The 112429-nt window shown below is 60.4% G+C and carries 109 protein-coding genes, 2 tRNA genes, 3 pseudogenes and 1 riboswitch (2 of these 115 running past the window's edge); of the genes and pseudogenes, 59 read left to right on the top strand and 55 right to left on the bottom strand.

Going from position 1 to position 112429, the window contains the following annotated elements; translation table 11 throughout:
* The 4 genes from M0746_RS18900 to emhA all read right to left on the bottom strand — a co-directional run.
* Window positions 1-674, bottom strand: the 5' portion of a protein-coding gene (locus tag M0746_RS18900; RefSeq protein WP_258450216.1) for an OprD family porin. The gene continues 586 nt to the left of window position 1, outside the view; 674 of the gene's 1260 nt are visible here — the first part of the coding sequence; its start codon is at window positions 672-674; its stop codon lies off the left edge, out of view.
* Between the two features lie 441 nt (window positions 675-1115).
* Complete coding sequence (emhC, locus tag M0746_RS18895; protein WP_258450215.1) at window positions 1116-2576, bottom strand: efflux RND transporter outer membrane subunit EmhC; 1461 nt, start codon at window positions 2574-2576, stop codon at window positions 1116-1118.
* On the bottom strand, window positions 2573-5722 hold the full coding sequence (gene emhB / locus M0746_RS18890) for an efflux RND transporter permease subunit EmhB (RefSeq protein ID WP_258450214.1): 3150 nt from the start codon (window positions 5720-5722) through the stop codon (window positions 2573-2575). The genes emhC and emhB overlap by 4 nt, the downstream gene beginning before the upstream one ends.
* 3 nt (window positions 5723-5725) lie before the next feature.
* On the bottom strand, window positions 5726-6883 hold the full coding sequence (emhA, locus tag M0746_RS18885; RefSeq protein WP_258450213.1) for an efflux RND transporter periplasmic adaptor subunit EmhA: 1158 nt from the start codon (window positions 6881-6883) through the stop codon (window positions 5726-5728).
* 266 nt (window positions 6884-7149) lie between these two features.
* On the opposite strand from emhA, the gene emhR reads away from it, so the two are divergent.
* Window positions 7150-7782, top strand: a complete 633-nt coding sequence (emhR, locus tag M0746_RS18880) for an efflux system transcriptional repressor EmhR (protein ID WP_208938414.1) — start codon at window positions 7150-7152, stop codon at window positions 7780-7782.
* A gap of 393 nt (window positions 7783-8175) precedes the next feature.
* Here the strand turns inward: emhR and M0746_RS18875 are convergent, their stop codons facing one another.
* From M0746_RS18875 to M0746_RS18865, 3 genes are read right to left on the bottom strand one after another with little or no spacing between them, the layout of a single operon-like run.
* Window positions 8176-9225 carry an alkene reductase gene (locus tag M0746_RS18875; protein ID WP_258450212.1) on the bottom strand — a complete coding sequence of 350 codons (1050 nt, stop codon included), beginning with the start codon at window positions 9223-9225 and terminating at the stop codon, window positions 8176-8178.
* A 36-nt stretch (window positions 9226-9261) separates the two neighbouring features.
* Window positions 9262-10428 (bottom strand): MFS transporter, encoded by a 1167-nt coding sequence (locus M0746_RS18870; protein ID WP_258450211.1) that lies wholly within the window; start codon window positions 10426-10428, stop codon window positions 9262-9264.
* A 33-nt stretch (window positions 10429-10461) separates the two neighbouring features.
* A complete protein-coding gene (locus M0746_RS18865; RefSeq protein WP_007917068.1) occupies window positions 10462-10764 on the bottom strand; it encodes an ArsR/SmtB family transcription factor in 303 nt (100 codons plus the stop codon).
* Between the two features lie 167 nt (window positions 10765-10931).
* Here M0746_RS18865 and M0746_RS18860 point away from each other — a divergent pair, with 167 nt between their 5' ends.
* Window positions 10932-11510: an acyl carrier protein phosphodiesterase gene (locus M0746_RS18860; protein ID WP_258450210.1), complete on the top strand. Its 579-nt coding sequence runs from the start codon at window positions 10932-10934 to the stop codon at window positions 11508-11510.
* 122 nt (window positions 11511-11632) lie between these two features.
* Here the strand turns inward: M0746_RS18860 and M0746_RS18855 are convergent, their stop codons facing one another.
* Both M0746_RS18855 and olsB read right to left on the bottom strand, forming a co-directional pair.
* Window positions 11633-12424 (bottom strand): lysophospholipid acyltransferase family protein, encoded by a 792-nt coding sequence (locus M0746_RS18855; RefSeq protein ID WP_258450209.1) that lies wholly within the window; start codon window positions 12422-12424, stop codon window positions 11633-11635.
* Window positions 12424-13179 (bottom strand): L-ornithine N(alpha)-acyltransferase, encoded by a 756-nt coding sequence (olsB, locus tag M0746_RS18850; RefSeq protein WP_206416047.1) that lies wholly within the window; start codon window positions 13177-13179, stop codon window positions 12424-12426. Before olsB ends, M0746_RS18855 begins: the two co-directional genes overlap by 1 nt.
* 153 nt (window positions 13180-13332) lie before the next feature.
* On the opposite strand from olsB, the pseudogene M0746_RS18845 reads away from it, so the two are divergent.
* The 5 genes and pseudogenes from M0746_RS18845 to M0746_RS18825 all read left to right on the top strand — a co-directional run bounded on the left by M0746_RS18845 (window position 13333) and on the right by M0746_RS18825 (window position 17715).
* Window positions 13333-14210 (top strand): annotated as a pseudogene (locus M0746_RS18845) (acyl-CoA dehydrogenase).
* Window positions 14211-14378: 168 nt separating this feature from the next.
* Window positions 14379-15458 carry a serine hydrolase domain-containing protein gene (locus M0746_RS18840; protein ID WP_258450208.1) on the top strand — a complete coding sequence of 360 codons (1080 nt, stop codon included), beginning with the start codon at window positions 14379-14381 and terminating at the stop codon, window positions 15456-15458.
* A complete protein-coding gene (locus M0746_RS18835; RefSeq protein WP_258450207.1) occupies window positions 15455-15745 on the top strand; it encodes an amidase in 291 nt (96 codons plus the stop codon). The genes M0746_RS18840 and M0746_RS18835 overlap by 4 nt, the downstream gene beginning before the upstream one ends.
* A gap of 220 nt (window positions 15746-15965) precedes the next feature.
* Window positions 15966-16556 (top strand): YceI family protein, encoded by a 591-nt coding sequence (locus M0746_RS18830; RefSeq protein WP_208938406.1) that lies wholly within the window; start codon window positions 15966-15968, stop codon window positions 16554-16556.
* 1 nt (window position 16557) lies between these two features.
* Window positions 16558-17715, top strand: coding sequence for a phospholipase D-like domain-containing protein (locus tag M0746_RS18825; RefSeq protein ID WP_258450206.1), 1158 nt, complete (start codon window positions 16558-16560; stop codon window positions 17713-17715).
* Window positions 17716-17846: 131 nt separating this feature from the next.
* Here M0746_RS18825 and bglX read toward each other — a convergent pair whose 3' ends face one another.
* Window positions 17847-20138: a beta-glucosidase BglX gene (bglX, locus tag M0746_RS18820; RefSeq protein WP_258450205.1), complete on the bottom strand. Its 2292-nt coding sequence runs from the start codon at window positions 20136-20138 to the stop codon at window positions 17847-17849.
* 252 nt (window positions 20139-20390) lie between these two features.
* On the opposite strand from bglX, the gene M0746_RS18815 reads away from it, so the two are divergent.
* The 4 genes from M0746_RS18815 to M0746_RS18800 all read left to right on the top strand — a co-directional run bounded on the left by M0746_RS18815 (window position 20391) and on the right by M0746_RS18800 (window position 23987).
* Window positions 20391-20999 carry a LemA family protein gene (locus tag M0746_RS18815; protein WP_208938403.1) on the top strand — a complete coding sequence of 203 codons (609 nt, stop codon included), beginning with the start codon at window positions 20391-20393 and terminating at the stop codon, window positions 20997-20999.
* Window positions 21000-21024: 25 nt separating this feature from the next.
* Window positions 21025-21780, top strand: a complete 756-nt coding sequence (locus tag M0746_RS18810; protein WP_258450204.1) for a TPM domain-containing protein — start codon at window positions 21025-21027, stop codon at window positions 21778-21780.
* A 33-nt stretch (window positions 21781-21813) separates the two neighbouring features.
* Window positions 21814-22431: a TPM domain-containing protein gene (locus tag M0746_RS18805; RefSeq protein ID WP_258450203.1), complete on the top strand. Its 618-nt coding sequence runs from the start codon at window positions 21814-21816 to the stop codon at window positions 22429-22431.
* A gap of 329 nt (window positions 22432-22760) precedes the next feature.
* A complete protein-coding gene (locus M0746_RS18800) occupies window positions 22761-23987 on the top strand; it encodes a class I SAM-dependent methyltransferase (protein WP_258450202.1) in 1227 nt (408 codons plus the stop codon).
* Window positions 23988-24052: 65 nt separating this feature from the next.
* Here the strand turns inward: M0746_RS18800 and M0746_RS18795 are convergent, their stop codons facing one another.
* The gene (locus M0746_RS18795) at window positions 24053-24958 is read right to left on the bottom strand and encodes a DMT family transporter (RefSeq protein ID WP_258450201.1); all 906 of its coding nucleotides are present in this window, start codon (window positions 24956-24958) and stop codon (window positions 24053-24055) included.
* Window positions 24959-25190: 232 nt separating this feature from the next.
* On the opposite strand from M0746_RS18795, the gene M0746_RS18790 reads away from it, so the two are divergent.
* Window positions 25191-25772 (top strand): DJ-1/PfpI family protein, encoded by a 582-nt coding sequence (locus M0746_RS18790; protein WP_258450200.1) that lies wholly within the window; start codon window positions 25191-25193, stop codon window positions 25770-25772.
* Between the two features lie 160 nt (window positions 25773-25932).
* Window positions 25933-26277 (top strand): YegP family protein, encoded by a 345-nt coding sequence (locus M0746_RS18785; RefSeq protein ID WP_093103876.1) that lies wholly within the window; start codon window positions 25933-25935, stop codon window positions 26275-26277.
* Between the two features lie 164 nt (window positions 26278-26441).
* Here M0746_RS18785 and M0746_RS18780 read toward each other — a convergent pair whose 3' ends face one another.
* Window positions 26442-27461 carry a DUF4917 family protein gene (locus M0746_RS18780; protein ID WP_258450199.1) on the bottom strand — a complete coding sequence of 340 codons (1020 nt, stop codon included), beginning with the start codon at window positions 27459-27461 and terminating at the stop codon, window positions 26442-26444.
* Between the two features lie 154 nt (window positions 27462-27615).
* Between M0746_RS18780 and yiaY the strand changes: the two genes are divergently transcribed.
* Window positions 27616-28764 carry an L-threonine dehydrogenase gene (gene yiaY, locus M0746_RS18775; RefSeq protein WP_258450198.1) on the top strand — a complete coding sequence of 383 codons (1149 nt, stop codon included), beginning with the start codon at window positions 27616-27618 and terminating at the stop codon, window positions 28762-28764.
* Here the strand turns inward: yiaY and M0746_RS18770 are convergent.
* Window positions 28725-29354, bottom strand: coding sequence for a hypothetical protein (locus tag M0746_RS18770; RefSeq protein WP_258450197.1), 630 nt, complete (start codon window positions 29352-29354; stop codon window positions 28725-28727). The two genes, yiaY and M0746_RS18770, sit on opposite strands and share 40 nt — an antisense overlap.
* A gap of 255 nt (window positions 29355-29609) precedes the next feature.
* On the opposite strand from M0746_RS18770, the gene M0746_RS18765 reads away from it, so the two are divergent.
* From M0746_RS18765 to M0746_RS18745, 5 genes are all read left to right on the top strand, one after another.
* Window positions 29610-30878, top strand: a complete 1269-nt coding sequence (locus tag M0746_RS18765; protein WP_258450196.1) for a hypothetical protein — start codon at window positions 29610-29612, stop codon at window positions 30876-30878.
* A gap of 198 nt (window positions 30879-31076) precedes the next feature.
* Window positions 31077-31808 (top strand): hypothetical protein, encoded by a 732-nt coding sequence (locus M0746_RS18760; RefSeq protein WP_258450195.1) that lies wholly within the window; start codon window positions 31077-31079, stop codon window positions 31806-31808.
* Between the two features lie 38 nt (window positions 31809-31846).
* Window positions 31847-32560 carry a hypothetical protein gene (locus M0746_RS18755; RefSeq protein WP_258450194.1) on the top strand — a complete coding sequence of 238 codons (714 nt, stop codon included), beginning with the start codon at window positions 31847-31849 and terminating at the stop codon, window positions 32558-32560.
* A gap of 84 nt (window positions 32561-32644) precedes the next feature.
* A complete protein-coding gene (locus M0746_RS18750) occupies window positions 32645-33283 on the top strand; it encodes a LysE family translocator (protein WP_258450193.1) in 639 nt (212 codons plus the stop codon).
* Window positions 33284-33446: 163 nt separating this feature from the next.
* Window positions 33447-33950, top strand: coding sequence for a DUF4142 domain-containing protein (locus tag M0746_RS18745; protein ID WP_258450192.1), 504 nt, complete (start codon window positions 33447-33449; stop codon window positions 33948-33950).
* Window positions 33951-34157: 207 nt separating this feature from the next.
* Here M0746_RS18745 and M0746_RS18740 read toward each other — a convergent pair whose 3' ends face one another.
* Window positions 34158-34568, bottom strand: coding sequence for a low affinity iron permease family protein (locus M0746_RS18740; protein ID WP_208938389.1), 411 nt, complete (start codon window positions 34566-34568; stop codon window positions 34158-34160).
* 161 nt (window positions 34569-34729) lie between these two features.
* Between M0746_RS18740 and tam the strand changes: the two genes are divergently transcribed.
* Window positions 34730-35500, top strand: a complete 771-nt coding sequence (gene tam, locus M0746_RS18735; RefSeq protein ID WP_258450191.1) for a trans-aconitate 2-methyltransferase — start codon at window positions 34730-34732, stop codon at window positions 35498-35500.
* A 70-nt stretch (window positions 35501-35570) separates the two neighbouring features.
* Here tam and M0746_RS18730 read toward each other — a convergent pair whose 3' ends face one another.
* From M0746_RS18730 to M0746_RS18665, 14 genes are all read right to left on the bottom strand, one after another.
* A complete protein-coding gene (locus tag M0746_RS18730; protein WP_258450190.1) occupies window positions 35571-36830 on the bottom strand; it encodes a type II toxin-antitoxin system HipA family toxin in 1260 nt (419 codons plus the stop codon).
* A complete protein-coding gene (locus tag M0746_RS18725) occupies window positions 36823-37140 on the bottom strand; it encodes a helix-turn-helix transcriptional regulator (protein WP_258450189.1) in 318 nt (105 codons plus the stop codon). Before M0746_RS18725 ends, M0746_RS18730 begins: the two co-directional genes overlap by 8 nt.
* A gap of 251 nt (window positions 37141-37391) precedes the next feature.
* Window positions 37392-37465, bottom strand: a tRNA-Gly gene (locus tag M0746_RS18720).
* Between the two features lie 159 nt (window positions 37466-37624).
* Window positions 37625-38509 (bottom strand): alpha/beta fold hydrolase, encoded by an 885-nt coding sequence (locus M0746_RS18715; RefSeq protein ID WP_208938385.1) that lies wholly within the window; start codon window positions 38507-38509, stop codon window positions 37625-37627.
* A gap of 315 nt (window positions 38510-38824) precedes the next feature.
* The gene (locus M0746_RS18710) at window positions 38825-39517 is read right to left on the bottom strand and encodes a pseudouridine synthase (RefSeq protein ID WP_258450188.1); all 693 of its coding nucleotides are present in this window, start codon (window positions 39515-39517) and stop codon (window positions 38825-38827) included.
* 33 nt (window positions 39518-39550) lie between these two features.
* Window positions 39551-39781: a cysteine-rich CWC family protein gene (locus M0746_RS18705; RefSeq protein ID WP_258450187.1), complete on the bottom strand. Its 231-nt coding sequence runs from the start codon at window positions 39779-39781 to the stop codon at window positions 39551-39553.
* On the bottom strand, window positions 39774-41261 hold the full coding sequence (locus tag M0746_RS18700) for a sensor domain-containing diguanylate cyclase (RefSeq protein ID WP_258450186.1): 1488 nt from the start codon (window positions 41259-41261) through the stop codon (window positions 39774-39776). The genes M0746_RS18705 and M0746_RS18700 overlap by 8 nt, the downstream gene beginning before the upstream one ends.
* A 279-nt stretch (window positions 41262-41540) precedes the next feature.
* Window positions 41541-43313: an allophanate hydrolase gene (gene atzF / locus M0746_RS18695; protein WP_258450185.1), complete on the bottom strand. Its 1773-nt coding sequence runs from the start codon at window positions 43311-43313 to the stop codon at window positions 41541-41543.
* Between the two features lie 26 nt (window positions 43314-43339).
* Window positions 43340-46987, bottom strand: coding sequence for an urea carboxylase (gene uca, locus M0746_RS18690; RefSeq protein ID WP_258450184.1), 3648 nt, complete (start codon window positions 46985-46987; stop codon window positions 43340-43342).
* Between the two features lie 279 nt (window positions 46988-47266).
* Window positions 47267-47908 (bottom strand): urea amidolyase associated protein UAAP2, encoded by a 642-nt coding sequence (locus tag M0746_RS18685; protein WP_258450183.1) that lies wholly within the window; start codon window positions 47906-47908, stop codon window positions 47267-47269.
* Window positions 47909-47919: 11 nt separating this feature from the next.
* Window positions 47920-48645: an urea amidolyase associated protein UAAP1 gene (locus M0746_RS18680; protein WP_258450182.1), complete on the bottom strand. Its 726-nt coding sequence runs from the start codon at window positions 48643-48645 to the stop codon at window positions 47920-47922.
* Between the two features lie 25 nt (window positions 48646-48670).
* Window positions 48671-49459, bottom strand: a complete 789-nt coding sequence (locus tag M0746_RS18675) for an ABC transporter ATP-binding protein (protein WP_258450181.1) — start codon at window positions 49457-49459, stop codon at window positions 48671-48673.
* On the bottom strand, window positions 49456-50271 hold the full coding sequence (locus M0746_RS18670; RefSeq protein WP_208938376.1) for an ABC transporter permease: 816 nt from the start codon (window positions 50269-50271) through the stop codon (window positions 49456-49458). The genes M0746_RS18675 and M0746_RS18670 overlap by 4 nt, the downstream gene beginning before the upstream one ends.
* A gap of 18 nt (window positions 50272-50289) precedes the next feature.
* On the bottom strand, window positions 50290-51357 hold the full coding sequence (locus M0746_RS18665) for a putative urea ABC transporter substrate-binding protein (protein WP_258450180.1): 1068 nt from the start codon (window positions 51355-51357) through the stop codon (window positions 50290-50292).
* Window positions 51358-51420: 63 nt separating this feature from the next.
* A riboswitch (guanidine-I (ykkC/yxkD leader) is annotated at window positions 51421-51521 on the bottom strand.
* A gap of 396 nt (window positions 51522-51917) precedes the next feature.
* On the opposite strand from M0746_RS18665, the gene M0746_RS18660 reads away from it, so the two are divergent.
* The gene (locus M0746_RS18660; protein ID WP_258450179.1) at window positions 51918-52319 is read left to right on the top strand and encodes a hypothetical protein; all 402 of its coding nucleotides are present in this window, start codon (window positions 51918-51920) and stop codon (window positions 52317-52319) included.
* 65 nt (window positions 52320-52384) lie between these two features.
* Here M0746_RS18660 and M0746_RS18655 read toward each other — a convergent pair whose 3' ends face one another.
* A complete protein-coding gene (locus M0746_RS18655) occupies window positions 52385-53497 on the bottom strand; it encodes an enoyl-CoA hydratase/isomerase family protein (RefSeq protein WP_258450178.1) in 1113 nt (370 codons plus the stop codon).
* 132 nt (window positions 53498-53629) lie between these two features.
* Between M0746_RS18655 and ung the strand changes: the two genes are divergently transcribed.
* A complete protein-coding gene (gene ung, locus M0746_RS18650; RefSeq protein WP_258450177.1) occupies window positions 53630-54322 on the top strand; it encodes a uracil-DNA glycosylase in 693 nt (230 codons plus the stop codon).
* 125 nt (window positions 54323-54447) lie between these two features.
* On the opposite strand, the gene M0746_RS18645 is transcribed toward ung, so the two are convergent.
* The 5 genes from M0746_RS18645 to M0746_RS18625 are packed head-to-tail and all read right to left on the bottom strand — an operon-like array spanning window position 54448 to window position 59835.
* Entirely contained in the window at window positions 54448-55482 is a 1035-nt protein-coding gene (locus tag M0746_RS18645; RefSeq protein WP_258450176.1) for an AbrB family transcriptional regulator, read from the bottom strand.
* Window positions 55475-56989 (bottom strand): tripartite tricarboxylate transporter permease, encoded by a 1515-nt coding sequence (locus M0746_RS18640; RefSeq protein ID WP_258450175.1) that lies wholly within the window; start codon window positions 56987-56989, stop codon window positions 55475-55477. Before M0746_RS18640 ends, M0746_RS18645 begins: the two co-directional genes overlap by 8 nt.
* A 1-nt stretch (window position 56990) precedes the next feature.
* Entirely contained in the window at window positions 56991-57449 is a 459-nt protein-coding gene (locus M0746_RS18635) for a tripartite tricarboxylate transporter TctB family protein (RefSeq protein ID WP_258450174.1), read from the bottom strand.
* A gap of 55 nt (window positions 57450-57504) precedes the next feature.
* Window positions 57505-58482, bottom strand: a complete 978-nt coding sequence (locus M0746_RS18630) for a Bug family tripartite tricarboxylate transporter substrate binding protein (protein ID WP_258450173.1) — start codon at window positions 58480-58482, stop codon at window positions 57505-57507.
* Window positions 58483-58542: 60 nt separating this feature from the next.
* A complete protein-coding gene (locus M0746_RS18625) occupies window positions 58543-59835 on the bottom strand; it encodes an OprD family porin (protein ID WP_258450172.1) in 1293 nt (430 codons plus the stop codon).
* A 235-nt stretch (window positions 59836-60070) separates the two neighbouring features.
* On the opposite strand from M0746_RS18625, the gene M0746_RS18620 reads away from it, so the two are divergent.
* Both M0746_RS18620 and M0746_RS18615 read left to right on the top strand, forming a co-directional pair.
* Window positions 60071-60742, top strand: a complete 672-nt coding sequence (locus tag M0746_RS18620) for a response regulator (RefSeq protein ID WP_090282195.1) — start codon at window positions 60071-60073, stop codon at window positions 60740-60742.
* Window positions 60735-62120 carry a sensor histidine kinase gene (locus M0746_RS18615; protein ID WP_208938366.1) on the top strand — a complete coding sequence of 462 codons (1386 nt, stop codon included), beginning with the start codon at window positions 60735-60737 and terminating at the stop codon, window positions 62118-62120. The genes M0746_RS18620 and M0746_RS18615 overlap by 8 nt, the downstream gene beginning before the upstream one ends.
* Window positions 62121-62164: 44 nt before the next feature.
* On the opposite strand, the gene M0746_RS18610 is transcribed toward M0746_RS18615, so the two are convergent.
* Entirely contained in the window at window positions 62165-62986 is an 822-nt protein-coding gene (locus M0746_RS18610; protein ID WP_258450171.1) for an HDOD domain-containing protein, read from the bottom strand.
* Window positions 62987-63021: 35 nt separating this feature from the next.
* A complete protein-coding gene (ygfZ, locus tag M0746_RS18605; protein WP_258450170.1) occupies window positions 63022-63966 on the bottom strand; it encodes a CAF17-like 4Fe-4S cluster assembly/insertion protein YgfZ in 945 nt (314 codons plus the stop codon).
* Between the two features lie 150 nt (window positions 63967-64116).
* Here ygfZ and M0746_RS18600 point away from each other — a divergent pair, with 150 nt between their 5' ends.
* Both M0746_RS18600 and M0746_RS18595 read left to right on the top strand, forming a co-directional pair.
* Window positions 64117-64371: an FAD assembly factor SdhE gene (locus M0746_RS18600; protein WP_007911418.1), complete on the top strand. Its 255-nt coding sequence runs from the start codon at window positions 64117-64119 to the stop codon at window positions 64369-64371.
* On the top strand, window positions 64355-64807 hold the full coding sequence (locus tag M0746_RS18595) for a protein YgfX (RefSeq protein ID WP_258450169.1): 453 nt from the start codon (window positions 64355-64357) through the stop codon (window positions 64805-64807). Before M0746_RS18600 ends, M0746_RS18595 begins: the two co-directional genes overlap by 17 nt.
* Here M0746_RS18595 and nadB read toward each other — a convergent pair.
* Window positions 64776-66392, bottom strand: a complete 1617-nt coding sequence (gene nadB, locus M0746_RS18590; protein ID WP_208938362.1) for an L-aspartate oxidase — start codon at window positions 66390-66392, stop codon at window positions 64776-64778. The two genes, M0746_RS18595 and nadB, sit on opposite strands and share 32 nt — an antisense overlap.
* 557 nt (window positions 66393-66949) lie before the next feature.
* On the opposite strand from nadB, the gene rpoE reads away from it, so the two are divergent.
* The 4 genes from rpoE to M0746_RS18570 all read left to right on the top strand — a co-directional run bounded on the left by rpoE (window position 66950) and on the right by M0746_RS18570 (window position 70760).
* Entirely contained in the window at window positions 66950-67531 is a 582-nt protein-coding gene (gene rpoE, locus M0746_RS18585) for an RNA polymerase sigma factor RpoE (protein ID WP_003172477.1), read from the top strand.
* Window positions 67532-67561: 30 nt separating this feature from the next.
* Window positions 67562-68149: a sigma-E factor negative regulatory protein gene (locus tag M0746_RS18580; protein ID WP_090282201.1), complete on the top strand. Its 588-nt coding sequence runs from the start codon at window positions 67562-67564 to the stop codon at window positions 68147-68149.
* Window positions 68150-68157: 8 nt separating this feature from the next.
* Window positions 68158-69123 carry a MucB/RseB C-terminal domain-containing protein gene (locus M0746_RS18575; RefSeq protein ID WP_258450168.1) on the top strand — a complete coding sequence of 322 codons (966 nt, stop codon included), beginning with the start codon at window positions 68158-68160 and terminating at the stop codon, window positions 69121-69123.
* 257 nt (window positions 69124-69380) lie between these two features.
* Window positions 69381-70760 carry a DegQ family serine endoprotease gene (locus tag M0746_RS18570; RefSeq protein WP_394598879.1) on the top strand — a complete coding sequence of 460 codons (1380 nt, stop codon included), beginning with the start codon at window positions 69381-69383 and terminating at the stop codon, window positions 70758-70760.
* Window positions 70761-70839: 79 nt separating this feature from the next.
* Here M0746_RS18570 and M0746_RS18565 read toward each other — a convergent pair whose 3' ends face one another.
* Window positions 70840-72273, bottom strand: a complete 1434-nt coding sequence (locus M0746_RS18565) for a M48 family metalloprotease (RefSeq protein WP_208938359.1) — start codon at window positions 72271-72273, stop codon at window positions 70840-70842.
* A 97-nt stretch (window positions 72274-72370) separates the two neighbouring features.
* Between M0746_RS18565 and M0746_RS18560 the strand changes: the two genes are divergently transcribed.
* Complete coding sequence (locus M0746_RS18560) at window positions 72371-72610, top strand: sulfurtransferase TusA family protein (protein WP_208938358.1); 240 nt, start codon at window positions 72371-72373, stop codon at window positions 72608-72610.
* Window positions 72611-72641: 31 nt separating this feature from the next.
* Window positions 72642-73712: an AI-2E family transporter gene (locus M0746_RS18555; RefSeq protein WP_208938357.1), complete on the top strand. Its 1071-nt coding sequence runs from the start codon at window positions 72642-72644 to the stop codon at window positions 73710-73712.
* Window positions 73713-73841: 129 nt separating this feature from the next.
* On the opposite strand, the gene M0746_RS18550 is transcribed toward M0746_RS18555, so the two are convergent.
* Both M0746_RS18550 and M0746_RS18545 read right to left on the bottom strand, forming a co-directional pair.
* Entirely contained in the window at window positions 73842-74315 is a 474-nt protein-coding gene (locus M0746_RS18550) for a peroxiredoxin (RefSeq protein ID WP_258450166.1), read from the bottom strand.
* Window positions 74316-74325: 10 nt separating this feature from the next.
* Window positions 74326-74886: a glycine cleavage system protein R gene (locus tag M0746_RS18545; protein WP_090282208.1), complete on the bottom strand. Its 561-nt coding sequence runs from the start codon at window positions 74884-74886 to the stop codon at window positions 74326-74328.
* A 327-nt stretch (window positions 74887-75213) separates the two neighbouring features.
* On the opposite strand from M0746_RS18545, the gene dapA reads away from it, so the two are divergent.
* From dapA to M0746_RS18520, 5 genes are all read left to right on the top strand, one after another.
* On the top strand, window positions 75214-76092 hold the full coding sequence (dapA, locus tag M0746_RS18540; RefSeq protein ID WP_090282210.1) for a 4-hydroxy-tetrahydrodipicolinate synthase: 879 nt from the start codon (window positions 75214-75216) through the stop codon (window positions 76090-76092).
* A gap of 17 nt (window positions 76093-76109) precedes the next feature.
* Window positions 76110-77225 carry an outer membrane protein assembly factor BamC gene (bamC, locus tag M0746_RS18535; protein ID WP_258450165.1) on the top strand — a complete coding sequence of 372 codons (1116 nt, stop codon included), beginning with the start codon at window positions 76110-76112 and terminating at the stop codon, window positions 77223-77225.
* 6 nt (window positions 77226-77231) lie between these two features.
* The gene (locus M0746_RS18530; RefSeq protein ID WP_258450164.1) at window positions 77232-77993 is read left to right on the top strand and encodes an MBL fold metallo-hydrolase; all 762 of its coding nucleotides are present in this window, start codon (window positions 77232-77234) and stop codon (window positions 77991-77993) included.
* Window positions 77994-78021: 28 nt separating this feature from the next.
* Window positions 78022-78735 (top strand): phosphoribosylaminoimidazolesuccinocarboxamide synthase, encoded by a 714-nt coding sequence (gene purC / locus M0746_RS18525; protein WP_258450163.1) that lies wholly within the window; start codon window positions 78022-78024, stop codon window positions 78733-78735.
* 83 nt (window positions 78736-78818) lie between these two features.
* Window positions 78819-78908: transfer RNA gene (locus tag M0746_RS18520), tRNA-Ser, on the top strand.
* 249 nt (window positions 78909-79157) lie between these two features.
* Here M0746_RS18520 and M0746_RS18515 read toward each other — a convergent pair.
* Window positions 79158-79349 carry a YegP family protein gene (locus M0746_RS18515; protein ID WP_090282215.1) on the bottom strand — a complete coding sequence of 64 codons (192 nt, stop codon included), beginning with the start codon at window positions 79347-79349 and terminating at the stop codon, window positions 79158-79160.
* Window positions 79350-79625: 276 nt separating this feature from the next.
* Here M0746_RS18515 and M0746_RS18510 point away from each other — a divergent pair, with 276 nt between their 5' ends.
* The 6 genes and pseudogenes from M0746_RS18510 (at window position 79626) to M0746_RS18485 (ending at window position 85314) form a co-directional block, all read left to right on the top strand.
* Window positions 79626-80591: a glycosyltransferase family 2 protein gene (locus M0746_RS18510; RefSeq protein WP_258450162.1), complete on the top strand. Its 966-nt coding sequence runs from the start codon at window positions 79626-79628 to the stop codon at window positions 80589-80591.
* A 3-nt stretch (window positions 80592-80594) separates the two neighbouring features.
* Entirely contained in the window at window positions 80595-81305 is a 711-nt protein-coding gene (locus tag M0746_RS18505) for a class I SAM-dependent methyltransferase (RefSeq protein ID WP_258450161.1), read from the top strand.
* Window positions 81302-81688 carry a GtrA family protein gene (locus M0746_RS18500; protein WP_258450160.1) on the top strand — a complete coding sequence of 129 codons (387 nt, stop codon included), beginning with the start codon at window positions 81302-81304 and terminating at the stop codon, window positions 81686-81688. The genes M0746_RS18505 and M0746_RS18500 overlap by 4 nt, the downstream gene beginning before the upstream one ends.
* Window positions 81685-83779: pseudogene (locus tag M0746_RS18495) on the top strand (DUF6311 domain-containing protein). Before M0746_RS18500 ends, M0746_RS18495 begins: the two are co-directional and overlap by 4 nt.
* Window positions 83780-83865: 86 nt before the next feature.
* Window positions 83866-84786, top strand: a complete 921-nt coding sequence (locus M0746_RS18490; RefSeq protein WP_093103766.1) for a LysR substrate-binding domain-containing protein — start codon at window positions 83866-83868, stop codon at window positions 84784-84786.
* A gap of 165 nt (window positions 84787-84951) precedes the next feature.
* Window positions 84952-85314: a 5-carboxymethyl-2-hydroxymuconate Delta-isomerase gene (locus M0746_RS18485; protein ID WP_258450159.1), complete on the top strand. Its 363-nt coding sequence runs from the start codon at window positions 84952-84954 to the stop codon at window positions 85312-85314.
* A 3-nt stretch (window positions 85315-85317) separates the two neighbouring features.
* Here the strand turns inward: M0746_RS18485 and M0746_RS18480 are convergent, their stop codons facing one another.
* Window positions 85318-86253: a LysR family transcriptional regulator gene (locus tag M0746_RS18480; RefSeq protein WP_258450158.1), complete on the bottom strand. Its 936-nt coding sequence runs from the start codon at window positions 86251-86253 to the stop codon at window positions 85318-85320.
* 176 nt (window positions 86254-86429) lie between these two features.
* Window positions 86430-87623 (bottom strand): cyanate transporter, encoded by a 1194-nt coding sequence (locus M0746_RS18475; protein ID WP_258450157.1) that lies wholly within the window; start codon window positions 87621-87623, stop codon window positions 86430-86432.
* A gap of 389 nt (window positions 87624-88012) precedes the next feature.
* Between M0746_RS18475 and M0746_RS18470 the strand changes: the two genes are divergently transcribed.
* The 5 genes from M0746_RS18470 to M0746_RS18450 all read left to right on the top strand — a co-directional run bounded on the left by M0746_RS18470 (window position 88013) and on the right by M0746_RS18450 (window position 92915).
* The gene (locus M0746_RS18470) at window positions 88013-89662 is read left to right on the top strand and encodes a phosphoethanolamine transferase (RefSeq protein WP_258450156.1); all 1650 of its coding nucleotides are present in this window, start codon (window positions 88013-88015) and stop codon (window positions 89660-89662) included.
* A 163-nt stretch (window positions 89663-89825) separates the two neighbouring features.
* Window positions 89826-90953, top strand: a complete 1128-nt coding sequence (gene rnd / locus M0746_RS18465) for a ribonuclease D (RefSeq protein ID WP_258450155.1) — start codon at window positions 89826-89828, stop codon at window positions 90951-90953.
* A gap of 2 nt (window positions 90954-90955) precedes the next feature.
* Window positions 90956-91249 (top strand): YcgL domain-containing protein, encoded by a 294-nt coding sequence (locus M0746_RS18460; RefSeq protein ID WP_203421116.1) that lies wholly within the window; start codon window positions 90956-90958, stop codon window positions 91247-91249.
* A gap of 104 nt (window positions 91250-91353) precedes the next feature.
* Complete coding sequence (locus M0746_RS18455) at window positions 91354-92286, top strand: D-2-hydroxyacid dehydrogenase (protein WP_258450154.1); 933 nt, start codon at window positions 91354-91356, stop codon at window positions 92284-92286.
* Window positions 92287-92465: 179 nt separating this feature from the next.
* Window positions 92466-92915 (top strand): YcgN family cysteine cluster protein, encoded by a 450-nt coding sequence (locus tag M0746_RS18450; protein ID WP_258450153.1) that lies wholly within the window; start codon window positions 92466-92468, stop codon window positions 92913-92915.
* Between the two features lie 171 nt (window positions 92916-93086).
* Here M0746_RS18450 and M0746_RS18445 read toward each other — a convergent pair whose 3' ends face one another.
* The 4 genes and pseudogenes from M0746_RS18445 to M0746_RS18430 all read right to left on the bottom strand — a co-directional run bounded on the left by M0746_RS18445 (window position 93087) and on the right by M0746_RS18430 (window position 95332).
* Window positions 93087-93464, bottom strand: a complete 378-nt coding sequence (locus M0746_RS18445) for a YgaP family membrane protein (RefSeq protein ID WP_258450152.1) — start codon at window positions 93462-93464, stop codon at window positions 93087-93089.
* Between the two features lie 81 nt (window positions 93465-93545).
* Entirely contained in the window at window positions 93546-94016 is a 471-nt protein-coding gene (locus M0746_RS18440; protein ID WP_007911337.1) for an RNA methyltransferase, read from the bottom strand.
* 214 nt (window positions 94017-94230) lie between these two features.
* A pseudogene (locus M0746_RS18435) lies at window positions 94231-94596 on the bottom strand (YajD family HNH nuclease); the annotation flags it as partial.
* A gap of 49 nt (window positions 94597-94645) precedes the next feature.
* Entirely contained in the window at window positions 94646-95332 is a 687-nt protein-coding gene (locus M0746_RS18430; RefSeq protein WP_258450151.1) for a spermidine synthase, read from the bottom strand.
* A gap of 80 nt (window positions 95333-95412) precedes the next feature.
* Between M0746_RS18430 and M0746_RS18425 the strand changes: the two genes are divergently transcribed.
* Complete coding sequence (locus M0746_RS18425) at window positions 95413-95697, top strand: hypothetical protein (protein ID WP_208938338.1); 285 nt, start codon at window positions 95413-95415, stop codon at window positions 95695-95697.
* Here the strand turns inward: M0746_RS18425 and M0746_RS18420 are convergent.
* Window positions 95694-96167 (bottom strand): cyclic nucleotide-binding domain-containing protein, encoded by a 474-nt coding sequence (locus tag M0746_RS18420; RefSeq protein ID WP_090282232.1) that lies wholly within the window; start codon window positions 96165-96167, stop codon window positions 95694-95696. The two genes, M0746_RS18425 and M0746_RS18420, sit on opposite strands and share 4 nt — an antisense overlap.
* Window positions 96168-96363: 196 nt before the next feature.
* The gene (locus M0746_RS18415) at window positions 96364-98418 is read right to left on the bottom strand and encodes a S9 family peptidase (RefSeq protein ID WP_258450150.1); all 2055 of its coding nucleotides are present in this window, start codon (window positions 98416-98418) and stop codon (window positions 96364-96366) included.
* A 224-nt stretch (window positions 98419-98642) separates the two neighbouring features.
* Here M0746_RS18415 and M0746_RS18410 point away from each other — a divergent pair, with 224 nt between their 5' ends.
* From M0746_RS18410 to M0746_RS18400, 3 genes are read left to right on the top strand one after another with little or no spacing between them, the layout of a single operon-like run.
* Complete coding sequence (locus M0746_RS18410) at window positions 98643-99140, top strand: MFS transporter (RefSeq protein WP_258450149.1); 498 nt, start codon at window positions 98643-98645, stop codon at window positions 99138-99140.
* Window positions 99141-99155: 15 nt separating this feature from the next.
* Complete coding sequence (locus M0746_RS18405) at window positions 99156-99932, top strand: class II glutamine amidotransferase (protein ID WP_186532168.1); 777 nt, start codon at window positions 99156-99158, stop codon at window positions 99930-99932.
* Window positions 99933-99944: 12 nt separating this feature from the next.
* On the top strand, window positions 99945-100487 hold the full coding sequence (locus tag M0746_RS18400) for a DUF2937 family protein (RefSeq protein ID WP_258450148.1): 543 nt from the start codon (window positions 99945-99947) through the stop codon (window positions 100485-100487).
* An 89-nt stretch (window positions 100488-100576) separates the two neighbouring features.
* Here M0746_RS18400 and M0746_RS18395 read toward each other — a convergent pair whose 3' ends face one another.
* Window positions 100577-101491: a LysR family transcriptional regulator gene (locus M0746_RS18395; protein ID WP_258450147.1), complete on the bottom strand. Its 915-nt coding sequence runs from the start codon at window positions 101489-101491 to the stop codon at window positions 100577-100579.
* Window positions 101492-101649: 158 nt separating this feature from the next.
* Between M0746_RS18395 and M0746_RS18390 the strand changes: the two genes are divergently transcribed.
* From M0746_RS18390 to M0746_RS18375, 4 genes are all read left to right on the top strand, one after another.
* Window positions 101650-102936 (top strand): MFS transporter, encoded by a 1287-nt coding sequence (locus tag M0746_RS18390; RefSeq protein ID WP_208938333.1) that lies wholly within the window; start codon window positions 101650-101652, stop codon window positions 102934-102936.
* 62 nt (window positions 102937-102998) lie between these two features.
* Window positions 102999-103751, top strand: a complete 753-nt coding sequence (locus M0746_RS18385; protein WP_258450146.1) for a 5-oxoprolinase subunit PxpA — start codon at window positions 102999-103001, stop codon at window positions 103749-103751.
* Window positions 103748-104452 carry a 5-oxoprolinase subunit B family protein gene (locus M0746_RS18380; protein ID WP_258450145.1) on the top strand — a complete coding sequence of 235 codons (705 nt, stop codon included), beginning with the start codon at window positions 103748-103750 and terminating at the stop codon, window positions 104450-104452. The genes M0746_RS18385 and M0746_RS18380 overlap by 4 nt, the downstream gene beginning before the upstream one ends.
* Window positions 104449-105372: a 5-oxoprolinase subunit C family protein gene (locus tag M0746_RS18375; RefSeq protein WP_258450144.1), complete on the top strand. Its 924-nt coding sequence runs from the start codon at window positions 104449-104451 to the stop codon at window positions 105370-105372. Before M0746_RS18380 ends, M0746_RS18375 begins: the two co-directional genes overlap by 4 nt.
* Before the next feature lie 94 nt (window positions 105373-105466).
* On the opposite strand, the gene M0746_RS18370 is transcribed toward M0746_RS18375, so the two are convergent.
* The 3 genes from M0746_RS18370 to M0746_RS18360 form a co-directional block, all read right to left on the bottom strand.
* The gene (locus M0746_RS18370; protein WP_007956512.1) at window positions 105467-106645 is read right to left on the bottom strand and encodes a vWA domain-containing protein; all 1179 of its coding nucleotides are present in this window, start codon (window positions 106643-106645) and stop codon (window positions 105467-105469) included.
* Window positions 106646-106657: 12 nt separating this feature from the next.
* Window positions 106658-107503: an AAA family ATPase gene (locus M0746_RS18365; protein WP_007911294.1), complete on the bottom strand. Its 846-nt coding sequence runs from the start codon at window positions 107501-107503 to the stop codon at window positions 106658-106660.
* Window positions 107504-107678: 175 nt separating this feature from the next.
* The gene (locus tag M0746_RS18360; protein WP_258450143.1) at window positions 107679-108755 is read right to left on the bottom strand and encodes a DUF748 domain-containing protein; all 1077 of its coding nucleotides are present in this window, start codon (window positions 108753-108755) and stop codon (window positions 107679-107681) included.
* 141 nt (window positions 108756-108896) lie between these two features.
* Here M0746_RS18360 and cysK point away from each other — a divergent pair, with 141 nt between their 5' ends.
* Window positions 108897-109871, top strand: a complete 975-nt coding sequence (cysK, locus tag M0746_RS18355) for a cysteine synthase A (protein ID WP_258450142.1) — start codon at window positions 108897-108899, stop codon at window positions 109869-109871.
* 181 nt (window positions 109872-110052) lie between these two features.
* Window positions 110053-110991 carry an aspartyl/asparaginyl beta-hydroxylase domain-containing protein gene (locus M0746_RS18350; protein ID WP_208938326.1) on the top strand — a complete coding sequence of 313 codons (939 nt, stop codon included), beginning with the start codon at window positions 110053-110055 and terminating at the stop codon, window positions 110989-110991.
* A 47-nt stretch (window positions 110992-111038) separates the two neighbouring features.
* Here M0746_RS18350 and M0746_RS18345 read toward each other — a convergent pair whose 3' ends face one another.
* Window positions 111039-111215, bottom strand: a complete 177-nt coding sequence (locus M0746_RS18345) for a hypothetical protein (protein ID WP_258450141.1) — start codon at window positions 111213-111215, stop codon at window positions 111039-111041.
* Window positions 111216-111265: 50 nt separating this feature from the next.
* Window positions 111266-111799, bottom strand: a complete 534-nt coding sequence (locus M0746_RS18340; protein WP_258450140.1) for a hypothetical protein — start codon at window positions 111797-111799, stop codon at window positions 111266-111268.
* A 440-nt stretch (window positions 111800-112239) separates the two neighbouring features.
* Between M0746_RS18340 and M0746_RS18335 the strand changes: the two genes are divergently transcribed.
* On the top strand, window positions 112240-112429 hold the start of the coding sequence (locus M0746_RS18335; RefSeq protein WP_258450139.1) for a DMT family transporter. It continues 677 nt past the right edge of the window; 190 of the gene's 867 nt are visible here — the first part of the coding sequence; its start codon is at window positions 112240-112242; its stop codon lies beyond the right edge, outside the window.

The raw sequence follows: 112429 nt of genomic DNA, 5'->3' as shown, positions 1-112429 counted from the left end.
CATAAGCCGATCTGCGTGCGCTTGTCGTTGAACAGGTATTCGCCGCCCTGGAAGTTGAAACGGTCGGAGGTGAACGCGGCTTTGCCGGTCATCGACATGTCGCTCATGCTGCTGTCGTCACGCGGGCTGTTGGCGCGGAACTGGCCGCCATACAGGGTCAGACCGTCGATTTCCTTCGAGGTGATCTGCCCGCCGCGAAAGGTCTGCGGCAGCGAGCGACCGTCATCCGAACGCAGGATCGGCAGCACCGGCATCCACTCGCCGACCTTCACTTCAGTCTGGGAAAACTTCGCTTTGAACGCCACGTTGGTGCGGCCGAAATTATCGGCCGGGCGACCATCGCGATCGAGCGGCAACAGTTGCGTGCCGCCAGTGCCTTTACCGCCATCGAGCTTGACCGAATACAAACCGAGCACGTCCATGCCGAAGCCGACGGTGCCCTGGGTGAAGCCCGATTTGGCGTCGAGGATGAAACTTTGCGTCCACTCTTCAGCCTTGCCCTGGGCCTTGGTCGGGTTGGTGAAGTTGCGGTTGATGTAGAAGTTGCGCAGGTTCAGGTTGACCTTGGCGCCTTCGACGAAACCGGCTTCTTCGGCTGCGGCGGGCAGGGCCGCGCCGGTCAGGGCCAAAGCGATCAGGCCGGGAAGTGCGTAGGGCGCAGGGGAAGCTTTCATGGGCGTGGGTCTCTCTTGTTTTTTTAGGGCGAACGAGGGCGCTGGCGCCGGTTTTCAGGGCGCAGGCGGGAATTGCATTGGTAGATGAAACGGATTGATCAGCCGGGCGGGGCAGGGCGCTGGAGCATGGTGTCGAACCTGATGTTATTGGTTTTATTGAGTGAATGGTGCGGGGCGCGCGGGGCTGGATTCAATTGGGGAAAGCGGGTTTTGGGCGGTTATCGAACGCAAGATTGGGGGGCGTTTTGTGGTGACCAGGCGGCCGCCATCGCTGGCAAGCCAGCTCCCACAATGTTCTCAGGTGTACCCAAATCAATTGAACAACTGAAACCCTGTGGGAGCTGGCTTGCCAGCGATGGGGCCAGTTCAGGCAATAGAGCTTTCTGCCAGGCAACAAAAAGCCCACCAAACGGTGGGCTTCTTGTGTTCAGCGGATGAAGATCAGAACAACTTCATCTTCGGTGCTTCTTCTTTCAGCGGTTCGTTCTGCGCGGTCTGCGCATTCCAGCCGCCGCCCAAGGCCTTGTACAGGTTGACCGCACTGGTCAGCTGCGCGAGGCGGTCGGTGATCAGCGCCTGTTGCGCGCTGAACAACTGACGCTGGGCGTCGAGGAAGGTCAGGTTGCTGTCGACCCCAATGCGGTAGCGACGCTCGGCCAGGCGGTAGTAATCCTGGTTGGCCTGCACGAAGTCACGCTGCGCTTGCAGCTGCTCGGTGTAGGTCTGGCGCGCGGCGAGGCCGTCGGCGACTTCCTGGAAGGCCGTTTGAATGGACTTCTCGTAGTTCGCCACGCCAATGTCCTTCTGGATCTTGGCGTAATCAAGGCTGGCGCGCAGGCTGCCGGCGTTGAAGATCGGCAGGTTGATCTGCGGCTGGAACAGCCACGTCCCCGAACCACCCTTGAACAAACCGGACAGGTCCGGGCTCAGGCTGCCCGCGTTGGCGGTCAGGCTGATGCTCGGGAAGAACGCTGCCCGCGCCGCGCCGATGTTGGCGTTAGCGGCCTTCAGGTTGTATTCGGCCTGGAGGATGTCCGGACGCCGCTGCAGCAGGTCCGACGGCAGACCGGCCGGCACATCGCTGAGCAGGTCGTCGGACAGCGGTTTGGCGGTCTGCAGATTGGCCGGGATACCGGTGCCGAGCAGCAGGGTCAGGCTGTTTTCATCCTGCGCGACCTGGCGGGTGTACCGTGCCAGTTGCGCCCGGGCGTTTTCCACGGAAGTGCGCGACTGCGCCAGATCCAGCGCCGAGGCTACACCGACTTCGTTGCTGCGGCTGGTCAGCTTGTAGCTTTCTTCGAAGGCACCGAGGGTGTCCTGGGTCAGCTTGAGCAGTTCCTTGTCCGCTTGCCAGGTCAGGTAGGCATTGGCGACGTTGGCGACCAGACTGATCTGCGTGCTGCGCCGCGCTTCTTCGGTGGCGAAGTATTGTTGCAGCGCTTGTTCGCTCAGGCTGCGCACCCGACCGAACAGGTCAAGTTCATAAGCGCTGATGCCGACAGTGGCAGAGTAGGAGCTGGTGATGCCCGATTCGCCAGTCTGCGAGGCACGGGCCGGAACCCGCTGACGGCTGCCGGCCGCATTGGCCGACACTGCCGGGAACAGATCGGCGCGCTGGATGCGGTACTGCGCCGCGTACGCGTCGATGTTCAGCGCCGCGACACGCAGGTCGCGGTTGTTTTCCAGGGCCACCTGGATCAGCTGTTGCAGCGCCGGGTCATGGAAAAACTGCTTCCAGCCCTGCTCGGCAGCGGTCTGCGCCGGTGCCTGGGCCGGCGAATACGCCGGCCCCTGCGGGTACTGGCCTGCGACCGGAGCCTCAGGCTGCTGATAATCAGGTATCAGCGAGCAACCGCTCAGCACGAAGGCGGCGACTGCGATGGAGAGTAGCGACTTGCTCATTGGCCAGCCTCTTTAGGAGTTTCAGGCGTTTCATCCGTGTCAGCATTTTTGCGCTGGCCCATGGACGAAACCGTAACGAAGAACAGTGGGACCCAGAAGATCGCCAGGATCGTGGCTGTGAGCATACCGCCAATCACGCCCGTACCGATCGCATGTTGACTGCCTGAACCGGCGCCGGTGGAGATCGCCAACGGTACAACACCAAGGACGAAAGCCAGCGACGTCATGATGATCGGTCGCAGACGCATGCGGCAGGCTTCGATCGCCGCGTCACGCAGGCTGCGTCCTTGCTCATGCAGTTCCTTGGCGAATTCGACGATCAGAATGGCGTTTTTAGCCGCCAGACCGATGGTCGTCAACAGGCCCACCTGGAAGTACACGTCGTTGGACAGCCCGCGCAGGCTGGTGGCCAGCAGCGCACCGATGATCCCCAGCGGTACCACGAGCATGACGGCGATCGGAATCGACCAGCTCTCATACAACGCCGCCAGACACAGGAACACCATCAGCAGCGACAGGGCATACAGCGCCGGCGCTTGCGAACCCGACAGACGTTCCTCGTAGGACAGGCCGGTCCAGGAGATACCGACACCGGCCGGCAGCTTCTTGGCGATCGCTTCGACTTCGGCCATCGCTTCACCGGTGGAGTAACCCGGCGCCGGAGAACCGAGGATCTCCATCGCTTCCACACCGTTGTAACGCGCCAGTTTCGGCGAACCGTAAATCCACTCGCCCTTGGCGAACGCGGAGAACGGCACCATGGTTCCGGCGCTGTTGCGCACGTACCATTTCTTCAGGTCTTCAGGGCTCATGCGAGCACCGGCCTGACCTTGTACGTAAACCTTCTTCACACGACCACGGTCGATGAAGTCGTTGACGTAGCTACTACCGAAGGAGATCGACAGCGTGCTGTTGATGTCGGTGAGGCTCAAGCCAAGGGCCTGGGCTTTCTCGTCGTCGATTTCCAGGTGATATTGCGGTTCATCGTTGAGGCCGTTCGGACGCACCTGATAGAGCACCTTGCTCTGAGCGGCGAGGCCGAGGAACTGGTTACGCGCCTCCATCAGCTTGTCGTGACCGATACCGGCGCGGTCTTGCAGGAACACGTCGAAACCGGTGGCGTTACCCAACTCCAATACCGCAGGCGGGGCGAAAGCGAACACCATGGCATCGCGGAAAGTGAAGAAGTGTTGCTGGGCACGTTGGGCCAGGGCAAACACGCTGTTGTCCGCGTTACGCTCATCCCACGGCTTGAGCATGATGAACGCCAGGCCAGAACTCTGACCGCGACCGGCGAAGTTGAAGCCGTTTACGGTGAACACCGAGGACACTGCGCCTGCTTCTTTATCCAGCAGGTAGCTGCGCATTTCGTCGATCACCACCTGAGTACGCTCGGCACTCGAACCGGCCGGGGTCTGGACCTGGGCGAACAGTACGCCCTGGTCTTCTTCCGGCAGGAACGCGGTTGGAATGCGGGTGAACAGCCAGATCATGCCGACGACGATCAGCAGGTAGGCCAGCAGATACGGAATTTTGCGCTGCAGCATGTTGCCGACACCGCGCTCGTAGCTTCTGACACCACTGTCGAACGTGCGGTTGAACCAGCCGAAGAAGCCTTTCTTCGGCGTGCCGTGCTCACCTTTCGGAATCGCCTTGAGCATGGTCGCGCACAGGGCCGGGGTGAAGATCAGCGCCACCAGCACCGACAGGGCCATGGCCGAGACGATGGTGATCGAGAACTGCTTGTAGATCACACCGGTAGAGCCGCTGAAGAATGCCATCGGCAGCAGTACCGCCGACAGTACCAGGGCGATACCGACCAGAGCGCCCTGAATCTGGCCCATGGATTTCTTGGTCGCTTCCTTCGGTGACAAGCCCTCTTCGCTCATCACCCGCTCGACGTTTTCCACCACGACGATGGCGTCGTCCACCAGCAAGCCGATGGCCAGCACCATACCGAACATGGTCAGGGTGTTGATGCTGAAACCGAACGCCGCGAGGATGCCGAACGTACCCAGCAATACCACCGGCACGGTCATCGTGGTGATGACGGTGGCGCGGAAGTTCTGCAGGAACAGGAACATCACCAAAAACACCAGCACGATCGCTTCGACCAGGGTTTCAACCACACCTTTGATCGACTCGGTCACCACCGGAGTGGTGTCGTACGGGAATACCACTTCCATGCCTTGCGGGAAGAACGGCTTGAGGTCGTCAATGGTCTTGCGCAGCGCCTTTGCGGTGTCGAGGGCGTTGGCACCGTTGGCCAGTTTTACCGCCAGACCAGAAGCCGGGCTGCCGTTGAACTGCGCAGAAATGCTGGAGTTTTCACCGCCCAGACCGACGTCAGCGACGTCGCCGACACGCACTTGCGAGCCGTCCTGGTTGACCTTCAGCAGAATCGCCTTGAACTGCTCGGCCGTCTGCAGACGCGTTTTGCCGATGATCGTGGCGTTCAGTTGCTGGCCTGGCAGCGCCGGCAAACCGCCGAGCTGACCGGACGAGACCTGGACGTTCTGCGCCGAGATCGCCGTGCTGACATCGCCCGGGGTCAGGTTGTACTTGTTCAGCTTGGCCGGGTCGAGCCAGATGCGCATCGCGTACTGGGCACCGAAGACCTGGAAGTCACCGACACCGGCGGTCCGCGAGATCGGGTCCTGCATGTTCGACACGATGTAGTTGGACAAGTCGTCCTTGGTCATGCTGCCGTCACGCGATACCACGCCGATCACCAGCAGGAAGTTTTTCACTGCCTTGGTCACGCGGATACCTTGTTGCTGCACTTCCTGCGGCAACAGCGGGGTGGCCAGGTTCAGCTTGTTCTGGACCTGTACCTGCGCGGTGTCGGAGTTGGTGCCTTGCTCGAAGGTCGCGGTGATGGTCATGCTGCCGTCGGAGTTACTTTCCGAAGACACATAACGCAGGTTGTCGATACCGTTGAGCTGCTGCTCGATCACCTGGACCACGGTGTCCTGCACGGTTTGCGCCGAGGCGCCCGGGTAGGTCACGGAGATCGCAATGGCCGGTGGCGCAATGCTCGGGTATTGGTTGATCGGCAATTTCAGGATCGAAAGTGCCCCGACCAGCATGATCACCAGGGCAATTACCCAGGCGAAAATCGGACGGTCGATAAAGAATTTTGACATGGATTACTCCCCTTTGCCGCCGGCGGCTTTGTCAGCTGCCTGTGCGGGGGCCGGGTTCTTGGTGCCGACGTTGGTCGCTTCGGTCGGTTTGACCTCCACACCTGGTTTAACGTACTGCAGACCCTCGGTGATCAGACGATCGCCAGCCTTCAGGCCGTCTTCGATCAGCCACTGGCTGCCGACGGTGCGGCTGGCCTTGAGCTGACGCAGTTCGACCTTGTTGTCCGGGCCGACGACCAGTGCGGTCGGCGTGCCTTTGAGGTCGCGGGTCACGCCTTGCTGCGGCGCCAGAATGGCCGCGGAGTTGACACCGGCCTGCAACTGGGCGCGTACGAACATGCCCGGCAACAGGGTGTGATCCGGGTTCGGGAACACGGCGCGCAGGGTCACCGAGCCGGTGGTCGGGTCGACCGTCACTTCGGAGAATTCCAGCTTGCCATCCAGCTTGTACTGGGTGCCATCTTCCAGGGTCAGCTTCACTGCTGCGGCGTTGTCGCCGGACTTCTGCAGGCGACCGCTTTCCAGCTCGCGGCGCAGTTGCAGCAGTTCGACCGACGACTGGGTCACGTCGACGTAGATCGGGTCGAGCTGCTGGATCGTCGCCATCGCATCGGCCTGGCCATTGCTGACCAGCGCGCCTTCGGTGACCGCGGAGCGACCGATACGGCCGGAGATCGGCGCGTACACCTTGGTGTAACGCACGTTGATCTGCGCAGTCTGCAACGACGCTTCCGATTCCATGCGGTTGGCCACGGCGGTGTCGTATTCCTGACGGCTGACGGCCTGCTCATCGACCAGTTGCTTGTAGCGGTCGGAGATCGACTTGGTCGAACGCAGGTTGGCTTCGGCGCTTTTCAGGGTCGCTTCATAGACCGACGGATCGATCTGATACAGCTGCTGGCCGGCTTTGACGTCGGCACCTTCCTTGAACAGGCGCTTGAGAATGATGCCGTTGACCTGTGGACGCACTTCGGCGATGCGGAACGCGCTGGTGCGGCCCGGCAGTTCGGAAGTCAGGGTAAAGGCTTGAGGTTGCAGGGTGACGACGCCGACCTGAGGGGGCGGAGCGGCCGGTGCCGCTTCTTCCTTTTTACATCCGCTGAGCAGCGATGCCAGGGCGACGGCAGTGACCAGAGCGGTAACAGCTGGCTTGAATTGCATGAAGATCCTCGGGTCAGGCGCGCACAAAGCGCACAAGAAGTGTGAAGGGGTAAAAAATTCGTACCGGGTGGATAAGTAGCTTGCTAAGGAATATACTTACGTTCATGGTTGTTTGTAAATACCTTCGGCGCGTACCCACCCTGTTACAAAAGTCGTCGCAAGGTTCGAAATTGTAGGCCGGGGAGACGGTTCACGAGAGATCGCCCCCTCTTTATTCAGCGGATATTCAGCCATCCCTGAAACATCCTGTTTGAGGTTTTACTGCCATGGTCCGTCGTACCAAAGAGGAAGCTCAGGAAACCCGCAGCCAGATTCTGGAAGCGGCCGAGAAAGCCTTCTATGAAAGGGGGGTTGCCCGCACGACCCTGGCGGACATCGCGACCCTGGCCGGTGTGACGCGCGGTGCCATTTACTGGCATTTCAGCAACAAGGCCGATCTGGTCCAGGCCATGCTCGACAGCCTGCATGAGCCGCTGGAAGAACTGGCCAAGGCCAGCGAAAGCGAGGACGAACCGGACCCATTGGGCTGCATGCGGCAGTTGCTGATTCATTTGTTTCATCAAGTTGCGCTGGACCCGAAAACCCGGCGCATCAACGAAGTTCTGTTTCATAAGTGCGAATTCACCGATGAAATGTGCGATCTGCGCCAGCAGCGCCGGACGGCCAGTCTCGAATGCAACGTGCGCATCGGCCTGACCCTGCGTAATGCGGTAAATCGCGGCCAGTTGCCGGAAGATCTCGACACCGCCCGTGCGGCCGTGAGTATTCACGCCTGGATCGACGGCCTGCTGTACGGCTGGCTGCTCGCACCGGACAGCTTCGAACTGCACGCCGAAGCCGAGCGTTGGGTCGACACCGGGCTGGATATGCTGCGCCTGAGCCCCAGCCTGCGCAAATGAAACAAAATGCGTAATTGACACAGCTTATGTCAATTGGCCTTCCTGTATATAGGTGGGCGGCGGGGGAGTTTATACGTAGCAGGCTGCGCATTTTGTAGGGAAATTGTGTCGCTGTTGTGAAATTGAGTTGCCCGTTTGCCCTCACCCTAGCCCTCTCCCGGAGGGAGAGGGGACTGACCGCGTTGTTGATTCAATCTACGCCGACCTGAAATATCCAGCCGAACTTAACATTCGAATACCACACAAATCGGCTCCCTCTCCCTCGGGAGAGGGCTGGGCGGGCGGCGTTCCGATGAGGGGCTACGCACACAGCTGCGCAATCACTCCCCAGTCGAACACAAAAAAGCCCCCAACTCTCACAAGTCAGGGGCTTCATCATTTCTACACGACCGCTTACAACGTCGGATAATCGATATAACCCACCGGCCCCTTGCCGTAGAAGGTTTCAGGATGCGGCTCATTCAACGGCGCATCGGCCTTCAAACGCGCCGGCAGGTCCGGGTTGGCAATGAACGGCACGCCGAACGCCACCGCATCAGCCTTGCCAGCCGCCAGCCATTCGTTGGCGCTGTCCTTGGTGAATTTCTCGTTGGCGATGTACGGGCCGCCAAACGCTTCTTTCAGTTGTGGACCCAGGCTGTCGGCACCTTCTTTTTCACGCGAGCAGATGAACGCGATACCGCGCTTGCCCAGTTCCCGCGCCACGTAGGTAAAGGTCTCGGCCAGGTTGTCGTCGCCCATGTCGTGGGAGTCAGCGCGCGGTGCCAGGTGCACACCGACACGGCCGGCGCCCCAGACTTCGATCGCGGCGTCGGTCACTTCCAGCAGCAGACGTGCACGGTTTTCCAGCGAGCCACCGTACTGGTCGGTGCGCTGGTTGGTGCTGCTCTGCAGGAACTGGTCGAGCAGGTAGCCGTTGGCGCCGTGGATTTCCACGCCGTCGAAACCGGCGGCTTTGGCGTTCTCGGCACCGGTGCGGTAGGCGTCGACGATGTCGGCGATTTCAGCGGTTTCCAGCGCACGCGGGGTCGGGTAATCGGCCAATGGGCGCACCAGACTGACGTGACCTTTTGGCTGAATCGCGCTCGGCGCCACTGGCGCTTCACCGTTGAGGTACGACGGATGAGAGATGCGGCCGACGTGCCACAGTTGCAGGAAGATCTTGCCGCCTGCGCCATGAATGGCTTTGGTCACGTTGGCCCAGCCACGCACCTGGTCGTTGGACCAGATGCCCGGGGTGTCCGGGTAGCCGACACCCATCGGCGTCACCGAGGTGGCTTCGCTGAGGATCAGGCCGGCCGAGGCGCGCTGTACGTAGTATTCGGCCATCAGCGCATTCGGCACGCGGCCTTCGTCGGCGCGGCAACGGGTCAGTGGAGCCATGATGATGCGGTTGCTCAGCTCGATGTCGCCGAGTTTGATCGGGTCAAAAATAGTCGCCATGTCTACAAGCCTCTCTTAATTAAGGAGGAAAGTTGATCAGTTGGATGCAGCGGCCAGCTCGGCATTGCCGTTCTGGCGGAAAGTAATCAGGGTTACCAGCAGGGCCAGTACGGCCAGCGCAGCGGCGGCCAAAGGCACGCTGGTCAGACCATAACCGTGGGCGATGACCGTACCGCCGACCCAGGCGCCGAGGGCGTTGCCGACGTTGAACGCGCCGATGTTCAGGGTCGAGACGAGGTTCGGTGCTGCCTTGCCGAAGGTCACCACGTTGACCTGCAGCGCCGGCACCGCGGCGAAACACGCGGTGGCCCAGAGGAACAGGGTGATTTCGCTCGGGATCAGCGCAGCGCTGGTCCAGCTCAGCACGGTAGAGACCACAGCCATGGCGATGAACACGCCGATCAGCGTGGCGGCCATGCCTTTGTCGGCGAGTTTGCCGCCGATGATGTTGCCGACGGTCAGACCGAGGCCGATCAGCATCAGCGTCCAGGTCACGCCACGCGGCGAGACACCGGTGACTTCACCGAGCAGCGGCGCAACATAAGTGAACAGGGTGAACACCGAGGCGGCGAACAGCGCAGTCATGCTCAGCGACAGCCAGATACCGGCGCCTTTGAGGGCGGCGAGTTCGGCGCGCATGTCGAGTTTTTCTTCGTCACGCTTGGCTGGCAGGAAGCGGATCAGACCGATCAGCGCAATCACGCCGATCACGGTCACCGCCCAGAAGGTCGAACGCCAGCCCGCGTGCTGACCCAGCGCCGTACCGAGTGGCACGCCAAGCACGTTGGCCAGCGTCAGGCCGGTGAACATCAGCGCTACGGCGGAAGCGCGTTTGTTCGGCGCGACCAGATTGGCTGCCACCACCGAACCGATACCGAAGAACGCACCGTGGCACAGTGCGGTGATCACGCGGGCGAACATCAGCACGTTGTAATCACTGGCGATGGCGCAAAGCAGGTTGCCGACGATGAAGATGCCCATCAGTGCGACCAGTGCCGCCTTGCGTGGCAGCTTTGCCGTGGCCATCGCCATGAACGGCGCGCCGATCGCCACGCCGAGGGCGTAACCGGTCACCAGCCACCCAGCGCCGGGAATCGACACACCGAGATCAGCCGCGACATCGGGCAACAGGCCCATGATGACGAACTCGGTGGTGCCGATGGCGAAGGCGCTCAAAGCGAGGATGAGAAGCGAAAGGGGCATGCGGGTTTCCTTGCGGCTGACTGACGTCAAGGGTCAGAGCTCTTTACTGAGGGTGCTGAGGAACGCCTGGATCACGTCCTCGTTACGTTTGAAAAAGTGCCATTGCCCGGCCTTCTGGCTGCTGATCAGCCCGGCGCGTTGCAGGGTCGCCAGATGCGCGGAAACGGTCGATTGCGACAGGCCGCAACGCTGATCGATCTGCCCGGCGCAGATGCCGTACTCGTGGTTGTGCAACTGCTCGGGGAATTCGTTCTTGGGGTCTTTCAGCCAGTTGAGGATGTCTCGCCGTACTGGGTGCGCCAGGGCTTTTATTATTTCGTCGAGGTCAAGGTTCATGGCAGGGCTCGTGTTGGCAGTGGCGATATATCGCGATAAGGCGAACTTTAAATCGTTGGATCGCGATATACCAATATGATTTCGTTCTGATCAGCGCATGAATCGCTATATCGGGTTATAACGATATATGGCTGCCGGCCCGCCTGGCGCAGTGCTAAGCTGCGCCCATGAACTATCTCGCACATTTGCATCTCGGTGGTCAGCGCCCCGGCCAGTTACTCGGCAGCCTGTATGGCGATTTCGTCAAAGGCCGGCTGCAGGGGCAGTTTGCCCCGGAGGTCGAAGCGGCCATCCAGCTGCATCGCCGCATTGACGTATTCACAGATCGCCATCCGCTGGTGGACATTGCCTTGGGCCGCTTCAGCGAAACCCGTCGGCGTTATGCGGGAATCGTCCTTGATGTGTTTTTCGATCACTGCCTGGCGCGGGACTGGTCGCTATACGCCGAGCAACCGCTGGAGGTATTTACCGCTGGCGTTTATCAGGTGCTTTCCAGTGAGCGGCAACTGCCGGAGCGTCTGGCGAAAATCGCGCCGCACATGGTTGCCAATGATTGGCTGGGGTCGTATCAGGAGTTCGAAGTGCTGGAGCAGGTGTTGCGCGGGATTTCGCGGCGGTTGACTCGGCCCGAAGAGTTGGCCGGAGCAATGCAGGAATTGCGGCGATTGTATGAACCGCTGAGTGAAGACTTCAGTCTGTTTTACCCACAACTGCAGGACTTTGCACTGCAATCACATACAACCTGAATCCCTGTGGGAGCTGGCTTGCCAGCGATAGCATCGGCACATTCAACTTTGATGTTGATTGATCCACCGCTATCGCGGGCAAGCCCGCTCCCACAGGGGTAAGGTGAACAGGGATTTGTGTTTCAGGCAGCGATTGCCGGACGCATTGGGGATTGTCGGGCCTCAGGAATCGAGCCAAACAACGCCTTCTGCACCGCCTGCTGCGCTTCGAACGCCAGTGCGGCGCGTTCGCGGCCTTCACAGGCAATCGGCTTGAGCAAATGCACCTCGACATCGCCGCAGTCATTGCTGAACAGGCGCATCAGGTGCGAGAGCAAATCGTCGTCGCCAATGAACGGCGCCAAGGTATCGACTTCGCCATGGCGCAGGTAACGAATCGCGACCGGTTGCAGCATCACTTGCGAATCAATCGCCGCCGCCAGCAAGCGACCGTGAAAAGTGCGCAGCGAGCGGCCGTCGGTGGTGGTGCCTTCGGGGAACATCAGCAAGGCGTGTTCGCTTTGCAGATGGCGGGTCATCTGCTTGCGGATCAACTGGCTGTCACCCGAGCCGCGGCGGATGAACAGGCTGCCGGCCTTCGCCGCGAGCCAACCCGCGACCGGCCAGGTGCGCACTTCGGCCTTGGACAGAAACGACAGCGGCGTGAGCATGCCCAGCAGCGGAATATCGGTCCAGGACACATGATTGCTCACCCATAGCATCGGCTGCTTCGGCAGTTCGCCGTGCACGCTTACGCGAAAGGGCAGGGCGTTGCTCAGGCGCGCCATGAAAAAGCGCGACCAGCGCTGGCGCCGCTCCATCGAATGCGCCAGGCCGATGCGCTCGAATACCCCGAATACGCCGGCCATGCTCAAGCCCAGCGAGACCACCAGCAGCACCCGCGCGATTCGCGCGTACACCCGCAGCCGGCTCATCACACGGCCGCCTTGAAGTGTTTGGCGTAGCGCGGGCAGAGTTCGTCGCGCTTGAGCAGGATGAACACGTCGGCGACCTGGAAATCTTCGTCCCAGCACGGCTCGCCGCAAATCTTCGCGCCCAGGCGCATGTAGGCCTTGAGCAGCGGCGGCATTTCCGCGATTACGTTGGAAGGAATATCCAGGGTCGGCAGCGGATTTTTCGGCTCGGCGCGCAAGTGTTCGGTGCACAGATAACGTTCGCGCAGGCGCTGCATGATCGCGTGGGCCTGAATGCCGCCGTCCTGCATCGGAATGCTCGCGCAACCCATCAGGTAGCTGTAGCCGCCCTGATTCAGCACTTCGGCCAGTTCGCCCCAGAGCACGGCGATGGTCCCGCCGTTGCGGTAGGCCGGATCGACGCAGGTGCGACCGATTTCCAGAATCGGGCCTTGCAGATGCGCAAGACCGTGCAGGCTGAATTCTTCTTCGCTGTAAAATTTGCCCAGGCTGCTGGCAGCGGTGTGATCGAGCAAACGGGTCGTCGCCACCAGACGCCCGGTGTTCAGGTCACGCACGCCGATGTGGCTGCAGTGAACATCATAGTCATCCATGTCCAGACCCAGTTCAGCGCCTTTCAATTTGGCGTTGAACTCGCCGCTGAAAACGGCGAAGCGCAGGGCCTGGGCTTGCTGCAAGGCTTCGGCGCCGACCAGGCGTTCGGCTTGCAGGCGGCGTTCATTGCCGGTGTCGCTGATGCGGGCGATTTGCGTCATGTGAATCTCCGTACGGGCCTTGAACCCGTCGTGGGTTGCAGCCGATCGACTTTCTTTATGCAGCCGTGTTGTGCAAAGTCAGGCTATGTAGCCCCGGTGTCATCGCCATGAACGTTCGGTGATGCTTATATGACAGCCCACAAGGAGACGCCCGTGCCCTGGTCAGATCTGCTGCAACTTAGTGAACGCTTGCCCGTCGTCGCCGACCTCGCGGAGGGGTTCGCGACGTTGTTGCAGACGCTGGGCACCGTCTCGCCGTTTGAACTGGCGGTCGCGGGTGGGCGGCGCATGGCGACGCCGGGGCTGGCCTTTCTGGTCGGCTATCAAGCGGCGTTGCGCATGCTCTGGCCGAGCGCGCCATTGAGCCTCGGCGCGTTGTGCGCCACCGAACAGCGCAGCCTGCGCCCGGCGGACCTGCAAACGCGTCTGAACGGTTTGCGTCTGAGCGGGCGCAAGGATTTCGTCACGGCCGGCGATGCGGCTGACTGGCTATTGGGGCCGCGCGCAGCGAACAATCCGGCGAAACGCCGCGCCTGACGTTGGCGGTGGTCTACCCCGGCGAGCCCGGCGTGAGCGTGGAAAAACTGCCGGCACTGCCGTTGATGCCGGACATCAGCCACGGTCGCCTGCACCTGGACGGCGCGTTGTGCGAACTGCTCGCCGGCGATGGCTGGGATGCGTACGTCAAACCGTTTCGCACCCTTGAAGACGTCTATGTGCTCAGCGCGATGACCGCGTGGCTTTACGGCGTCGGCCAGGACAATGACTGGCCGCAGACGCTGCAATTGCGTTTGCTGGCGCTGTTGGCCGGGTGTGCTGAAGCGAGCCGGCTAGCGCCGGATAATCCGGCAGGGCATGTGTTGCTGGGCGGGTTGTTTGCGCAGTTTGAGGCGCTGGCTGGCGAGGTGGAGCAGGCGCTGGCCGCTGGCCCGGTGGAGTGGGCGCAAATGTGGCAGCGGGACAAAGGCGTGATGCAATTGGCGGCGGGGGCTCGGGCGACGCGGTTGGCCAAGGCTTTGGCGGCGATTTAAAGGGCCTCATCGCGAGCAGGCTCACTCCTACAGGGGATCGTGTTTCTTCAACTGGAATGCGGTCGAATTGTGGGAGCGAGCCTGCTCGCGAAGGCGGCCGCAAGAGCACCACACATCTGTCATAAACCCCAACTAGTCTCAGCAGGTTCATTTCCCAGAGCCTCGACCATGTTCAAAGGTCTGTCCCTGTTCCTGCTGCTCATCAGCTTCACCGCCCGCGCCGAACAATGGCCCGGCGAGCAATGGTCAACCGCCCCGAAGATAACCGGCCCAGCCGTAGAGGCGCTGGAAACCTTCGCCTTCCCGCCGCGCGATGACAGCACCCGCCAGGGCATCCGCACCGACGCCTTGTTGATCATCCGCGACGGCCAGATCATCTACGAACGCTACGCCGGCCCGACCACCGCGCAAACCGCGCACCTGACCTGGTCGATCAGCAAAAGCCTGATGGCCACCGTGCTCGGCGTGGCGTATGGCGAAGGCCTGTTCAAGCTCGACGACCCGGCCGCGCAGTTTTATCCGCCATTGGCAAACCACTCCGGGATCAAAATCGCCGACCTGCTGCACTGGGCCTCGGGCATCGACTGGCAGGAAGACTACGAATACGCCCCGCTGAAATCCTCGGTAGTGGCGATGCTCTATACCCGCGGTCATCGCGACATGGCCGCGTTCGCCGCTGATCATCCGACCTTCGCTGAACCGGGTCAGGCGTTTCGTTATTCCAGCGGCGACAGCAACCTGCTCGCCGCCGCGCTGAAAGGCATGCTCGGCCCGCAGCGTTATGCCGATTACCCGTGGACGGCATTGTTCGAACCGCTGGGCATTCGTCACGCCGTCTGGGAAACCGATGCCAGCGGCACGTTCGTCGCTTCGTCCTACGCCTATCTCACCGCGCGAGATCTGGCGCGGGTCGGGCTGCTGATGGCCCGCGACGGGCGCTGGCAGGACCGGCAATTGCTGCCCCAGGATTGGGTCGCGTTCAACCGCGAACCCTTCGCCGGCTACAAGGCCGGTCAGGACGAAGCCGTGCCCGGCGGCCATTGGTGGCTTAACCGCGCGGTGGACGGCGCGCTATCACCATGGCCCGCCGCGCCGCCCGACACCTTCGCCGCGCTCGGCCATTGGGGCCAGGCGCTATACGTGATTCCCAGCCAGAAACTGGTCATTGTGCGCTACGCCGATGATCGCGACGGTGGTTACCGCCACAACGAACTGCTTGCCCGCGTGCTCAAGGCGGTGCAGCCATGAAGCGCTTGTTGCTGCTGGCCATGCTGCTCGGCTGGATGGCTTACGAGCGCGAAAATCTATGGGCCTTCCCGGACATCATCAGCGCCTACACTGCCAAGGAATATTGCTCGTGCCGTTATGTGATGAACAACGACGCGCAATACTGCCGTGGCTATGTAAAGCAGTGGCTGCCGATCAGCCAGTTCACCGATGACCCCGCCAGCAAAACCATCACCGTCAGCGGCATGGGCCGCAGCAATAGCGCGCGGTGGCTGAGCGAACGCCATGGCTGCCGCCTTGATCCCTGACCACACTCGATTCCCTGTGAATGGAGGTCATGTGGGAGCTGGCTTGCCAGCGATTGCAGTGGATCAGCCAGCGAAAATTTTGCCTGTGACGACGCTATCGCTGGCAAGCCAGCTCCCACAAGGGTCTCATCAGTGCAGGCATCTATGGTGATCTTCAGTTTGCAATAAGTTGGCGGGCGGTTAATGTTCGGCTCAGGTTTATCGCCCCCACGAGTGCTCAATGTTCAACCGCTCCCTGTACACAACCCTTTCTAGCCTGCTGCTGGCCGCCGCCGCATTGCCGGCTCAAGCCAATTGGTATCTGGACGGCGAGTCGTCGCGGCTGTCGTTCGTCAGCACCAAGAACGCCAGCGTTTCCGAAGTGCAGCGCTTTCTGGTGCTGCACGGCAAGGTCGATCCCAATGGGCGTGCCGAAGTCGAAGTCGAACTGGAGTCGATCAACAGCGGCATTCCGCTGCGCGATGAGCGTATGCGCAAGGAGCTGTTCCAGATCGAGCAGTTCCCCGAAGCGACGATCACCACGCAGATCGACCTGCGCCCGATCAACGATCTGGCCCCCGGCGCGCAGCTGGAATTGCGCCTGCCGCTGACCGTCAAGCTGCATGGCAAGCAACACGAATATCCCGCTGAGCTGCTGGCGACGCGGCTCGATGACCGACGCTTTCAAGTGGTGACGCTGGAGCCGCTGGTGATCAACGCCGCGGATTTCGACCTCGCGCCGGGGCTCGAAAGTCTGCGCAAGCTTGCCGATCTGTCGGCTATCAGTCTGTCGGTACCGGTCGGTGCGGTGCTGATCTTCACGGCGCGCTGACATGCGCGGCGCAGTGTTTCCCTGGCGCGACGGCAACCGCTTCGAGCTGTTGATCGACGGCCCGCAATTCTTTCCGCGGATGCTCGAGCACATCGCCGCCGCCAAAGAACAGATCGAACTGGAACTGTATCTGGTCGAGGCCGGCGCCTGCGCCGACACCATCGTCCAGGCGCTGGTGGCGGCCGCCGAGCGCGGTGTGCGCGTGCGCTGCCTGTTCGATGATTACGGCAGCCTCGCGTTTACCCTGCACTTGCGTCAGCGCCTGAGCGCTGCCGGGGTTGAACTGCGGTTCTATAACCGCTTGAACTGGCGGCGCTGGGTCGGCAATTTCTATCGCGATCACCGCAAACTGCTGCTGGTCGATCAATGTCTGGCGGTGGTCGGCGGCACCGGTGTCACTGACGAATTCTGGACGCCGGGCGAGGACGCCAGCGAGTGGCACGAAGTGATGGTGCAGATCAGCGGCCCGCTGGTGATCGACTGGCAATTGCTGTTCGACCGCCAGTGGATCGCCAACCGTTACCGCCGCGCCTGGCGTCCGGCGGCACATTTCGGCCTGCCGCGTTTGCCGCGTGTGCCGGACAAGGGCGAGGGTATGGGCCGCGTGGCTTATGCCGATGCCCGCCAGCATCGCGACATTCTGCAATCGTTGTTTCGCGCGCTGAACAGCGGGCAGAAACGTATCTGGATGGCCACGCCGTATTTCCTGCCGACCTGGAAAATCCGTCGCTCGCTGCGCAAGGCGGCTGCGCGCGGCGTCGACGTGCGGTTGCTGCTGACCGGGCCGCGCACCGATCACCCGTCAGTGCGCTACGCCGGGCATCGCTACTACCCACGACTGCTCAAGGCCGGCGTGCAGATCTTCGAATACCAGCCGTGCTTTTTGCATCTGAAAATGGTGCTGGTGGATGAGTGGGTGAGCATCGGTTCGTGCAACTTCGATCACTGGAACCTGCGTTTTAATCTGGAAGCGAATCTGGAGGCGCTGGATCCGTCATTGACGGCAGCGGTAGAGGCGAGTTTTGTCAGGGATTTCGGGCTGAGTCAGTTGGTCAGCCTCGAGGAATGGCAGCGCCGGCCGTTGTGGCGGCGGGTCAAGCAGCGGGTGTGGGGCTGGGTGGATCGGTTGGTGGTGAACATCCTCGACAGACGCGGCTAGCGGGCACACCCAAAAACACTGTGGGAGCTGGCTTGCCAGCGATGAGGCCATCACATTCAACAGATCAGTTGACTGTTAAGCCGCCATCGCTGGCAAGCCAGCTCCCACAGGTTTATGTGTTACCTGAAAAATTAGAGCAATTCGAAGCTTTGTTGCGTCACGCTCTGCGAATCCAGGCCGATCTGTACGTTGAACTTGCCCGGTTCTGCCGCGTACTTGAGCTGGGCGTTGTAGAACTTCAGGTCATCCTCAGTGATGGTGAAGTGCACGACTTTCTGTTCGCCGGCCTTGAGCATGATTTTCTGGAAGTTCTTCAGTTCTTTCACCGGGCGGATCATCGAGCCGGTGACGTCCTGAATGTACAGCTGCACCACGGTTTCGCCGTCACGCTTGCCGGTGTTCTTGACCATCACGCTGGCGTCGAGCTTGCCGGTGGCATTCAGTGTGGTCGACGACAAGGCCATGTCGCTCAGGGCGAAGGTGGTGTAACTCAAGCCATAACCGAACGGGAACAGCGGCCCGGTGGTGTCATCGAAATACTGCGAGGTGTAGTTGCCCGGCTTGCCCGGGGTGAACGGCCGGCCAATGCTCAGGTGGTTGTAGTAGGTCGGAATCTGCCCGACGGAGCGCGGGAAGGTCACCGGCAGTTTGCCCGATGGGTTGTAGTCACCGAACAGCACGTCGGCAATGGCGTTGCCACCCTCGGTGCCGCTGAACCAGGTTTCCAGAATCGCGTCAGCCGACTGGTTCTCTTCGAGAATGGTCAGCGGGCGGCCGTTCATCAGCACCAGCACCAGCGGTTTGCCGGTGGCTTTCAGCGCACGGATCAGCTCGCGCTGGGTTTGCGGAATGTTCAAGTCAGTGCGGCTCGAGGATTCGTGGGACATGCCACGGGATTCGCCGACTGCCGCGACAACAACGTCAGCGTCTTTGGCGGCTTTCACCGCTTCGTCGATCAGCACGCTGGCCGGGCGCGGATCATCGACCACTTCCGGCGCATCGAAGTTGAGGAAGTTCAGGTAGTCGAGGACCTTCTTGTCGCCAGTGATGTTGGCGCCACGAGCGTAAACGAGCTTCGATTTGTCGCCGATCACCGCGCTCATGCCGTCGAACAGCGTCACCGATTGCGCCGGACGACCGGCGGCGGCCCAACTGCCCATCATGTCGATCGGCGCTTTGGCCAGCGGGCCGACCAGCGCGACTTTCGCGGTTTTCTTCAGCGGCAGGGTTTCATTCTGGTTCTTCAGCAACACCAGGCTACGACGCGCGACTTCGCGAGCCTCGGCACGGTGCAGACGGCTTTCGGCGTAGGTGTCGGCCGGATCATCCTCGGCCTTGCCGATGCGCAGGTACGGGTCCTTGAACAGGCCCATGTCGTATTTGGCGGCGAGCACTTCACGCACCGCGTTGTCGATGTCTTTCTGTTCGATGTCGCCGGACTTGAGCAGCCCCGGCAGTTCCTTGCCGTACAGGGTGTCGTTCATGCTCATGTCGATACCGGCCTTGATCGCCAGTTTCGCTGCTTCACGACCGTCGCGAGCGACGCCGTGTTTGATCAGCTCGAAAATCGCCCCGTGGTCGCTGACCGCCAGGCCCTTGAAGCCCCAGTCCCTGCGCAGCAGATCGTTCATCAGCCAGGTATTGGCCGTGGCCGGAATGCCGTTGATCGAGTTCAACGCGACCATCACCCCACCGGCGCCGGCATCGATCGCAGCGCGGTACGGCGGCAGGTAGTCCTGGTACATCTTCACCGGGCTCATGTCGACGGTGTTGTAGTCGCGACCGCCCTCGACCGCGCCGTACAGGGCGAAGTGCTTGACGCTGGCCATGATGCTGTCGGCGGCGCTCGGAGTGGCGCCCTGATAGGCGCGGACCATGACCCCGGCAATGCGCGAGGTCAGGTAGGTGTCTTCACCGAAACCTTCGGAGCTGCGGCCCCAGCGCGGGTCGCGGGAAATGTCGACCATCGGCGCAAAGGTGATGTCGAGGCTGTCGGCAGCGGCTTCCTTCGCCGCCACGCGACCGGACTGGCCGATGGCGTCCATGTCCCAGCTCGAGGCGAGGGCCAGCGGAATCGGGAAAATCGTACGGTGACCGTGAATTACGTCGTACGCGAAAAACATCGGAATCTTCAGGCGGCTGCGCATGGCGGCGTCCTGCATCGGCCGGTTTTCCGCACGGGTGATCGAGTTGAAGGTGCCACCGATGTTGCCGGCGGCGATTTCTTTGCGGATCAGCTCGCGGGGCATTTCCGGGCCGATGCTGATCAGGCGCAACTGGCCGATCTTTTCATCGAGGGTCATCTGGCCCATCAGGTTGCTGATGAACGCGTCCTTGTTTTCCAGAGGGACCGCAGTCGTGGCGGCCAGTACCTGGTGACTGGCCAGGCTGACGAACAGGCCCAGCAAACACAGCTTCTTCATGAATGTTTTTCTCAAGGGCCCAAGCGGTGACGAAACACCGGCCAGCCAAAATGTAAGGAGCGACTATTGTTGTTCGGGTGCCGGCTCGAATATTCAGAGCCAAAAAACCACAGCCGACAGCGGCAGCGTGAACGCGAAGGGCACTTTTTAGCCCATAAGCCCGTCGCAATCCAGTGGCGGGGCCGATTATGCCCCAACCGCCGTGCCGGAATGTTCAGCGCGCGGTTTTTTAATCCAAGGAGCATCACCGCAATGACGATCAACCCGACCTACCGCTCACGTTTGCAAGTGGCCACGCTGCTGGTGCTGGCTACCTTCTTGACCGCGTGCGGCATCAATAATATCCCGACCCTCGACGAACAGGCCAAAGCCGCCTGGGGTCAGGTGCAGAACCAGTACCAGCGCCGCGCCGACCTGATCCCCAATCTGGTGGAAACCGTCAAAGGCTACGCCGCCCATGAACAGGAAACCCTGACCGCCGTGATCGAAGCGCGGGCCAAGGCTACGTCGATCCAGGTCGATGCCAGCACCCTTGACGACCCAGCGAAACTCAAGCAGTTCCAGCAGGCGCAGGATCAGCTGACCGGCGCACTGAGTCGCCTGATGGTGGTCTCCGAGCGCTATCCGGACCTGAAGGCCAACCAGAATTTCCTCGCCCTGCAATCGCAACTTGAGGGCACGGAAAACCGCATCGCCGTGGCGCGCCGCGATTTCATTCTGGCGGTGCAGAAATACAACACCGAGATCCGCACCTTCCCCGGGCGTCTGTGGCACAGCGTGATGTACAGCGACCTGCCGATGCGCGAAACCTTCGAAGCCACCACGCCCGGCGCGGAAAAAGCCCCGGAAGTGAAGTTCTGAATCGGTGTTGGCGATGAGGTTGTGCATGCGCGTGTTGAAAACGGGCCTGGTGCTGATGCTCTGGCTGTTTGCCGTCAGCGCCCAGGCCGAATTGACGTTCCCGGCGCTGAGCGGGCGTGTGGTCGATCAGGCGCAGATGCTTGAGCCGTCGCTACGTGCGCAACTGAGCCAGCAATTGCAGGCCCACGAACAGGCGACCGGCGAGCAGTTGGTGGTGGTCACGCTGCCCGACCTGCAGGGCACCACCATCGAAGATTTCGGCGTTCAACTGGGCCGGCATTGGGGCATCGGCCAGAAGGACAAGAATACTGGCGCACTGCTGATCGTCGCCCGTGACGAGCGCAAATTGCGCATCGAAGTCGGTTACGGTCTGGAAGACCGGCTGACCGATGCGCAGGCGTCGGTGATCATTCATCAGGTCATCACGCCTGCGTTCAAGGCTGGCAACTTCAGCAAAGGCATCAGCGACGGGGTGGCGGCGATGCTGGTGGTACTGGGCGGCAACCCGCTCGACGAGCCATCGACGGTGTACGAATCCAGCGGCGACCCGGCCGATGATTTCATCTCGCGGCATCCGGCGCTGTTCATGTTTTTGGTGATGTTGTTCATCCTGACGGTGTTTGTCTGCCAGATGCTCGGTATCCTGCCCGCCGGCCGTGGCGGCTCCGGAGGCGGGGGCGGCTTGGGTGGCGGTGGATTCGGCGGGGGCGGTGGCGGCGGAGGTGGCTTCAGCGGCGGCGGGGGCAGTTTCGGCGGCGGTGGTTCGTCCGGCGGCTGGTGAACACAGAACAATAACGAGCAGGCATTTTTCGACATGGCATTACTGACTGAACACGAACAACGCAAAGTCGCCGAGGCGATCGCCCGGGTCGAACGCGACACCGACGCCGAACTGGTCACGGTGCTGGCTGCGCGCGCCGACGACTATGCGTACATCCCGCTGCTCTGGGCCAGCCTGCTGGCGCTGGTGCTGCCGGGCGTCGTGCATTACCTGACCGGCTGGCTGACCCTGCGCAGTCTGCTGATGGTGCAATGGGGCTTGTTCATTGTGCTGTGCCTGCTGTTCCGCCTGCCCAAGATCACCACCCATCTGGTCCCGCGTCGCGTGCGCCACTGGCGCGCTTCGAATCTGGCGCGGCGGCAGTTTCTTGAACAGAATCTGCACCACACCGTGGGCAGCACTGGCATGCTGATTTTTGTCTGCGAGGCCGAGCGGTATGTGGAGATTCTGGTGGATGAGGGCATCTCCCGGCGTCTGGACAACAAGAACTGGGATGCGATTGTTTCGGCGTTTACCGAGCAGGTGCGGCAGGGGCGTACGCTGGAGGGGTTTGTTACCTGTATCGAGGCGTGTGGCGAATTGTTGAAAGTGCATGTGCCGGTGACGCAGGTGAGGAATGAGTTGCCGAATCGGTTGGTGGTGTTGGGCTGAAGCAGTTCTTCCTGCCTGGGATCGCAGCCCCTCACCCCAGCCCTCTCCCGGAGGGAGAGGGAGCCGACCGCGTTGTTCTATCGAGTAACGCCGACCTGAAATACCGAGTCGAACTCAAGTCGGGAAATCCAGAGTCGACTCGGTCGTTCAGGTCGATATCGAGCGCAAGCCACCTCGGTCGGCCCCCTCTCCCTCCGGGAGAGGGCTGGGGTGAGGGTAGCTTTTTAACTGTCGAAACCAACCGTTCAGCAAATAAGCACGTGTCCCCAACCTCCATCCCCCTAAAATACCCGCCATTCCCGATTTCGCCCTTCCGAGGCTGCTTTTTCATGTCCGTCACCGCCCCATCCGCGCCGTCCACAAAGCCGGCGCCCGACCACCACGCCCAGTTCATCGAGCTGCTGCAAACCAGCCTCGAACAGAACGGCTTCATCAAACTGGTGCTGGCCAAGTACGTCGGTGACGAGGCGGATCTGCAGCGGGTGATCATCAAACCGGTGACGGTCAAGGCGCAGCCGAACCTGTCCTTCGTCTACCGCTACAAGACCCGCGATATCACCAAGAACCTGCCGCTGAATGAAGGCGTAGCGGCGATTGCCGGGCTGTTGCCGACCGCGTTCAAAAATGCGCATTTGCTGGCGCTGAGCGACGAAGCCCAGCTGGAATACAGCAAAAAGGGCAAGTCTTCGCTGTTCAAGAGCAAACCTCAGCAATTGCGCGAGGCACCGTCCGCCGAGCATAACCGCGAGAAAAACCGCTTCCTTGAGTTGAGCCGGCCGTTTCTCCAAGACCTCGGCGTGACCAATGCCCAGCATGAGCTGATCCCGGCGATGTCGCGCAAGTGGAAGCAGATCAACAAGTTCATCGAAGTGTTCAGCCACGCGCTGACCTCGTCACCGCTGGCGCTGGACAAGCCGGTGCGGGTGGCGGACTTTGGTTCGGGCAAGGGCTATCTGACATTCGCGATTCACGATTACCTGCGCAATACCCTGAAAGCCGAAGGCGAGGTCACCGGCGTCGAGTTGCGCGAGGAGATGGTCAACCTGTGCAATGCCGCGGCGGCCAAGCTGGAGCATCCGGGGCTGGTGTTCAAGTGCGGTGACGTGCGCAGCGTCGCACCGAGCGAGCTGGACGTGATGATCGCCCTGCATGCCTGCGACATCGCCACCGATTATGCGATCCATACCGGCATCCGCTCGGGCGCGTCGATCATCATGTGCTCGCCGTGCTGCCACAAGCAGATCCGCCTGCAGATCCAGAGCCCGGCGCTGCTCAAACCGATGCTGCAATACGGTTTGCACCTGGGCCAGCAAGCGGAAATGGTCACCGACAGCCTGCGTGCGTTGTTCCTCGAAGCCTGCGGTTACGAGACCAAAGTGTTCGAGTTCATCTCGCTGGAACACACCAACAAGAACAAGATGATCCTGGCGGTGAAACGCGCCGAGCCAGTGAACCCGGCGCAGTTGTTGCTGAAGATTCAGGAGTTGAAAGACTTCTACCACATCAGCGAGCACTGCCTGGAAACCCTGCTGCGCGCCGACGGTTACCTGGCCTGACGCTGACCCTGTAGGAGCGAGCCTGCTCGCGAAAGCGGACTGACAGTCGACGATGATGCTGGCTGTTACGACCCCTTCGCGAGCAGGCTCGCTCCCACATTTGATATGACTGCAGTCTTGCGCCCGAGCATGACGGTAGCAATCACGCCGCAGGCAAACACCCAGGTGATCGGCTCAACGTGTTCGCCAAAGAACAGCGCCGAAAAGGCAATAGTGAAGAAGATCTGCAACAACTGAATCTGACTGACCCGGGCAATGCCGCCCATGGCCAGCCCGGCGTACCAGGCGAAAAACCCGAGAAACTGCGAAAACAGCGCAACATACCCAAACGCCCACCAGGCCTTGGTCGAAACCGCGCCCTGATGTTGCAAGGCCAAATACAACACCGGCCCGATCAGCAGCGGCGTCGACAGCACCAGCGCCCAGCAGATCACCTGCCAGCCGCCCATCTCTTTGGCCAAACGGCCGCCCTCGGCGTAACCCAATCCACCGACAGCAATCGCCCCGAGCATCAACAAATCCCCGGCCTGAATGCTGCCCGCCCCGGTGTACAACGCGTAACCGAGCACCAGCGCACTGCCCAACGCGGCGCAGGCCCAGAAGGCTTTCGATGGGCGCTCGTGGGACAGCCACGCCGCATACAGCGCCACGCACAGCGGCTGCAAACCATTGACCAGCGCGCCGTGGGACGCCGGCAAGGTTTGCATGGCCCACGCCGACAACACCGGAAAACCCAGAATCACCCCGGCGATCACCAGGCTCAGGCCTTTGACTTGTTGCCAGCTCGGCCACTTCTCGCGACGCCACAACAGCAGCAACGCCGCCGGGATGGCCGCGAACAGCGCCCGTCCCAGGCCGTTGAGCAGCGGATGCAGTTCCTGCACCACGATGCGGGTGAAGGGCAGGGTCAGGCTGAAAATCACCACACCGAGCAGGCCGAGGGCCATGCCGGTGTTTTCGCGCGAGGACATGAGGGGGACCGGAATTGAAGGTGGCTCGAAGTCCTCCATCTAGCCATAAACCGCAGGGTTCAGGCTGTTACAGCCAGACACAAATTCAGGCGTACAGTTTGCCGACGCCATCGCGAGCAGGCTCACTCCTACACGGGAACGCATTCCAGATGCAGGAGTGAGCCTGCTCGCGATGAACGATGACTCGGTCTACCTTGAATACTCCCGGACCTTTCTCACAGGAGACCTCCTCATGCCCGCCAAAAAAATCCTCATGCTGGTCGGCGATTACGTCGAAGACTACGAAGTGATGGTGCCGTTCCAGGCCCTGCAAATGATCGGTCACAGCGTGCATGCCGTGTGCCCGGACAAGGCCGCCGGGCAAACCGTGCGGACGGCCATTCATGACTTCGAAGGCGATCAGACCTACAGCGAAAAACCCGGCCATCTGTTTGCCCTGAATTTCGACTTCGTCAAAGTCAGCGAGGCCGATTACGACGCGCTGCTGATCCCCGGCGGGCGCGCTCCGGAATACCTGCGGCTGAACGAGAAGGTCCTCGAACTGGTGCGCGCCTTCGACAACGCCGGCAAACCGATCGCCGCGGTCTGTCACGGTGCGCAACTGCTGGCCGCGGCGGGCATACTCGAGGGACGCGAATGCAGCGCCTACCCGGCCTGCGCGCCGGAAGTGCGGCTGGCCGGCGGTACTTATATCGACATCGCGGTCACCGACGGCCATGTGCAGGGCAATCTGGCCACGGCACCGGCGTGGCCCGCGCACCCGAAATGGCTGGCCGGGTTTCTCGGGTTGCTCGGCACGCAAATCATTTTGTAGTGAGCGGACAGGCGCTTTCGCGAGCAGGCTGGCTCACACAGGAATGCTTTCCAGTGTGGGAGCCAGCCTGCTGGCGATGGGGCTGCAACAGGCGACAGATACCCCGCGCTGGTCTTTACTGTGAAGCGCACTCTGCCTAAATCGCCAAGGAGCAACGCGCATGTCCGGATGGTACGAAGTGAGCAAGAGCAGCAACGGCCAATTCAGGTTCGTGCTCAAAGCGGCGAATGCCGAAACGATTCTGACCAGCGAGCTGTACACCACGCGCGCCGGTGCCGACGGTGGCATCGCCGCCGTGCAGAGCAACAGCGCGGTGGACGAGCGCTACGAGAAAAAGTCGACCAAGGACGGCCATCCCTACTTCAATCTGAAAGCGGCCAACCATCAGGTCATCGGCAGCAGCGAGGCGTACTCCTCGGACGCCGCCTGCGATAAAGGCATCGCCAGCGTCAAAAGCAACGGCGCCACCAAGGTGATCAAGGACAAGACCTTGCCCGTTCTTTGAATTCGACCCGGTCCCGTAGGAGCGAGCCTGCTCGCGATGAGGCCATCAGCTTCGATAGAGATGTCGACCGACAGACCGCTATCGCGAGCAGGCTCACTCCTACAGTTGAAATGCGATCCCCTGTAGGAGTGAGCCTGCTCGCGATGGCGTCGGTAGCCTCGCCACTAAACCTCGACCGGCACCGACAACTTCGCATCGCCCAGCGCATGGCTCTTGGCATCAAAGAACCGCAACTCGACACCGGTGCCGTCGAACAGCTTGCTGTAATGGCGCTTCTGATGCTGAACGAACGCCGCACTGCGCGGATAAATCGAAATCGCCACGCTCGCCGGTTTGGCCAGACGCAGCGCGCGGACGATGTGCGCGTCCTGCTCACCCAAGGCATGGCCAAAGATGCACAGGCTGGCGCCGTGGCCCAATAACTGCTGATAACAGAACGACAGATAATCCGAGCTGCGGATGGTCTTGAGCTTGTCCGCGCTCGGCCCTTCGCTGACGAACAGCGGCACGTCATCGAGCGTCTTCAGCGTGTTGTTGATGGCGAAACTGCCGAGCAGCGTGCCCTCGGTCGAGGTCAGTTTGCGCGCCGTGCCGTCCTGGTTACGCACCAGATGCAGACCGCCGTGCAAGTACAGCAAACGCGGTTTGTCGGTGGCGCTTTCGCTCAAGTCGAAACTGGCGTTCGGGCCGTTGAACAGATCGTCGATCACGGCGCTGTCGTGTTGCAGCGCCCAGTAGTTGAGCAAATCGTAGTTGGTGGTGAATACCGTGCGATAGCGCGCCAGTTCTTCATTGAGCGTCGCCAGCGTCGTCGGCTGCACCAGCCGCCACGGGATGTGCATGGCGTGCACGGTGTTGATCAGCGCTTCCTTGATCGCGTAATAGCGATTGCGCGGCGCCGCCGAGCTGACGGCCAGCGCCTTGTTGACCCGGCTGGTGGTTTTCAGCGCGCCGAGTACCTGCTCGAAACTGCGCGTTTGCAGCGCGTCGAACACCGCGAGTTCCGAGGCGCTCAGGGGTTTTTCTTCCACGGTGCGGGCATTTTCGAACAGCGAGTCGTAGCCGAAGTCGTCCCATACCGCGCGGCTGGCGCCGTTGCCCACCAGCAAACCGTTGAAATCGGTCGCGGCGCGCAGGGCGTTCCAGTCTTCGAGGGTGGCGTCGACATTCAGAAAATCAGTCATTGCGCAGGCGTCTCAAAACAAAGGGGCAGATGGGCGGCGACTTTATCACGAGCGGGCATTGAGCCAGATCAACATCCGTCGTGACCGATCGGTCGATCCTGTGTGCATCCGCCGGAGCGCAGCGCTCGAACCGGCCCTAGTCAGGAGACACACGATGAGCAGCACCTTCTTCATTCCGGCGGTCAACATCATGGGCAGCGGCTGCCTCGACGAAGCCATGGACGCGATCCGCAACTACGGCTTCGGCAAGGCATTGATCGTCACCGACAGCGGTCTTGCCAAGGCCGGCGTCGCCACTCTGGTGGCCGAGAAACTGGCCATGCAGGACATCGACTCGGTGATTTTCGACGGCGCCAAACCCAACCCGAGCATCGCCAATGTCGAGGCCGGGCTGGCGCTTTTGCAGGCCAGCGGCTGCGATTTCATCGTCTCGCTGGGCGGCGGTTCGCCCCACGACTGCGCCAAAGGCATCGCCCTCTGCGCGACCAATGGCGGGCACATTCGCGACTACGAAGGCGTCGATCAATCGCAAAAGCCGCAACTGCCGCTGGTCGCGATCAACACCACCGCCGGCACCGCCAGCGAGATGACCCGCTTCTGCATCATCACCGATGAAGCGCGCCACGTGAAAATGGCCATTGTCGATCGCAACGTCACGCCGCTGCTGTCGGTCAACGACCCGCAACTGATGGTCGCCATGCCCAAAGGCCTGACTGCGGCCACCGGCATGGACGCGCTGACCCACGCCATCGAAGCCTACGTTTCGACCGCCGCCAACCCGATCACCGATGCCTGTGCACTCAAAGCCATGAGCCTGATCAGCAGCAATCTGCGCCTGGCCGTGCGTGACGGCAGCGACCTCGCCGCACGGGAAAACATGGCTTACGCGCAGTTCCTCGCCGGCATGGCCTTCAACAATGCCTCGCTGGGTTTCGTCCATGCGATGGCACACCAGTTGGGCGGCTTCTATGACTTGCCGCACGGCGTCTGCAATGCCGTGCTGCTGCCGCATGTGCAGGCGTTCAATGCGCAGGTGTGTGCTGAACGACTGAGAGACGTCGCCCATGCGATGGGCGCGGATATTCGCGGATTCAGCGCGGAGGAGGGCGCGCAGGCCGCGATCAACGCGATCCGCAGCCTGGCCAGGGACGTCGAGATACCCGGTGGCCTGCGTGAACTGGGCGCCAGACTCAGCGATATTCCACTGCTCGCCGCCAACGCCTTGAAAGACGCTTGTGGATTGACCAATCCACGGGCGGCGGATCAGCGCCAGATCGAGGAGATCTTTCGCAACGCGTTTTGATAAAAGGCGCGAAGGCGGGCGAAGTCGAACAGTCCTTCGCGTGCTTCCACAAGCACGGTGAATGTGCGCACGCGGGACCAGTTCGACGCGATGCCACTCAAGCGATGACTGGCGCAGATCCGGTGCTGTTGCGCAGCGTCGATATCGGTCAGTTGAGTGAACCAGGTACGGTCAGCCTCAACTATCACTTCGGCGAGGTGACGGCCGTTGTTCAAATCGACAATATCGACGTAACCGCCTTCGCGCGGCACTGTTCCTGTAAACGTCACAACATCGCTGACGTTCTCGTGTTCTTCAGGAGAAACGATCACAGGCGCGTCGTCCGTGGCGGTGACTTCGAATGCGCGGTCGGCAGACCAGTCCGACGTGGTTCCGGCGATCACACGTGCACGGATTCGATGAGGACCTGGTGAGAGTTCTTCAAACACATCAACTGTCCAGCGTCCGTCGGCATCGATCGGACCCGACGCATAATGAAAGTTTTCCCTGGCGTCCCATATCTCGATCAGACCGCCTGCCTGGCCCGTACCGAAAAGATGCGGGCGGCGTGCGGTTTTGCTGCCTTCGAACGGGAACACGATCGACAACATTCGCGGTTGGCCGCCTGCTTGATGCGCGCTACTCATGACCGGTTTGCTCACTTGAAAACAGAGGATCCCAGCGTTACAGCTTTGCCTGAGCGTGAAACCTGTAAGAAATAACAGTCTTTTAGATTCTATTGATTTAAGCGCTATTGCATTAGGTGTTTAAAAACTGTCACTTCTATCAGTTGTCGGGCGTGAGTGCTTCGGATCGAATGTCCTGCACAGCGGGAACGCAATCGATCTTTCGAGGAGCGCACCAACATGTCAAACAACAAAGTCCCAATCGCACAGTCAGCGGGAGAGATGGATCTCACCTTTGGTACCTCAGGTTTGTGCACGCTGCGTTTTACAAGCGAGGGCAGGACGATAGGCGAAGGTGCGGCGACGACGCCGTCGGGGCAAATTATCGTTAGCGCGACCATCATCGATGCGGAGGGAAAATCCAGTTACGGCCTTGCGCGTCTGGACGCCGAAGGTCATCCAGACCTGAACTTTGGTACGGCGGGCTTCCTTACCGGCCAATTCAATGATGATGCGGCCTCGCAGGGCGGGCAGGTGTTCGTCGACAAGCATGAGCGCATCTGGATGTGTGGCGTGAAAAGCGGCATAACCACCGAGTACCAACAGGTCATCGCTCGATTCAATTCTGACGGCTCGCCCGATGTCGAGTTCGGTGGTCCGCAGCCAGGTTATCGAGAAGTGCCCATGCGCATTACCTCACTGCTCGGTGCCACGGGCGGCAGCCTGATTTTGGCAAAATCGGATCCTCAGCTTGCGGAGCCTGACAGATTGCTGTTCATGACTTCGCGAAACGGCAACGGACTGCTGGCGCGTTTCCATCTCGATGGCAAGGATGACAACACGTTCGACGGTAAAGGCTGGAAACACCTGGAAGTCTTCAAGCTTGGCATTACCCTGCGGGGAGTCACGCAGTTGAACGATGGGCTGATTCTTGTGAACGGCGGGCTCGAAGGCCTCAGCCAGGGTTTGGTGATGGCGTTCGACCAGAGCGGAGCGGTCGCGGAATTTGGTGAGGGAGGTGTGTTGCGTTTGCTGATCGAAAAGGATGGTGCACCTCTCAAAAGCACGGTGAACCACATTATTGTGCAATCGGCGGAGCGCTTGCTCTTGATCGGTTCGGCGATTGACGCCGGCGGGGTTCAGCACGCGTTCATCAGTGGAATCTTGAAAATTGGCCAATTCGACCCCGACTTCAACGCCGGTGTACCGGTTATCACCGCGGCAACCGAAGCACTGGACCTGCGTAGCTGGCAAGCGGGTTTTGCGCTGGACGATAACGACGGCAAGCGAATCGTCACGGTCGGACAGACCTCGGCCGGCGAACGACGCTTGCTGACTGGAGGATTCGTGGTCGATGGCGCCTTGGACCCAGCGTTCGATGTCGAAGGCACGGCCCGGATCGAATGGACTGCGCAGTCGGCCTGCCTCCAGAACTCTTGCGTGCTGGTGCTGGGGCACAAGGACGGTGCGGCTTATGTGGTGCGATTGTTGACCGCTGCGGTTGGCTGACGGCAGGGCAATCACACGATGGACGTGACTGGAGTCCGGGCTATCCTGCCGACCCGGACGAACCCCAGTCATGCTGCAGCAAAGCCAGATTCCGGGGTGAATTGCTCACACTGGATGGTTGATCACGCATCGAACGGGTTGAAACGGCTGAAAGGGAAAGGGATAGTGCGCGCCTGAAACGTTATCAAGGAGAGCGGCGTGACATTGAAGTCTGCAAGGATCGGATGTGCGGCATTGTGTGTAGCGTTGATGGCAGGGCAGGCTTTTGCCGAGTGCACGCTGTCAGCCGTTTCGGGTGATCTTGATTTCGCTGTGTGCAAGGACTGGCCAGCTTATCCGGGGCAGTCCATCGCTGCCAAAGCCACGTTCGCGCGTGACGCCGGCTCTGACGTGGGGACGAGCGGCTTTTATGATCTCGACCTGTCTATTGTTCAGGACGGGCAAGCCGGGCCGATCGCGACCTTTCACCAGGACAGCGCCTTCGAATCAAACGGCGTCGCGTTGCATGAGCTGACGCTGGATACCGCCCGCTATTCAGTCACTCCCGATATCCGCGCCTTTGGCGTTCGCACCCGGTTTACCAATAGCTCTCGGCTCAATCCACTGGATGAGACTCAGCTCACCCTCTACGTCAGAGAAGGTCAAACGCTGCGCCCTGTGCTGCAGCAGTTACTGGTCTATCAGTATGGCGGCGAGTGGGACGGAAATTGCGAGGGCGAGCGCAGTGAAATCACCCGAACCGTGGAGATCGCCAAAACCAGCTCCCATGGTTACGCGGACCTTATCGTGAGAACGAGGGAAACAGGTACTTCCAGTGTGGGCAAGGGCGATGCTTGCAAGGATAAGAACACCGAGTCCAAACCCGTTTCGACAATCCTGCGTTATGACGGCAAGTCTTACGTTCTGCCACCAGGTTTCAAAGGTCTGTAATCGACCTGCATTCACACGACATTTATCAAGGAAGAACCATGCTCCCACCCACCAGACTGCTGATTGCCATTGGTTTTCTCGCCTGCGCTTTCCAGGCCCAGGCCGCTTGCGACATCAAGGCCTTCGACGGCAAGTCCCTGTCACGCTGCAAGGTCTGGCCTGCGGTGCAGAACCAGGCGATCGCGGTGACCTCGACGTATCTGGCCGACCCTGGTGACGATGAGGCCGGTGTGTTCGATCTGGATCTGGCGATCGTCGACGCGAGCAGCGCCAAACCCGTCGCCACCTACCGCAAGCCGGGGGCGTACAACTCCGATGCCGTGCGCTTTGACGACCTGCGTATCGACACGGCGCGTTATCGATTGGCACCGGAAACTCGGGCTTTTGGCTTGCGCTCGAAGTTTTCGCACAGCTACCAGGCCAATCCTTACGAAAAAACCGATCTGGCCCTGTACGTGCGCGAAGGCAATGCGCTGCGCCCGGTGCTGGAGGGGCTGGTGATCGCCAAGAGCAATGGCGAGTTCGTGGATTGCGAAGGCTATGAAAAGAAGATTCGCCGCAGCGTGGACATCGGCCCCTCCAGCCACCATGGCCTGGCCGACCTGATTGTCACCACCCGTGGCAGCAAGACGAAAAATACCCGGTCGGGCCAGGAATGTGTGTCCAGCACGACCCCACTGAAACAGACCCGCATCACCCTTACTTACGACGGCGAGCAATATGTCGTTCCCGAGGACTACAGGGGTTATTGATTGATGATCTCCAACCGGTCGGCGACCTCGCCTTGCGGCTGATATAGACTGGCCGCCACGTGTTCTGGCGCTTGCAGGTTCCCCATGACTCCATCGTTGCTTATGGCCGTACTGGCCTCGGGTTTCATCTACGGCATCACCCCGGGACCGGGCGTGCTCGCGGTGTTCGGCATCGGTGCGGCGCATGGGCGGCGGGCCGGGGCGGGGTTTCTGTGTGGGCACTTGCTCGGTGATGTGGTCTGGTGCAGCACAGCGTTGATCGCAATTGTCGGCGCCCGTGAAATCGGCAGCAAGGCGTTTGATGTGCTCGGCGTGCTCAGCGCGCTGTACCTGTTCTGGCTCGGCTGGCGCGCAGTGCGGGCGCAACGCCGCAGCAGTGACGAAGCGCAAGGCGCGGCGCGCCAGCCGTTCTGGCACGGCATCGTGTTCGGCCTGACCAATCCAAAGGCCTACCCGGTGGCCGTGGCGACGTTCACTGCGCTGCTGTCGAGCCGCGCCGAACTGCTCAACTGGTCAATGCTGCCGGCGCTGATTGCTCTGAGTTTCGTCGGCGGCGCGCTGGCTTACGCCATTCTGGTCGGCGTGGTCGGCGCCCAACGCGTACGTATGGTTTATCAACGCCACGAGCTGTTGATCACTCGACTGTGCGGGGTGATGTTCATCGGTTTCGCCATCAACGCACTGATGCATGCGCTACCGGGTTTGATGCCGAACAAGGCTTGACGCAGGTTTTGCCAGACACACCGTTCGTCGCGCCTGGGCCAGTTTTTCTAAACCTTTGACCGTTAAAACATTCCTAACTGAGGCGGACGTTGGTCCGCCGCGTGCATTTAAGCAGCGGGCAAATCACGGCCCGTTTGAATTTTCAACGAAGGAGGGCGCGACCATGAGCCGGATGGCCACCCGTTTACGTACCGTCAGTTTCGCAACCGTGCTGGGCCTTTGCGCCAGCAGTGCGTTCGCCCAGTCGCCTGCCGAATTCATCAACGATGCCTCCGCCAAAGGCATGGCCGACATCGAAGCCAGCCGTCTGGCGCACGGCAAGACCGAATCCAAAGAGGTTAAGGATTACACCATCGTCGTCATCAATGACCGCACCACGGCCAATCAGCACCTGGCAAAAATCGCCAGGAAACTTGACCTGCCTGTCGCGCCCCGCGAAGAGCTCGCCGACAAGGCCAAAGAGCTGATGCCGGAAGTCAAGGATGGCGCGACCTTCGATCAGGCCTACGCGGCGAGTCAGGTCAAGGCCACCGAAGAAGCCATCACCCAGATCGAGCAACAGGCAAAGACCACCGACGTGCCGGAAATCAAAGCGTTTGCCGATGAGACGTTGCCGAAGCTGCAAAGCCATCTGGAGAAGGCCCGCGCGTTGCAGGCCAGCCGTTAAACCCGCCAGTACTTGCATGTACCGCTGAAACCTTCGCAGGGCCTGCTTGATGCAGGCACTGTCGAAGGTTTTTTTATGCCTGCGACACGTCCCCTCTGGGAGCGAGCCTGCTCGCGAATGCGCTGTGTCAGCCGATCATGTATTGCCTGAAACTCCGTTTTCGCGAGCAGGCTCGCTCCCACACAGGGGTGTGAATATGCAGATTGCTCAGCACTCATTCAAATCCTGCTTTGGCTTGCTCTTGTCACCGAGCCCCTCAAGATCAAACACCTGGTTTTCACCCAGCGAGCGGTAATGCTTGCGCAATTCCTCCAGTTGCTTGAGGTCCAGCGCCTCCAGCCCGAGCATCGCGTTCTGCGCTTCCTTGTTGACCCGCAGCAGCTCATCGAGCTTGAGGTGCAGGATGTCGGTGTCACGGTTTTGCGTGTTCTGAATCAGGAACACCATCAGGAACGTGATGATCGTGGTCGAGGTATTGATGATCAGTTGCCAGGTATCGTTGTAACCAAAAATCGGTCCGCTCAAACCCCATAACCCGATCAGGATCAACGCGCCCATAAAGGTCTTAGGGCTACCGGCCCACAGTGCGAGCTTCTGGGCGATTTTTGCGAATTTCATGACTGTGTTCCTTTTTTAGCGAGCTTGAAATTCAGACAGTCGCTGCGCTTGGAAAATTCTAATTACAATTAAGCTGCGAATACTGGACGTTGGTAGGAAAGGCAGGTGCGCCGGATCGCGGTATGGTGGCCGCCGCTGAACTGCCTCCACAGGAGAACGCAATGAGCTGGTCTGCCAAGCAATACGTCACTTTCGAAGATGAACGCACCCGCCCGGCCCGCGATCTGCTGGCGGCGATTCCCACGGCTGATGCGCGTGCCGTGGTCGATATCGGTTGCGGTCCCGGTAACTCTACAGAGTTGCTGGTGCAGCGGTTTCCTGCAGCAAAGGTCAGCGGGCTCGATAGCTCGGCAGACATGATCGATGCAGCACGCCAGCGCTTGCCGCAAGTGCAGTTCGATGTTGCCGAGATTAATGAATGGGCGGATGCAGGCCCGTTCGATGTGATCTTCGCCAATGCGGTGCTGCAATGGGTGCCGGATCACGCGACGTTGCTGCCGGCACTGGCAAGCAAGCTGTCAGCGGGTGGCAGTCTGGCGATCCAGATGCCCGACAACCTCAATGAACCCTCACATCGACTGATGCGCGAAGTTGCGGCCAGTGGCCCGTGGGCGAGCAAGCTCGCTGGCGCGGCCGGGCAACGCACCGACATGGCCAGCGCCAGCGAATACTTTTCAATGCTGCGACCGCACTGTGCGCGAGTGGATGTTTGGCGTACGACTTATCACCATCAGTTGTCTGGCGGGGCGGCGGGGGTTGTTGAGTGGTTCAAGGGGAGCGGGTTGATTCCGTTTTTGAGCCCGTTGACCGAAGAGGAACGGGCGCAGTATCTGCAGCACTATCTGGCGGCGGTTGCTGAGGCTTATCCAGCATTGGCTGACGGCTCGGTGCTTTTGCCGTTTCCACGCTTGTTCATTGTTGCGACCCGTTGACCCCTCCCTCAGCAGGCTCGCTTATGTCCTGCATGCAGACTCGGATTGCTGGCCGGTGGACCCTGCCGGTTCAACGAAGGAGGGCGACGTTGCTATCGATCCTGCCCTGGATGATTTGCAAGGTCTCTGGGGTTATCTCGTTCGGAAGCAGCTTGCCAGCAATTGCCGAAAACCGGCTGGCAACGGCGCATATTCGATCTATCACACCCTGCGCTTGATCGATTGATACCTCCGCTTCCTGCGAAAGCTTCAGCATCTCTTTACGGCCAATTTCCAAAGCTTCACCCATGACGTCCATTTGGTGATAACCGCCGGGCCCTTCGCAAAAGGTCACGTCGAAGGCAGGCGACAATTTCCACTCGCCGGAAGACGTCATGAGGTAGGCGAAATTCTTCGGATGATCATCCCGGTTGTTGAACGCGACGTTGAATACCGCTCGTTCGAAGGCCAGCGCTTTCTCGCGCACGTCATTAGTGCAGTGATGGGTCGCGCGGAGAAAGTTCACGTAATCCAATGCGCCGGGGGAACGAAAGTCGGCTCCGGTCAAGGCTGCCAGGCTCTGCATGGGAATGCGCAGACCGTCTTGTCGGTCGAAGCGTCTGCTGGCGAAAGCGGCCATTCCATCAGGCAGGCGAAAGTGCCGGCTGTCGGGCGTCTCGATGCCACACAAACGCAGGCATTCTGAATAGGCCATTTCGACTGCGCAGACTTCGGGATGCTCGCCCTGACCGGGGAATTTCACCAGCCAGGCTGCGAATCCAGAGACAGTCGCCGTGGTAAACGTCCCGGTTTCGCGATCGCGATAGATCAACGCCTTGGGTCTGGCACCTTGCGGCGAGCCACCCACCAATAATAATTTCTGCAGCAACTGTGCACCGTCGCCGTCGAGCACTTCGCGCACTTCGGCCGCCAGCAGCTCAATCGAGTCATGGGTGGCCGGTATCCGTAACTCAGGAGCGACAGGCTCGAACGACATGGCGCCCATCGCGTTCGCGCCGACATAGGCCAAACGCTCCAGGGGGCCGATGCGTGCGGCATTGAGGCCGCGACGCTTGAACAAGCGATCCATCAGAAGCATGCCCCAACCATCCGGCAACGCGTCATAGACCGGGCCGGGGAGACCCATCTGATGCGATGGAAAATCTCGCCTCAGCTTCCCACCCGCTAACGGCAGGCGAAGGGAGGACAGTTCCAGGCCTTTTTTCTTCGCCTCATCGCTGTACTCAAACACGATCAGCGGGCGCCCGTTCAAGGCTGTAGTGGAAACAAGCGAGCCCCAAAGCCAGCGCTCACCCCAACCCTCGTAATAAACGTCCACTTTCTCAAGCATTGTCAGGTTTCCTTTTGATGCGCTGACGCTTGGCGCTGTTTTCGTAACGCAGGATATCGTCCAGGGTTTCGATTTTGGGCTGGAACAAGTCTTCGAGTTCTTTTCCGCGGCCAAGCACCGTCGCAACGCGCACCAGATTCTCGAACCCGACGTTGCGCCCAGACTCCAGATTGGACACGGTGTTGATTCCGATACCGGCCCGTGCGGCCACATCAGCCTGGGTCATTTCCAGAGCGAGCCGTTCTGTACGCAGCCGATTGCATAGACGTTTGACGATTTCGGCGGGCGTGCTGAGATTAAGCTCGAGCATGGCGAGGTCTCTCGATGAAGTCTGATTTCTGAAGTGTAGCGTAAATCCCTTTTAACGGATTTTATCCGCTAATAAACGATATAAAACACAGAATAATGGATTTATATGAAGCAGGATGTTTCGCCGAGATTGAGGGGGATTCTTGAAAGTGTCCTCACCAAATCCCGGACACAAAAAAACCGGCCCCTGTAGGCCGGTTTTTTGATTCCTGCGTCCCCCGTCAAAAAGCAGGACGTAAGACAAGATTCGGTTGGAGCGGGTAGAGGGAATCGAACCCTCATCTAAAGCTTGGGAAGCTTTCGTTCTACCACTAAACTATACCCGCTCAGAGCGGCTGACTTTGTACCAGACTCGGCCACGGATTTGAAGTTTTTCTTTTCTTTCCAACGACTTTTTACGCAGAAACCGGTCAGTCGCGAGCAAGGGCTGCAACGGTGCGAAACGAACACCTCAAGCCTGTAGCCTTGCCCGCGCTGACGTCCTTTCAAATAGCCAATGCATGTTGGTCCTGCACAAACGAGTAGCGCGTTCGATTGGCCTGCTGCGCCGGTTTCAGAAAACCAAGCAAGGCGTTCTGGCTGTCGCGGCACGCGGCTTTGTGTTCCATGTCGAGAAAATGCCCGGTGGCTTGCAGGGTGGTGAACGTGCTCTGCGCCACATGGTTGCCGAACAGGCGCGCATCCTCGGCGGCGGTGTATTCGTCCCACTCGCCGTTCAGAAACAGCACCGGGACGTTGATCTTCTTCGCCGCGTTCAAGTAGCACTGGCGGTCGCTGTGCAGTACATCGTTGATGTGAAAGTGCATCTGCCCGTATTCGTGTTCGGCCAGGCTGCTGACGTGGCGGTAGTTGAAGCGCTTGAACAGCGACGGCAGATGTTTGCCGATGGTGTTGTTGACCAGATGGCCGACGCGGTCGCGATCGAGATTGCCGAGGTAGTCGACGCCGCGCTCGAGGTAATCGAGCATGTGTGCGTTGATCACCGGTGAGAATGAGCTGATCACCGCTCTTTCGATGCGTCGTGGCTGCTGGGCGAGGGCGACCAGCGTCGCGGCACCGCCCCAGGAAAACGACAGCACGTGTTCGGCGGCAAAGTGGTCGATCAGCTCCAGCAGGATCTGCCCTTCGACTTCCTTGGTCAGATGTTTCTCGTGACGGTTGTGGGCTTTCGAGCGACCGGCGTAGGGCTGGTCGTAGCAGACCACGTTGAATTGCGGGTGCAGGTTTTTCACCGTCTGGGCAAACGACGCAGTCGTGGCCATCGAGCCGTTGACCAGAATGATGGTCTTTTCTGCGGCGTCTGCGCGATAGAACTCCGTGTAAACCCGATACTGACCCTGTATATCCAGCACAGCGATTTCTGGCCTCATGTCGTAAGACTCCTGGCAAGCAAGCGGGTATGCGCGCAACGAAGATTGCACGAGCTTTGTGACAGGTAGGCATACGCCTGGAATGTGTTGGCCCATGTCGATCCGGTAAGGCAGGTCGACGGGTGTTGTTATTGGCGGGCAGTCTGCCGGTTCAAATGCAGCCCTGAGGGCTTGCGACCGACAAAAAGTTTCTTGGAAGTTTTGGGTGACTCATCGGTCACATTTCGGCCGACGACCTGATTCAAGCAGGGGAGTCCGGATCGCGCAAGTGCCGTTGGTAAATTGTTCGACAACTTCGGCTGAGCGGTCGCTGAGTTAAAACAAATGAATCTCTTCGGTGCGCAAAGCGCGGTATTCGCCCGGTTTTAGCGCGCTATCGAGGGCCAGTTCGCCCATCGATTCGCGGTGCAGGCGCAGCACCTTGTTGTCGAAAAAACCAAACATGCGCTTTACCTGATGATAGCGACCCTCGACGATGCTCAGCCGCGCCGAACGCGGGCCGAGCAGTTGCAGGTGCGCCGGTTGCGTGGTCAGGTTTTCAAAGGCGAAATAAATCCCCTCGGCAAAGGTCTGCGCGTAGCGCGCGTCAATCTCTTGCTCGGTTTCGACGTAATAGACTTTTGGCAGCTTGGTTTGCGGTTGGGTCAGCCGCCGCGACCAGGCGCCGTCATTGGTGATCAGCATCAGACCGGTGGTGTTGAAGTCCAGACGGCCGGCGATGTGCAGGTCGGCCTTGTCTGGTTCATCGAGCAGGTCGAGCACGGTCGGATGTTGCGGATCGCGGGTGGCGCTGACGCAGCCCGGTGGCTTGTGCAGCATGAAGTAGCGCGCCGGTTTGCCGCTTTGCAGGACTTCGTCGTCGACTTCGACGCGGCTGAATTCCAGCACCTCGCTGTGCGGGTCGCTGACGACTTTTCCGTCAACTCGCACGCGCTTTTCTACCAGCAACAGGCGAACCTGCTGACGGTTATAGCGGGGCAGGTTACTCAGGAAACGGTCGACGCGCATGGTCAGCATTCAACGGCTAAACGGCTGCGCATCTTACGGGATCGGGCGCCGGGCTGCTTGCAGTTGCGCCTCGACCTGTGCGCAACGCGGACACAGGCAGGACTGGTTGCGCAGCGCTGGCGGCAGTGCCTCGAGCACCGCCGGGTCGATCGTCACGCCGTAGCACCAGCATTCGCGATCAGCCGTGCGCGGGTCGGCCAGGCTGCAGTCGTTGCGGGCGCCGCAGGCTGGGCAATGGTCGGGTTTGGCAATAGCGTCAGGCATAGGTCGAGTGAGGCATTTCCACGCAGGTGCGGTTGCGGCCGGTGTGCTTGGCCCGGTACATCGCATGATCAGCCCGCGACAACAGGCTGTGCAAGGTGTCATCGCGTTGCACGGTGGTGGCGCCGATGCTCACGGTCAGCTTCAGGCTGTGGCCGTTGTAGGCATATTCGTGTTGTTCGACGTGCTGGCGGATCTTCTCGGCAATTTTCTGACCGGTGTCGCCGTCGGTGTCCTTCAACAACACGATAAATTCCTCACCGCCCCAGCGGCAGACAATGTCGGCGTGGCGCAGACAGCTTTGCAGATCGCGGGCGAAGCCGAGCAACACCTGATCGCCGGCCATATGACCATGGGTGTCGTTCAACGCCTTGAAGTGATCGAGATCGAGCAGCAGCGCAGTCAGCGGTCTGGTCTCGCGCTGGGCTTCGTGCAAAGCCTGCGCGGCAAGAATGTCGAAGCCGCGGCGATTGGGCAGGCCGGTGAGGCTGTCGAGAGTGGCCAATGCCTGGATTTTGTTCTGATAGCGTTTGATCACGCGGTTGAGCAGCACCAGCACGATCAGGGTCACCAGCAGGCAGATCAGCAGATTGAGGTACAGCGACTGGCGGATTTCACTCAACGCGCCGTCTTCACGTTTATCAACGAACAGGTACCAGTTCAGTTCTGGGATAAACCGCACGTTGAGAAAATGCCCCTGGCCGTGGGTGGAATATTCATAGCTGCCGCTGTGCGGTTTCGGCAACTGGCTGATCAGGCTCTTCATGCTGTCCAGCTCGCCGAGGCTCTGGCCGATGTGCGCACCTTGCGGCCCGCCTTCGGCGCCGGTCAGGACCAGACGACCGAAGGTGTCGACGAAATACACGCTGCGCTGATAGCGCTGCTGATACTTGTCGATCAGCTTGATCACCGCGTCGACGGTCAACCCGACACCCGCCGCGCCGATGAAGCGATCGTGGTAGTCGTAAACCTTGTAGTTGATGAAAAACGTCAGGTTGTCCTTGTTGGCCAGATCCGGGTCGACGTTGATCTCGTACGGGTCTTTCATGTCGCGGACACGGAAGTACCAGGCATCGCGCGGCTCGTCGACCTTGACCTGCTTGAGCACGCCCTTGGCGTGGTAGTAAGTGTGCGTGCTGTCGGAGACGAAAAACGCTGTGTAGGCGCCGTAATGGGTCATGACCTCGTCGAGGTAACGGGTCATCTGCTCCGGGTTCTGCTCACCGTTGACCACCCAGTCGCGCATGAAGGTGTCGCGGGACATCATCGAGGAAATCAGGATTGGCCGGACCAGATCCTTCTGGATTTCCGAATAGACCGTGTCGGAGGTCAGCGGCAGTTCGGTGTTGACGATGTTGTCGCGGATCGACGCCCGCGAGGCGTAGTAGCTCAGCAACGAGGTGGCGAGGAAACCGGCGCCGAGCAGCGCGACCAGGGTCAGCACCAGTGAGCGTTGCGAGTACAGCGGTGAACGAAGCGGCATGGCAGATCCGTTGGCAGTGGCCCGATGGCAAGCATTTTAGTGGGATGGCCAGGAAAAGACTGCGGGATTTGTGCCGGAAATGGCGGGGGATCTGACTCTGCGGGGTGTCAGTAAGATCGCAGGCCCTCACCCCAGCCCTCTCCCGGAGGGAGAGGGAGCTCAACATGGTGATGGAAAAAGTTGTGATCGACTCGGTATCAGCGAATGGCGACCAACGAAGAAACACCGCGGTCAGTTCCCTCTCCTGGGGAGAGGGCTAGGGTGAGGGCGACCTTTGGATCAGTCCCGAGATGCCAGATACACCCGCCATCCCCCCAAATGGCTGATATCCACCGCACCTTCCAACCCATACGCCTCACAGATAAACCCGCTCTCCCAGCGCCCATCCGCCAGTTGCACCTTGCCCAACCCGAGCGGCGCCGGTATCCCGGTGAGAAACGAACCCAACTCGCTGCTCGGCAATTCCCACACCTCGACGGCAATCGCCGCACCGCCGTCCTTGACCCGCACCATGCCCGGTCGCAATGGCGGGCCGCCAGCCAGGGCGAACAGTTGATAGTCCGGCGAGCTGAACGTGGACTCCAGCAAGCGCCCGCCACGCTGGGTCAATTGCCAGTTCAATGCCAGCCCTTGCAGGTGCGCGCCGCACACGACGATGCGCGCGTAATCGTTGCGCGCCACGGTGGCCGGCACCGGCAAGTCAGCATCCTGCTGACGCTGCAACGCATCCGCCACGCTCAACAGGTACTGGTCGGTAAACGCGCGGCCAAACAGCGTCACGCCCCACGGCAATCCATTGGCCATGAATCCGCTCGGTACGGCGACGGCGGCGTAGTCGAGCAGGTTCATGAAGTTGGTGTAGTAACCCAGTTCGGAGTTGCGCAGCACCGGTTCGGCGTTGAGTTCGGCCAGTGTCACCGGGCGCCCGATCGTCGGGGTCAGCACGCAGTCGAGGTTCTCCAGCGCTTGATCGCAGATCGCTTTGAGCGCCTGCAGCCGATACTGCGCGCGGAACGTCTGCACGCCGGTCACCGCCGGCGCCTTGGCCAGAACGGCGCGGATCACCGGCAGGACTGCTTGCGGATTCTGCTCCATGAGTTCACCGGCAACGCTGTAACGCTCGGCAACCCACGGCCCGTCATACAGCAAACGCGCCGCTTCGAGGAAAGGTGACAGGTCGAGTTCAACCGCTTCGCCTCCCAGCGCCTTGAGCCTTTCGACGGCGTTCTCGAACAACCGCGGCCCTTCGGCGCAACCGAAGAATTCGAGGTCCTGCGCGCGCGGTACGCCAAAGCGAAATGGCCGTGGCGCGCCGAACGCCGTGCCGTCATTCCACGCCGGGTTACGGCGGCTGTACTCATCACGCGGATCGAGTTTTGCGGTCAATGCCAGCAACTGGCCGGCCTCACGCGCCGTCGCGGTAAACGTGGTGACACAGTCCAGCGTGCGGCACGCCGGCAGCACGCCGGCCGTCGAGATCAGGCCTTTGCTCGCCTTCAGCCCAACCAGATTGTTCAGCGCCGCCGGCACTCGGCCGGAGCCGGCGGTGTCGGTGCCCAAGGCAAAACTCGCCACGCCCAGTGCCACCGCCAGCGAAGAACCGGCGCTGGAACCGCCCGACGGATACTCGGGCAAAACACTGTTCGGGCAGGCGCCATAGGGCGAACGGCTGCCATTGAGGCCGGTGGCGAACTGGTCGAGATTGGTCTTGCCCAGTGGAATCGCGCCCAGCGCCAGCAGTTGCTCGACAATGGTCGCCGAGCGCTGCGGCACGTAGGCAAACTCCGGGCACGCGGCGGTGGTCGGGATGCCGGCCAGATCGATGTTGTCCTTGATCGCGAACGGCACGCCAAACAGCGGCAGGCTGTCGAGGTCGCGACCGTCCAGGGCGGCAAGATACGGCTCCAGTTCGGCGGCGCTGAGCAGGTGGATGAACAGGTGATAGTCCGGGTTCAGCGCGGCGGCTTTTTCACGCAGCTGCAGGAGCAGTTGCCGCGGTGTGGTGTCGCCATTGCGGTAGGCCTGGCGCAGGGCATCGAGTTGCAGATTCATCAGTTGTTCCTTGTTCAGAATGGGCTTCAGTCGAGTTCCAGCACCACAACGCGCTGGCCGGCGCGCACCGCCGAACCGGGTTGCACGCGTATCTCGCGGACCACCCCGGGCAGCGGTGCGAGCAGCGGGATTTCCATCTTCATCGACTCGAGAATCACCAGCACATCGCCTGCGGCAACCCGGTGGCCGGCCTCGACCTGCACCTGCCAGAGATTGCCGGCGATGTGGCTGTCGACGCTGTGTTCGCCGGCGGCCAGCGGCGCGTCTTCAACGGCTTCGGCAAGTACTTCTTCGCTGTCGAAATGCGCCTGACCGCTGGCGATCCAGCGCTCACGCTCGGCGTTGAAGGCGCCTTGTTGCCGAGCACGAAAGGCGTCGATGCTCGGCGCTTCACGACGCAGGAACGCCTGGTAATCGGCAAGGTTGAGCTGACTGTGTTCGATGTTCAGTTCGAAGCGCCCAAGCGGGAAATCGCGACGAATGCGCAGCAGTTCCTCGGCGCTGACCGGGTAGAAACGGATCTGGTCGAAGAAGCGCAGCAGCCACGGTTTACCGTCGAACGCAGCGACTTCGCGGTAGCGATTCCACATCTGCAATGTGCGCCCGACGAACTGATAACCGCCGGGGCCCTCCATGCCGTACACGCACATATAGGCGCCACCGATGCCCACCGAGTTTTCTGCCGTCCAGGTACGCGCCGGGTTGTATTTGGTGGTGACCAGGCGATGGCGCGGATCGAGCGGCGTCGCCACCGGCGCACCGAGGTAAACGTCGCCCAGGCCCATCACCAGATAGCTTGCGTCGAACACTGTGCGCTGCACCTCGTCGAGGTTCGGCAGGTCGTTGATGCGCCGGATGAACTCCAGATTGCTCGGGCACCACGGCGCGTCCTTGCGCACGGTGGTCATGTATTTTTCGATCGCCAACTGGCACGCCGGGTCGTCCCACGACAGCGGCAGGTGGACGATGCGCGACGGCACTTGCAGGTCCTTGGCGGCGCACACCGCGTCCCACTCGCCGGCGATGATCCCGAGCAGATCGGCCAGTGGCAGTTGCTCGGGCTGATAGTGGACTTGCAGCGAGCGGATGCCGGGGGTGAGGTCGATTACGCCGTGCAGGTTTTTGCCCTCCAGCGCCTGCATCAGGGCGTGGGCGCGGAAGCGCAGGACCAGGTCGAGCTCCGGCGCGCCGATCTCCAGCAGCAGATGCGTATCGCCAGACACCCGCGCAACCAGTCGCTGATCGCCACGGCTCAGCTCAAGAATCACAGGCGACATCAAACCCTGTAGGAGCGAGCCTGCTCGCGAAGGCGGTGTAGCAGACAAATCGATGTTGACCGGCATGGCCTCTTCGCGAGCAGGCTCGCTCCCACAAGGGCCATCCCATTTCAAGGCGAGGTTGCGAGCGGTGCCGAGATTGACGGGAATGAACTGGATTTTATCGCCCGCCTTGAGCTGCCCCAATTGCCACAAATCCGCTTCGATCACCGTCACCGGGCAGACAAACCCGCCCAGGCTCGGGCCATCCGGGCCGAGGATCACCGGCATGTCGCCAGTGAAATCCACCGCGCCAATCGCATACGGGTTGTCATGAATGTTCGACGGATGCAGACCCGCTTCACCACCGTCCGCGCGCACCCATTCCGGCTTCGGCCCGATCAGGCGTACACCGGTACGGCTGGAGTTGAAATGCACTTCCCACTCGGTGGCGAAAAACCTGTCGATGTAGTTTTCCGTGAAGTATTCCGGGGCGCCGTGCGGGCCGTAGATCACTCTGATCTGGCGCACGGCCGGTAAAGCGGTGACGTGCTGTTCGGCCAGTTGCTGACCGCTGCTGCAATCGCTCAGCGCTGGTATGTGCAGCACGTCGCCGGCACGCAACGCACGACCGCCGTGTCCGCCGAACTGGCCGAGGGTGAAGGTGCTTTTGCTGCCCAGATAATCCGGCACCTGCAAGCCACCGCGCAGGCACAGGTAACTGCGCGCGCCGGCGCCACTGAGGCTGCCCAGATGCAAGGTGGCGCCGGCCGGGATCAACAGCGCGGTGTTCATCGGCACATTTGCGCCATCGAGGGTCAGCGTCAGCGCAGCGCCGGTCACCGCCACGACCGCCTCGCAATTGAAACGCAGCAACGGCCCGCTCATGGTGATTTCCAGCGCCGCTGCGCCTTCGGGGTTGCCGAGCAGGCGATTGCCCAGGCGCAGCGCGCGGCTGTCCATCGGCCCCGAGGGCGGTACGCCGACGGCCCAGTAACCGAGACGGCCGGGATAGTCCTGCACGCTGGTTTGCGTGCCGGCGCTGAGCACTTCGAAGGTGTTGGCGCGATAAACCAGATGCTCGAGACAACGGGTCCACGGCTCACCGCTGGCGAAGGGCGTGTCGAGGAGAATCTGCCGCAGGTAGTCGCGATTGGTTTCCACGCCGTACAGCACGCTGTCACCCAGCGCCTGATGCAACTCGGTGCGCGCCTGTTCGCGGGTCGGCGCCCAGCTGATGACCTTGGCGATCATCGGATCGAAATACGGCGGGATCTCGCAACCGGCTTCGACCCAGGTGTCGATGCGCAACTGTACGCCGTTGGCCGGTGGGAATTGCACCGCCGTCAGCAAGCCCGGGCTCGGCTGAAAATCGCGCCCCGGATCTTCCGCGTACAGCCGCGCCTGAATCGCATGGCCTTCGGGTTGCAGTTCACGATACAGCTCGCTCAACGGTGGCAGATCACCGGCCGCCAGTTCGACCATCCAGCGCACCAGATCGACGCCCCAGACTTGTTCGGTGACGCCGTGCTCGACCTGCAGACGCGTGTTCACTTCGAGGAAATAAAAGCGCTGCGCCTCGCTGTCGAAGACGAATTCGACGGTGCCGGCGCTGCGGTAATTCACCGCTTTCGCCAGTTTGATCGCCGCCGCGCAGAGTGCTTCGGCCATGCCGTCCGGCAGATTCGGCGCCGGGGTTTCTTCGAGGACTTTCTGGTTGCGCCGCTGCACCGAGCAGTCGCGCACGCCGAGGGCGATCACTTCGCCGCGACCATCGCCAAACACCTGCACTTCCAGGTGCCGGGCACGCTGGATGTACTTTTCGATGAACACTCCGGCGTCGCTGAAATTGTTCTGGCCCAGACGTTTCACCGCGTCGAAGGATTCGCGCAATTCGCTGGCGCTGCGGCACACGCGCATGCCGATGCCGCCACCGCCGGCGGTGCTTTTCAGCATCACCGGGTAGCCGACCTGTTCGCCAGCGATCAGCGCGGCGTCGAGGCTGTCGAGCAGCTCGGTGCCTTCGAGCATCGGCACGCCGTGCTGTTTGGCCAGGGCGCGTGCAGTGTGCTTGAGGCCGAACACGCGTAACTGCTCAGGCGTCGGGCCGATGAAGGCGATGCCTTGCGCTTCGCAGGCTTCGGCGAACGCGGCGTTTTCCGAGAGAAATCCGTAACCGGGATGAATCGCTGTGGCGCCGCTTTGCCGGGCGACCGCGAGGATCTTGTCGACCGCCAGATAGGTGTTGGCCGCCGCGCCTTCGCCGAGGCTGTGGGCTTGATCGGCCTGCAAAATGTGCAGGCTGGCGGCATCGGCTTCGGAGTACACCGCCACGCCTTGCACTTGCAGCTGCGCGAGGGTGCGCAGAATGCGGCAGGCAATGGCGCCACGGTTGGCAATCAGGACTTTTTCGAACATGGCATAACCCCTGAAGGGGAAGCGGGCCGTCCCGCTGTTTTTTGACAGACATCCGGGCCGTCCCGGATGGAAAAAAAACATCACTCAAACTCACCGCAAACTCCTGTGGGAGCTGGCTTGCCAGCGATGAGGTCGGCACATCCAACATTGTGGTGACTGAAACACCGCAATCGCTGGCAAGCCAGCTCCCACAGGATTATCAGTGCCTTGAAGCTTTCAGGCACTGCCCGGAACGCGCCTGGCACAGGGCAAACAGCCAACGCCGCAACCGGCTGATTTTCAGTTCCATACCAGCAACTCCGCAGGCGTCGGGTTATAGGCGTTGCATGGGTTGTTCAGCTGCGGGCAGTTGGAAATCAGCACGATCACGTCCATCTCCGCGCGCAGATCGACGTACTTGCCCGGCGCCGAAATCCCGTCCTCGAAGGTCAGCCCGCCATCCGCCGTGACGGGCACGTTCATGAAGAAATTGATGTTCGGGCCGATGTCGCTTTTGCTCAGTCGGCCGTCGTGGGCACAGGCGCGCAGGTAGTTGTCGCGGCAGCTGTGCATGTAGCGTTTTTCCAGGGCGTAGCGCACGGTGTTGCTCTCTTGCGCGCAGGCGCCGCCGAGGGTGTCGTGGCGCCCGCAGGTGTCGGCGACGATGCTCAGCATCGGCTTGCCGAGGTTGGAATACAGCACGCTGCCGGTGCTCAGATACACGCTGTTCTGCCGACGCAGGGTGCGCTGCACGTCGTAGCGTTCCTTGGGATTGGCGAGGCTGTAGAACAAGGTGTCGATGGCCTGATTGCCTTCCAGATCGAGAATGCGCAGGGTCTGGCCGGCCTTGACCTCCAGCAGCCACGGCTCGCCCGCCGGGATGGTGGCCCGGTACACCGCAGCGTCGGGTTGTTTTTGCGAAGTGGCGATTGCAACGGACATGGCAGCGATCCTCAGGCGAACAAACGGTCGGTATTGATGAAGCCGCGCTGGTTTTCCGGGCGCGAGGTGCGGCAGTGCTCGGCGACGCTGGCGTCAGCGTTCATCCAGCTGAGCTTCAGCGGTTTTGGCGCGTAGTCCGGCGCCGGGTCCATCGGGTGTTGCAGGGCGGTGAGTACCACCAGGGTGTCCATCGGCGCGTACAACTCGATGTAGTCGCCAGCCTTGGAGTTGCCTTCGACGAAGTGGAATCGTCCGCCCTCATCGACGTTCACCCGGCTGAACAGATTCAGGGTCATCAGCAGATCGGACAGGCCCAGACCCCACTTGCCCAGCTCCACCAACAGGTTGTCGGTGCCATTGCGGAAGAAGCCGTTGCGCAGTTCCTGATAGCGGCCCTGTCCGTATTTTTCCGCAACTTCTTCAGCACAGAGCACGCCGCCGAGGCTGTCGCTCCAGCCGCAGGTGTCAGCGGTGATCGCGGCGAGTACGCGGCCCATGTCCGAGTACAGGCAATGGCCGCTGGTGAGCTTGGCGGTGTGTTGGCATTTGAGGCTGTCGGGCAGGTTCAGCCGTTCGGTTTTTTCGTTGGCATTGAGCAGGGTCAGGCTGACGTTGGCGCCGCCGCGCAGGTCGGTCAGGCGCAGCAGTTGGCCGCGCTTGAGCACGAACGAACGGTGGCCGCCACCGGGCAGCATTTCTTCAGCAAAGGGCGGGAACAATTGGGTCGAATCAGTCATTGGCGTGTTCATCAATGCAGTCCTCTCAAGCGGTGCGAAGGGTGCCGGCCAGGGGCAGCGGCAAGGCATCGACGGCGGCGCGCTGGGCGCGGCGGTCGCTGTTCAACGGGATGTCGTAGGTGATGCGTGCGCCGTAGGCGCCGGGTGCGTGCGGGTCGAGGCGAACCTTGTCGAACACCAGCAGTCGGGTGCCGAGGTTGAAGCCTTCGGACAAATCGTGAGTGACCATGAACACCGTCAAACGCGTCTCGCGCCACAGCTCCAGCAGCAGCGCATGCATGTCTTTGCGGATGCCCGGATCGAGTGCGCCGAACGGTTCGTCGAGCAACAGCACACGCGGTTTCATGATCAGTGCCTGGGCAATCGCCAGCCGTTGCTGCATACCGCCGGAGAGCTGCGCCGGGTACTTGTCCAGCGCATGACCGAGACCGACCTTGCCCAGCAATGCCTCCGCCTGCTCGCGCGCGTCGCGCTTGGCGCTGCCGAACAACCGGCCGAGCAACGGCGCGTGCGGCAGTTCCAGACCGAGGGCGACGTTGTCGAGCACGCTCAGGTGCGGGAACACCGAGTAGCGCTGAAACACCACGCCACGGCTGGCGTCCGGCTCGCTGGCCAGCGGCTGACCGTCGAGCAGAATCTCACCGCGACTGGCGCTTTCCTGGCCGAGCAGCAGGCGCAGGAACGTCGATTTGCCGCAGCCGGACGCGCCGACCAAGGTGCAGAATTCACCCTCGTTGACGCTCAGGTTCAAACCCTCCAGCACGACCTGATCGGCGTATTGCTGCCAGACGTTTTTCACTGTGATGAAGCTCATTTGCCGGCCCCCTCATACCAGGGGAAGGCGCGTTGCGTCAGGCGTTTCAAGGCCCAATCCATCAGCCAGGCGAGGAGGGTGATCCACACCACGTACGGCAGAATCACGTCCATTGCCAGATAACGGCGAACGAGGAAGATCCGATAGCCGAGGCCGTCGGTCGAAGCGATCGCTTCGGCGGCGATCAGGAACAGCCACGCCGAGCCGAGCATCAGCCGCAGCGAAATCAGCAGGCGCGGCAGCAATTGCGGCAGCACCACGCGCAACATCAGCGTCCAGGTCGAAGCGCCGAGGGTTTGCGCCTTGATCAGCAATTCGACGGGAATCTCCCGGGCGCGTTGTTCCAGATCGCGAGCGAGGGCCGGGGTTATGCCGATCACGATCAACATGACTTTCGACAACTCGCCCAGACCGAAGACAATGAACAGAATCGGCAGGATCGCCAGCGGCGGCACCATCGACAACACCGTCAGCAGCGGCGACAACGGTGCCCCGAACAGCGGCAGCGTGCCCGCGGCGATGCCCAGGCACAGCCCGGCCAGTGCAGCGATGCCGAGGCCGATGGCCAGACGCCGCAGACTCGACGCGGTGTCCTGCCACAACAGGTAGTCACCGGTGCGGCTGTCGGCAGTGAAGGCCAGGCGTTTTACTGCATCGGTCATCTGCACGGCGCTGGGCAGCAGTTTGTCGTTGGGGTTGTCCGCCAGCCGCTCGGCCGAGCCGGTGAAGTAGGCGAACAGCACCAGGGCGAACGGCAGGAGTACCAGCAGCAGGCGACTCGGGCGATCCGGGTGGCGATTGATCAGGCGCATGGCCAAATCCTCCGTGGCTTACAGCTTGGCGTCGGCGGCCATCTGCACGTAAGTCGGATCGAAACGCAGCTTGAGATTGCCGGTGTCGCCGCTGGTCACGCCGTTGGCGAAACTCATGCCGACCGCGCTGGGGTCCTTCGCACCTTCGCCGAGCAAACCGTGCTCGAAGGAAAACTCGGCGACCTTGCGCATGGTGTCCGGCAATTGTTTGCTGGTGGCGAAGCTCAGGGCTTCGGCTGGCGTGGCGAACAATCTGGTGGTGTCCAGTTGCGCCTGGAATCCGGCGAGGTCGGTGCCCGAGGCCTTGGCCATGTGTTCCAGCGCGGCCTTGCTCGCGGCGTTCTTCGCGTTCATCAGCGCGACCACTTCGAACCAGGCGCCGGTCAGCGCTTTGCCCAGCGCCGGGTTGTCTTTGAGGGTGGCGCTGTTGACCACCATCATGTCCATGATCTCGCCGGGAATCTGGCTGGAGTTGAACACCTCGGTCACGCCGGGTTTGGCCTTGATGTCCGAAAGCATCGGGTTCCAGGTGGTCACGGCCTTGACTTCATCGGTATTGAAAGCGGCGGAGATGTCGGCATCGGAGGTGTTGACGACTTTCAGGTCTTTTTCGGTCAGGTCGACCGAGTCCAGAGCGCGGGCCAGCAGGTAGTGCGAAACCGACAGCTCAACCAGATTGACGTCCATGCCCTTGAGATCGGCGACCTTCTTGCCCTCGCCCTTGAGGACGACGCCGTCATTGCCATTGGAGAAGTCACTGACGATCAGCGCGGTGCTGTCGACGCCACCGGCAGCCGGAATGGTCAGCGCGTCCATGTTAGTCATGGTGCAGCCGTCGAACTGGCCGGCGGTGTACTGGTTGATCGACTCGACGTAATCGTTGAGCTGCACGACGTCGATCTTGATCCCGTATTTCTTCGCCCACTTGTCGACGATGCCCTGGCTGCCGGCGTATTCCCATGGCATCCAGCCGGCGTAGATCGTCCAGCACACGCTGAAGTGGTCTTTCTGGGCGGCGAAGGATTGTGTGCTGAGCAGCGCGGCGAATGCGGCGGCGAGCAGGGCGGGCAAACGTAGTCGGGTCATGGTGAGTTCTCCAGTTGATCGAGGGCGGACAGGAAGGCAACGCGGCACCGCGAACGGTGGCTTGTCTCCCGGGCTTTTGTCCCGCCGTGTAACCTCAACTGGAGGTCGCCAACTCTCGGACCAGCCACTCGCGGATGCGAGCCGGAACCCTAGTCAGCCATTGCAAATTGTGGTGCCGCGAACCTGTGATGACTCCTGCACAGGGTTGCTAAAGCGAGAGGCGTGCCAAGTCGGCGAGAAGCCTCTGGCTCGGGGGCTGGCTGACAATGGCAGTGGATCAGGCGCGATCGCTGCGCTTTGTGTTGGTGCGCGACTGCACCGTCGTGCAGCGTTCGCGGGCGGCGATATCAGTGCGATGGATTTATCCATCAGGCCTATCAATCAGCGCATGAATGACGGCTTTTCGCAGATGAACAACCTTTCATCGATCACTTGTTTCAACTTGTTGCAAGAACGCACCAGATGCCGAAATCGCTGTCTGATTTTTCGTCAGTCACCGATAAACGACTGATGCCTGCCAGCGTCGCTGGTGTGGCCCACCCGCGGTCCAGGAGGCCGCCATGTATAGACGAATTCTTCTGCTTGCTGCGTTGATGTTTTCCGTTGCCGGTTGCGTGCCGTACTCCTACGCGGACTCGTATTATTCCGAGGTCTACACCTCACCCGCACCGGCCTACTACAACACAGGTGGCACGTATTACCGGGGCGGCAGCACGTACTATTCGGCGCCGCGTTACTATCAGCCCGCACCACGTTATTACCAGCAACCGCGTTACTACCAGGCGCCGCGCTACTACCAACCGGCCCCGCGTTATTACGAAAGCCGCCGCTGGCACGGCAACGATCGCGGACGCTGGGAAGGCCACCGTCGCGGCGGTTGGGACAATGACCACCGCGGTGGCGGCAACTACGATCGGCACAGCGGTCGCCGTGATTACAACGGCCGTGGTAACCGCTGGTAATCACCGGCAAATGAAAAAGCGGCGCATCAAGCGCCGCTTTTTTTTGCCTGCGATTTTTCCAGAAGCTAGTACTGGGTCAAATCCGCCAACGGATGTCGCCCCTCCCAAGCTTTGTGAAAATGCGCTTCCACCACCGCTTCCGGCACATGATGAATATCCGGCCAGTGCCAGTGCGGCTTCTGATCCTTATCGATCAAACGCGCACGCACGCCCTCGCTGAACTCCGGATGCCGGCAGCAGTTGAGACTCAGGGTGTATTCCATCTGAAAGACTTCGGCCAGTGACATGTGCCGTGCGCGGATGATCTGTTGCCAGACCAGATGCGCAGTCAGCGGCGAGCCTTCGCTCATGGTCTTCGCTGCGCGGGCGATCAGCGGATCGCTGCTGTCGCGTTGCAGGCTGATCGCGGTCCAGGCACAGGTGACATCGCTGACGTCGAGCAATTCGTCGATCTGCTGCCGACGCGGTAGCCACTGCGCTTCGGGCATCTGCGCCAGTGCTTCCTGTTGCAGGGCCTTGAGCAGGCTGTTGAGTTGCATGTCGGTCTGTTCCTGCCAATTGAGCTGCAACAGGCCTTTGATCAATTCCGGTTGCTGTTCGTCGAGCAGAAAACGGTCGGCCAGGCCCAGATCCAGCGCATCACGGCCATTGATGTGCGCGCCGGTCAAGCCGAGAAACAAGCCGAGCTTGCCCGGTAGCCGCGCGAGAAACCAACTGGCGCCGACATCCGGATACAGCCCGATGGTGATTTCCGGCATTGCCAGACGGCTGCTCGGCGTGACGATCCGCGTGCTCGCACCCTGCAACAAACCCATGCCACCGCCGAGCACGTAACCGTGGCCCCAGCCGATCAACGGTTTGGGGTAGGTGTGCAGTTGGTAGTCCAGACGATATTCAGCACTGAAAAACTGCGCCGCCAGCGGAGGCACTTCGCCGGGATGGGCGCGGCAGGCTTCGACCAGGCTGCGCACTTCACCGCCGGCACAAAATGCCTTGGCGCCGTTGCCACGCAACAGCACGCAGACGATTTGCGGGTCGTTGGCCCAGGCGCTGAGTTTGTCGCCGAGGGCGTTGATCATTGGCAGGGACAGCGCGTTCAGCGACTTTTCGGCATCCAGGCTGGCGATGCCGATACGCGCGCCGTCGGTGCCGGTGAGTTCTTCGAAGTGCAGATTCATCGTGACCTCGATCGGGAAATTGAACGATCAGTATGATCGTTGTGGGGGAAAGTGCCGGATCTGCGTCAGATCAATTGACAAGCGTGGTCGGCTTTCCTAGGGTTCGCCCCATTGTTTTTGCCGGGTATGACCATGACTGCTGACGACCGTATCAAACTCGAACCGAGCTGGAAGGAGGCACTGCGTGCTGAGTTCGACCAGCCGTACATGGCAGAGTTGCGCCAGTTTCTGCAGCAGGAGCGGGCGGCCGGCAAGGAGATCTATCCGCCGGGGCCGATGATATTCAATGCACTGAATTCGACGCCGCTGGATCACGTCAAAGTGGTGATTCTTGGTCAGGACCCTTATCACGGCCCCGGTCAGGCCCACGGCTTGTGCTTCTCGGTGCAGCCGGGCGTGCCGGCGCCGCCATCGCTGGTCAACATCTATAAAGAGTTGAAGCGCGACCTGAACATCGACATTCCCAACCATGGCTATTTGCAGAGCTGGGCCGATCAGGGCGTGTTGATGCTCAACACCACCATGACCGTCGAGCGCGCCAACGCCAATGCGCACAAGGACAAGGGCTGGCAGTTTTTCACCGACCGCATCATCGAAGTGGTCAGCGAGCGGCAGCCGCATCTGGTGTTCATGCTTTGGGGCGCGCATGCGCAGAGCAAGCAAAAGCTGATCGATGCCACCAAGCATCTGGTGCTGACTTCGGTGCATCCGTCGCCATTGTCGGCTTATCGCGGGTTTCTCGGGTGCGGGCACTTTGGCCGGGCGAACAAGTTTCTTGAGCAGAATGGCGAGACGCCGATCGAGTGGCGCCTGCCGCCCATCTGATGGGGATCTGAAGTGCCCAATCGCTGGCAAGCCAGCTCCCACAGGGTTTTGTGGGTACCACAGATTATGTGAACACCCCAAAAACCTGTGGGAGCTGGCTTGCCAGCGATGGGGGCGATGCGGTCTTATTCGGGCTGACGATTCCAGTACTTGAACAACGGCTCCGCCAGAAACAGCACAAACAACAGCCGCATCACCTGCATCGCCGTCACCAGCGGCACCGACAGTTGCAGGGTTTCTGCGGTCAGGCTCATTTCGGCAATCCCGCCGGGCATCATTCCCAGGGTCAGCGAACGCAGATCCAGATGAGTCAGCGCGCTCAAACCCAAGGCTGCCAATGAAGCGATCAACATGGTCAGCGCCGTGCCGATCAACGTCCGCCCCATGAATGAGGGCGCACGGCGGAAGAATTCCCGGTTGAAATGACATCCCAGACCGCTGCCGATCAGCCACTGGCCGATCTGGCTGCCGCCATTGGGCAAACCGATGTGCAGGTCCCAACCGATGCTCACCGCCGCACTCACCAGCAACGGCCCGAATAACCACGGATTGGGTTGGCGCAGACGTTGCCAGAGCCAGGCGAGCAGGGCGCCCGCCGGAAACAGAATCGCCAGCCAGCGCCAGTCGACACTGCCCGCATGAGAAATCGGCGTGCCGTCGCCGAGCAGATACTTGAACGCCGCCGGCACACACAACACCACCACCAGCACCCGCAGACTTTGCCCCGCCGCGACGTGGCTGAGCAAAGCGCCGTTACGTGCGCCGAGGTTTACCATCTCGCCCGAGCCGCCGGGCATGCTCGAGAAGAACGCCGTGGCACGGTCCTCGCCGGTGCGGCGCATCAACCACACGCCGACCACCGCCGACAGGCTGGTGACCAGCGCACCGAAGAAAATCAGACCGAAATGACTGAGCACCTGCTCCATCACCAGCGGGGTGAAGTGCAGGCCGATGCCGATGCCGACGATCCACTGGCCGCATTTGCGTCCACCAGGGATTTCCGTGAGCTGCCAGGGGGTCAGGCAGCGCACGAGGATGATCGCCAGCAACGAGCCGACCATCCATGGCAACGGCCAGCCGATCTGGCTGGCGAGGAAACCGCCAAGCAGACCGACCAGCGGTGTTCCCCACCAGGACTTGAAGGCCGAGCGATCAAACATCGGCGAGGGCGCGACGCGCAGCCGAACGTTTACGCCAGATGCGCAGGATCGGCATCAGCAGCATGATCGCCGTGAGGATCCAGCAACCGAGGGTGATCGGGCTCGACCAGAGGATTTCCAGTGCACCGTTGGAAATCGACAGGGCACGACGCAGGTTCTGCTCCATCAACTCGCCCAGGATGAAACCGAGCAACAGCGGCGACAGCGGGAAGTCCAGCTTGCGCAGGATGTAGCCGAAGATGCCGATACCGATCATCAGGAACAGGTCGAAGGTGGTGGCGTGCACCGCATAGACGCCGATCCCGGTGATGATCGCGATGACAGGCACCAGGGCCCAGTTCGGCACGGCGAGGATGCGGGTGAAGACACGGATCATCGGAATGTTGAGGATCACCAGCATGATGTTGGCGATGAACAACGACGCGATCAGGCCCCAGACGATGTCCGGTTGCTGTTGGAACAGCAGCGGGCCCGGAGTGATGTTGTACAGCGACAACGCGCCGATCATCACCGCCGTGGTGCCGGAACCCGGAACGCCGAGGGTCAGCATCGGCACCAGTGCACCGCATGCTGCGCCGCCGATGGCGGTTTCCGGCGCGGCGAGGCCACGGGCGTCGCCTTCACCGAATTTGCCGCTGGTGCCGGCGATGCGCTTCTCGGTCATGTAGGCCACGGCACTGGCAAGGGTCGCACCCGCACCCGGCAACACGCCCATGATGAAGCCGAGCACGCCGCAGCGCAGGTTGACCGTGAATACCGACGCCGCTTCCTTGAAGTTGAACATCATGCGCCCGGTAGCTTTCACCGCTTCCTGGCCGTGGTGGGTTTTTTCCAGCAGCAGGAGGATTTCGCTGATCGAGAATAGACCCAATACCAGCACGACGAACTGGATACCGTCGGTCATGTGAATGTTGTCGCCGGTGAAACGGTACACGCCACTGTTCGCGTCGATGCCGACAGTGGAAAGGAACAGGCCGATCAGCGCCGCGATAAAGGTTTTCAGCGGTCGATCCCCGGCCATGCCGCCGAGACAGACAATCGCGAACACCATCAACACGAAATATTCTGCCGGGCCGAAGGCAATCGCCCATTTCGCCAGCAGCGGCGCGAACAGCACCATGCCGCAGGTGGCGATGAACGCGCCGATGAACGAGCTCCAGGCCGACAGCGACAATGCGACACCGGCCAGGCCTTTGCGGGCCATCGGATAGCCGTCGAGGGTGGTCATCACGGTAGAGGCTTCGCCGGGAATGTTCAGCAGAATCGAACTGATCCGGCCGCCGTATTCGCAACCCAGATACACCGCTGCGAGCAGAATCAGCGCCGATTCCGGCGGCAGGCCGAGGGCGAATGCGATCGGAATCAGCAACGCCACGCCGTTGATCGGGCCCAGGCCCGGTAACAGGCCGACGACGGTGCCGATCAGCGTGCCGCACAACGCGGTCACCAGGTTGTACGGGCTCAGCGCGACGCCAAAACCCTGACCCAAATAGCCAAGAGTATCCATTTCAGTTCTCCAGAACGCTGAGCAGGCCAAGGGGCAGCGGAACGTCCATCAAACGGTCGAACAGCAGATAAAGACCGATCGCCATCAGGCTGATGATCACCACGCTCGGCAGCCAGCGGCCGCCATAGAGACGGGCCATCGGTACGCCGGTGAGGATGCTGGCGATGATGAAACCAAGCGGCTCGAAGGTGCCGGCGAACACCAGCAACAGCACCACGCAAAGGCCGATCTTGGTCAGGCTTTCACGGTCCAGCGGCGGCTCATCCGGGTTGTGCTTGATCGGCGCCGGACGGAACACCATGTACAGCAGCGCCAGTCCCATCAGGCCGAGCATCAGCAGCGGAAAGGCGCGCGGGCCGACCGGTTCGTAGGAAAAAGCCGCTTGGTACGGCCACGCCATCAGTGCCAGGCCGGCGCAAGCCAGCAGCAACACCGCGGCGAAAATACGTTGAATAAGCATGGGAGCTCCTGTGCGACGTCCCCGCGAAGGAGACGCCGCCACTAGACAGAGACGATCACTGGATCAGGCCGAACTCTTTGGCCAGCACTTTGTAGTCCGCGACCTGCTTCTTCACGTAGGTGTCCAGCTCCGGTCCGGTCATGGCGAACGGGAACAGTTCACGCTGATCGCGCAGCTTGGCGAAATCCTCGGAAGCCAGCAGTTTGTCGAATGCGTCTTTCCACCAGGCGTAGTCTTCGTCGCTGACTTTTGGCCCGAGGTAGAAACCGCGCACCACCGGCCAGACGATGTCGTAGCCTTGCTCACGAGCAGTCGGGATGTCCTTCATTTCCGGCTCGTCCAGACGCTTGTCAGCGAATACCGCGAGCAGGCGCATGTCGCCGCTCTGGATGTGCGGCATGGAGTCGGAGATGTCGGTACTGCCGACCTGGATGTGGCCACCGAGCAGTGCGGTGGCGATTTCGCCGCCGCCTTCGAGGGCGACGTAGCGCAGGTCCCGCGGGTTGATCCCGGCGGCCTTGGCGATCAATGCGGTTTGCATCCAGTCCTGGCTGCCGACAGTGCCACCGGAACCGATGACCACCGAGCCCGGATCTTTCTTCAAGGCCTGAACGAGATCGTCGAGGGTCTTGTAAGGCGAATCGCTTTTCACGGCGATGGCACCGTAACTGGTGCCGACTGCTGCCAGCCAGCGCACGTTGGTTTCATCGAAACGGCCGAATTTGCCCTGCGCCAGGTTCAACAGCGAACCGCTCGACCAGGCAACCAGCGTGCCGGCATCGGCCGGACGTTGAGCCACGACCGCGTTGTACGCCACCGCGCCGACGCCGCCGGGCATGTAGGTCACGCGCATCGGTTTGGTCAGCAGTTTCTGATTGACCAGCGCGCTCTGCGCCAGTTTGCAGGTCAGGTCGAAACCGCCGCCCGGCGAGGCCGGAGCGATACATTCCGGGCGTTTCGGTTCGGCCATGAGCTGGCCGGCGAACAGCACGCAACTGGCGGCGAGGGCGATTTTACGCAGTGATAGGTTCATTCAAGTCTCCACGGGCATTGTTGTTATTGGACGTGTCAGCAACGGGCATGACAGCGACGGTTACCAAAGTGCAACGCTGTAGCTCACCAGCAGGCGCACTTCGTCGGCGTCTCGAGCAGAGTAGTTGGAACGGTAAGTGGCGTTACGCAAACGCACGGCGACATCCTTCAAGGCACCGCTTTGCACGACATATTTGATTTCCGTGTTGCGCTCCCACTCTTTGCCTTCTTCGCCGCTCTTGAGCTTGATGTTGTCACCGCTCAGATAGCGGCTCATGAAGCTCAGGCCGGGGATGCCCAGGCGGGCGAAGTCGAAGTCGTAGCGCGCTTGCCACGAACGCTCCTCGGCGCCGGCAAAATCGTTGATCTGTACAAAGTTGACCAGATACGGGTCGCTGCCATCGACGTAAGGGAAAGCGCTGTCACCGGACATGTGCTGATAGCCGGCGCTGAACTTGTGACCGCTCTGCGCGTAGCTGACCAGACCGTTGAGTGAGCGGTTGTCGATTTCACCGCCTCGAGCGGCGCCCTGGTCATCGCTGACGGCAAAACGCAGATCGGTGGCAAGGGTGCCCGGGCCCATCGGCCGCGAAGCGACCAGACCGAAGAAGTGCTGATTGTAGACTTCGTCGAGTTGGGCGAAGTGATAGCTGCCGGTGATCTTGTCGGTGAACTTGTAGTCCACGCCGCCAAAATCGAAGTGCTTGCCGGCAGCGGTGCCTGCGAAGCGGCTGTTCTTGTTGTTGAGGGCAATGTCCTCGAAATCGGTGCTGTCGCGATCCTTGGCTTTCTCCAGACGACCGCCGGTGAATGTCAGGTTCTTGATCTCTTTGGAGGTCAACAAACCGCCTTCGAAGGTTTGCGGCAGGATGCGCCCGTCATTCGGCTTGAGAATCGGCAATTCGGGAATCAGGCTACCGATTTTCAGCTCGGTCGCGGAAATCTTCACTTTGCCGGTCAGGCCGAGCTTGGAGTATTCATCGGCCGCGCGCCCGTCGTCGTGCGTCGGCAGCAGGCCGGTGCCGGTGCGGTCCGGGCTTGAATCGAGTTTGACGCCGAGCATGCCTAACGCATCGACACCGAACCCCACGGTGCCGTCGGTGTATCCCGATTGCAGATTGAGCATGAAGCCTTGAGCCCATTCGTCACGCTTGGATTGCTGTGCGCTGGTGCCATCGCGAAAGTCGCGGTTGAAATACATGTTGCGGGTTTCGAAAGTGGCGCTGCTGTCTTCAATGAAGTCGGCAAAACTCAGCGGCGAAAAACCGGCAAGCGCGGCGGCACTGGCGAGGGCGGTGTGGCTGAAACGAGAAGGGCGGACAGGCACAAGGGCCTTGGTCTGCATGGACGACATGCGGGTTACTCCGTTTATTGTTCTTATTGGTAGAAAACGCTTCGTGGCGTTTTTCTTTGCGCTGTGTGGCATCAGCGACGGCAGTGGGAACTGTCCGTGGGCCGACTCTAACGGGCTAACCTTTCACTAACCTTTCAACTGACTTTCACGGTTTTCGGGCTTCACAGCGACGGTTGCGGCTGTAAACTCCGCGGCAAAGCGTGGCGCCGGCCATCCCTGAACGAGGTAATAATCCATGCGTGTTCTGCTCGTCGAAGACCATCTGCAATTGGCCGAAAGCGTCGCCCAGGCGCTCAAGAGCACCGGCCTGACTGTGGATGTGTTGCACGATGGCGTAGCCGCCGACCTGGCGCTCGGCAGCGAGGAGTACGCCGTGGCGATTCTCGACGTCGGCCTGCCGCGCATGGACGGTTTCGAGGTGTTGGCGCGGCTGCGCGCCCGTGGCAAAAACGTGCCGGTGCTGATGCTGACCGCGCGCAGCGATGTGAAGGACCGCGTGCATGGCCTCAATCTGGGGGCCGACGATTATCTCGCCAAGCCATTCGAATTGACGGAACTCGAAGCCAGGGTCAAGGCCTTGCTGCGCCGCAGTGTGCTTGGCGGCGAGCGCCAGCAGCGCTGCGGCGTGCTGGCCTATGATCTGGATACCCGGCGCTTCACCCTCGGCGAGGAACTGCTGACCCTGACCTCCCGCGAACAGGCCGTTCTCGAAGCGCTGATTGCCCGTCCTGGCCGGGTGATGAGCAAGGAACAGCTGGCTGCGCAAGTGTTCGGCCTCGACGAAGAAGCCAGCCCCGACGCCATCGAAATCTACGTGCACCGCTTGCGCAAGAAACTCGACGGCCAGCCGGTGGCAATCGTGACCTTCCGCGGCCTCGGCTATCTGCTGGAAAGCCGCGATGCATAAGCCCAGCAGCCTGCGCTGGCGGTTGTTGTGGAACCTCGCGGTGTTGCTGGTGGTGTTGATGCTCGCCAGTGGCTTGAGCGCTTACTGGAATGGCCGCGAAGCCGCCGACACCGCCTATGACCGCACCCTGCTGGCCTCGGCGCGGACCATTGCCGCCGGTCTGTCGCAGCGCGATGGCAGTCTCAGTGCCGATGTGCCCTATGTCGCCCTGGACACCTTCGCCTACGACAGCGCCGGGCGCATTTATTACCAGGTCAACGACATCCACCAGAAGTTGATTTCCGGCTACGAAAATCTGCCCGGCCCACCGCCCGGCACGCCACGCACCGACAGCTACCCGGCGCTGGCGCGCTTCTACAACGCCACTTACAACGGCCAGAACGTGCGCGTGGTCAGTCTGCTCAAGGCCGTGTCCGAGCCGAACATGAACGGCATGGCGGAAATCCGCGTCGCTGAAACCGACGAGGCACGGGTCAGCATGGCGCGCAGTCTGGCGGCTGACACCTTGCTGCGCCTGGGCATGCTGGCGATTGGTGCGCTGCTGATGGTCTGGTTTGCGGTCAGCGCCGCCTTGCGCCCGCTGGAGCGTTTGCGCACCGCCGTGGAAGAGCGTCAACCCGACGACCTGCGCCCGCTGCCACTGGTGGAAGTTCAGCATGAACTGGGCCCGTTGGTGCGCGGCCTCAACCACTTCACCGAGCGCTTGCGCGCGCAATTCGAGCGGCAGGCGCAGTTCATTGCCGATGCTGCCCACGAACTGCGCACCCCATTGGCGGCGCTCAAGGCACGGCTCGAATTGGGACTGCGCTCGTCCGAGCCGCAGGTCTGGCGCGATACCCTGGAATCCTCCGCACAGGGCACCGATCGCCTGACCCATCTGGCCAATCAGCTGCTATCGCTGGCTCGCGTCGAAAATGGCGCCCGGGCGATTGCCGAGGGCGGCGCACAATTACTTGATCTAAGCCAACTGGCGCGCGAACTGGGGATGGCCATGGCGCCATTGGCGCACAAGCGCGGCGTGGCATTGGCGCTGGAGGCGGATGAGCCCGTGTGGCTGCGCGGTGAGCCGACGTTGCTCAACGAGCTGCTGAGCAATCTGGTCGACAATGCTCTGGCGCATACACCGCCCGGCGGCAACGTGATCTTGCGGGTCACTGCCCCGGCGGTGCTTGAGGTTGAGGATGACGGGCCCGGCATTCCGCTGGAGGAGCGAGATCGGGTATTCGAGCGCTTTTACCGGCGCAATCAGCAAGTAGCAGGTTCCGGGCTGGGACTGGCGATTGTCGGCGAGATCTGCCGCGCGCACCTGGCGCAAATCAGCCTGCACGATGGCGAGCAGGCGGGGTTGAAGGTGCGGGTGAGTTTTATTGCCGGGTGACAGGCGGTGACTTTGCCGAAGTCATCGCCAGTCACCTTGGCGGATCAGTAAAACATCGTCCGCGACTCTTCCAGATCCGCGCACAGCGCCTTGTTCTCCGGATCGATCCCGAGCTTCCTGAATGCCGGAACGCTCAGCGGATCGATGCGCGCGAACGGATGCTCAGTATCCTTGTGGCAATAGAGACTGGCCACCTGCACCACATCAACATAATCGATGTCGGCCGAGTCGCGTTTGAAGTCCTGGTACAGCCCTGGCAACGCCACCAATCTTTCGGGAAATTCCCACACCCGTAACAGCTTGTCGCCAAGCAGCGGATGGATGCGGTCGATCACATGATTGAGGCTGACCGGGTCCGACAGCAGCTCATAGTGATCTTCGGCGTAGGTCAGAATCGGCAGCACGCCGATCTGGTGCACCAGCCCGCCCAGCGCGGCCTGATCAGGCTTGAGGGTGGTGTAACGGCGACAAAGGGCGTAGCTGACCCCGGCAATCTCCAGGCTCTTGCGCCAGACTTCGCGCATCTTCTGTTCGACCACTTCGGAGCGGGCATGGAAGATCTGCTCCATCACCAGACCGATCGCCAGGTTGCTGCTGTAATTGATGCCCAGTCGGGTGATGGCGGTGTGCAGATCGGTGACTTCCTGGGCGGCGCGCAGCAGGGGGCTGTTGACCACTTTGATCAGGCGCGCGGACAGCGCCGTGTCGCGGCCGATCATCTTGCTCAGGTCGCTGACGCTGATTTCCGGGTCTTCGGCGGCCTTGCGAATCTGCAGGGCCACTTCCGGTAGCGTGGGCAGAACCAGGTCATCGTTATCGATGGCCTCAACCAAATCCGTTTGGACTTTTTCCGCCAGTTCGCTCATTTAAACTCTCTAGGGTGTTGCGACAAATGCTGCGATCAGCGCTGGATCTCGCGGTCGCGATCCAGTTCGTAAGGCAGGTCGAGCACATGCAGCGTCGGGCCTTCGAGAGTGCCCAGATGCAGATCACCGGCTTCGGCAGCTTCGGCCTGCAATACCGCCAGGAGTTCAATGTTCTGGCCGGCATCGACGGCGGCCAGCACCACCTCGCCGATCGAGCTGTTGTGGCTGGGGGCGAATAACGCCGTGCCAGGCTCCGGCAGGTGCGTGCCGACGAGGCTCAGGCGGTACAGACGACGCTTGAGTTTGCCCAGGTACTGCATGCGCGCGACGATTTCCTGGCCGGTGTAGCAGCCTTTCTTGAAACTCACGCCGCCGACGGCTTGCAGATTGAGCATCTGCGGGATGAACAGCTCGCGCGTGGTCGGCATGACCTGGCCGATGCCTGCGCGGATCTGCCCCAGCAACCACTGATTCAGCTCGGCTTCGGGCAACGTTGCGGCCAGCCTGGCTTTGATTGCGTCGGCCTGATCGGCCGGAACCCATAGTTCGGCACGCTGTGGCGAAACGCGTATGGCGATCAGCGCTTCGTTGCGCACGACACTGTCGGTTTCAGCCGGCAGGTCCAGGCCCAGGTTGCTCAGGACAACATCGCCGTGATCAATGCCGAAGCGCGCCCAGGCGGCGCTTTCATCGGTCAGCTTCGATTTGGAGAACACTGCGTATTTTTTCAGGTCAGCCAGCTGCGGCTCCAGCAGTTCGCTGGCCATCGCCATCAGCACGCCGTCGCCTTCGAGCAGAATGCGGAAGCTCGACTGCATCCGGCCTTTCTGTGTGCACCGGGCGCCGAGGCTGGCGCGGCTGTCGCTCAGGTAATTGATATTGCAGGTCAACTGGCCTTGCAGGAATTTTCCGGCATCCGCGCCGCGAACCGCGAGAACGCCTTCATGAGACAGGGTGCAGAAAAAAGCAGAATCGGCCATGGGTCATCGCAGGGTAAATAGACTGGGGCACATCATAAGGGCGCGTTGGTGAAATGGGTAGTTGATAAAGGATCGGTGGTGCCCGACCAAAGCCGACTGTGCGACCCGTCCGGGGCCTGTATACTTGCCGCCAAATTCGAGGAGGGCTCCATGGTCGAACAAGTTGAACTGAATCGCCTCTTTTGGCACAGCCGTCGCGGCATGCTTGAGCTTGACGTGCTGCTGGTGCCGTTCGTGCAGGAGGTGTACGCGACATTGAATCAGGTGGACCGCGATTTGTATGTCCGTCTGTTGACGTGTGAGGATCAGGACATGTTCGGCTGGTTCATGGAACGCAGCGAGTCGGAAGATCCGGAGCTGCAGCGCATGGTCCGGATGATCCTGGATCGTGTCCAGCCCAAGTAACACGTTCGAATGCCGCTGGCATGCCTCACGGCACTTGCTGGCGGCATATCTGATGGCCCAGGCGTTCGCTCTGGGCGCGTTGTTTCTCTTGTCGATTCCCGTGTGGGCCGGCCTGCTCGCGGCTTTCGCCTGCGCGCTGCACGGTTTTCGGGTGCTGCCACGGTACATTCTGCTCAGCCATCCAGAGGCATTTTGTGGGCTACGCCGCGACGCCGATGGCTGGCAGGTCTGGAATCAGGCGGATGGCTGGCAAGCGGCGCAGTTGTGCCGTGACAGTCTGGCGTTGCCGCTGATCGTGGTGCTGCGGTTTCGCTTGCGGGGTGAGTGGCAGGTCAGGTCGATCTGCGTGCCACGGGACGCGCAGATGGCCGATGTGCATCGGCGCCTGCGCGTACGGCTTAAATTCAGCCGACGTAGGTGGGCGGCACCAGAATAGTGTCGAGCGCCTCGGGCAGCATCTGCGGATAATCGAGGGTGTAATGCAGGCCGCGGCTTTCCTTGCGTTCCATGGCCGAGCTGATCATCAGTTCAGCGACTTGCGCCAGATTGCGTAGTTCGATCAGGTCGCGGCTGACTTTGTAGTTGCTATAGAACTCGTCAATCTCGTCGAGCAACAACCGCACGCGGTGCTGCGCCCGTTGCAGACGTTTGTTGGTGCGCACGATACCGACGTAGTCCCACATGAACCGGCGCAGTTCATCCCAGTTGTGCGCAATGATCACGTCTTCGTCGGAGTCGGTGACCTGACTGGCGTCCCAGGCGGGCAGGGCGTTTGGAGCGGTAACATTGCCCAGTTGCGCGAGAATGTCTGCCGCCGCCGAACGTGCGTAGACGAAACACTCCAGCAGCGAGTTGCTGGCCATGCGGTTGGCGCCATGCAGCCCGGTGAAACTGGTTTCGCCGATGGCATACAGGCCCGGCACGTCGGTGCGGCCGTTTTGATCGACCATTACGCCGCCGCACGTGTAGTGCGCGGCAGGGACCACCGGAATTGGCTGTTTGGTGATGTCGATGCCGAAGCCGAGGCAACGCTCATAAACCGTCGGGAAGTGACTTTTTACGAACGCTTCGGGTTTGTGGCTGATATCAAGATAAACGCAATCGACGCCCAGGCGCTTCATTTCGTGGTCGATGGCCCGGGCCACGATGTCCCGCGGCGCCAGCTCGGCGCGCGGGTCGAAACGCTGCATGAAGCGTTCACCATTGGGCAGCTTCAAATGTGCGCCTTCACCGCGCAGGGCTTCGGTAATCAGAAAACTCTTGGCTTGCGGGTGATACAGGCAAGTGGGGTGAAACTGATTGAATTCCAGATTCGCCACGCGGCACCCCGAACGCCAGGCCATCGCGATGCCATCTCCGCACGCGCCGTCGGGGTTGCTGGTATAGAGATAAACCTTGGCGGCGCCACCGGTAGCCAGAATCACGAAACGTGCGCCATAAGTGTCGACTTCGCCGGTTTTGCGATTGAGCACATAAGCGCCGAGGCAGCGCTCGCCTTGCATGCCCAAACGGCGCTCGGTGATCAGATCGACAGCGACGCGCTGTTCCTGTAGATCGATGTTCGGACGCTGTCTGGCCTGGGCCAGCAAGGTCTTGAAAATCGCCGCGCCCGTGGCGTCGGCGGCGTGGATGATGCGCCGGTGGCTGTGGCCACCTTCGCGGGTCAAATGGAATTCGAATCCGCCGTCTTCGGTCCCCGACTGATCATCACGAGTGAATGGCACCCCTTGATCGATCAACCACTGGATGGCTTCGCGACTGTGTTCGACCGTGAAGCGCACGGCATCCTCATGGCAGAGGCCGCCACCGGCGTTGAGGGTGTCGTCAACATGGGATTCGACCGTGTCAGTGTCGTCGAGCACCGCGGCGACGCCACCTTGTGCCCAGAACGTCGAGCCGTTGGCCAGATCGCCTTTGCTCAGTACGGCAATGCGCAAATGACCGGGCAAGGTCAGTGCGAGACTCAAACCGGCAGCGCCGCTGCCAATGACCAGAACATCGTGTTGGAACTGTTGGCTCATTTCAGGATTCCGCTCAAAGCGACCCGGGTCGGGGTTGGCGCAAGACAGCTGGATCGGCGAGTCAAGACAGCCACACAGCCCACTAGTATATAGAGGGGTGGGACGGCACAATAGCCGGGCCGGTATGGCATTGTGAAACTACTGTGACGGCAAAAACCGCGCGCTTCGTCGGAAGTTTTTTTCACCCCTGGAGGGGGAAGGTGACTGTATCGGCGCTGAAACACGGTTTTTCTACGCAGTGTTGCCCAATGTCGGTTGGTAATGGCTATAAATAATTGGAACTTTTGCCAAAGGCCCAAGATCAATAGTCGGTGCCAGAGATAAGGGACGTGTCGGCTTCAGTGTGCAATCTGCGGTTGGATTGCGGTCCGCGAAACCGATGACAAGATTATTCGCGCAGCCGGTTCATCCCGCGCTGCGTTTTTCGTGCGTGTCAAATCAGAGCCCGCAGGAAACTTGCTTGGAGGGGGAGAACTTTTGCGAAAAGCCCGAGTCTATGTTTGCAAGTCTGGTCGTTTAGTTGTGCAAGCCTCCTCCGGGCTTATCGAGGAGTGTTCATGCTAACCCAGGAAGAGGATCAGCAGCTGGTCGAGCGCGTTCAACGCGGCGACAAGCGAGCTTTCGATCTGTTGGTGCTGAAGTATCAGCACAAGATTCTCGGGTTGATCGTGCGGTTTGTGCACGACACCCATGAAGCCCAGGATGTGGCTCAGGAAGCCTTTATCAAGGCGTATCGAGCACTGGGAAACTTTCGCGGCGACAGTGCGTTTTATACGTGGCTGTACCGTATTGCCATTAACACGGCGAAGAATTACCTGGTTTCACGCGGCCGCCGGCCGCCGGACAGCGATGTAAGTTCCGAAGATGCAGAGTTCTACGATGGCGATCACGGCCTCAAGGATCTCGAATCACCAGAACGTGCATTGCTGCGGGATGAGATCGAAGGCACTGTCCATCGAACCATCCAGCAACTGCCAGAAGATTTGCGTACGGCTTTAACTTTGCGCGAATTCGACGGTCTGAGTTACGAGGACATTGCGAGCGTCATGCAGTGTCCGGTGGGTACCGTGCGCTCCCGGATTTTCCGCGCTCGGGAGGCCATCGATAAAGCCCTGCAACCGTTGTTGCAGGAAAACTGAGACAGCGGCGACAGCCAAGAGAGGAACGCCATGAGTCGTGAAGCCCTGCAGGAATCGCTGTCCGCAGTGATGGATAACGAAGCGGACGAACTGGAATTGCGTCGAGTGCTTAATGCACTGGATGATGTTGAAACCCGTGAGACCTGGGCTCGTTACCAGATCGCTCGGGCAGCAATGCACAAGGATCTGCTGCTTCCGCGTCTGGATATCGCTGCGGCAGTATCTGCTGCGCTGGAAGACGAAACGGCCCCGGCCAAAGTATCTCGCAGCCCATGGCGCAGCCTCGGCCGTCTGGCTGTGGCAGCCTCGGTGACGGTTGCCGTGCTGGCGGGTGTTCGCCTGTACAACCAGGACGAGATCGCTGGCGTCGAGCTGGCTCAGCAGTCCAATCAGCCAACGCTGGCGACCCCGCAAGTCAAGGGACCGGCTGTTCTGGCAGGCTACAGTGAAAGCTCTGAAGCCACTGGCCCGATGGCCAACGGTGTTCTGCAAGGTCAGCCAGGCTGGCACGATCAGCGTCTGCCGGGCTACCTGCGTCAGCATGCGCAACAAGCTGCTCTGAAAGGTACTGAAAGCGCGCTGCCTTATGCACGTGCCGCAAGCCTGGAAAACCGCTAAGGAGGATCATGCGCGCCATACCTCTACTTTCGCTTCTGCTCAGTGGCTGGTTCGTTGTTCCAGCCCACGCTGATGAGGCCCAGGATTGGTTGACCCGGCTGGGCCAGGCCGAGCAGCAGCAAAGCTTCAACGGTACTTTCGTTTACGAGCGTAACGGTAGCTTTTCTACCCATAACATCTGGCATCGCGTCCAGAACGGCCAAGTCCGCGAGCGGTTACTTCAGCTCGACGGTTCGGCACAGGAAGTCGTGCGCATTGATGGGCATACTCAATGCGTCAGCGGCACCCTGATTGCAGGCCTGGGAGATTCGCCAGGCGCTGCGGCTCGTCCTCTGGATCCCAAAAAACTGAAGAACTGGTATGACCTTGCCGTCATAGGCAAGTCGCGCGTGGCCGGCCGAGATGCGGTGATCGTGGCGTTAACGCCGCGTGATCAGCATCGTTACGGTTTCGAATTGCATCTGGACAGACGAACAGGCCTGCCGCTCAAATCGTTGCTGTTGAACGATAAGGGGCAGTTGCTTGAACGCTTCCAGTTCACTAGCCTCAACACTGATGAAGTGCCGTCGGACAGTGACTTGCAGGCAAACGCGGATTGCAAGCCAGTCAAGCTCGACAGCGATAAGGCATCGGCAGTCAAAACGGCACAAGTCTGGCATTCGGAGTGGTTGCCGCCGGGCTTCGAATTGACCAGCAGCAGTTCGCACAAGGACGCCGAGACCAAAACTCAGGTCAATAGCCTGCTGTACGACGATGGTCTTGCGCGTTTCTCGGTTTTCCTCGAACCATTGAATGGCGCGACAGTGACCGATACCCGTACTCAACTCGGCCCGACCGTTGCTGTGTCCCGCCGCCTGATCACGCCTTCGGGCGAAATGATGGTGACCGTGGTCGGCGAGATTCCGATCGGCACTGCCGAACGAATTGCGCTGTCGATGCGAAATACCGATGGCGCCGCAACCAGCAAACAGTGAGCTGATATCAGCTGTTGGCGTTTCATCACGAGGCGTGGAAATGTTTGCTGAGCATTTTCATTTGCAAATATTCCGGAAATTTTTTATAGGTCAGAGCCTCACGGCTCTGGCCTTGTTTGTTGTTGCCGGAACAAAAATGCCGGTTTGTGGTTTCCGGTGTTCCTTGCTCCATATCGCTTAACCCTGCTCGTCGTAACGGGAGCTGTATGTCGATACCTAGCTTGAAATCTTATCTTTCCATCTTTGCCACCGTGCTGATGCTCGGTCAGGCAGTTCCTGCTGCGCAGGCAGCCGATCTGCCAGACTTCACCCAATTGGTCGAACAAGCTTCGCCAGCCGTGGTGAACATCAGTACCACGCAGAAGTTGCCGGATCGCAAGGTGAACCAGCAGATGCCCGATCTCGAGGGCCTGCCGCCGATGTTGCGCGAGTTCTTCGAGCGTGGCATGCCGCCACAACAGCGCTCCCCGCGTGATGGTCGTCAGCGTGAAGCGCAATCGCTGGGCTCGGGCTTCATCATTTCTCCGGACGGCTACATCCTTACCAATAACCACGTGATCGCTGATGCCGACGAAATCCTCGTGCGTCTGGCAGACCGCAGCGAGATGAAAGCCAAGCTGATCGGCACTGACCCACGTTCTGACGTGGCGCTGCTGAAAATCGAAGGCAAGGATCTGCCGGTACTCAAGCTCGGTAAATCCCAGGATCTGAAGGCCGGTCAATGGGTGGTCGCCATCGGTTCTCCATTCGGTTTTGACCACACCGTGACCCAAGGCATCGTCAGTGCCGTTGGCCGCAGCTTGCCGAACGAAAACTATGTGCCGTTCATCCAGACCGACGTACCGATCAATCCGGGCAACTCCGGTGGTCCGTTGTTCAACCTCAACGGCGAAGTGGTTGGCATCAACTCGCAGATCTATACCCGTTCCGGCGGCTTCATGGGCGTGTCGTTCGCCATACCGATCGATGTGGCGATGGACGTTTCCAATCAGCTCAAGAGCGGTGGCAAGGTCAGCCGTGGCTGGCTGGGCGTGGTCATCCAGGAAGTGAACAAGGATCTGGCCGAATCGTTTGGCCTGGATAAACCGGCCGGCGCGCTGGTTGCGCAGATTCAGGATGACGGTCCGGCAGCCAAGGGCGGCCTGCAGGTCGGCGACGTGATTCTGAGCATGAACGGCCAACCGATCGTCATGTCCGCTGACTTGCCACATCTGGTCGGTGCGCTGAAGGCTGGCGCCAAAGCCAATCTGGAAGTGATCCGCGAGGGCAAGCGCAAGAACGTCGAGCTGACGGTCGGCGCGATCCCGGACGAAGACAAAGAGCTCGATACGTTGGCGAAATCCGGCGTTGAAAGCAGCAGCAACCGCCTCGGTGTCGCCGTTGGCGAGCTGACCGCGGAGCAGAAGAAAGCCTACGACCTCAAGGGTGGCGTGGTGATCAAGGAAGTGCAGGATGGTCCTGCGGCGCTGATCGGCCTGCAGCCGGGCGATGTGATCACCCACCTGAACAACCAGGCCATCGGTTCGGCCAAGGAGTTCACCGACATCGCCAAAGCGCTGCCGAAGAACCGTTCGGTGTCGATGCGCGTTTTGCGCCAGGGTCGCGCCAGCTTCATTACTTTCAAGCTGGCTGAATAATCCGCTGGGAAGAAAAAGAAAACCGCCTCGAAAGAGGCGGTTTTTTTATGCCTGAAGCGTTTGTGTCAGCAGTCGGGACTTAGCCCATCATGTCCTTGATCATGCGTTCCTGCTCCATCAACTCACGCTGGCGGGCGTCGATGCGAGATGACAGCGGGAAGTTGCTGCCAGCCTTGCGCTTGGCAAAATCCAGTTGCTGAATCGCCTGACGGTAGTCACCGACCAGTGCGAAATATTCGGCTCGAGCCTGGTGAAGACCGATGATATTGCCCGACAAGCCGCGCGTTTCCGCCACTTGATACCAGACGTCCGGATCGTCCGGGCGCGATTTGAGCAACGCTTCCAGTGCTTTCTCGGCATCCGGCGCGCGGTTCTGCTTGAGCAGCAGATCAACGCGCACCTGATTGAGCGGATAGTTGCCCGGATACTGCGTCAACATACGGTCTACCCGTGACTGTGCATCGGGCAAGCGGTTGCTGGTGATATCCAGATCGACCTGAGCGAGGTTGTAAATGATCTCGTTCGGCGACGTTGCCAGCAATTGCTTGAGATTCTCGCGAGCCTCATTCAGTTGCCCGCCCTTGATCTGCGCGATGGCCAGGCCGTAGCGCGCTACATCGTTTTTCGGATTCTCGTCCAGCAGAGCACGGAAACGCTTGGCGCCCAACCCCGGTGTTTCTTCGTAGATCAACTGCACCCGAGCGCGAATCAATTGATAGCGTTTGGAGTCTTCGATGCCGCCTGGTTTGGCTTGTTCGGCGCGGTTGCGAGTGTCAGCAATACGCGACTCGGTCACCGGGTGAGTCAGAAGAAATTCCGGTGGCTTGGCATCGAAGCGATACTGGCGCATCAGGCGTTCGAACATGGTCGGCATCGAGCGCGGGTCATAACCCGCCTTTTCCAGATTGAGAATGCCGATGCGGTCGGCTTCCTGTTCGTTCTGCCGGGAGAAGGTCCGCTGTGCCTGGATCGCCGCCGCCTGGCTACCGGCAATCGCCGCAATCCCGGCATCGCCTCCGCCAGCCGCAGCGATGACGATACCGGCCAGCAGGGCAGCCATCATCGGCACCTGCATGCGCTGCGAAGCCTCGACGCCACGGGCGAAGTGGCGTTGCGACAAGTGCGCCAGTTCGTGTGCGAGGACCGAGGCATATTCGCCTTCGGTCTGCGCGTTGAGAAACAGACCGCCGTTGACCCCGACCACGCCGCCGGGCGCCGCGAAGGCGTTGAGTTGAGGGCTGTTGATCAGAATGAATTCAAGACGCCGGTCAGTGACCTGGCTGGTTTCCACCAGCTTGTACACGCTGGATTCAACGTAATCTTTCAGTTGCGGATCGTTGAGTTGTGACACCTGGCTGCGCAACATGGCCAGCCAGGCGCGGCCGAGCTGGTATTCCTGTTGCGGCGAGACAATGGCAGAACTGGCGTCGCCGAGTGACGGCAGATCGTCGGCAAAGCCTGGTGAGGCGAGCAGGCAAGCGAGCGTCAGCAGGGTAGGGCGCAGAAAAGTCATGCACAAAGCCTTAGAAGACAAAGACCTTACTGTAGCCGGACACCAACGCTGCGACCAGATATTCTAGGCAGCTCGAGACCTGAACCGGAGTGACGCAATGACTGACGCTGTAGCCCATGACGTGGAACTGGACGCCAGTGGCCTGAACTGTCCGTTGCCATTGCTCAAGGCAAAAATGGAACTCAACAAATTGCAGAGCGGCGCCGTACTCAAGGTCATCGCCACGGATGCTGGCTCACAACGCGACTTCCGCACCTTTGCCAAACTTGCCGGTCACGCGCTGCTGCGCGAAGAGGACGAGGCCGGCATCTACCGTTACTGGTTGAAAAAAGCCTGAACCCAGGGCTAACCAATCGAAGGGATTATTGATGTTCAAAGTGTTACGCGACTGGATTCAGCGCTATTTCTCTGATGAGGAAGCGGTGGTGCTGGCAGTGCTCCTGTTTCTCGCCTTCACCGCCGTGCTTACTCTCGGCGGCATGCTCGCGCCAGTACTGGCGGGCATGGTGCTGGCTTACCTGATGCAGGGGCTGGTGGTTACGCTGGAGCGAATGCGCGTGCCGGGCGGTGTCGCGGTGGGTTTGGTGTTTGCGCTGTTCATGGGCGCGCTGATGCTGTTCATCGTCGTCGTGCTGCCGTTGCTCTGGCATCAGTTGATTACTCTGTTCAATGAACTGCCGGGCATGCTCGCCAAGTGGCAATCGTTGCTGTTGTTACTGCCTGAGCGCTATCCGCACCTGGTATCCGATGAGCAAGTGCTGCAGGCAATCGAGGCGGCGCGCGGTGAGATCGGCAAGTTCGGCCAGTGGGCACTGACCTTCTCGCTGTCGAGTCTGCCGCTGCTGGTGAACATCATGATTTATCTGGTGCTGGTGCCGATCCTGGTGTTTTTCTTCCTCAAAGACCGGGCGATGATCGGCGAGTGGGTGCGTGGGTATCTACCCCGGGAGCGCGCGCTGATTACCCGAGTCACGCAGGAAATGAACCGGCAGATTGCCAATTACATCCGCGGTAAAGGCATCGAAATCGTCATCTGTGGTGGCGTGACCTACATCGCTTTCATTGCGCTCGGCCTCAACTACGCCGCGCTGCTGGCATTGCTGGTGGGCCTGTCGGTGGTGGTGCCGTATGTCGGTGCTGTGGTGGTGACCGTACCGGTGTTATTGATCGCGCTGTTTCAGTGGGGCTGGAGCGATCAGTTCATCTATCTGATGGCCGTTTACGGAATCATCCAGACGCTGGACGGCAACGTGCTGGTACCGCTGCTGTTTTCCGAAGCGGTCAACCTGCATCCGGTGGCGATCATCTGCGCAGTGCTGCTGTTTGGCGGGCTGTGGGGATTCTGGGGGGTGTTTTTTGCGATTCCGCTGGCGACGCTGTTCAAGGCTGTGCTCGATGCATGGCCGCGCAAGGAACCGGTGGTGGCGCCGCTGCTGTAGCGATGGATCCGAATTGCTCGGTCAAGCTGAAGGGCCATTCGCGAGCAGGCTCGCTCCCACAATGGGTACGCGATTCCCTGTGGGAGCGAGCCTGCTCGCGAAAGCGTTGGTAACTTCAATGCAAGAGCATCAGGCTTTATTCAAGGCCTGCGCAGCAGACAAAACCGCATCCACATGCCCCGGCACCTTCACGCCACGCCATTCCTGACGCAGCACACCCTCCTTGTCGATCAGAAAGGTGCTGCGATCAACGCCCAGGTATTCCTTGCCGTACAGCTTCTTCAGCTTGATCACGTCGAACAGCTGGCAGACGGCTTCGTCCTTGTCGCTGATCAGCTCGAACGGAAACTCCTGCTTGCACTTGAAATTCTCGTGGGACTTCAGGCTGTCGCGGGAGATGCCAAAGATTTCCGTGTTGGCAGCCTTGAACGCCGCGTATTGATCGCGAAAGCCCTGACCTTCGGTGGTGCAGCCCGGGGTGCTGTCTTTCGGGTAGAAGTAGATCACCACTTGCTTGCCCTTGAGCGCCGCCAGGCTGACGGTTTGCCCGCTGGTGGCAGGTGCCTCGAAATCGGCAACCGGTTGGTCGATGACAACGGCCATGAAAGCTTCCTTACATTGGGTTTTGTGGGCGCCAAGGCTCGATCAGCGCATCCAGATTCATCGCATCGGAGAAATCGAGGAACTGGTCGCGCAGCCAGCTGATCTGGGTGCCGGCCGGCAGCGTCACGGTAAATGTGGCGTTGAGCATGGTGCCGCCGGTCTGTGGTGCCTGATAGGTGTCGCAAGTCAGGTTTTCCAGCTCGACATTGTGGTCCATGAAGAACTGGCACAGCTCATTGATGATGTCCGGGCGATACGCCGAGCTGACATAGGCTACATACGGCAGTGCCTGCGGGCGGTTTTCCAGCGGTGCGCTGCGCACCACGTTGACCGTGAACGCGTGTTTCTTGGCGAGGCCGGGCAGACTGCCTTCAAGGCGCGCGAGGGCGTCCCAGCTGCCGGAAATCTCGAGAACCAGCGCACTGCACTCGCCATGGCGAGTCAGACGGGAAGTCACCACGGCGCAGCGATTTTCATGGCTGGCGCGGCACAGCACGTTGGTCAGCTCCATCGGATTGGCGCCGAGAGCACTGATGACAAGGAATTGTTCGCGAACTGTGGGGGTGGACATGCAGCATTCCTAAAGCGATGAGCGGTCGGTAGGTTGAGGCGTTGGATGCCGGGAAGCGCCTGTTGTGGCTGTCCGTTCAAAGCGCCCGGCCGACGCTCGCGGCTCGCTCCATTGAGCCAGAAGCGCGTCGAGGCGATGCAGGAACAGGGTCTGGAAGGCCGAAACGGGAGGCGGAAACCCGGCGTACAAGCTGATCAGTACCGATCAAAGTCTGAAGGGTAGCGAAAAGCGGCGCCAAGGGGAATGGCGGCAGCGCAGTACTTCGCTTGTGCAAGCATCTTGGCGCCAGTACCATTACCGCTCTCTTTTTCCGGCAGGAGCGGTTTCATGATTGCGGGCAGTATGGTGGCACTGGTCACTCCCATGGATGCACAAGGGCGTCTTGACTGGGACAGCCTCAGCAAACTCGTGGACTTCCACCTCAAGAACGGCACCCATGCCATTGTCGCGGTCGGTACTACCGGCGAGTCGGCAACCCTTGATGTAGACGAACACATCGCCGTGATCAAAGCCGTGGTCAAACAGGTCGCCGGGCGCATTCCGGTCATCGCCGGTACTGGCGCCAACTCGACCCGCGAAGCCGTCGAATTGACCCGCAACGCCAAGGAAGCCGGCGCCGACGCCTGCCTGCTGGTCGTTCCTTATTACAACAAGCCGACTCAGGAAGGTCTGTACCAGCACTTCAAGCACATCGCTGAAGCGGTCGACATTCCACAGATTCTCTACAACGTTCCCGGCCGCACCTCCTGCGACATGCAGGCCGAGACCGTGATCCGCCTGTCTACCGTGCCGAACATCATCGGTATCAAGGAAGCCACCGGCGACCTGACGCGTGCCAAAGCGATCATCGATGGCGTGAGCAAGGATTTCATCGTGTTGTCCGGTGATGATCCGACCGCTGTCGAATTGATCCTGCTGGGCGGCAAAGGCAACATTTCGGTGACCGCCAACGTCGCACCGCGTGAAATGGCCGATCTGTGCGAGGCCGCGCTCAAGGGCGACGCCGACACCGCACGCGCAATCAACGAAAAACTGATGCCGTTGCACAAAGACCTGTTCATCGAAGCCAACCCGATTCCGGTGAAGTGGGCTCTGGTCGAAATGGGCCTGATGCACGAAGGCATCCGCCTGCCACTGACCTGGCTGAGCACACCTTGTCACGAAACGCTTCGCACGGCCCTGCGCCAGTGCAGCGTCCTGGTTTAATTGAGGAAGTACAACGCATGAAGCGAATGGCCGGACTTTCCGCACTTGCCTTGATTATCTCCAGCACCAGCGGCTGCGGATGGGTCTGGGGGCCGGAAGGTTATTTCCGCGACCGTGGTAGCGATTACCTGCAAGCGCAACAGACTGCACCGATGCAATTGCCACCGGATGTAAACACTTCCAAGCGTCTTGATCCGCTGTTGCCGATCCCGCGCAACGTTGCCGATGATACCGCCAAGGGCGAGTACGTCGTGCCGCGCCCGCAGCCGTTGTCTGCCGTGGCCGATGCCAGCGATTACTCGCTGCAGAAGAGCGGCGACTCGCGTTGGGTCGTGGCCCAGCATCCACCGGCCGAAGTCTGGCCAGTGGCACTGCAGTTCTTCCAGGACAACGGTTTCCGTCTGGATGAACAGCGTCCGCAGACCGGTGAATTCACCACCACCTGGCAGCATTCCGATGAGCTGTCGGCATCGATGGCCAAGCGCCTGAGCGCGGCCGGTATCGCCAGCGACAGCGAAACCCGTGTGCGGGTACGCATCGAGCCGGGCGTGCAGCGCAACACCAGTGAGATCTACGTGGTGAGCGCCGAGCGTCCTGCCGGCAGCACGGCTGATGTGGCCTTCACCAACCGTTCGGTCAACACTGGCCTGGACGCTGCGCTGGTCGACGACATGCTCGCGAGCATGAGCCGTACGTCCGAGAAGGGCGGTTCGGTGTCGATGCTCGCTTCGCGTGATTTCGATGCGCCTAGCCGCGTCAGCCTCAGTGAAGACGGCAGCGGCAACCCGGTGTTGAACGTCGGCACCGATCTGGATCGTGCCTGGTCGAGCGTTGGCCGTGCACTGGAACAGGGTGAATGGCGCGTTGAGGACATCAACCGCAGCCTGGGCCTGTACTACATCAACCTGGCCGAAAAAGCCGAGAAAAAAGACGACAAGCCTGGCTTCTTCAGCAGCCTGTTCGGCAGCGCGCCGAGCAAGGAAGAAGTGGAAGCCCGTGCCGAGCGTTATCAGGTGCGCCTGAGCAAGGTCGGCGAGAACATTCAGGTGACCGTCGAGAAAAACATCAACACCGTCGCGCCAGCTGATGTGGCGCGTAAAGTGCTGAGCGTGATTCAGGACAATCTGGGCTGATCGACCATGCGTTTTGCCGTTCTCGGCAGCGGTAGCCAAGGGAACGGCACGCTGATCGCCAGTGCTGATACATACGTGCTGGTGGATTGTGGTTTTTCCCTGCGGGAAACCGAAAAACGCCTGTTGCGCCTGGGTGTTCACCCGACGCAACTGAGCGCGATACTTGTGACCCACGAACATGCCGACCACGTGCATGGCGTGGGTTTGCTGTCTCGGCGCTACAATCTGCCGGTCTACCTCAGTCGCGGCACACTGCGCGGGATGCGCAAACCGCTTGAGCCGGCAGGTTTTCTGGCCGGCGGCGAGCAGCTGCAGATCGGTGCACTGAGCGTCGGGGTCATTGCCGTGGCCCATGATGCGCAGGAACCGACCCAGTATGTCTTCAGCGATCAGGAACAGCGGCGCTTCGGCCTGCTCACCGATCTGGGTTCGTACTGCGAGCGGGTGCTGGACAATTATCGGGACCTCGATGCATTGATGATCGAGTCCAACCATTGCCGCGACATGCTGGCGCGCGGTCATTACCCGTACTTCCTCAAGCAACGGGTGGGCGGCGAGCTGGGACATTTGAACAACCACCAGGCGGCATTCCTGGTGGCCGAGTTGGGCTGGCAGGGCTTGCAACACCTGGTCCTGGCCCATCTGAGCAGCAAGAACAACCTGCCGCAGCTGGCCCGGCAATGTTTTGTCGACACCCTCGGGTGCGACCCGGACTGGCTGCAACTGGCCGATCAAGATTCAGGGCTCGACTGGCGCCACATCGCCTAGCCCACCTACTTAGCAAGCGGAGCCCATCATGGAAAAACGTGAAGAACTCTACCGCGGCAAAGCCAAATCGGTTTACAAGACCGACGACGCTGACCGCTTGATCCTGCTGTTTCGCAACGACACCTCGGCGTTCGACGGCAAGCGCATCGAGCAGCTCGACCGCAAAGGCATGGTCAACAACAAGTTCAACGCTTTCATCATGCAGAAACTCGAAGCGGCCGGTATTCCGACCCAATTCGACAAACTGCTGGGCGACAACGAATGCCTGGTGAAGAAACTCGACATGATTCCAGTCGAGTGCGTCGTGCGTAACTACGCCGCCGGCAGCCTGGTCAAGCGTCTGGGCGTCGAAGAGGGCATGAAGCTCAACCCTTATACCTTCGAGCTGTTCCTGAAGGACGACGCCAAGGGCGACCCGTTCATCAATGAATCCCACGTCGTGGCATTCGGTTGGGGCACCGCCGAGCAACTGGCGCGTATGAAAGAACTGTCGCTGAAGGTCAACGATGTGCTGACCAAGCTGTTCGACGACGCAGGTCTGCTGCTGGTCGACTTCAAGCTTGAATTCGGCGTGTTCAGCGACGGCTCAATCGTCCTCGGCGACGAATTCAGCCCGGACGGCTGCCGTCTGTGGGACAAGGACACCAGGAAGAAGATGGACAAGGACCGCTTCCGCCAGGGCCTCGGTGACGTCATCGAAGCCTACGAAGAAGTCGCCAATCGTCTGGGTGTACCGCTTTAATCGACGCAAGCATCTGATAGCACGAAGAAAATTTCGAAAGAGGGTTTGCTTTCGGTAAAAGTGTTGTTATGATGCGCGCCGTTGGAGAGATGCCAGAGTGGCCGAATGGGACGGATTCGAAATCCGTTGTACCTTCACCGGTACCTAGGGTTCGAATCCCTATCTCTCCGCCATTACATAGAAAAAGCCCCGTAGATGAAAATCTACGGGGCTTTTTTGTTTTCGATGTCTCGAAGAGTTTCCGAGCGAGAGCGGACAAAGAGTCTGGGAATCGGTCGTTCCGTAAAAAATCCTGTGACCTTGTCTGCCATTACGCAACGACTCGCTCCGTTGCCCGGTGCGCATAAAAGCCCTGCAGACGATTATTTGTCTGCAGGGCTTCTTCGTTTTTACGGGGACGAATTCTCAACAGAACCGAGGCTTCAAATCTCCTTCACCGGCGTCTCCCCCTGCACAGCCTTGATCAACCCGATCACGTGAAGACAATCCGCCTTGTTCACATAAGACTCGCCGCTGGCGATGGTCTCGTGGTTGCCTGCTCTCAGTCTCCAGCGCCATTGTCCCTGGCCGGTGCGAGGGGTGCCTCTGGATTGCCTGTAAATCTCGAAATACATTCAGTTCGCTCCATGCGATTTAGATGTGCGTCAGTCGGTGTGGCGCATCGTCGCAAGCCTAGCGCAGACGGTTTTTTTGGCTATCGGACATTTGTTTCCAATCGTTGGCGGATGTTTCCGAGGGGGGCGGACTAGAGCGGGGGATAGGCGTCCGGATTGGCCGATATGCCGCTGTTTGCTTGTTGCAACGCTGCCAGCGCTACTGCTTAATACGGGACGGCTCATGGCGTCGAAAATGATCGGCGACCGACAAACACTATAAAAAGAGCACTCCCTTTGACTGAGCACGGAACGCAACAGGCCGCGCAGGTGACGTTATCGCTGGTGGTCCCGGTTTTCAACGAAGAGGACAGCCTCGACACCTTTCTGCGGCGGATCAATGAAGTCTTCCAGCAGCAATCGTTGATTGACCTTGAACTGGTGTTCGTCAACGACGGCAGCACCGATGCCACCCTTGAGCGTTTGCTCGGGCATCAGCGGCATGACCCGCGCCTGCGCATCGTTGATTTGAGTCGCAACTTCGGTAAAGAGGCGGCGTTGTCTGCCGGCCTGCAGATCGCGGGCGGGCAAATTGTCGTGCCGATCGATGCCGATCTGCAGGACCCGCCGGAAGTCATCCTGCCAATGATCGAGCGTTGGCGCGAAGGTTATGAAGTCGTGCTGGGGCATCGTGTCAGTCGCCGCAGTGACACCTGGGCCAAGCAGACGTCAGCGCATTGGTTCTATCGCCTGCACAACCGGATCGCCGAACAGCCGTTACCCGAGAATGTCGGCGATTTTCGTCTGATGGATCGCTGCGTGGTCGATGCCTTGCTGACGTTGCCCGAATCCCGGCGCTTCATGAAGGGCTTGTTCGCCTGGGTCGGTTTTCGCACCACCCACGTCGACTATGAACGCCCTGAGCGCGTAGCGGGGCAGAGCAAGTTCAACGGCTGGCGGCTGTGGAATTTCGCGCTTGAAGGCATCACCAGTTTCAGTACCGAGCCGCTGCGTGTCTGGACGTATGTGGGCGCGGCGGTGTCGCTGGTATCGTTCGCCTTCGCCATTTTCATTGTTTTACGCACATTGATTCATGGCGTCGACATGCCCGGTTATGCCTCGCTGATGGTTGCCGTGACCTTTCTTGGCGGCTTGCAATTGATCGGCATCGGCGTGCTCGGTGAGTACCTGGGCCGCACCTATATCGAATCCAAACGCCGGCCGGTTTTTCTGGTGCGTCGCGTCTACGACCCCAAGGGCTGACACATGGATCTCAAGGAAACCGACATCCTCGGCGACAGCATCAATGAGCACTGGTATTACAGCTCCAAGGCAGCGGCCATGCGACGCTTGCTTGGCGACGGGCCGATCCAGCGGATCCTCGATGTGGGCGCCGGCTCGGGGTTTTTCTCGCACCACCTGCTGACCCACACGCAGGCGCGCGAAGCGTGGTGCGTCGACATCAGTTACCCCGCCGACTCCAGCGGTGCTGTCGCTGGCAAGCCAGTGCATTATCGCCGTGACATCGACCACGTCGACGCTGATCTGGTGCTGCTGATGGACGTGCTCGAACATGTCGACGACGATCTCGGCCTGCTTAATATGTATGTCGACAAAGTGCCGTCGGGCAGTCGCTTTCTGATGACCGTGCCGGCGTTCCAGTTCCTGTGGAGCGGTCACGACGACTTTCTCGAACACAAGCGCCGTTACACCCTGGCGCAGTTCGAAACTCTGGCGCGCGATGCCGGTTTGACGGTGCAGCGCGGTGCCTATTATTTCGGCGCGGTGTTTCCGATTGCCGCAGCGTTGCGCTTGCTACCGCAGGGTGCTCAGGCGCAACCGCCGCGCTCGCAACTCAAGCGGCATCACCCGCTGGTCAACATGTTGCTCAAGACGCTTTGCAGCCTCGAGTTGCCACTGATGGGGATGAATCGGCTGGCGGGTCTGAGCGTATTTGTACTGGCGCAGAAACCGTGATCCCTGGCGAAAGAGCCGCGTTTATCCAGCGTGGCGTGCGCTTTGCTGTGACCGGTTTGTGCGTCACGGCCTTGCATGCGTTGGTCGCGATCGCGTTCATCAACTTCATCAGCCCTTTACCGCCCTTGGCCAACGGCGTGGCGTTCGCCGTGGCAACGGTCGTGTCGTATGTGGTCAACACCACCTGGAGCTTCTCGGCGCGGTTACATGGCCGAACCCTGCTGCGTTTCCTGCTGGTATCGATCGGCGGATTTTTCCTGGCAATGCTGGTCGCCTGGGCGGCGCAAATGGCGGGGCTGCATTACTCGCTGGGCATCGTGGCGGTAGCGCTGACGATTCCCGCTTTCACGTTCGTGCTGCATAACTTCTGGACGTACCGATGAGGGAATTGAACAAGCATCCGACCCTCGCGTTACTGCCGCTGTTACTGGGCGTGCTGGCCTTTTTTCTGGTGATCGGCCCGCGCGCACTGGACCCGCAGAATATCGCCTGGCTCAAGGACGGCGATCCGGCGACGCATTATCTGGGCTGGGTAAATTTCCGTCATGGACCGTGGACATTTCCGCTCGGGCTCAATCCGTCTTATGGACTGGAGCTGGGCAGTGCGGTGATCTTTTCCGATTCCAATCCGCTGTTGGCAATACTGTTCAAAACCCTGAATGGCTGGTTGCCCGAGACGTTTCAGTATTTCGGCTTATGGTTGTTGGCCTGTTTTGTCCTGCAGGCCTGGTTCGGCTGGAAATTGCTCGGACTTATCACCGATAACGCCGCGCTGCGCCTGTTGGGTTGCGGATTATTGGTGTTTTCGCCGCCGATGTTCTTGCGCACCGGGGGCACCTGTCGCTTGTCGCGCAGTTTCTGATTCTCGCCGCGTTGTATCTGGCCTTGCATCCGGCACTTGAGCGGCGTCGCCTGGCCTGGGGACCTTGCTCGGCGCGACGGCATTGGTGCATGCCTATTTATTGGTGATGGTGGCGTTGATCTGGGTGGCTGACCTGTTCGGTAAAGTCGTGGCCGGCAAGCTGAGTCGGCGTCGGGGGCTGATCGAGTTCGCTGGCGTGTTTGCGCTGGTCAGCGTGTGTTGCTGGCAAGCGGGCTATTTCAGCATCGTCGACGGGGCGGGCGGCGGTGGTTTCGGCTGGTATCGGATGAACCTGCTGGCCCTGTTCGATGCGGACGGCTGGTCGTACGTGTTGCCGGGCTTCGCCAAGCGTGGTGGCGACTACGAAGGTTTCAACTATCTGGGCCTCGGTGTGTTGATGCTGTTGCCGTTGGCAACGATTGCGCTGTGGCAAAGGAACATCAGCCTGAAGTCGATACTGCTGCGTTGGCCCTGGCTGCTGTTGGCAATGGTCGGGCTGACCGTGTTTGCGCTGTCCAATCAGATCGGCTTCGGCGCACACACCTTCAGTTATCCGCTGCCGAAAACCATCGAGGGGCTTGCGAGCATTTTCCGCGCTTCGGGACGGATGTTCTGGCCGGTGTTCTACACGTTGGTGCTGCTGGTGCTTTATCTGATTGTGCGTGGATACCGGGCGCCAATCGCCATTGGCTTGCTGGCCGTGGCGTTGACCGCACAGGTCGCCGACACAAGTATTGCCTGGCAGGGGCTGCGCGCGACCAAAATGCTGCCGCCGTCCTCGGTCTGGACCAGCCCGATGCGCGACCCGTTCTGGGAAAGCGCCGCAGCCCACTACAAGAACATCCGCGCCCTGATGCCGAAAAACCAGTCAGATCAATGGCAGCCCATTGCCTGGTTTGCCGCGACGCATGGCTTGAGCACCGATGCCGTGTATATGGGGCGTATGAGCCCCAAGGCACTCGACCACGCTCAGCGCGATGCACAACGCCGGCTGACTTCCGGAGAGTATGCCGCCGACTCGCTGTACATCCTCGACGATGACGCACTGGATCTGGCGGTCAAGAGTGTGCGCAGCGAGAACGATCTGCTGACCCGCGTCGACGACTTTATCGTGCTGGCACCAGGCTGGAAGCGTTGCGAACAATGCCTGCCAATGGTCGATGAGGGGCGCTCGATGTCGGCGCTGCCCTTGAGTCGACCGGGGTTGGTGCAATTGTTCAATCGCAACAGCCGGCAGTTGCTCAAGGGCTGGGCCGCGCCGGAAAGCTGGGGGACCTGGAGTGAAGGGCAGGAGGTGCAAATCGCTGTGCGTGTTGCGCCACAGAGTACGGCGATCGTCATGGACGTGCTCGCGTTCGTCATGCCGCCCCGGTTGACTCAGCGGGTCATCGTCAGCATCGATGGGGCTGAAGCCTTGTCAACGCGCCTGACCCAAGTGCAAGACAACGTGCTGGAAATTCCGCTCAGTGCAGCGGTCCAGGACAAATTGAAAAATGGCCAGCCGTTGATCCTGCAGATCCATTTGCCGGACGCGACCAGTCCGCGAAACCTTGGCTTGAACGATGACGCGCGCGTGATGGGGCTGGGCCTGAAATCACTGACCGTCCGTTGAATTCGCGTTTGTTGCGAAAACGTTGATGGACGCCGGGCTCGGCGTCTTTCTACACTGCCCGCATTCCGGGGAGCAGGGGGCAATGGATGAACCGCAATGAACTTCGCAAGGCCGATATCAACCTGATGGTGGTCTTCGAGACCTTGATGCTCGAACGCAACGTGACCCGGGCGGCGGAGAAACTGTTTCTCGGCCAGCCGACCATCAGCTCGGCACTCAACCGTCTGCGCACGATGCTCAACGATCCGCTGTTCATTCGCGTCGGCCACCGCATGGAGCCGACGGCCCGCGCCGAAGATATCTTCCGTCACCTCAAACCGGCGCTGGATTCGCTGTCGGTGGCGCTGAGCCTGACCCGCGATTTCGACCCGGCCGTGAGCACCATGACCTTTCGCATCGGCCTGTCCGATGACGTCGAGTTCGGCCTGCTGCCGCCGCTGTTGCGAGCGCTACGCCAGGAAGCACCCAACGTGGTGTTCGTGGTGCAACACGCCGATTACTGGCGGATTCCCGATCTGCTCGCGGCGGGCGATATCACCGTTGGCATCAGCCAGACCCGCGGCCTGCCGGCCAACGCCAAGCGCAAATTACTGCGACACATCCAGCCGAGCATTCTGCGCGCCGATGCCAGCGATACGCCGCTGACCCTGGATGAATATTGCGCGCGTCCGCATGTCCTGGTCTCGCACACGGCGAACGTCAGTGGCTACGCTGACGAGTGGCTGGCGGAGCTGGGTCGCACGCGCCAGGTGGTGTTGTCGGTGCCGCAATACAGCGCATTGCCGGCGCTGCTGGCCGGTACGGACCTGATCGCCAGTCTGCCGGATTACACCGCGGCGGCGATGGCTGCGTCTGGATTGCTGTTCCAGGAGCCGTTTCCATTCAAGACACCCATGCTGGACCTGTCGATGGTCTGGCTCAGCCACGTCGACAGCGATCCGGCCGAGCGCTGGTTGCGTTCGCGGCTGGAAGCCTTCATGAGCGAACGGCCACAAAACCCGCTCTGATAAACATACCCTCTGTACGAGTGAGCCTGCTCGCGATAGCGGTGTGTCATTCAGCATAAGTGTTGCCTGACACACCGCTATCGCGAGCAGGCTCACTCCTACAAAAAGCTTAGGTGTGACTGTGGTATATGTACCGCCCCACGCCCCACTGACCGGAGACACGCAATGCCACACCTGCACCTGGAATACACCGCCAACCTGCCCCTGAACGCCGATGTTGCTCTGATCCGGCTCAACAACACTCTGGTGGGATCCGGTCAGTTCGCTGCCGAGTTCGATATCAAGGGCCGTGCGGTCAAGGTCGAGACATTCAAGGTGGGTACCGCGCTCGCCGAGCGCGGGTTCGTTCACATCAAACTGGCACTGCTCAGCGGGCGCTCGCCGGAAATCAAGAAGCAGTTGTCGCAAAGTCTGCTGGCGGCTCTACAGGACATCTGCGAATGGCCGACCGGTGTCGAAGTGCAATTGTGTGTCGAACTGCTCGATATCGACCGCGAGTCCTACGGCAAAGCTGTGGTGGGCGTGTAGGACTCAGCTCGCATCGAGTTCGCTGCACACATTGACCACCTGCTCACGCAGCCAGACGTTGGCGCTGTCCTGGTCGACACTCTGGCACCACTGCATATCGAGGGTGAAGCCGGGCAAGCCGTTTGGCGCCTCGCAGTGGTTGAACACCGCCTCGTTGGTCAGTAAACGCTGGATACGGCGGGGCAGGGTGAGAATGAAATCGGTACCGGTGATCATTTTCAAAGCAGCGCTGTAGCTGTTCGAACGCGCGACGATCTGGCGTTTCTGTGCCTGTCGCGCCAGCCAGCCATCGACCATGTTGGTCGACGAAGTCCAGGGTGTCGGGAAGACGTGCCGCCGTTCGGTGAAGGCTTGCAGGCTCAAGCGCGGTTCCAGCGGCGTGGCGCGTTTGTCGAACACACAGACCAGGTCATCTTCCAGCAGCATACGCGACTTCAGATCACCGTGCTGGCGGTGGAAGTTGGGGCCGAAACTGATCACCAGGTCGAGACTGCCGTCGCGCAATTCGTCCGCCGGGACGTCTGTCTCGAACTTGTGCATGTTGACCATCACCGGCAAATCGTCAAAGTCGAAGCGCTTCAACAGCCGCGGCAGGATCAGTTGCTCGAAATATTCCGGCGCACAGATATTGAAGGTGACGGCTTGCTGGCTTGGGTCGAACGTCGGGGCGCCGGCGTGGCACAGGTTGATGCTTTCGATGATCTTCTGCACATGGCCGTACATGCTGCTGGCCTTGTAGGTCGGGCGCATGCCGGTGCGGGTGTTGATGAACAGTTCGTCTTCAAAACTGGTGCGCAGTTTCTTCAGGCAGTAACTGACGGTGGACTGGCTGACAAACAGGGTTTCCGACACATCGGTGACGCTGCTCTGCTCATACACGGCGACAAACACCATGAGGTCCTGCATGTCGAGCTTTCGAAGCAAGTTACTGTTCAGCATCCGTTCTGTCTCGCTGTGCTCCTTGCGCTGAATCCGCGCAAACGTGTGCGAACGATCCTAGCGGAACGATGGTGCCAGGAGAAAGCCCTGTAAGACATTTCACGGTCACATGTGGGACAGAAACTTTTAACAACACGACGTCATCGATCAAAGCGGACAAAGCTGGCCAGAGGCCTTCAGCCAGCTGATGGAAAATGTCGGCGGTAATGCCGCGGGTCGAAACGCAACACCATCAGCAGCATCAGTGCCACGACTGCTGTCAGCGACCACCACGCCCATTCGAAGCTGCCCAGGCGGTCGCGGAGCAACCCGGCCAGCATTGGCGAAAGCCCGGCGATCAGATACCCGATGCCCTGCACGAACGCGGTCAGGCTGCCGGCGCGCTGCGGGTCGTCGAGGTGATCGAGTGCGACGATCAGGCTCATCGGAAACAAACCGCCGATGCCCAGTCCCAGCAGGCATGGCCACAGCAAGCCGAAATGCTGTGGACTGAGGATCAGGCCGCAGAACCCGGCAATGATCAACGCTAGCAATGCCATCAGGATCGCGCGTCGATCGCGGCTGCGGTTGGCGATAGCGGGAACGAGCAGGCCGGAAATGACTTCCATTGCGGTCAGAAAACCCAACAACAGCCCGGCGTTTTGTTCGCTCCAGCCTTTTTCCACGTAATAGGGAGCGAGCCAGGCGAGCACGCAGGTGTAGGACGCCGTTCCCAGTCCGAAGAAAATCGCCAGTAGCCAGGCGCGACCGTTACTGGCGAAAACGTCTTTCTTCGCGGCCAGCGTCAGAGTATTCGGCAGATGACGGCGTTGCGCCCACCAGGCCAGCAGGGCGAATACTGCCAGCAAGGCCCATACCGCCAGACCCATACGCCAGCTTGCGGTCTGCACCATTACCCAGGGCGCGAAGGTCGCCGCCAGCGCCGCGCCGCCCATGATCGACGTGACATACAAGCCCATGCACAGTGCGACATTGTCGGGGAAACGCGATTTGATCAATGCCGGCATCAACGCCTGAATCAACGCAATGCCAAACCCCGCCAGCACGGCGCTGACAATCAACCCGGTTGCGGTATCGACAAACAGCCGCGCCAGCGTCGCCAGCGCAATAGTCAGCAGCGACCACAACACCGCGCGCTGTTGACCGAAGCGCTGACTGATCGCCAGACCGAAAAACATCGCCAGCCCCATGGCCATCACCGGCAGCATGGTCAGCAGTGATGCGAGGCTGAAACTCAGTGGGATATCACCGCGAATGGCCGACAGCAGGGGGCCGACCGCCGCCATCGATGGCCGCAGATTGAGCGCGACGAGGATGATGGCAAGCATCAAGCCGGCAGCGGGGCGAGTGGTGGCGTGGGCGGTTTGCATGGCGTGTCCTTGGCGAGCTGCGGCGATGGATTAGGCGCGAAGCCACCCGTGCTGGGCAAACCAGAAAATCCACAGGCCTATTCAATAAATCAATACCGCCTGCTCGCGATAGCGGTATGTCATTGAGCATAAGTGTTGCCTGACACACCGCTATCGCGAGCGGGCACACTCCTACATGAGTTGAGCGAGTTTTCTGAATAAAACCTGAACCATTCTCAAATACATACATTGCCAAGCAATATTGTTAACTGCCAACTAATCATTGGCGTCTTTTTCACAAAAAATTGATGGTTGCCTGCCTAAAGTTTGTATGCACTTGGTTAATGAATTTTTCACAATTGAAAAACCGTTATTAACCAAGGCTCTTCTTTTCAGGAACAGCCCTTTCTATGTTCAAGTCAAAAGCCGTGCGCCCGGAATGGGTGACGTTGATCGCCAGTGCCTTTCTTCTGATCGGTTTCAACCTGGTGCTCTGGCAGCACCTGTTCGCGATCACCGGCGGCGATGGCCGGGGGATCGCGATGCGTGTGGCTTTTGCCGTGATGATCCTGGCGGCATTCAATCTGGTGCTGACGGTACTTGCCTTTCGCCCGCTGCTTAAGCCTGTGCTGATCGTGCTGTTTTTAACCAGTGCCGGCGTGGCTTACTTCATGAATCAGTATGGCGTGATGATGGACGCCGGCATGTTTCGCAATTTTGCCGAAACCAATGTCACGGAAGTGCGTGATCTGCTCTCGTTGAAGTTGTTTGCTTTTATTTTATTGCTCGGTGTCTTGCCTTCATGGTTGCTGTGGAAAGTGCCGGTTAATTATCGTCGCTGGCATCGCGAACTCTTCAGTAAAGTTGTGGTGAGTGTGGCCAGCGCGGCGGTTATTGGCGGGGTGGCATTGGCTAACTATCAAGGCTTGTCCTCGCTGTTTCGTAATCACCACGAAATTCGCTTGATGCTGGTACCGAGCAACTTTATTGGCGCTTCTGCAGGTTACTTGCGTGAGCAAGTCGCTTCCGCGCAGCAGCCGTTCATCAAAATCGGCGAAGACGCCCAGCGCAACCCGGACATCAAACTGCAACCGCGTAAATCCCTGACAGTGTTGGTGGTCGGCGAAAGCGCCCGTGCGGAAAACTTCGGCATCCTCGGTTACCCCCGCGATACCACCCCGACACTCGACAAGGAAGCCGGGCTGATCGCCTTCACCGATGTACATTCCTGTGGCACGGAAACCGCCGTGTCGGTGCCGTGCATGTTCTCCAACATGGGCCGCAAGAACTACGACGCGAGCAAGGCGAAGAATGAAGAAGGTCTGCTTGATGTGCTCAAGCGTGCCGGTATCGATGTGATCTGGCGCGATAACCAGTCTGGCTGTAAAGGCACTTGCGATCGCGTCACGGTGCAGGATGTCAGCAATCTGAAAGATCCGGCGCTGTGCGCCAACAGCGAATGCCGCGACGAAATCCTTCTGCAAGGCCTGCAAAGCTTTATCGATCACCTGGACAAGGACACGGTGCTGGTATTGCACCAGATGGGCAGTCACGGTCCGGAATACTTCAAGCGTTATCCAAAGGAATACGAACACTTCACCCCGGTCTGCGAAAGTAACGCGCTGAACAATTGCAGCCGCGAAAGTATCGTCAATGGCTACGACAACACGCTGGTTTACACCGACCATGTGCTGTCGAGCCTGATCGATGTATTGCGCAGCAATCAGGACAAAGTCGATACCGCGATGTTGTATCTGTCCGATCACGGCGAGTCGCTGGGTGAATACAACCTGTTCCTGCATGGCACGCCTTACATGCTGGCGCCGGAACAACAGAAACATGTGGCGATGCTGGCGTGGTTCTCCGACAGTTATCAGAAAGCCTACTCGGTCGATACACACTGCCTGCAAATGAGCCGCGACAAACCGCTGAGCCAGGACAATCTGTTTCACTCAATGCTTGGTCTGCTGGAGGTCAAAAGCAGCGTTTACCAGGCCGACCTGGACTTGTTTGCCGGTTGCCGCGGTGCGGTGATCGACGGCGTCCTGGCCAAGGATTGAACAAAATCGGGCCCGTCGTTCTGACGCGACGGGCCTGTCTGTTTCCCCTGTCAGACTATTCTTTCCATATCGCAGGACATTTCGTTACAGCTGTTACCCTTCGCAGGCGCGTAAATCGCCGGTGGCGATATATACTGCGCGCCATTCTTCAAGGGAGAGCCGTGTGGCTATCGATATTCACTGGATTCGCGACAACGAAAGCCTCGCGCAGTTTTGCGCTGAGTGGCAGCAGCTGCCGTTCGTTGCCCTCGACACCGAATTCATGCGGGTCGACACCTTCTATCCGATTGCTGGCCTGCTGCAGGTTGGCGACGGCAAACGCGCCTACCTGATCGATCCGCTGACCATCAATGCCTGGCAACCGCTGGCGGCGTTGCTGGAGAACCCGGCGGTGCTGAAAGTGCTGCACGCCTGCAGCGAAGACCTCGAAGTGCTGTTGCGTCTGACCGGCAGTCTGCCGGCGCCGCTGTTCGACACCCAATTGGCTGCCGCGTACCTGAACCTCGGTTTCTCGATGGGTTATTCGCGGTTGGTGCAATCAGTGCTCGGCATCGAACTGCCCAAGGGCGAAACCCGTTCCGACTGGCTGCAACGTCCGCTGTCCGAGACGCAGATCAGCTACGCTGCCGAAGACGCCGTGCATCTGGCCGAAGTGTTCGTCGAATTGCAGCCCAGGCTGTCCGCCGACAAATTTGCGTGGGTGCTGGAAGATGGCGCTGAACTGGTCGCCAACCTGCGTCGCGAAACCGATCCGTACGAGGTTTACCGCGAAGCCAAACTGGCGTGGAAACTGTCCCGTGCGCAACTGGCCGTGCTGCGTGAACTGTGTGCCTGGCGTGAACGCGAGGCGCGTGCCCGCGATCTGCCGCGCAACCGTATCATCCGCGAGCATTCGCTGTGGCCGCTGGCCCGCACGCAACCGGACAATCTCGCCGCGCTGGGCAAGATCGAAGACATGCACCCGCGTACCGTGCGTCAGGATGGTCAGTTTCTGCTTGATCTGATCAAGCGCTCTGGCAGTGTGGGGCCTGATCAATGGCCGCCTGCCGTGCCGGAGCCGTTGCCGATTGAAGCCGCTGCGCTGATCAAGCGCTTGCGTGCGTTGGGTCAGGCCGAGGCCGAGCGTCTGGGCATCGCGCCGGAACTGATGCTGCGCAAGAAAACCCTCGAAGCGCTGATCAAAAGCGGCTTCCCCGAGGGGCCTTACCAATTGCCCGAGTCGTTGCGTGGCTGGCGCCGCGAACTCATGGGCCAGAAGCTGCTCGACAGCCTGGCCACGGTCGGAGAATAGCCTTGAAACGTATCTGCTCCATCTATCAAAGCTCCAAGCGCAGCGGCATGTACCTTTACGTGCTCAAAAGCGATGCGCTCGAACGCGTGCCGGAAGCGCTGATGCTGGCATTCGGTAAAGCGAAACATTCCTTCGATCTGGTGCTCTCGCCTGAGCGCAAACTGGCCAGCGAAGACATTACCGTGGTCCTGGAAAACCTCGACAAGCAGGGCTATCACTTGCAGATGCCGCCAGCCGAGGACGAGTACATCGAACACTTGCCCGAAGAGTTGCTGCGTCGCAACGACCCGGTCTGATTGGCGGGGCTCTGTTCTGAGCCTCGATTCCCCCTGGAACTGTTTTTACCGCGATGGCCGCCGGAATCCGGCGACCGTCTGCACGGCTTGCGAAAGGTTTGAAGATGCGCGTTCTGATTGCTGAACACGACCACGCGATATACGCCCGGCTGCTGCGTCAGGCAGCGCCCGAGCTTGAAGTACTGACCAGCGGCGACTCCGCCGAACTGGCGCGGCAGGCCGCCGATTGCCCGGTGTGGCTGGGCCAGCCGGACCTGCTGGCGACGCTGTTGCGCCAAGGGCATCAGCCACAATGGCTGCAATCGACCTGGGCCGGGATCACGCCGCTGCTCGCCGACGGCTTGCGCCGCGACTATCGCCTGACCCGCGCGGTGGGGATCTTCGGGCAGGTGATGGCTGAATACGTGCTGACCTACATCCTCGGTCATGAACGCGAAGTGCTGGCGCGCCTGGTCAGCCAGGTCGAGCGCAAGTGGGATAACCGCAGCGGCCAGAGTCTGGTCGGGCGCAAGGTGCTGATTGTCGGCACTGGCGATATCGGCCAGAGCGTGGCGCAGTTCCTGTTGCCGTTCGGCATTGAGTTGTACGGCATCGCCAGCAGCGCCCGTGAGCAGGCGCCGTTTGTCGAAGTCGGCTCGATGGCCGATCTGCCGCGCCTGGTGGGGGAGGTCGATTACGTGGTCAATCTGCTGCCCAACACCGAGCACACCCACGATATCTACGATGCGGCGCTGTTCAAGCAATTCAAGCCGACCGGGTTGTTCATCAACGCCGGGCGCGGTGTCGCCGTGGTTGACGGCGATCTGGTCGAAGCCCTGAAAGAAGGGCATCTGGCCGGCGCAGTGATCGACGTCTGCCGGCAGGAGCCGTTGCCGCAGCGCCATCCGTTCTGGACGGCGTGGGGCTTGTTGCTGACCGGGCACAGTTCGGCGCCGACGTCACCGGCGTTGATGGTGCAACTGTTTGTCGACAACCTGAAGGCATATCAGGCGGGTGAGGCGTTGCGCGGCGAAGTGGATTTCGATCGCGGTTATTGATTTACCGCTGACCTGAAGATGCCCATAGCCTGTGGGAGTCAGCCTGCTGGCTCTCACAGGGTTTTGTAGGTGGCTCAGAACAAACAGGCGCTTTACCGGCAGTCGCCAATGCTTGGCCCCATACGCCCGCTGGCACTAGACTGGCGGCCTTTTCACCACCTGATGTTGATGTTTGAGCCATGGCCGCCATCGTTGAACCGTTCTGGAAACGCAAAACCCTCGATCAGCTCGATCATGAGGAATGGGAATCGCTGTGCGACGGCTGCGGTCTGTGCTGCCTGCAGAAACTCGAGGACGAAGACGACAACAGCGTCTACTACACGCGCATCGCCTGCAAACTCCTGGACTTGAAAACTTGTCAGTGCAGCGATTATCCGAACCGCATCCAGTTCGTCCCCGACTGCATTCAGCTCACGCCGGGTCAGGCGGAAGAGTTCAAATGGCTGCCGCCGACCTGTGGCTATCGCCTGGTCAGCGAGGGCAAGGACCTGCCGTTGTGGCATCACCTGGTGTGTGGCGATCGCGACGCGGTGCACCATGAGCGGATTTCCCAGTCCGGGCGCATGCTGGCCGAGGGCAGCGTGCCGGAGGATGACTGGGAGGATCACCTGATCTTTCGCGCGGGTTGAGTAGAGCATAAGGTCAGGCTTGATGTGGAGAGGTGCCTGTCAGACCGCTATCGCCAGCAGGCTGGCTCACACAAGTTTTCGAGTCGTACATTCGTCTTGAATACAACCCAAAACCCCTGTGGGAGTTGGCTTGCCAGCGATGGGGCCGGCAGAAGCGCTACAGGTTTCAGCTCAAACCGCAGCTTTCGGCGACTTCAGCGAATCATTGCCGGTGACGGTGGCGGTTTCAGTCGCCACCTCGGCATTGGTTTTCAGCCTGTTCAGTTCTTCGCCGGCACGCTCGATCTTCGCCCGTACGTTATTCATGTCCTGACGACCTTTCTCCAGCAGGCTTTTCGCCGAGCAGTGCCCGGTAATCCCGCGGGCCATGGCCATGCCGCCCAGGGCGACCTGAATCAGGCCGAACACACCACCGCGGCGCAGCCCTTTGCCGACCATCAGCATACCGCCGGTCAACGAGCCAATGCGTTCCCAGCCGTGGACGTTCTGGTTGGAATGAGATTGAAACGGGGTCGATTCGACACGCTCGACGCGTTTGAGCTCGGACATGATGGTTCTCCAGGCAATCAATGATGGATAAACAAGCTGACTGCCAAGGCGATCAGCTTGTTCCATCGAATGTGCGACGCTTCAGCGGAATTTTGGCCCGGAGCGGGTGTTCAGGCCCTTGGCCATGCGGTCGTAGAGCACGACGTTGACCGTGGCGGCAAGGTTCATGCAGCCGGTGGTCGGGATGTACACGACGTCTTCACACCAGTCGCGGATCTCTTTGTCCAGCGAACCGTCTTCCGGGCCGAAGATGTACAGCGCGCGATCCGGGTGAGTGTATTCCGGCAACGGGCGGGCGCCCTCGACCAGCTCCACGGCGACGGGCACACAGTTGAGCGGGAGAATCTTTTTCAGATCGTCGATGCCGATCAGCGGAATGTCGTAGTGCACGCGTTTGGTGTCGGTGACGAAGTCCGCGGCGCGTTCATAGCGCTTGCCGGTGTAGAACACCGACGCCACGCCATAGCAGCCAGCGGCGCGCATCACCGAACCGACGTTCTCGGGTGATTTGGGGTTATACAAACCAATGCAGCTGTACCGTTTGTCTGCCACGAGCGGGGTGCCTTCGGGAAAAAGAGCGCGATTATACGGGGATTGGGGGAGGGCGGGCAGATTCGAGATCTGCGGTGTTTGGCTCGACCTCATCGCTGGCAAGCCAGCTCCCACAGGTTTTCCGGGATACACACAAAATGTGTGAACGACCCTGATCACTGTGGGAGCTGGCTTGCCAGCGATGGGGCCAGTTCAGGCGATGAAGATCGTTAATCTTCTTTTTCATCAGCCCGGCCAGGGCGGCAAACGGGTTGTGCGTGGCTTTGGCGATTTTCGGCGTGCTCAGCGAGCCTTCGCCGAAGTACTGCTGATCGGTATAACGCGAGTGCTCGTTATCGTGGCAATACAGGCACAGCAGCTCCCAGTTCGAGCCGTCCTGGGGGTTGTTGTCGTGGTTGTGGTCGCGGTGGTGCACGGTCAGTTCGCTCAGGCGCTTGCCGGAAAATTCACGGGCGCAGCGGCCGCAGACATGCGGGTACATTTTCAGGGCTTTGTCGCGGTAGCCCATTTCCTTGTCGCGCTGGTTGTCGGCGAGGATGCGGTCCAGCTTCGACGTGTTGGTGGGGGTGGACGAACTCATGGGTTCACCTTTGTAGAAAGACTGATGACGGTTATGTGCGGAGTTTAGCTCAGCCCTTGAGCTTCTCGGCAATCCAGATCGTGTGGCGGGTGCCCTTGTTGCCGTGGGCGAAGACCTGGACTTCTTCGGCCTTGAAACCGGCCTTCTTCAATTTGTCGGAAAACTGCCGGTCAGCACTGGCCGACCACACCGCGAGCACGCCTTTAGGGCGCAACGCTTTGGCACAAGCATTCAGGCCCGCAGCCGAGTACAGCCAGCTGTTGGCCTTCTGGGTCAGACCTTCGGGGCCGTTGTCGACGTCGAGCATGATCGCGTCAAAGCCGTTGGGTTCGCTCTGCAGCACCTTGGCCACGTCCTCCTGGCGGATCACCGTGCGCGGATCGAGCAATGGCCGGCCGGATTTTTCCCCCAGCGGGCCACGGTTCCATTCGACCACGCCGGGCACCAGCTCGGCGACCACCACCTCGGCACTTTTGCCCAGATGCTTGAGCGCCGAAGCCAGGGTGAAACCCATGCCGAGGCCGCCGATCAACACGCGCGAATCCGGCCGCCCGGCAACCTTGCGGCACGGAATCTCGGCCAGCGCATCCTCGGAACCGTGCATGCGCGTGTTCATCAATTGCCCGCCGTCGCCGCCCTGGATCTTGATGACGAAATCCTCGCCATACTCGAACAGGCACAGGGCACCGCCGCTTTCAGGGATCGGGGTGGTGTCGAGCAGAACGAAACGTTTCATGGAAATCTCTACAGGGGGGAAGGCAAGCAGGCGCGTTGAGAGTAGCCTGAGCACAGACTAGAGGCCAAACGGAGCCCTTGATGAAGCGCACCATTCTAACGGTCATTGCCCTGGCCGCGCTCGCGATTACTGCGGCGCAGGCGCAGCAGGCGATTCCGGTCAGCCCGACGCCGCAACCCGGTTCGCCCGGCACCGCGACACCGACGCCGTATCCGCAGATCACGCCGATTACCATTCCCAAGTCCGGCGCCGGCAGTGGCAGCCCGCCGCTGGTGCCGATCGAAATGCCCAGCCCACCGAGCAAGGATCAACCGGTGCCGGGCATCGAACCGAGCGGCACCAAGGCCAAATCCCCGGGCGGTTAAACCTGTTGCGCCGCCAGTTGGCCATCGGCCATGCGCAGGCGTTTCGACAGCGAGACGGCGAGGGCGCGGATGATCTTCGCGGCGATTTTCGGCGCGTCGTTGAGCATTTTTTCCAGCGAATCCTTGCCCAGATTCAGCAACTGGCAGTTGCTCGCGGCGATGCAGGTGGCCGAGCGCCGCTCGCCGTCGAGCACGGCCATTTCGCCGAAGGCCCGGCCGCTGCGCAATGTAGCCATGGTGATGACCTGACCGTCGGCGCCGGTTTTCTGCACCGCCACCTGGCCGGTGTGGATGATGCACATGAAGCTCCCAGCGTCGCCTTCGTGGAAGATCGCTTCGCCTTGCGCCACGGTGCTGATGCTGAAGTAGCCGGAGGCGGCGGCAAAATCGGCCAGTTGCAATTGGTCGAACAGGCCGCAGTCCATCAGCCAGTCGCGGATTTCGTTGTTCAGTAAGGTCGGTTCTGACATGTCGTCACGGTCTTTTTGTTTTCACATTTTCAGGCGTTACACGGTCCACTTGCAGGAGTGAGCCTGCTCGCGATAGCGGTGTGTCATTCAAATCACAGGTGACTGACACACCGCTATCGCGAACAGGCTCACTCCTACATGGGTTCTGTGGAAGGCTCGGGTCTGGAGTTAAGACCCAAGCCACCCACAGAGTTCCTCAGGCCAGGCCCAAAACCTTGAACACAAACGCATATTCGAGCGCTACGTCACGTAATCCCTGATAACGCCCGCTCATGCCGCCATGCCCGGCGCCCAGTTCGGTCTTGAGCAGCAGCGGATTGTTGTCGGTCCTGGTCGCGCGCAATTTCGCCACCCACTTGGCCGCTTCCCAATATTGCACGCGGCTGTCGTTGTAGCCGGCGATCACCAGCAGCGGCGGATAAGCCTGCGCGGTGACGTTTTCGTACGGGGCGTAGGCCTTGATCCTCTCGTAAACGTCGGGATCTTCCGGGTTGCCCCATTCGTCGTATTCGGTGACGGTCAGCGGCAGTTCCGGGTCGAGCATGGTGTTGAGCACGTCGACGAACGGCACTTCGGCAATCGCCACGCCGAACAGGTCGGGACGCTGGTTCAGCACCGCGCCGATCAACAGGCCGCCGGCGCTACCGCCGCTGATCGCCAGTTTTTCTGCGGTGGTGATGCCGTTGAGAATCAGAAACTCGGCGCAGGCGATGAAGTCGCTGAAGGTGTTGTGCTTGTGTTCCTGCTTGCCGGCGCGGTACCAGGCCTCACCCAGTTCACCGCCGCCGCGCACATGGGCGATGGCGAAGGCCATGCCGCGGTCGAGCAGGCTCAGGCGTGCGTGGGAAAACCATGGATCGAGACTGGAACCGTAAGCGCCGTAACCATAAAGATACAGCAGCACCGGTTTGCCGAGCATCTCGCGTTTCATCACCAGGCTGATCGGTACTTGCGTGCCATCCGGCGCGGTCGCCCACAGGCGTTGACTGACGTAGGCATCGGCATCGAATGGGCCAAGCACCGGCGTTTCCTTGAGCACCGTTTGTTCGCCCGTGGCGAGGATCAACTGGCGCACCTGCGCCGGGCGGTTCAACGCTTCGTAACGCAGACGAATGCGGTCGCTGACAAACTCCAGGCTGTTTTGCACATAAAGACTGTAGGCCGCATCCGGCAATTGCACGCGATACGGCGCCAGCCCGTGCGGGTGCACTTCGATGATCGGCAGGCCGCCTTCGCGCAGGCTCAGGGTCATGGCTTGGGCGTTGAGACTGACCCCGTCGAGCATCACTTCGTCGTTGTGCGGGATCAGGTTCTGCCAGTCAGCTTCGCTCGGCGCCACGCCAGTGTCTGGGGCCTGATACAGCGCATAATTGATGCCGTCGCGGTTGCTGCGGATGAGCCAGGTCCAGACGCCGTCGAGCATGCCGTGATCGACATCGTACTCATGGTCTTCGACCCGCGGCGCCAGACAGGTGAACGGCAGGTGCGGCTGGTTGGCATCCAGCGCCCAGACTTCGCTGGTGGTCTTGCTGCCCAGCGACAGCAGCAATTGCTGCTCGGAGCTTGAACGATAGCAGTGCAGAAAAAAACGCCCGTCCGGCTCATGAAACACTTCTTCGGCTGCGGTGCCGTCGAGGCGATAACGGAACAGTTTGTGCGGGCGGTGCGTGTCGTCGAGCACGCCGAAAAACAGGGTCAGGCTGTCGTTGGCCCAGGTCATGCTGCCGTCGCAGTCGGCAAATTCCAGCTCGCTGACGCGGTCGCTGGACAGCTCTTTGACGAACAGCGTGTAAATCTCATCGCCCGCGGCATCGACGCTGTAGGCCAGACGCTGATGGTCGGGGCTGATGCTGAACGCGCCCAGCGAAAAGAACCCGCCGTTGGCCAGGGCGTTCGGGTCGAGCAATAGCTGTTCGCGGCTTTCATCGAGAGTCAGGCTGTCGTCGGCCGGACGCGGGCAGCGATAGTGCCGGGCGTATTCGTCGCCCGCGGTGGTACGCGTGTAATACAGGTACGGACCCCACGGCGACGGCAGCGACAGGTCGGTTTCGAGGATCCGGCCCTTGATCTCGTTGAACAGGGTTTCGCGCAGCTCGGCCTGATCGGCGGTTTGCGCTTCTTGATAAGCGTTTTCGGCCTTGAGGTAGTCGAGCACCGCGTCGGTGTCGCGCTCCTGCAGCCAAGCATACGGGTCGGCGCCGGGCGCCCGGTGGGCAATCGGGGCAGTCATGACATTGGCGGAATCGGGCATGGAAGGCTCTCGGACAATTCGGAATCAGGGTATTCGCGGGTCTTGAAGCCCCCGCAAAACCCTGTAGGAGTGAGCCTGCTCGCGATAACGGTGTGTCATTCAAATCCACTCTGACTGATTCACCGCCATCGCGAGCAGGCTCACTCCTACAGGGTGTGTGTCTATTGGGACAAGCCGCATGGGCGAAAAGTCGTTACTATAAGCGCCTCTTTGCCTGCCTTGCCATGGACACCATGACCGAGAACGACTATCTGATCGCCTGGGGCCTTTACGCCTTTGCCGCCGTAGGCTGCCTGTTGGTATGGATGCGCCTGACCACCTGGATGTGGCGCTGGTTGCGCGAGCCGCTACGTGTGCTGATGGCGGTGTTGCTGTTCAGCCCGACCATCGTCGATCCGGTGAAAGCCAAGGTCGCGCCGGCCATCGCCATCACCGCCCTGGACCTGCTGTTCAAGGTTGGCAACAACGCCTGGCGGGCAGTGTCCGACCTGTTCATGTACGGCATGATCGCCTTCGGCGTTTATCTGGTGTTCGTACTGATACGGCTACCGATCGAGCGTGCCTCCAAAGCACGCCGCGAGAAGGCCGAAGCGGCCAAGGCTGCGGCGCGTGCCGATGAGCGCGACGACGATCAGCCGTTCGGCGGTGCCGGTGACGACCGCTATGGGCGCCCGCCAGTGCCGAACACTCCGCAGCGCATGCGGGTCGAGCCGCGTCTGTAACCCGAGAGTCCGCACATGTGTGAATTACTGGGCATGAGTGCCAACGTGCCGACCGACATCGTGTTCAGCTTCACCGGCCTGATGCAGCGCGGCGGTCGTACCGGCCCGCATCGCGATGGCTGGGGCATCGCTTTTTATGAAGGTCGCGGCTTGCGCCTGTTCCAAGACCCGGCCGCAAGCAGCGAGTCGGAAGTCGCCAACCTGGTGCAGCGCTACCCGATCAAGAGCGAAGTGGTCATCGGCCACATTCGTCAGGCCAACGTCGGCAAGGTCTGCCTGTCCAACACCCATCCGTTCGTTCGCGAACTGTGGGGACGCAATTGGTGCTTCGCGCACAACGGTCAGCTCGCCGAATTCACCCCGATCAAGAGTTTCTACCGCCCGGTCGGCGATACCGACAGCGAAGCGGCGTTCTGCGATTTGCTCAATCGCGTGCGCGCCGCGTTCCCGGAGCCGGTCGATATCGAAGTGCTGTTGCCGGACCTGGTCGCGGCCTGCGCCGAATATCGCAGCAAAGGCGTGTTCAATTGCCTGCTCAGCGATGGCGACTGGCTGTTCTGCTATTGCTCGACCAAACTGGCGCAGATCACCCGGCGCGCACCGTTCGGCCCGGCGCGGCTGAAAGATGTCGATGTGATCGTCGACTTCCAGGCGGAAACCACGCCCAACGACGTGGTGACGGTGATCGCCACCGAACCGTTGACCGAAAACGAAACCTGGACCCGCTACGAGCCGGGCCAATGGAGCCTGTGGCGACGCGGCGAATGCGTCAGCCAGGGCAAGACCGAATAAGGATTGCACCTCATGTTGCTCAGTTATGTACGGCTGGTGTTGTTTGCGGCAGGCCTGTTGATCGGTGTCCAGGTGCCGGGGTTCATCAACGATTATGCAAAACGCGTCGAAGCGCATCTGATCGAAGCGCAAACCGGCCTGCGTGGCTTCCAGGGCACGGCCGATCAGTTTTTCAAAGGCGACATGCAGGCGCTGGTCGCGCATTACCGCGCCAGCGAAGACCCGATATTCCGCAGCGATGCCGACAGCCTGAACACCTTGCTCACCCGCCAGGTTGCGCTGGATAAACAATTCCAGGCGATGCAAGGGCCGTGGTACATCCGCTTTCTGCAAGTGATGCTCGCTGCCGATCCGGACATTCGCAAGGAAACCTGGAACGGCTACAGCTATCAGATTCTGCTAACCCCGGAAGCGATGATCTGGGGCATGAGCGGCGCGCTGCTGCTGTCGTTCGGCATCGAATGCCTGTTCCGCCTGATTGACTGGGTAGTGCTTGGCGGCCGCCGCCTGCGCCAGAGCCGGCCGATCGAAGACCGCGACGTGCGCGGCCTTTGATCGTTCCCACGCTCTGCGTGGGAATGCAGCCCGGGACGCTCTGCGTCCCTTTCAAGCCGAACGTATTCCCACGCAAAGCGTGGGAACGATCATGACGTGAGGGTGATGCAGTCCTTGCCCACCTTTTGCGCATAGTCCGCCAACACCTGCCGACACAACGGCACAATCTCCTCGACCCACTCAACCCCGATCCGCCACGACACCACCACCTGCAAATCAGGCGGACGCTGATCGATATTCAGCAGGATCAAATCCCCGCGCGCCAGCTCTTCGGCCACCAGCACGGGCGGCAACACACCGATACCAAATCCGTCGCGCAACAGTCGGGTAATCGCCGACACCGAATTCACGCAATTCAAACGTGGCGCCAGCACGCCATTGGCCTGCATCAACGCCAGCAAGTCCTGATGCGGCCGCGAGTTTTTCGAATAAGTGATGATGCGTTCCTGCGCCAGTTCGGCGAGGTCGGCGTAGTCGCGGTGGTAGATTGACTGGCGGGCGACGATCCAGCCCAGCGGATGACTGGCCAGCTCCAGACTGCGCACGCTTTCATGGCGGATCAGGTCAGTCTGCAGAATGATGTCGAGAAAGCCTTTTTGCAGTTGATCGCAGAGGTTCAGTGCGGTATCCGCGACCAATTCGATTTCTACCCGTGGATAAACATCGGTCATCTGCGCCACCAACGGGCTCAGCCAGGTGTGGATCACCGTGTCCATCACACCGATGCGCACCCGGCCGATCTTGCTCGAACGGGTCTCGATCGATTGTTTCAGCGCGGCCATGGTGTCGAGCATCTGCTCGGCATGGTCCAGCACTTTCAAGCCTTCGGGCGTCAGGCTCACGCCGCGCGAATCGCGCAAAAACAGCTTCACCCCAAGCTCGCCTTCAAGCACCGCGATGCGGCTGGAGATTGACGCCTGGGTGGTGAACAGCTTGTCGGCGGTCAGACGAAAACTCTTCAGTCGGGCGACCCAGACAAAGGTCTCGAGAAACTTCAGGTTCATGGGCAAGGCTCGGGTGACAAATTTTTCTTATGCCTAAGGCGGGTTTTTATTCGTTGGACGCACAAGGGCTACGCGACGAAAAATCGGCGCATGCGGTTCCCACGATAGGCGTCGTCGGAGCTTCGAACAAGACCAATAAAAACCTGCGGAGATTTGCCATGAGTGCTCCCGACACCCTCCCTTTGGCCAAGCCGGCGACGCGTCCGGGGCCGTTCGACTGGTACCGCAATATCAATCAGCAGGAGCGTCGTACGTTCTGGAGTTGCAAGATCGGTTACGGCCTCGATGGCATGGACACGCAGATGCTCAGCTTCGTCGTGCCAACCCTGATCGCCATGTGGGGCATCACCACGGGCGAGGCGGGGCTGATTCACACCAGCACCTTGATCGCCTCGGCGATTGGCGGCTGGGTCGCCGGTATTCTCTCTGACCGCATCGGTCGCGTGCGCACCTTGCAACTGACGGTGCTGTGGTTCGCCTTCTTCACTTTTCTCTGCGGCTTCGCGCAAAACTACCAACAGTTGCTGATCGCCCGCACCTTGATGGGCTTCGGTTTCGGCGGCGAATGGACAGCCGGTGCGGTGCTGATCGGCGAGGTGATTCGCGCCAGGGACCGCGGCAAAGCGGTCGGCATGGTCCAGTCCGGTTGGGCGTTGGGCTGGGGCCTGACGGCGATTCTCTATGCCGTGCTTTTTTCACTGTTGCCACCGGAAGACGCCTGGCGCGCACTGTTCATCCTCGGCATCGTACCGGCGATTTTCGTGATTTTTGTGCGCCGACTGGTCAAGGATCCAGAGATCTATCGCGAGGCCAAAGCGGCGCAAACGCCGGAAAACCCAGCGAAGTTCTATGAGATTTTCGCCCCGGGCATGCTGTTCACCACGTTCCGCGCTTCGTTGCTGACCACCGGCGCCCTCGGCGGTTACTACGCGATTACCTCCTGGCTGCCGACCTTTTTGAAAAACGAGCGCGGCTTGAGCGTGTTGGGTACTGGTGGTTATCTGGCGATGGTGATTGTCGGCTCTTACGTCGGCTATGTGATCAGCGCCTATTTGACTGACCTGCTGGGGCGCAAGAAGAACTTCATCCTGTTTGCGGTCGGTTCGTTCACGATCGTTCTGCTTTATACGCAGATGCCGGTGAGCAATGGCGTGATGTTGTGGCTGGGGTTCCCGCTGGGTTTTTTCGCTTCGGGGATTTTCAGCGGCATGGGCGCGTTTCTCACTGAGCTGTTTCCCACACGGATTCGCGGTTCGGGGCAGGGCTTCTGCTACAACATTGGTCGCGCACTGGCGGCACTGTTTCCGCTGTTGATCGGCCTGCTTAGCCAGAAAGTGCCGTTGAGCGTAGGTATTGGTGCGTTCGCTGCGGTGTCGTATGGCGTGGTGATCCTCGCGGCGCTGAGCCTGCCGGAAACCCGTGGCAAGCAACTCGACGCACAGTAACTGATAACCTGCCAGGCAAAGTCCTACAGATAAAAATATCAGCACCTACAGGAGTGTTCAACGTGAGCCGCCTGCTTTTGAATTGCGACATTGGCGAGAGCTTCGGCAGCTGGACCATGGGTCTGGACGCCGAGGTCATGCCTTTCATCGACTGCGCCAACGTCGCCTGCGGTTTTCATGCCGGCGATCCGGGCATCATGCGCAAAACGGTCAGCCTGGCCTTGCGCCATGGCGTGCAGATTGGCGCGCATCCGGCGTATCAGGATCTGGTCGGTTTCGGCCGGCGCTCCATGGCCTATTCCGCACAAGAGTTGCAGGACATCCTGCATTACCAGATCGGCGCGCTCGACGGCATATGCAAAGCGCAGGGCGCGCGGGTCAGTTACGTCAAGCCTCATGGCGCGATGTACAACGACATGATGGCCAACCCGGCGCAGTTGCGCGCGGTCATCCAGGCGATTGAGGCCTACGACCGCAGTCTGCCGTTGATGCTGATGGCCACGCGTGACAACGCCGCGGCGCAGCAGATCGGCGATGAGTACGGCGTGACCCTGTGGTTCGAAGCTTTTGCCGATCGTGCCTACGACAGCGCCGGCCGGCTGGTCTCGCGACAACTGCCCGGCGCGGTCCATCACGATGGCGAAACCATCGTAGCGCAAGCCCTGACCATCGCCCGTGGCGACGACCTCACGGCCAGCGACGGCAGCGCCTTGCGCCTGCACGCCAATACCCTTTGCGTACACGGTGACAACGCCAGTTCGGTGGCCGCCGTCCAGCGCATCCGTGAAGCCTTGAATCAGCTGAGTGCGCCATGAATCCCAGGGTTGAAGTGGTCGCACTGGATTGCCTGATGCTGCGTCTGTTCGATGAAATCGCCGAAACCAACATGCCGTGGATGCTCGCCGCCAGCGAACGTTTGCGCGCAGTCTTTGCCGGGCACCTGATCGATCTGGTGCCGTCGTATACGACGTTGATGGTGCATTACGACCTGAGCGCATTGAGTCCGGCGAACGCGCGGGAGTTGATCGCCGAGGCGCTGGTCGACCTGGCGCCGAATGCGCGCGCCGCCGGCCAGTGCCATGTGCTGCCGGTCTGGTATGACTTGAGCGTCGGCCCGGAACTGGGTCTGCTTGCCGAGCGCAGTGGGCTGGCGGTGGAAGAGGTGATCCGCCGCCACAGCGCCCGGGAGTATCAGGTCTTCGCCCTCGGCTTTGCGCCGGGGTTTGCTTTTATGGGGCTGGTTGAAGAAATGCTCGCCGCGCCGCGTTTGAACACCCCGCGCAAGAAAGTCGCGGCCGGCAGCGTCGGCATCGCCGAGCGCCAGACCGCCGCCTATCCGGTGGTATCTCCCGGTGGCTGGAACCTGATCGGGCGTACGCCGGCAAAACTCTTCGACCGTCATCGCGATGGCTACAGCCTGATGCAACCCGGCGACACGGTGCGCTTTGAAGCGGTCAGCCATGCCGAATTCATCAACCTGGGCGGGGACGACACGCCGCTGGAGGCACAGGCATGAGCCGATTGACGATTACCGCGAGCACGCCGCTGTGTCTGTTGCAGGACGCCGGGCGCTTTGGCGTGCGGCATCTGGGCGTGACACAGGGCGGCGCGGCGGATGGTTGTTCGATGAGCTGGGCCAACTGGCTCCTCGGCAATGCGCTGGATGCCACGGTGATCGAAATCACCCTCGGCGGCTTTGCGCTAGTGGCTGAAGAAGCATGTTGCCTGGCATTGGCGGGCGCGGATCTTGGCGCGCAGATCGACGGCCAGCCACTGGCGCCGTGGCGAAGTTTCAAGTTGGCCAAAGGGCAGACGTTGCAACTCACGCAACCGTTGCTCGGTGCCCGGGCTTATCTGGCGGCGCCCGGCGGATTTGCGGCGCCGCAGGTGCTGGGCAGCTCTGCGACCGTGGTGCGTGAAGAACTCGGCGGTCTCGATGGCATGGGAAGGCCGCTGGCCAAGGGGGCGACGCTCAACTATGACGGGCACCCCGGGCAAATGCGTGAACTGCCCCGCCAGCATCAACCTGACCTTCGCTCAAATGAACCGCTGGATCTGGTGCTCGGCGGACAGATCGGCCAGTTCAGCGGGCAGAGTCTGTTCGATGTGTTCAACACGGCCTGGACTCTGGACAGCCGCGCCGATCGCATGGGCATTCGTTTGCTCGGCAAGACCCTGGCGTATCAGGGCTTGCCGATGATTTCCGAGGGCATTCCGCTGGGGGCGGTGCAGGTGCCGCCGGACGGGCAGCCGATCGTTTTGCTTAACGACCGGCAGACGATCGGCGGTTATCCGCGTTTGGGAGCGTTGACGCCGCTGGCGCTGGCGCGGTTGGCGCAACGACTGCCGGGCGAGCAATTAAGGTTGCGACCCGTAGTTCAGGAAGTCGCGCATCGTGAGCATGTCGACTATTTGCATCGATTGCTGAATCGCTGAAGAGCATCGCGAGCAGGCTCACTCCTACAGGGGGAAAACATTTCAAATGTAGGAGTGAGCCTGCTCGCGATAACGTCCGCCCAGACGCAGCAGATTATTTCGACAAAAACCGCATGCCTTCTTCCAGACCGCGCAATGTCAGCGGATACATCTGGTCCTCGATGAGATCGCGCACGATATTGGTTGAGGAGGTATAGCCCCAGGTATCTTTCGGATACGGGTTGATCCAGATGAGTTTCTTGTACTTCTCCATGAAACGCTGCATCCAGACATAGCCCGGCTCTTCGTTCCAGTGCTCGACGCTGCCACCGGCCTGAGTGATTTCATAAGGCGCCATGGCGGCGTCACCGATAAAGATCACTTTGTAGTCGGCGCCGTACTTGTGCAGCAGGTCCTGGGTCGAGGTGCGCTCGGAAGTGCGGCGCATGTTGTTCTTCCACACCGATTCATAAATGAAGTTGTGGAAGTAGAAATACTCCAGATGCTTGAACTCGGTCTTGCAGGCCGAGAACAGTTCCTCGCAGATCTTTACATGGGCGTCCATCGAGCCGCCGATATCGAACAGCAGCAACAGTTTCACTGTATTGCGCCGCTCCGGGCGCATCTGGATGTTCAGCAGGCCGGCATCCTTGGCGGTGTGGTCGATGGTGCCATCGATGTCGAGTTCTTCCGCTGCCCCCTGGCGAGCAAACTTGCGTAAGCGGCGCAGGGCGACCTTGATGTTGCGCGTGCCCAATTCCACCGAATCATCGAGGTTCTTGTATTCGCGCTGATCCCAGACTTTCACCGCTTTGCCCTGGCGTTTGCCGGCATCGCCAACCCGAATACCTTCCGGATTGAAGCCGCCGGAGCCGAACGGGCTGGTACCGCCTGTGCCGATCCATTTGTTGCCGCCGGCGTGGCGTTCCTTTTGTTCTTCGAGACGCTTTTTGAATTCCTCGATCAGTTTGTCCAGGCCACCAAGGGACTGGATCTGCGCACGCTCCTCGTCGGTCAGCGAACGCTCGAACTCCTTGCGCAGCCAGTCTTCGGGAATCAGCGCCTGCAAATGATCGTCGAGTTTTTCCAGACCATTGAAGTAGGCACCGAAGGCCCGGTCAAACTTGTCGAAATGGCGTTCGTCCTTGACCAGAATCGCTCGCGACAAGTAATAGAACTCGTCCATGTCGGCGAAGGTTACGCGCTGTTTCAGCGCGTTGATCAGGTCGAGCAGTTCACGCACCGACACCGGCACTTTCGCTGCACGCATTTCATTGAACAGGTTGAGCAACATGGCAGCAGCCTCTTAGCGGGTGCCGCGCCGGCTCATGAACGCCAGACGCTCAAGCAGTTGCACGTCCTGTTCGTTCTTCACCAGTGCGCCTGCCAGCGGCGGAATGGCTTTGGTCGGATCGCGCTCGCGCAGCACCGCTTCGCCAATGTTGTCGGCCATCAGCAGTTTCAGCCAGTCGACCAGTTCCGACGTGGATGGCTTCTTCTTCAGGCCGGGCACTTTGCGCACGTCGAAAAAGACATCCAGCGCTTCGCTGACCAGATCTTTCTTGATGTCCGGGTAGTGCACATCGACGATCTTCTGCAGGGTGGTGCGGTCGGGGAAGGCGATGTAGTGGAAGAAGCAGCGGCGCAGGAAGGCGTCCGGCAGCTCTTTCTCGTTGTTGGAGGTAATGATGATGATCGGGCGTTTTTTCGCCTTGATGGTTTCGTCGATTTCGTAAACGTAGAACTCCATCTTGTCGAGTTCTTGCAGCAGGTCGTTCGGGAACTCGATGTCGGCCTTGTCGATTTCGTCGATCAGCAGAATCACGCGTTCTTCGGATTCGAACGCTTCCCAGAGCTTGCCCTTCTTCAAGTAGTTGCGCACATCGTGAACTTTTTCATTGCCCAGTTGCGAATCACGCAGGCGGCTGACCGCATCGTATTCATACAGGCCCTGATGGGCCTTGGTGGTGGACTTGATGTGCCAGGTGATCAACTTCGCGCCAAACGACTCGGCCAGTTGCTCGGCGAGCATGGTCTTGCCGGTGCCCGGCTCGCCCTTGACCAGCAGTGGCCGCTCCAGGGTGATGGCGGCGTTGACCGCCAGCTTCAGGTCATCGGTGGCGACGTAGGCCTGGGTGCCTTCGAACTTCATCTGCTAATCCTCGAACGTTAACGCCGACCTGACGGGCAGGGCGGGGGCGAAATAATCGGATGCCCGACTATAACGCGCAGCCCGGGCGACTGTGAACGCAGACGGCGTATTCAGTCTCTGAATGGGGCGTCACATGTTGACTCAGTTTCGGCTGATGGCCAGTGCCTTAGCGATCCTAACCCTCGTCCGGCTTCGGCCGCTCATAACGGGCGTTGAAGGCCTGAATGAAGCCGTTGCGCAAGATCTGCAAAAACGCTTCGAACGCGTTGATATCTTGCTGGTGGACATTGCCGCTGAGTTCGACACGGGTGGCGAACTGGTTTTTGTTCTGGTTTTTCAACACGGTTTCGGTGCCGCCGACCAGCGCCTCCCAGATCGAGCGGAAAATGCCCTTGTTCTTGTTTTCCACGTCCTGCTGCCAGTTGAACACGTCAACGTCGCGCAGCAGCGGTTTGATGTAGCCGGTGAGCCTTGCATTGTCTGCCTTGGCTTCGATGACCACATCGCCGTGGCCGGCGTTGAAGTCGAATTTCCCATACGCTGCGGCGAAATCATTCATGCGTTTGAGCTCGATATCGCGCGCCCGCAGGCGGAATTCGAAATCTTCGAAGTCGCTCAGCGGATCGAAAGTAGCGGTCACTTCGACGGGGGCATGACCCAACAGCAGCGCCTTGCCTTCGAAAAGAGCATCGCGCTTGCCTTCCTTGTCGACGACGTTGGTCAGGTTGTAAATGCTCGCGTTGACCTTGCTCGCATTCATGTTCACTGGCGGCTTGGAGTTGAAGTTGCGGAAGGTGATGCGGCCATCGTTGATCTGCACTTCGTCGAGGGTGATCGGCAGCAGTTTGCCCAGTTGCTCGCGCCAGTCGGTGCCTTGACCGGTCTGGGAGTTCTGCTTGTTGGCACCGCCATCGACAAAGTTGATTTCCGGGTTGAGAAATTGCACCTGCGCCACCACCGCATGGTCGTACCACAGCGAGTGCCAGCTCACCGACAGGTCGATTAACGGCGCGTCGACGAACGGCACCGGTACCTTGCCGTCGACCTTGACGATTTTCAGGCCGTTGATCTTGTAGGCGCCGCGCCACAGGGCGAGGTCGACATCGGTGATCTGACCGCGGTAATCGCCCATGTCGGCGAGTTTGTCATTGAGGTAGTCGCGCACCAGATAGGGCAGGGCGATGTGCAAGGCCAGCAGCAGCACGACGACGCCTGCGAGGGTCCAGAGCGGCCAGCTGTAACGACGCTTCATGACGAGGCTTCCTGAATAAGGTCCTTGAGGATTCTTTGCGATTGACTCTTGGCGTTCGCAGACGTTCGACCCGACTGGACTGTGATGGGCAACAGGCTTACCGTGGAAGGCTGAATTCAATGCTGCACAAGGACCCAGCCAATGAGCCGTATTTTTGCTGACAACGCCCATTCCATCGGTAACACACCGCTGGTGCAGATCAATCGCATCGCACCGCGCGGCGTGACCATTCTGGCCAAGATCGAGGGGCGCAACCCCGGTTATTCGGTGAAATGCCGGATCGGCGCCAACATGATCTGGGACGCTGAAAGCAGCGGCAAACTCAAGCCGGGCATGACCATCGTCGAGCCGACATCGGGCAATACCGGTATCGGCCTGGCCTTCGTTGCGGCTGCCCGTGGTTACAAATTGATGCTGACCATGCCGGCCTCAATGAGCATCGAGCGGCGCAAGGTGCTCAAGGCGCTGGGCGCAGAGCTGGTCCTGACCGAGCCGGCCAAAGGCATGAAAGGCGCTATCGAAAAAGCGGCCGAGATCGTCGCCAGCAATGCCGACAAATACTTCATGCCGGCGCAATTCGATAACCCAGCGAACCCGGCGATCCATGAGAAGACCACCGGCCCGGAAATCTGGAACGACACCGACGGCGCAGTAGATGTACTGGTAGCGGGTGTCGGTACCGGCGGAACCATTACCGGCGTTTCGCGGTATATCAAGAACACCGCTGGCAAACCGATTCTCTCGGTGGCCGTGGAGCCGACGTCATCGCCCGTGATTACTCAGGCCCTGGCCGGTCAGGAGATCAAACCGAGCCCGCACAAGATTCAGGGGATCGGCGCCGGTTTCGTGCCAAAGAACCTTGATCTGTCGATGGTCGACCGGGTTGAGCAGGTGACCGACGAAGAGTCCAAGTCCATGGCGTTGCGCCTGATGCAGGAAGAGGGGATTCTCTGCGGGATTTCCTGCGGTGCGGCGATGGCCGTTGCCGTGCGTCTGGCCGAAACGCCGGAAATGCAGGGCAAGACCATTGTCGTGGTGCTGCCGGACTCCGGCGAGCGGTATCTGTCGAGCATGCTGTTCAGCGATTTGTTCACCGAGCAGGAGAACCAGCAGTAAGCACATTGATGCAGGTCAGCCAGGGTTCAGGCGCCCTGTGCTAATAAATGCTTTGTTGCGAACCGCTTGACACTGAATCTTGTCAGGCGGGTTTTTCCCGGCGCCGGTAGTGTTTATCATGGCCGGCTGCCATGCCGGGTAAAAGGCATGCGCAGCGTTGTCTTTATTCAAGGAGTTGTTGATGACCGTTTCGTTTGCCGCCAAGGCGTTTGTGCTGTTGCTGTTTTTGGGCAGCACGCTCTATGTGCATTTGCGCGGCAAGGCGCGTTTGCCGGTATTGCGTCAGTTCGTCAACCACTCGGCGCTGTTCGCTCCTTATAACGCCTTGATGTACCTGTTCTCCGGCGTGCCGTCCAAACCGTATCTGGATCGCAGCAAATTCCCGGAACTGGATGTATTGCGCGATAACTGGGAAACCATTCGCGACGAAGCGATGCACCTGTTCGACGAAGGCTATATTCGCGCTGCGGAGAAGAACAACGACGCCGGTTTCGGTTCGTTCTTCAAGAAGGGCTGGAAGCGTTTCTACCTCAAGTGGTACGACAAGCCGCTGCCATCGGCCGAAACCCTGTGCCCGAAAACCGTGGCGCTGGTCAGTGCTATTCCCAACGTCAAAGGCGCGATGTTCGCGCTGCTGCCAGGCGGCAGCCACCTCAATCCGCATCGCGACCCGTTCGCCGGCTCGCTGCGTTACCACTTGGGCCTGTCGACGCCGAACTCCGACGATTGCCGGATCTTCGTCGACGGTCAGGTCTACGCCTGGCGTGACGGTGAAGACGTGATGTTCGACGAGACCTATGTGCACTGGGTCAAGAACGAAACCGAGCAGACCCGCGTGATCCTGTTCTGCGACATCGAGCGCCCTTTGAGCAACCGCCTGATGACCCGCATCAACCGCTTCATCAGCGGCTGGCTCGGCCGTGCCACCGCACCGCAGAACCTTGACGACGAACGCGTCGGCGGGATCAACCAGGCGTATGCCTGGAGCAAGAATTTCAGCGACAGGTTCAGCGGCGTGGTCAAGCAATGGAAGCGCCGTCATCCCAAGGCCTATCGCGTGATGCGCCCGGTGCTGGCGGTGGTTGTGCTGACGTTGTTGGGGTATTGGCTGTTTGGTTGAGGTTGGATCAAGCAATAAAAAAACCGCTCTTTTGGAGCGGTTTTTTATTAGCGGAAGGAAAAGGACGCACCGGCCAGTACGCCGCTTGGCTCTTCAACGGCTGGGTCGGCGAGCGCCTTTCTGATCCGATTCATCTCACTTTCAGACAACTCGTTGGAAAGCTGCTTTTTCCTCGTCTTTCTGGATGTCGAACCTAATGTTTTCTTTTCAACGACTGCTTTCATGGCCCCCTCCGACGTTGATCAGTAAATGAGCAGTTGCTCAGATACTAGGCTCAGTCAATATGCTTCACAAGACGTCCCTCAGAATCAAACTCGAACCCTAGTTGCCGGTATAGCGGTATAGCTCCCGCAAGAGGCTCCTGGATTTCGATTTGCTGGCTGCCGATGATCAGTGCGAAGTGGGTGACGGCAGTCAGGGCAAGAGTCGCTATACGGCTCTTGAGGGGGTGATCGTTTGCCGGCTGCCCTTCAAGCCGTACAATCTTGACGCGCAGGCGGCTTTGGTTTGGATTGGCAAAGCAAAGCCCGCACAGTTCACGATCGAACCAGATTGCCAGATCGAAGCTCATTGGCTCTTTGGCTTTCCATCGGATAATTTCCTCCCAGCAGAAATGCGGATCAAGCCATTCCTCATAAGCATCCATGGCGGACGCATCAATAGCTTCGAAGCGAACCCTGGAATGATCGACGCCAACAATACCGTGCTCCTCCAATTCGCGCTGCAGCGTCGCAAATGTAGCTGCAGCTCGTTTCCTGGCCTCTGACCGATACAACTGATACCGCAAATACGTCCGTTCCCTTGGCATGTGATCTCTTGCATTCCCTGTCTCCTGACAATCCGTTGCCACCGCCAATCACCCTAATTCCCCGGCACCGCGCTGTCGCTGGCGGCCCTTTGCCCAAGTCATTGCAATCTGTGTCCCGGGCTGGTTATAGTCGGCGCTCGTGAATCAGGCGGTTCACGTTCCTCCCAAAGAGATCTGCTCAATGCCTGCATCCCACATCAACGCGGTAGTCGATCCAGCGGTCAACGCTGGCTTCGTGCCGTGCGGGAATCAGCAGCCTGTGCAGATCAGTCATTACCCCCACCTGTCAGTAGCACGCCGGTGCGCGCAGTCGTAGCACCGCCGGGCGTTGGCGTTTCGGGCTGATCAGCAGTTTCTGCTGACCCCTGCGCCCGCCAGAAAAACCTACTGAATTTCAGCTTCGGCTGAATTGGCTTTGTGCCTGACTACAGGTGGTATTCATGTTTGTCCTTTCGAAACAATCCGCGCTCGCGGCGGCGTCCACGAGCCTGTTCGTTCTGCTGTGGAGCAGCGGGGCTATCTTCTCCAAGTGGGGATTGGCCCACGCTTCACCGTTCGCCTTTTTGCTGATCCGCTTTGCGATTGCCTTGTGCGGGCTGGTGCTGCTGGCGCCGCTGCTCAAGCTCAAGT

It is taken from the genome of Pseudomonas sp. S11P7, assembly GCF_023195435.1.
Classification (GTDB): domain Bacteria; phylum Pseudomonadota; class Gammaproteobacteria; order Pseudomonadales; family Pseudomonadaceae; genus Aquipseudomonas; species Aquipseudomonas fluorescens_G.
This window is presented reverse-complemented; position numbering and strand designations above follow the sequence as displayed.

Coding starts and splice junctions, on each gene's coding strand:
- M0746_RS18805 (WP_258450203.1), top strand. CDS start 21,814: ATGGCATTACTGACTGAACACGAACAACGCAAAGTCGCCGAGGCGATC.
- M0746_RS18615 (WP_208938366.1), top strand. CDS start 60,735: ATGCATAAGCCCAGCAGCCTGCGCTGGCGGTTGTTGTGGAACCTCGCG.
- M0746_RS18565 (WP_208938359.1), bottom strand. CDS start 72,273: ATGACTTTTCTGCGCCCTACCCTGCTGACGCTCGCTTGCCTGCTCGCC.
- M0746_RS18750 (WP_258450193.1), top strand. CDS start 32,645: ATGACTCCATCGTTGCTTATGGCCGTACTGGCCTCGGGTTTCATCTAC.
- M0746_RS18375 (WP_258450144.1), top strand. CDS start 104,449: ATGAGCCGATTGACGATTACCGCGAGCACGCCGCTGTGTCTGTTGCAG.
- M0746_RS18350 (WP_208938326.1), top strand. CDS start 110,053: ATGACCGTTTCGTTTGCCGCCAAGGCGTTTGTGCTGTTGCTGTTTTTG.
- M0746_RS18340 (WP_258450140.1), bottom strand. CDS start 111,799: ATGCCAAGGGAACGGACGTATTTGCGGTATCAGTTGTATCGGTCAGAG.
- M0746_RS18745 (WP_258450192.1), top strand. CDS start 33,447: ATGAGCCGGATGGCCACCCGTTTACGTACCGTCAGTTTCGCAACCGTG.
- M0746_RS18670 (WP_208938376.1), bottom strand. CDS start 50,271: ATGCGCCTGATCAATCGCCACCCGGATCGCCCGAGTCGCCTGCTGCTG.
- M0746_RS18610 (WP_258450171.1), bottom strand. CDS start 62,986: ATGAGCGAACTGGCGGAAAAAGTCCAAACGGATTTGGTTGAGGCCATC.
- M0746_RS18815 (WP_208938403.1), top strand. CDS start 20,391: ATGACGATCAACCCGACCTACCGCTCACGTTTGCAAGTGGCCACGCTG.
- M0746_RS18360 (WP_258450143.1), bottom strand. CDS start 108,755: ATGAAGCGTCGTTACAGCTGGCCGCTCTGGACCCTCGCAGGCGTCGTC.
- M0746_RS18545 (WP_090282208.1), bottom strand. CDS start 74,886: ATGTCCACCCCCACAGTTCGCGAACAATTCCTTGTCATCAGTGCTCTC.
- M0746_RS18445 (WP_258450152.1), bottom strand. CDS start 93,464: ATGTCCGAGCTCAAACGCGTCGAGCGTGTCGAATCGACCCCGTTTCAA.
- M0746_RS18870 (WP_258450211.1), bottom strand. CDS start 10,428: ATGCCCCTTTCGCTTCTCATCCTCGCTTTGAGCGCCTTCGCCATCGGC.
- M0746_RS18755 (WP_258450194.1), top strand. CDS start 31,847: ATGCTCCCACCCACCAGACTGCTGATTGCCATTGGTTTTCTCGCCTGC.
- M0746_RS18770 (WP_258450197.1), bottom strand. CDS start 29,354: ATGTTGTCGATCGTGTTCCCGTTCGAAGGCAGCAAAACCGCACGCCGC.
- M0746_RS18530 (WP_258450164.1), top strand. CDS start 77,232: ATGCGTTTTGCCGTTCTCGGCAGCGGTAGCCAAGGGAACGGCACGCTG.
- tam (WP_258450191.1), top strand. CDS start 34,730: ATGAGCTGGTCTGCCAAGCAATACGTCACTTTCGAAGATGAACGCACC.
- M0746_RS18640 (WP_258450175.1), bottom strand. CDS start 56,989: ATGGATACTCTTGGCTATTTGGGTCAGGGTTTTGGCGTCGCGCTGAGC.
- atzF (WP_258450185.1), bottom strand. CDS start 43,313: ATGAATCTGCAACTCGATGCCCTGCGCCAGGCCTACCGCAATGGCGAC.
- M0746_RS18475 (WP_258450157.1), bottom strand. CDS start 87,623: ATGCAAACCGCCCACGCCACCACTCGCCCCGCTGCCGGCTTGATGCTT.
- M0746_RS18575 (WP_258450168.1), top strand. CDS start 68,158: ATGCGCGCCATACCTCTACTTTCGCTTCTGCTCAGTGGCTGGTTCGTT.
- M0746_RS18715 (WP_208938385.1), bottom strand. CDS start 38,509: ATGAGGCCAGAAATCGCTGTGCTGGATATACAGGGTCAGTATCGGGTT.
- nadB (WP_208938362.1), bottom strand. CDS start 66,392: ATGAGCCAACAGTTCCAACACGATGTTCTGGTCATTGGCAGCGGCGCT.
- emhA (WP_258450213.1), bottom strand. CDS start 6,883: ATGCAATTCAAGCCAGCTGTTACCGCTCTGGTCACTGCCGTCGCCCTG.
- M0746_RS18490 (WP_093103766.1), top strand. CDS start 83,866: ATGAACCGCAATGAACTTCGCAAGGCCGATATCAACCTGATGGTGGTC.
- emhR (WP_208938414.1), top strand. CDS start 7,150: ATGGTCCGTCGTACCAAAGAGGAAGCTCAGGAAACCCGCAGCCAGATT.
- M0746_RS18415 (WP_258450150.1), bottom strand. CDS start 98,418: ATGCCCGATTCCGCCAATGTCATGACTGCCCCGATTGCCCACCGGGCG.
- rpoE (WP_003172477.1), top strand. CDS start 66,950: ATGCTAACCCAGGAAGAGGATCAGCAGCTGGTCGAGCGCGTTCAACGC.
- M0746_RS18600 (WP_007911418.1), top strand. CDS start 64,117: ATGGTCGAACAAGTTGAACTGAATCGCCTCTTTTGGCACAGCCGTCGC.
- M0746_RS18430 (WP_258450151.1), bottom strand. CDS start 95,332: ATGAAACGTTTCGTTCTGCTCGACACCACCCCGATCCCTGAAAGCGGC.
- M0746_RS18560 (WP_208938358.1), top strand. CDS start 72,371: ATGACTGACGCTGTAGCCCATGACGTGGAACTGGACGCCAGTGGCCTG.
- cysK (WP_258450142.1), top strand. CDS start 108,897: ATGAGCCGTATTTTTGCTGACAACGCCCATTCCATCGGTAACACACCG.
- M0746_RS18380 (WP_258450145.1), top strand. CDS start 103,748: ATGAATCCCAGGGTTGAAGTGGTCGCACTGGATTGCCTGATGCTGCGT.
- M0746_RS18390 (WP_208938333.1), top strand. CDS start 101,650: ATGAGTGCTCCCGACACCCTCCCTTTGGCCAAGCCGGCGACGCGTCCG.
- bamC (WP_258450165.1), top strand. CDS start 76,110: ATGAAGCGAATGGCCGGACTTTCCGCACTTGCCTTGATTATCTCCAGC.
- M0746_RS18855 (WP_258450209.1), bottom strand. CDS start 12,424: ATGAGCCGGCTGCGGGTGTACGCGCGAATCGCGCGGGTGCTGCTGGTG.
- M0746_RS18410 (WP_258450149.1), top strand. CDS start 98,643: ATGGACACCATGACCGAGAACGACTATCTGATCGCCTGGGGCCTTTAC.
- M0746_RS18830 (WP_208938406.1), top strand. CDS start 15,966: ATGTTCAACCGCTCCCTGTACACAACCCTTTCTAGCCTGCTGCTGGCC.
- M0746_RS18505 (WP_258450161.1), top strand. CDS start 80,595: ATGGATCTCAAGGAAACCGACATCCTCGGCGACAGCATCAATGAGCAC.
- M0746_RS18660 (WP_258450179.1), top strand. CDS start 51,918: ATGTATAGACGAATTCTTCTGCTTGCTGCGTTGATGTTTTCCGTTGCC.
- M0746_RS18725 (WP_258450189.1), bottom strand. CDS start 37,140: ATGCTCGAGCTTAATCTCAGCACGCCCGCCGAAATCGTCAAACGTCTA.
- M0746_RS18860 (WP_258450210.1), top strand. CDS start 10,932: ATGAACTATCTCGCACATTTGCATCTCGGTGGTCAGCGCCCCGGCCAG.
- M0746_RS18625 (WP_258450172.1), bottom strand. CDS start 59,835: ATGTCGTCCATGCAGACCAAGGCCCTTGTGCCTGTCCGCCCTTCTCGT.
- M0746_RS18705 (WP_258450187.1), bottom strand. CDS start 39,781: ATGCCTGACGCTATTGCCAAACCCGACCATTGCCCAGCCTGCGGCGCC.
- M0746_RS18825 (WP_258450206.1), top strand. CDS start 16,558: ATGCGCGGCGCAGTGTTTCCCTGGCGCGACGGCAACCGCTTCGAGCTG.
- M0746_RS18675 (WP_258450181.1), bottom strand. CDS start 49,459: ATGAGCTTCATCACAGTGAAAAACGTCTGGCAGCAATACGCCGATCAG.
- M0746_RS18365 (WP_007911294.1), bottom strand. CDS start 107,503: ATGAAGTTCGAAGGCACCCAGGCCTACGTCGCCACCGATGACCTGAAG.
- M0746_RS18405 (WP_186532168.1), top strand. CDS start 99,156: ATGTGTGAATTACTGGGCATGAGTGCCAACGTGCCGACCGACATCGTG.
- ygfZ (WP_258450170.1), bottom strand. CDS start 63,966: ATGGCCGATTCTGCTTTTTTCTGCACCCTGTCTCATGAAGGCGTTCTC.
- M0746_RS18730 (WP_258450190.1), bottom strand. CDS start 36,830: ATGCTTGAGAAAGTGGACGTTTATTACGAGGGTTGGGGTGAGCGCTGG.
- M0746_RS18680 (WP_258450182.1), bottom strand. CDS start 48,645: ATGACTGATTCGACCCAATTGTTCCCGCCCTTTGCTGAAGAAATGCTG.
- M0746_RS18685 (WP_258450183.1), bottom strand. CDS start 47,908: ATGTCCGTTGCAATCGCCACTTCGCAAAAACAACCCGACGCTGCGGTG.
- M0746_RS18835 (WP_258450207.1), top strand. CDS start 15,455: ATGAAGCGCTTGTTGCTGCTGGCCATGCTGCTCGGCTGGATGGCTTAC.
- M0746_RS18620 (WP_090282195.1), top strand. CDS start 60,071: ATGCGTGTTCTGCTCGTCGAAGACCATCTGCAATTGGCCGAAAGCGTC.
- M0746_RS18470 (WP_258450156.1), top strand. CDS start 88,013: ATGTTCAAGTCAAAAGCCGTGCGCCCGGAATGGGTGACGTTGATCGCC.
- emhB (WP_258450214.1), bottom strand. CDS start 5,722: ATGTCAAAATTCTTTATCGACCGTCCGATTTTCGCCTGGGTAATTGCC.
- M0746_RS18580 (WP_090282201.1), top strand. CDS start 67,562: ATGAGTCGTGAAGCCCTGCAGGAATCGCTGTCCGCAGTGATGGATAAC.
- M0746_RS18630 (WP_258450173.1), bottom strand. CDS start 58,482: ATGAACCTATCACTGCGTAAAATCGCCCTCGCCGCCAGTTGCGTGCTG.
- M0746_RS18865 (WP_007917068.1), bottom strand. CDS start 10,764: ATGAACCTTGACCTCGACGAAATAATAAAAGCCCTGGCGCACCCAGTA.
- M0746_RS18785 (WP_093103876.1), top strand. CDS start 25,933: ATGTCCGGATGGTACGAAGTGAGCAAGAGCAGCAACGGCCAATTCAGG.
- M0746_RS18370 (WP_007956512.1), bottom strand. CDS start 106,645: ATGTTGCTCAACCTGTTCAATGAAATGCGTGCAGCGAAAGTGCCGGTG.
- M0746_RS18655 (WP_258450178.1), bottom strand. CDS start 53,497: ATGAATCTGCACTTCGAAGAACTCACCGGCACCGACGGCGCGCGTATC.
- M0746_RS18455 (WP_258450154.1), top strand. CDS start 91,354: ATGCGCGTTCTGATTGCTGAACACGACCACGCGATATACGCCCGGCTG.
- uca (WP_258450184.1), bottom strand. CDS start 46,987: ATGTTCGAAAAAGTCCTGATTGCCAACCGTGGCGCCATTGCCTGCCGC.
- M0746_RS18740 (WP_208938389.1), bottom strand. CDS start 34,568: ATGAAATTCGCAAAAATCGCCCAGAAGCTCGCACTGTGGGCCGGTAGC.
- M0746_RS18420 (WP_090282232.1), bottom strand. CDS start 96,167: ATGTCAGAACCGACCTTACTGAACAACGAAATCCGCGACTGGCTGATG.
- M0746_RS18635 (WP_258450174.1), bottom strand. CDS start 57,449: ATGCTTATTCAACGTATTTTCGCCGCGGTGTTGCTGCTGGCTTGCGCC.
- M0746_RS18765 (WP_258450196.1), top strand. CDS start 29,610: ATGTCAAACAACAAAGTCCCAATCGCACAGTCAGCGGGAGAGATGGAT.
- M0746_RS18645 (WP_258450176.1), bottom strand. CDS start 55,482: ATGTTTGATCGCTCGGCCTTCAAGTCCTGGTGGGGAACACCGCTGGTC.
- M0746_RS18665 (WP_258450180.1), bottom strand. CDS start 51,357: ATGACCCGACTACGTTTGCCCGCCCTGCTCGCCGCCGCATTCGCCGCG.
- M0746_RS18800 (WP_258450202.1), top strand. CDS start 22,761: ATGTCCGTCACCGCCCCATCCGCGCCGTCCACAAAGCCGGCGCCCGAC.
- M0746_RS18570 (WP_394598879.1), top strand. CDS start 69,381: ATGCTCGGTCAGGCAGTTCCTGCTGCGCAGGCAGCCGATCTGCCAGAC.
- M0746_RS18480 (WP_258450158.1), bottom strand. CDS start 86,253: ATGCTGAACAGTAACTTGCTTCGAAAGCTCGACATGCAGGACCTCATG.
- M0746_RS18425 (WP_208938338.1), top strand. CDS start 95,413: ATGAAGCGCACCATTCTAACGGTCATTGCCCTGGCCGCGCTCGCGATT.
- M0746_RS18700 (WP_258450186.1), bottom strand. CDS start 41,261: ATGCCGCTTCGTTCACCGCTGTACTCGCAACGCTCACTGGTGCTGACC.
- M0746_RS18555 (WP_208938357.1), top strand. CDS start 72,642: ATGTTCAAAGTGTTACGCGACTGGATTCAGCGCTATTTCTCTGATGAG.
- M0746_RS18450 (WP_258450153.1), top strand. CDS start 92,466: ATGGCCGCCATCGTTGAACCGTTCTGGAAACGCAAAACCCTCGATCAG.
- purC (WP_258450163.1), top strand. CDS start 78,022: ATGGAAAAACGTGAAGAACTCTACCGCGGCAAAGCCAAATCGGTTTAC.
- M0746_RS18840 (WP_258450208.1), top strand. CDS start 14,379: ATGTTCAAAGGTCTGTCCCTGTTCCTGCTGCTCATCAGCTTCACCGCC.
- M0746_RS18345 (WP_258450141.1), bottom strand. CDS start 111,215: ATGAAAGCAGTCGTTGAAAAGAAAACATTAGGTTCGACATCCAGAAAG.
- bglX (WP_258450205.1), bottom strand. CDS start 20,138: ATGAAGAAGCTGTGTTTGCTGGGCCTGTTCGTCAGCCTGGCCAGTCAC.
- M0746_RS18710 (WP_258450188.1), bottom strand. CDS start 39,517: ATGCGCGTCGACCGTTTCCTGAGTAACCTGCCCCGCTATAACCGTCAG.
- M0746_RS18810 (WP_258450204.1), top strand. CDS start 21,025: ATGCGCGTGTTGAAAACGGGCCTGGTGCTGATGCTCTGGCTGTTTGCC.
- M0746_RS18395 (WP_258450147.1), bottom strand. CDS start 101,491: ATGAACCTGAAGTTTCTCGAGACCTTTGTCTGGGTCGCCCGACTGAAG.
- M0746_RS18515 (WP_090282215.1), bottom strand. CDS start 79,349: ATGTATTTCGAGATTTACAGGCAATCCAGAGGCACCCCTCGCACCGGC.
- M0746_RS18875 (WP_258450212.1), bottom strand. CDS start 9,225: ATGGCGACTATTTTTGACCCGATCAAACTCGGCGACATCGAGCTGAGC.
- M0746_RS18400 (WP_258450148.1), top strand. CDS start 99,945: ATGTTGCTCAGTTATGTACGGCTGGTGTTGTTTGCGGCAGGCCTGTTG.
- M0746_RS18485 (WP_258450159.1), top strand. CDS start 84,952: ATGCCACACCTGCACCTGGAATACACCGCCAACCTGCCCCTGAACGCC.
- yiaY (WP_258450198.1), top strand. CDS start 27,616: ATGAGCAGCACCTTCTTCATTCCGGCGGTCAACATCATGGGCAGCGGC.
- M0746_RS18780 (WP_258450199.1), bottom strand. CDS start 27,461: ATGACTGATTTTCTGAATGTCGACGCCACCCTCGAAGACTGGAACGCC.
- M0746_RS18790 (WP_258450200.1), top strand. CDS start 25,191: ATGCCCGCCAAAAAAATCCTCATGCTGGTCGGCGATTACGTCGAAGAC.
- emhC (WP_258450215.1), bottom strand. CDS start 2,576: ATGAGCAAGTCGCTACTCTCCATCGCAGTCGCCGCCTTCGTGCTGAGC.
- olsB (WP_206416047.1), bottom strand. CDS start 13,179: ATGACGCAAATCGCCCGCATCAGCGACACCGGCAATGAACGCCGCCTG.
- M0746_RS18795 (WP_258450201.1), bottom strand. CDS start 24,958: ATGTCCTCGCGCGAAAACACCGGCATGGCCCTCGGCCTGCTCGGTGTG.
- ung (WP_258450177.1), top strand. CDS start 53,630: ATGACTGCTGACGACCGTATCAAACTCGAACCGAGCTGGAAGGAGGCA.
- M0746_RS18550 (WP_258450166.1), bottom strand. CDS start 74,315: ATGGCCGTTGTCATCGACCAACCGGTTGCCGATTTCGAGGCACCTGCC.
- dapA (WP_090282210.1), top strand. CDS start 75,214: ATGATTGCGGGCAGTATGGTGGCACTGGTCACTCCCATGGATGCACAA.